Genomic DNA, 115,343 nt, shown 5'->3' on the forward strand with positions numbered 1-115,343 from the left:
TATCTAATGTATATAATCCATCCTCAGTAGTTTCCCCTTCATTAATATTAAGTCGTTCTTTAAATTTTTCTAATATATCTTTAGAACCTCTAATAAAACAAGCAGTACCTGTACATACACTAATTACATATTTACCTTTTGGCTCAATTGTAAAATATGAATAGAAAGTTATTACTCCATAGATCTTAGAAATAGGTATATTAAGTTTATTAGATATAAATTGTTGAACTTCCTCACCTAGGTATCCATAAATTTCTTGGGCTTTATGGAGAACTGCAATTAAGCAACCTTCACTATTTTTTTGTTGATTTATATACTCATCAAGAACTTTAAATTTTAAATAATCACTACATTTAGAACACAATTTACACACCTTCCCTTTAATTTAGTTATCATGCTATTTTTTATTTATTTTATTATTCCTTAGTTTTCGTAAATACTTATTTAAGCTACATCTTCATGAATATTTGTATTATTTGAAGAACTTTTAATTTCAGTCCAGTTTAATACAATATTAAGAATTATAGCAGTAACACTTCCTGAAACTATTCCACTTTCGAATAGTATTTTAAACATTTGAGGCATTTGTCCAAATATTCCAGGAACAACTGCAACACCAAGGCCAACAGCTATAGAGCATGCTGCAACTAACAAATTATTATTATTAGAAAAATCTACTGTTGATAAAGTTCTTATACCTGCGATTGCAACAGTCCCAAACATTACTATCATAGCTCCACCAAGTACAGGAGCTGGGATAATTATTGCAAGAGATGCAAACTTAGGAAAGAATGAAAGTATCATTAACATATATCCAGCAGCAATAACTACAAATTTACTCTTAACGCCAGTTAAAGAAATAACTCCAACATTTTGTGAAAAAGTAGTGTACGGGAATGTATTAAAAATACCACCAATAACTTGAGCTAGACCCTCAGCTCTAAGTCCTTTTACAATATCCTTTTCTTTTATATCTTTTCCAACAATATTGCCAGTAGCAAAGAAAACTCCTGTGGATTCTATCATACTTACTAAAGATACAAGACACATTGTTATAATTGCACTTAAAACAAAGGTTGGTTTTCCAAAAGTAAATGGTATTGCAGAAAACTTGAAGAATGAAGCATTACTAACACTAGAAAAATCTAACATGCCCAATATATATGCTAGTATAGTACCTGCTACAATTCCAATAAGTATTGATATGGCTTGCATAAATCCATTAGAGAATTTATTTATTAAAATGATCACAATAATTACAAAAAGTGCTATGGCTAAATTTTTAGGATTTCCAAAGTTTGGTGATCCAATCCCACCGGCAGCATTATTTATAGCAACTGGTATTAGTGAAAGACCTATTAGAGTTATAACAGAACCAACTACAACAGTTGGAAAAAATTTCAAAAGTTTACCAAACAATGGAGAAATTATAAGAACAAATAACCCACCACAGATTATTGATCCATATACTGCTCCTATTCCAAAATCCTTTCCAATTATAATCATAGGGCCTACGGCCGTAAAAGAACAACCTAGTACAACTGGAAGTTTAATACCTGCAAACTTACCAATACCTATAACTTGAATTAGAGTTGAGAGTCCACATACAAATAAATCTATAGAAATAATAGTAGCAATTTGTTCACTTGTTAAGCCTAAAGACTTACCTACTATTAATGGCACCATTACAGCACCAGCATACATAGCTAGTATGTGTTGCAGTCCTAGTGGTATAAGTTTTTTAATTGGTAATTTTTCATTTAATGCATCATTTTGTTTAATCATAGATAATGCCCCCTAATATACTTTGTGATTTCACATAAATTTTTAGCACTTGTGATTACCTAATCTAACTAATTTTATAATTTCTTTTCCATATTTTCTTCTTCATTAACAACTATTGAATTTACCTCATCTTTAGGTAAAATTAAATTTAAGGTTATAGCAACTATTGTTGTTACAACTATTGAAGATTTCCCAAAGATTGATATAAACCACCCTGGGAATAATGCAAGCGCATCAGGAACTTGAACTATACCTACTCCTAAAGCAATTGATAATCCTACAATTGCTGTATTCCTAGCGGTAAGTTTAGTTGATGAAATCATCTTAACCCCAGTCATTGTAATAGCTGCAAATACTGATATTGTTGCTCCTCCAAGTACACATTGAGGAATACTTGTTAATATTGATGCAAACTTAGGCACTAATCCCGATATTATAATAACTACTGAAGCAAAGGTAAATACACTTCTACTTATAACTTTATTCATAGTTACTATACCAACATTTTGACTAAATGTTGCAGTTGGCATACATCCAAAGAAAGAACCCATTATACTACTAATTCCATTACCAATTACTCCTCCTGAAAGTTCTTTATCTGTAGGAACTCTGTTCATTGCACCACCTGTAGTAGCTGACATATCTCCTATTGCTTGAACAGAATTTACAATATGCATTATAACCATAGATATAATTGCTGTGGCATTAAAACTCATTCCAAAATGCATAAATTTTGGTGTTTGTATCCACCCTGCCGCTTGGACATCTGTAAAAGAAACCATTCCAAGACATAAGGCAACTACATAACCAACAATAATTCCTACTAATATAGATGCAAGCTTTAATTTTCCATTAGTAAAATAATTTAAATATATTACTACTCCTAAAGTTACAAATGCAACTAACCAATTTTTAGGTGATCCAAAAGTTGGATTTCCAACTCCACCAGCTACATAGTTAATAGCAACTGAATACAAAGATAATCCTATTGAAAATATAACTGTCCCGGTTACAATTAACGGGAATAATTTCACTAATTTTTTAACAAATATCCCAAATATAATAGCAACTATTCCACCAACTACTTGTGCCCCAAAAATTGTTGAAATACTAAATTCACCAGCTATTGCCGTTAATGTTGGTACATATGCAAAACTTACACCCATAATTATAGGTAGTCTTGATCCAATACCCCTAAAGATAGGAAAAAGTTGAATTAAAGTTGCTATTCCTGCAAAAAATAAAGATGATTGAACAAGTAAAATTTTATCTTGTGGGCTTAATCCTGATACACCTGCCACTATTATAGCGGGAGTAACACATCCAATAATCATAGCTACAACATGTTGTAGCCCTAACGGAACTATTTCTTTTAATGTTGGTTTACCCTCAAATTTAAAAAGCAAAGATTTTTGTTTTGATTCCATAAAAAATTCCTCCTCATATTGGAATTTATATCCTTTTATACGTTTACAATAATTCCTACTGATACTCTAATAAGCAATATTTATGCCAATGTAACTCATTGAAAATGGTATTTTTATCTATTTTGTCTTAACAATTAATAATTAAGAATCTTTTATATACTATAAAAAGGCAAGAAATATCAAAATGATAATTATTTATCATTTTGATATTTCTTGCCTTCTCCTTATACTACCTTACTGTATCTTTATTTAAGTATTAATTTACATCTCAAATTTATCATTTTAATAATTAACTTAAATAATTTAGTCTTCTATATAATTAATCTTTGTAAAATAAATAATAAGTCAGAATTAATTTTACATTTTCTTCTTATTGTTATCGTAGATATTTTCAAAAAAATAACTCTTCATAATTTATTTTATGAAGAGTTATACTACTAAATTTTTATTGTATTTTTACTTTCATTCATTAATTGAACAATTAAATACATATTTCCAACATCACCAACAAGTAATTTTTCATTTAGCCCATAGAAATCAAGGCATGTCCCACAACTTAGAATATTAACACCTTTTTCTTTCATAGACGTTAAGCTATCAATTACCTTTGAGCCTTGGCATGTTAACTTCGCTCCACTGTTTATAAAAATAAGATTTTCAGGAAGAATAACACTTTCAGATAATGAATAAATATAAGACTTCATTAGTAATTCCCCTAAATTTGAATCTCCATTACCTAACAAATTTGATGCAACTACAATTGTTAAATCCTTTGACTTATTATTCCCCGTCTCAATTTTTTCTTCAATAAATTCAACTGCAGGTTGTGGAGTTGAAAGACCTCTACAATTAATATTTTTCATACTACACCTCATCTTTTTATTTATTTTATGGCTCTTTAATCATTTATTTAGAGATATCTAATACTTCTACTGAATAATATTAATCCCATATTTTTTCGAATCTCTCATTTAATTTATAATGAAAGCTAGAACTTTCACCATTTTCATCTGTTATAGTAACTAATGCAGCTTTTTCCCCTTTACTTATTCTATCATATATTTTAATCAATACAATGTCTTCCATTTAAAATACTCTTTCCGCCTCACTCCATTTCTTGTCAAATAATTATAAACCCTTTATATTTTTCATTATTAATACAGCTTCCAATACTCCTCCACCAATGCTTCTTGCCTTGTCTGAAATAGTATTATAATTTTCAAGTTCCTTTAATCTCGGATCTATATCCCCTATTTTAAGCCCTTTACATACATCTGTTCCATCTTTTATAATTCCCCTTAGAATTCCACTAATAGTTGCTAAAACATTTTCTTCACCTATAAGAGCTATTACTTGACCCTTTTCAACTATGTCTCCTATATTGCTAATGTTTTTTATTACACCATCATTATTACTATATATTACTCTTTCCTTTGAATATCCACCTATTTCTCCCGGTACGCCTGTGTTTTCTATTGCACTTCCTTCAAATATTAACTTACCTAAATTATGACCTCTCATAGTTTCAATAACAATATCAACATCTTTTCCAGCATTAAAACCAGGCCCTAAAGCAATTGTAATTGGGGCCATTTTTTTACATGTTCCCATATTCTTTTTAGCAAGTATTGCATCAATAACTATATTCGGTTTAATTTTATTTATTAGCTCCCCGCTGCTATCTACGGCAATAGGTATAATTTTATTATCCCAATTCTTATTTATCTCATATTCATTTTTAGCTAAAGATGCCTTTATTCCTTCAACTGTAGTATTACCATTATATACCGCATCGCTAAAGGCAACATTTCTTCTTATAGCTGTAGGTTTATCAATTTCTAAAACTAAAACCTTAAATCCGCTTCTATAAAGTTTTTGAATTGTACCTGTTGCTATATCCCCTCCGCCTCTTACAACTATTATATCTTCCATCATATAAACTCAACTCCTAATATTTATGTATTTTAAATTTCTAGTAAACTATTATAATCTTCCTTAGTGTCAATGTCCCAAAGAATAAACTCATTTTTCACACTAATAAGTTTTACATAGGAATTATTTTCTTTTATAATATTTCTGCCCCCTACATCACCTTCTAGTTCTAGAAGTTTCTCTTTAAAATTTTCTGAAAATATTGTAGGAGTGCCTCTTTTATTATTGTAATTTGGTACTATAATACAATCTTTATTATTATTAAATTCCTTCAATAGTAAATTTATAGTTTCAACATCAATAAGTGGCTGATCTCCTGTAAAAAAAGCATATCCATCTGATTTTGGAGAATTATTTATTCCAAGGTTAATAGATTTACTTTGTCCAAGCTGCCATTCATTATTATAAATAGCTCTAATATTTCTATCCTTACATATTTTAAGAACTTCTTCATTATTATATACAACTAAAATGCTTTTAAAATCACAACTAGTTACTTTATCCAAGACATTTTCTATTATAGTTTTACCTTTATATGATAATAAAAGTTTATTTTTCCCCATTCTTTTACTTTGTCCAGAAGCCATTATTATAGCACTTACCATTATTGACCTCCCTTAAGAGTCTCCACATAAATAACTAGTTATTTTAGAATCTCAAATTTCATATTTTTTAAACTTCCAAATATAATCTTATCTATGATGTTATTTTTTTCATTACTCTCTTTAATACTTTTTAATAAAAATAAAGAATCTTTATATTCCTTATAACTATCAATTTTATTAATAAATAATATTTTTTCACCTTTAGCCCTTTTAAATAATCCATCTTTATTAAATATTACAGATAAAATATTTTCTTCATTAACTTCTTCACCTGGCTTAGTATTAGTAATTTTATTAAACTCTTTTAACCTATGCACATTACACTCATTAATTTCTTTACCTAAAATATCTATGCTAATTATACCAATAGTTTTATTAGTTTTATTACAAACTATTGGTTCATTAGGGTTCCACCCTTTTATAGATTTCCGCTTCGAACCATCAGCTTCAATAATACTATAGTCAAAATATTTAAATTCAGCTTCTAAATCTTCTGGTTTAACCCCAACTAATTTATTATCATCATTAATAAAAGTTCCATAAGCATATATTCCTTTTAAACAAGAATTTTTAAACTTATTAAAACTTTCATTTCCTAAAGCTAAAAAATCAACTTCATCCTTTTTTGGCTTATATATTTTAGTAGTTGTGGTTACTAAAACCTTATTTTCATCTTTAAGTTCTTTTGCTAATAAATACATTAGAGTAGTTTTCCCCCCTGATCCAATTATAGAAATTATAGAACCCACCCTTAGCTCTAAAACTTTATTTAACTCCATAAAATATCACTTCTTCTCTATATTTTTTTCTAAATTATAAAATATTAATCTCTAATAATTAAATTTATTTTCCATATATTTTTAGATAGATGAAATAGGGATATTATATTAATTAATATCCCTATTGTATATTATCTATACCAATGTAGACTCAACTAAATCTGAATTTAAAATAGATTTTTTAGTAGCGTTAAATATCTTTTGATACCCTGTACAACGGCACAAATTACCTGATATTTCTCTTTTTATTTCTTCATCAGTATACTTTTCTCCACTATCAACTAACGCTGTAGTAGTAAGTACAAATCCTGGTGTGCAAAAACCACATTGTACTGCCCCTTCATCTATATACGCTTGTTGAACATTAGAAAGTTTACCATTCTTCTCTAACCCTTCTACTGTTACAATGTTTTTTCCATCTGCCCAAACTGCCATATATATACAAGAATCAATAGGTGTTCCATCAATTAAAACTGTGCACGCCCCACATTCTCCAGCACAACAACCAAATTTTACCCCTGTAAATTGTAATCTATTTCTTAAAACCTCTAATAATGATTCTCTAATATCTACTTCTAATACATAGGATTTATTATTTACATTTATAGAAATCTTTTTCATGTTATCTATGCTCATCTTACTGTACATCCCCTTTGTTTATAATTTCTTTAATAGCTCGTACTGTTAACACCTTTATAAGATGTTCTCTAAAATCTTTTGATGCCCTCCATGAATTTCTAGCTTTTGTAGATTTCATTGTTTCTTTTGCTATAGCTTCTATATTTTCTTCATTTATTTCTATTCCTTTAGCATAATTTTCTGATTCTATGCATCTTATAGGCGTTGGTGCCGCTACTCCTAATGCAATCCTTAAATCCTTAAATTTATTATCTTCTTCTATTAAAACCACAGCTACTCCTATCATTGCAATATCCATAGCTTTTCTATTACTAAATTTTATATAATGACCCTTTGTATTTTCATAGCTTTTCTTTTCTATTATTATTTTAGTTAAAATCTCATCCTTTTTTAAATCAACTTTTCCTGGTCCTAAATAAAATTCATTTATTGGTATAATTCTTTCACCATTACTATTTTGTAGCTTTAATTTAGCATTTAATGCGTATAATGTTGAAGCACTATCTGCTGAAACCGCACCATTACATATATTGCCTCCAATAGTTGCCATATTTCTTACTTGTGGGCCACCCATTGATACTGCTGCTTCCCCTAAAATACTAATATTATCTGTAATTATTTGATTTCTGAATATTTTCCTAAAAGAAGTCATAGCTCCTATTTCTATATCTTTATTTTCTAAAATCTTAATTTCATCTAAACCTTCTATTTTTCTTAAGCTTATAAGTTCTACATTTTCAATACTTCTGTGATGTAATCTTATTAGCACATCTGTGCCTCCAGCTATAATCTTTAAAGAAGTATTTTTATTTAACATATCCAAGGCTTCATTAAGAGTTTCTGGTTCTACTATTCCTTTTATATCAAACATTCTCTTTCTCTCCTTCATACACGAGTCCAGATTCTTTAATTTTTTCAAATACTGATTGTGGATTCATTGGAATTTTATTAAATCCTATTCCTATTGCATCTAGCACTGCATTTCTTATTGCTGGCGCTGGTGATACTGTTGTATTTTCTCCAAGAGATTTTTGTCCAAAACTTCCTGCTGGTTCATACTTTTCAATAAAGGCTGAATTAATAGTAGGTGTATCCATTATAGTTTGCAACTTATAATCTAAAAGATTGTCATTTAATAATCTTCCTGTTTTTTCATCGAAAAGCATTTGTTCTGATAATGCATATCCAAGTCCCATACTTACTCCACCATCAACTTGACCCTCAGCTAGCTTATGATTCATAATAATACCAGAATCATGAACGTTATATATTTCTAAAACCTCTATTTCCCCTGTTTTTATATCAACTTCAACCTCTGTAAATGTAACTCCATATGCTATTGCATTCATTCTAACATTTACAGATGTATCACTAGTAATAGGACAACATTTTATTCTATCATAATAAGATTCCATTGCTATATCTTCTAAAGAACAAATTCTTCTCCCTAACCTCTTTTCGATAATTTCACAGTTTACAATATCTAGTTCATCTTTATTTAAACCACAATTATTACTTGCAAATGTAAGAACCTTATCTCTTACTTCCATTGCTGCTTTTTTCACAACTGCTCCTGCTACAAATGTTTGTCTTGATGCATAAGATCCAGTATCAAAAGGTGTTATATCTGTGTCATGTGTCGCTATAACATGTACCATGTCTATAGGTAAACCTATACATTCAGCTGCCATTTGACCGAATACTGTATCACTACCCTGTCCTATTTCTGTAGCACCAATTTGTAATTGAATAGATCCATCTTGATTCATTACTATTCTTGCCCCTGCGGTCTCAAGTGCAACCGGATGTGTCCCACTAAAATAACTAAAGCAAGCCATTCCAACTCCTCTTCTTTTATCCCCATTTTGATTTTTATATTTTTTCTTTTTTTCATCCCATTTTATTAGTTCCTTACCTTTATCTATACATTCTGGCAGAACAAATGACCTTACTACATTTTTGCTTAATGGGTCTACATAGCCCTCTTTTACTAAGTTTGCTTTTCTAAATTCTATTGGATCAATATTAAGTTCTCTTGCTATATCATCTAAATGACTTTCTAAAGCAAAGCACATTTGTGGTGCTCCATATCCTCTCATAGCTCCTGCAACTGGTAAGTTTGTATATACCGTTGTAGGTGAGTATTTTATTGAATTAAAATTATATAACGGTCTAAATTTCCCACCTGCGCTCATAGCTACTGAATGACCATGAGATGCATAAGCTCCATTATTAACTAAATTCTCAATATCTAATCCTAATAACTTTCCATCTTTAGAAACTGCGGTATTAAATTTTATTTTCATTCCATGCCTAGTTCTTGTATCTATAAAGCACTCTTCTCTACTTAATGCATATCTTACTGGTTTACCATGAACTGCCAGTGTCATAGCTGCAACCAAAGGTTCTATTACAACATCTTGCTTATTTCCAAACCCTCCGCCAACACAAGGCTTTATTACTCTAATATTTCCCCAGGACATTCCCAGAGCTTGACCTACAATTCTTCTTACTATATGGGGAATTTGTGTTGATGATATAATAACTATTCTTCCATTACTATCTACATAAGAATATGCAGTATGATTTTCCATATGGCAATGTTGAACTATGCTAGTTTCATAAACTCCTTTAAATATCTTGTGAGCATTTTTCATATCATCTTCAACTTTTCCAGTTTCTGATCCAAATGTACTTAAAATATTATTAGGTCTTTCTTCATGTATTATTGGTGCATCTTCTTTTATTGCATCTTCTGCCTTTAATATATGTGGTAAGACCTCATATTCTACTTCAATTAATTTAAGTGCTTTCTCTGCTATTAATTCATCACTTGCAACTACTGCTGCAATAGCATCTCCAACAAATCTTGCTTTATCAGTTAAAATTAATCTATCATCAATATCCCTATGACTTGGATCTAATGACCATGGATGTCCTGCTGTTGCAAACTTTATTTTAGGTAAATCCTTATAAGTTATTACAGCTTCCACTCCTTCTAAAGCTAACGCCTTAGTAGTATCAATATTTTTTACTATAGCATGTGCATAAGGGCTTCTTAGAACTTTTCCTATTAGCATATCCCGTTCAAAAAAATCATCTGTGTACTTTGCCTTGCCGGTTACCTTTTCAACTCCATCAAGTCTATTTACATTTTTACCAACTACTTCAAATGTCATTTTGCACCTCCATCATATTTTCACTAACCCACCCTTTAAGATTATTAAAAATCTTATTTACTATTTTAAACCATAATTGTATATTTGTATATTCTATATTTACATTTCATAAATAATATACGATATTTTCATTAAATTCAATACTCCACATAAGGCATAGTAAATTTAATAAAGGGGCTATCTATTAAAATCATTAATAGATAGCCCCTTTATTTATATTTTACTTATTTAACTATATTTTTACACAAATAAATCCATTAAATCTTTATTTGAAAGGGTAGAAAGTATATTTGCCCCTTCATATCCACCACTCATTACATTATTTATTAAATCCTTTTTTTCTTCTTGAAGGTTTATTATTCTTTCTTCTATGGTTCCTTGTGCAATAAGTTTTATTACCTCTACCACCTTTTTTTGTCCTATTCTATGTGCTCTATCGCTAGCCTGTTCTTCAATAGCTGGGTTCCACCAGGGATCAAAATGTATAACTATATCTGCTGATGTAAGGTTTAGACCTGTTCCTCCCGCTTTAAGTGATATTAAAAACACCTTTGCTTTTTCACTATTATTAAATTCTTCTACTAGTTCTAATCTTTTGGAAGATTTAGTCTTTCCATCTAAATATGAATATTCTATATTGTTTTTTTCTAGTTCATCTCCTATAACTGATAGTACTGATGTAAACTGTGAAAATAAAAGTATTTTATGATTATTTTCTATTGCATCTTTTATAATTTCTAATGATGCTTCTAATTTACCATTTCCACCTTTATAACCCTCTATTAAAAGTGATGGTTCTAAACATAATTGTCTTAGCTTTGTTAAATATGAGAATATAGTAATTTTATCTCCCTCAAAGCTTTCATCTTCCATTTTTTCTTTTATATCTTTTACAAAAGCGCTATAAACCTTTTTCTGCTCTTTTGTAAGATCTATATAATGTTTCTTTTCTATTTTTTCTGGAAGTTCTTTTATAACATCCTTTTTAAGCCTTCTAAGCATAAATGGTTTTATATATTTTTGAAGTTGCTTAGATCCTTCTTCCTTATCTATGAATCTTTTTTTAAACTCTGAATTATTATATAAATATTCTGGCATAACAAAATCAAATATGCTCCAAATATCTATTAAATTATTTTCTATAGGTGTTCCTGTCAAAGCAAATTTTACCTTTGCTTTGATCTCTTTAATTTTTTTTGTACTTTGAGCAAGTGGATTTTTAATATTTTGTGCCTCATCTATTATACAATGATCAAAGATTATATTTTTATAACTCTCTTCATCATTTCTTAATGTTCCATAGGTTGTTAATAGCACATCATACTCTATATATTTTTTTATTATCTCGTCTCTTTCCTCTTTGTTTCCATGAACTATTGCAATTTTAAGAGTTGGTGCAAATTTTTCAAACTCATTTTTCCAATTATATATAAGAGAAGTTGGTGCAACTATTAATGTTTTCTTCCCTTTTTCTGAAAGTATAAAAGAAATTGCTTGTAATGTTTTTCCAAGTCCCATTTCATCTGCAAGGACTCCTCCAAAACCAAGATAGCTTAAATTTTTAAACCACTTAAAACCATCAACTTGATATTCTCTAAGTGTCGCATTTAAATCTTTTGGAAGCTCATAGGATATATCATTTATATTTTCTAGCTTCTTCACTGTATCTTTTATTACTTTTGATCCTTTAATAAATTCTAAATTTTTTCTATTTACAAATTCATTTAACAATACACTTCTATTTTTATGTAATCTTATGTTATTAATTTCTTTTTCATTTGATACTATTTTATCCATCATACCTAAAAGTTCGTTAAGCTTATCATCTTCTAAATTTATAAAACTATTATCCTTTAATTTATGAAATCTTTTTTTATTTCTAAATGAAGATAATATATTTTTATATTCCTTTGGATTAATATCTTCTATATTAAAAGAGAAATCTAAATACCCATTATCATTTTCTTTTATATCTGCTTTTATTGAAGGTGTTTTATATATTTTTCTACTTTTAAATCTTTCAGAATAATATACTTCTCCATATTTATCTAGCTCTTTATATCCTTCTGTTAATAAATTATATAATTCTTCTTCATCTCCATTAAAAACAAATTTTTTATTTTGTATTGATATATTTAGATTTTCTATAGTTCTTAGTACTTCTGTTTCTTTCTTTTTATCTCTTATTATTATTTTATCTTTATTTTCATTCTCATTTTCTATTAATAATAGTTCCTCTTGGCCATATTTTAACTTCACATCTAGAGTTATCGTTTTTCTATTTTCATCAAAATAAAAGGATACCTCTAAATCATTTTTTTCTACTGCTTTTAAGGAATTATCATATTCTATTTTTTTACTTGTATTTTCTAACATAGGAATAAGATCATTAAAAATTCTATTTACGTTTTCCTTTTTAAATAAAACTTTTCTTCTGTCCTCTATGTTGTTTGAAATTATTTTCAAATTATCTATTTGGTTTTTACAAGGTAGATAGATGTTATCATTATAAATAAAAACATCCTTTTTAAGACTAAGCGGAACTATATCAGTAGTTAATAGCTCTAGGGAATATTTTTCTTCTGAATCTACAGAAATTTTCAAATCTAAAGGTAAGTCTTCCTTTAATATTCCCACTTCTTTTCCTTCAAAATGTATTTTTTTATGACTAACAATTTCTAGAAACCTTCTTAAACTACTTATCGATAATTTTAATTGTTTTGAACTCCCGCTATCAAAACCATAGCTCTGCTCTGTAAGTAATCCCTTAGTAATAATAAAATCTTCAATAAATTCTACTATATTCTCATCCTTTTCTTCAAAATCATTAATATTTGAATCATAGATAAAATCTTTTCCATACTGAAGAGGAGTATTATTAATCCTTGCTAAAGTAAAATCCCTTAAATTTTTAAGAACATACATTTTCTTATTACCTATCTTAAAATCTACTTCAAAATACTCTAAATTTCGTTGTGCTTTTTTATGTAAGTTAACTTCTAGTTTTACGTTCTCTTTTTGTCTATATAATGCTTCAATATCATTTAAAAGTTTCTCACCTGTTTTTTCTAAATATTCACTACTATTATTAAGTTCTATTTCCTTTTTTAAATTTCCCATAAAAACATGGTACATTGCGGCTATATGATTACACATATATGTTCCGCTCCAATCATTATTTTTACGGTAATCTAAACAATCACATTCTGTATCAATTACTCTTCCACTATCTATATCAACAGAAAAATCTGCATCATAAGAAGATCTTTTATTATCTGATAAAACAGATGCACTTATACTAAGTCCATTTATATTCATAAAATTATCTAAATCACTAATCTGCATTTCTACAACATTGGCCTTACTATAAATGACTTCTGATTTCTTTAAATTTTTACTAGTAACATTTTTATTTAACTTCTCAATTAATTCTTTAATATTCAATCCTTCACCTCATGTTTTTTACTATGTAGTTTTCTACAATTATATACTATAAATTAGCTTTATATTACATAATAAAAAAAACAAACGCACTAGAAGTATCCTTTCTAGTGCATTTGTTTAAACATATCTAATATATATTACTTTTTTACATAGTTTTCAATATACGTTTTAAGAATTCTTTTGTACGTTCTTCAGTTGGATTATTGAATATTTGCTCTGGAGGTCCTTGCTCTACGATAACTCCTTTATCCATAAACACCACACGATCAGCTACTTCCCTCGCAAATTCCATTTCATGGGTTACTATTAACATAGTAAGACCAGTTTTTGCAAGTTCCTTCATAACCTTAAGAACTTCTCCTACCATTTCAGGATCAAGTGCTGATGTTGGTTCATCGAACAACATAACATCCGGTTCCATTGAAAGGGCTCTTGCAATAGCCACACGTTGTTTTTGCCCACCTGATAATTGTTTTGGCTTTGCATTAACATATTGCTTCATTCCAACAACATCTAAATATTTCATAGCTACTTTTTCAGCATCTTCTTTAGAACGTTTTAATACTTTCATTTGCCCAACAGCGCAATTACTTAAAACATTATGATTATTAAACAAATTAAATTGTTGGAATACCATTCCTAATTTTCTACGGTATTCATAAATATCATGTTTATCATCTAAAATATTTTCTCCATTATAAATAATTTCACCACCACTTGGTTTTTCTAGAAGATTAACACAACGAAGAAGAGTTGACTTCCCAGATCCTGATGAACCGATTATACATACTACTTCTCCCTTTTCTACTGAAAAATCAATATCTTTTAATACTTCATGGGTACCAAAGGATTTACTTAAATGTTGAATATCAATTACTTTTTCCATATTTCCCCCTTATCGGCATAAGCGATATTGAAAAACCCCTTATGTTTATTCCAATTATTATTTTAAAATTCTACATATTATATATTCATATTTTTATACTTGCATTTGATTTCCACTCATAATGTAATTATCTGGACCATCTAATTTTTTTTCAATATAACGTAAAATTCTTGTTACTGTAAATGTCATTATAAAATAAATAACACAGGCAACAAAAAATGATTCAAAATACCTAAAGTTATTTCCTGCAATAGATTTTGTTTGAAAATATAATTCTGTTACAGATATTACATTAAGAACTGATGTATCTTTAATATTAATTACAAATTCATTACCTGTTGCTGGCAGAATGTTACGAATTACTTGTGGCAATACCACATGAATCATAGTTTGAATATGATTCATACCTATAGCTTGCGCAGCTTCAAATTGACCTTTATCAACTGACAAAATACCACCACGAACAATTTCTGACATATAAGCACCTGTATTAACAGATACTATAAAAATTGCCGCTGCTATTTTGTTCATATTTATACCAAATGCTAAAGCAGAACCATAATAAATTACCATAGCTTGCACAATCATAGGTGTTCCACGAAAGACTTCTATATAAATAGATAAAATAGCATTTATAAATTTAAAAATCCATTTCTTTATTCCTCTATCTGGAATAGGGATAGTACGTACCCCTCCCACTAGCAACCCGAAAACAGATCCTACAACAGTTCCTACCATTGATATTAGAAGTGTCATACCTGCTCCACGAAGGAACATTGGCCCATTTTCCGAAATAATTTTCATTACCCACTCAAAACTCATATTTATTCTCCTTATAATAATTCCTGTAATATTCTCTACAGGAATTTGTATTTACTCTTTTTATAAAATAGACTACATACTATTTGATGTAGTCTATACTTATTAATTAGCTGCTGGTTGGTTCTTTATAGCTATATCCATAATGTCTGTACGATCTTTTTCTGAAATACCTGTTAATACTTCATTTATTTTAGATGTTAATTCACTATTTTTTGCAATACCTACCGCAATTGTTGTATCCTCATCTGATGCAACAAATTTCTCTTTAAATTCTACCATTTTAAAACTTGAGTTAGCATTTTCAGAACTAACACCTTCTGGACGTTCTGATACATATCCATCAATCATTCCTGATTGAAGGGCAACTCTCATTGTTGGGAAGTTATCCATAGCTGGTTCCTTAGACACCCCTTTAATTTGATCAATTACTGAGTAGTGGAATGTATTTAATTGAGCAGTTACTTTTGCTCCGTTAAAATCTTGGATAGAAGTAGCGCCTTCATATTTCCCACCTTTTTTAACTACCATAACCAAATCTGATTTATAATAATTATTTGAAAAATCTATTGTTTGCATACGTTCTTCTGTTGGTGACATACCTGCAATTATTCCATCTATTTTCCCTGAAAGTAATGCGGGTACAAGACCATCCCATTCAGTTTTAACTATAACTAATTCTTTTCCTAACCCATCAGCTATTTTTTTTGCAATCTCTACATCATATCCGCCTGCATATTCTGAGCTTCCTTCAATTTTAACCCCACCATTTGAATTATCCATTTGAGTCCAGTTAAATGGAGCATATCCAGCTTCAAGTCCTACTTTAAATGTTTCACCCTTTGCAGTAGTACCTCCCGACTTACTATTTGACCCACATGCTGTTAACATTGTAGCTGTTACTACAGCCATTACTATTGATAATATTCTTTTTTTCATAATTAATCCTCTCCTTCTTGTTTTTTTTATTCTACTATAGATTTAGAAAGTATATTTTCCCGCTTCTCACATGGATAATAATGTTTTTTTAGAATTTTGGGTAACAAAAAAAGACCTGAGATAAACCCAAGTCACAATATTCACAATTGCCCTTAAATCCTCTTTCTTCTCCTAAATGAGATAGCTCAACTCAATAAATCGGAAATTTATTGAGACAGTCCTGCAGTTATTTACTACAGACCCAGCAAATAATATTGAGAAATATTATAAACTTCGGCGACTTTTCCTTCTCTTTAGTATCAATGCTTCTCAAACTCCACTAAAGACTGTTAAATGTCGCGCCTCTACCTCACCTGTAAAAGCGAGGTATTATTAAATTATGATTTTAGTATATAATATTACATTATATCTGTCAACCCTTTCAGATTTTAAGTTATAACATATTAACAAGTTTATTATTTGTGTTTGTTTTTTACAAAATTATATCTTCGTATATTATATTGTTATTTGTTTTAATGTAAATTTCACTTTATCCACAAATTAATAAAGCACCTACCACAGTAAGTGCTTTATATTATTTATTATTTAATTAAACCTTCTGAGCGAAGATATTCTTTAGCAACTTGCGCAGGATCTTCGCCAAGATCATCTACTTTATAATTAAGGTCAATCATAGTTTCTTGACTTAATTTACCGGATAACATATTTAAAACTGTTTTAAGTTCAGGATACTTTTCAAGTGTTTCCATTCTTACAAGTGGAATTGCATCATAAGGTGCAAAAAAGTTTAAGTCATCTTCTAAAACCTTAAGATTAAAGGTTTTTAAAAGTCCATCAGTTGTAAAGGCATCTATAACATCAGATTCGCCATTATCAAGTGCCTTATACCTAAGAGCTCCATCAATTCCAACAATATTTTTGAAATTCAAATTGTAAACTGAAGCTAAATTTTGAAATCCATCCACTCTATTTAAAAACTCTAAGGTAGGTCCAAAAACTAATTCAGAACTTACTTTAGCCAAATCAGATATTGAAGTTATTCCATATTTATCAGCTACTTCAGGTTTCATAGCTATAGTAAAACCATTATTAAATCCCAGTGGTTCTAATAAAGTAAGCTTATGTTCTTTCTCCATAATTTCTTTTGATTTAGAATAAATAAGCTCTTTATCTACAGAGGGTTCTTGATTTAATACATTTATATATAGTGTTGCTGTATATTCAACCATAAGATCAATTTCACCAGCATAAAGCCCCTCCATAGTAACAGAACTACCAGCTAAACCTAATTTTTTTTCTACATTTAAATCAGTATGCTCTTCTATTAACTCTGCATACATATTTCCTAAAATTAATTGTTCAGAAAAACTTTTAGATCCAATAACTATAGTTTCACCTTTAGGCTTTAAAACAGCAAATAGTGAAGAGCCTATTAAAGCAACTAAAATTATAGCTAAAGTAACTTTTAAACCTGTTGATTTAGATTTATGCTTAGTTGGGTTTAAACCCTTTGGCATAATAAGAACTTCAATTTTTCCAAAAAGAAAATCTATTACAAGTGCTAATATACACGATGGTATAGCTCCTGCTAAAATCATATTGTTATTAACAGTTTGTATTCCAGAATAAACAAGGTATCCAAGCCCACCTGCACCTATAAATGCAGCAAGAGTCATAAGACCAACTGCCATAACTGCTGATATTCTAATACCAGACATAATTAGTGGAAGTGCTAGTGGGATTTGAACAAGTCTAAGTGTCTGTCTACTAGTAAGTCCCATACCTCTAGCTGATTCCAGTACATCAGGATTTATATTTGTAAGTCCCGTATAAGTGTTTTTAACAATTGGTAGAAGTGAATATAAAACTACCATAGTAATAGCTGGGACACTTCCAATACCCAGTATAGGAATCAATAATCCAAGAAGAGCCATAGAAGGTATAGATTGGATTACATTTATTAGAGCAGAAATAGGTTTTTGAAGTGTTTTAACTTTACTCATCAAAATACCTAGTGGAATACCAATTAAAATAGCAATTAAAATAGCGCCAAAAGTTAAATATATATGTTGAATAAACAAACTTAGAATTTCTTCTTTTCTATTTATTACAAATTCAAAAAATTTACTCATTACTTAACTCCTCCGTATCTAAAAATTGTTCACTTAATACTGAAATCAAACTACTTCTAGTTACAAGACCAGCTAAGTGATTGTCTTTTGTTATAACCGGAATGTATCCGATAGCGTGAGAGTTAATTAATTCAAGTATATTTAAAATATTATCATCTTCATAAACAGATAATACATTATGTTCCATTATTTCTTCAAGTTTCGTTTCTTTTGCAGTGCTACGCTTAATGTCTTTTAAAGTTACAAGCCCTATCAAAATATTAGATTTATCAACAATAAGTAAACTATCTACCTTATTAATTTTCATAATTTCAATTGCTTGTAAAATGTTCCTCGAAGAAGAAACTGAAACAGGTGTTTTAATCATAATATCCTTAGCTTTTATAAATTCTGGGGTATTCCAGACTCTATTTGCTCCGATAAAATCTTTAATAAAATCGTTAGCTGGATTTTTAAGAATATTTTCAGGCGTATCAAACTGTGCAATTTCCCCCTTGTTCATGATACAAATTTTATCAGCTAGCTTTATAGCTTCTTCCATATCATGAGTAACAAATATTATTGTTTTATGTAGCTCTTGTTGCATTGAAAAAAGTTCCTCTTGAAGAGAACTACGTGTTATAGGATCAAGGGCACTAAAAGGCTCATCCATTAAAATTATTTCAGCATCAGTAGCAAAAGCTCTAGCAACTCCAATTCTTTGTTGTTGTCCACCACTTAACTCACCAGGATATTTATCTAAGTACTCTTCTGGCGAAAGCCCTACAAGCTTTAATAAATCATTAGTTTTACTAGCAATAGCTTCTTTAGTTTCAATTTTTTTCAACTCTGGAATTAAAGAAATATTTTCTCTAATAGTCATATGAGGGAAAAGCCCAGTATTTTGAATAACATACCCTATTCCCCGTCTAAGCTCTATTGTGTTCATTTTAGAAATAGGCATGTTATTTATATAAATCTCTCCGGATGTAGGGGTAATAAGCTTGTTTATCATTTTTAATGAAGTGGTTTTACCGCATCCGCTAGAGCCTATTATAACAACAAGAGAATTTTTCTCTATAGTTAAGTTTATATTTTCTAAAATAGTTTTTGAACCAATTTTTTTCGTTATATTTTTGAATTCTATCATATTAAACCTCCTCGGCTAATGACAACTTGTATTTTTTATTAAGTTGTCAGTTATAAGTATAACATAATTTGCCCCAAAAGTAAAATTCTCTTTACCTTCTACTAAATATAATTACAAATTTCCAAACTACTAATAAGACTTTAACGTGGCAATTCATTGTTTGTTAGAGGTGTTTTATAAATATAAAGTTACCCTCTTGCTTTTTAAATTATACCCTATGGAGTAGACTTTTTTTGAGGTCTATTCCATAGAATACATTTTAGTTTTATATTAACTTCTAATTATTTTGTTCCCTGTGAAATGCTACTTAAAGCACTTCCTGCCATTTCATCACTATTGTTTTCTGTAGCTAAATCCCCTAGTGCAATTATGCCAACTAAATTATTATTATCTACTATAGTTAATCTTCTAATTTGATTTTCACTCATTATTTTTGTTGCTTCATCTATACTCATATTTGGATTTCCTGTTATTATATTAGTACTCATAATCTCATTAACAGTTTGAGTCTTAGAATCTTTTCCAACTGCTACAGCTTTTAATGTTATGTCTCTATCAGTTATTATTCCCTTAATTGTATTGCCTTCACAAACAGGTATTGACCCAACATTATGTTCTTTCATTAAAGTTGCAGCTTTTTCAACAGTATCACCTACATTTAAAGTTACCACTGACTTTGTCATTAATTCATCTACTTTCATTGTATGCACCTCTTCTTTCATTTGTAATTTAGACTTATTAAGTTCTTAACTAAACATTAGATGCTCATGAATTATTATCATCTATGATACTATAATATAATGTAATTTTATTTTACATCTCTTATTACTCAGGTAAACCTCTAACAGGTTTAGTCAGATTTAAACCAGTTCCTCTTGTTACTGGCTGTTCTGATTTTGAATCTATAGTTTCATTTTTTCTTTTTTCTTCAGATTTTTTTTGCATTTTTTCATCACCTCCAAATTTATGATTCCCAGGGTTAAGATACATTATTCATTTTAACTTTCTTCACAATTTTAGTTTCAGTGTATTAAATAATTCAACTAAACTACTGAATAAAACTTGCTTTTGCTACAGCAATTACTATTAATAATAATGTCTTATTTTTAGAATTTCAGGCAAAAAAGACCTGGGATAAACCCAAGTCACAATATGCATTAAATAATTCCTAGTCTAATCCTAATGTTCCACCTGGATTCATTATATTATTAGGATCAAAATGTTTCTTTAATGCTTTATAGACATCCATTTGATTTTTTCCAATTTGTCCTTCAAGCCATGGACCTGTCATTTTTCCTATGCCATGATGATGACTCATTGCTGCTCCATATTTTTGAATATTATCTAATATTCCTGACTGATATTTTAAATATTCATCTATGTCATTCATCTTAGCTATAAATATAAAGTACAAATTTGCGCCTTGAGGATATACATGAGACATATGCGTCATACAAATTGTATTTGGTCTGCTCTTACAATATTCTCTTACTCCCTCATGAACATATTTCATATTTTCCCAAGATACTGAACATTCTAATGTATCTGTCATTATTCCATAATCCTGTAAATCTTCTCTTAAGTATGGATCTTTAAACCTTCCATGTTCCCAAGATTTTGTAACAAAACCTGTAGTGTACATTGCACCATATTTTTTACATATTTTATGAACCTTTCTTCTAACTACCTTTGTAAAACTTTTTTCTCCATCTGTAAATCCTAAAAACATACACCTTTGATTTTGTTTAAAGCCTCTCGCTATCATTACTTTATCTATTACAGTTCCTTCTACTCCATAAAGCTTCATCATAACATCAGTTTCTTCTGGATCTGATAATCTAAATACTGATGGAAATCCAAATTGACCTTGCATTATTTCTCTTCCAGCTTCCCTTGCATCATCCCAATTTTTAAATATATAACTAAATCTTCTTTGATTTTCTGGCATATGTTTAAATATTTTTACTGTTACTGATACAAGAATTCCAAAAGCACCTTCACTGCCCATCATAATTTCATCTATAGATGGACCTGTTGAACTTGCTGGAAACTCTTGAGTTTTAATAGTTCCAATAGCCGTAATATATTCTTGGCATATTACCATGTCCTCTATTTTTCCAAAATACGTAGAATTTTGTCCAGCTCCCCTTGTAACTACCCACCCACCTACTACTGAATACTCAAAAGATTGTGGAAAATGTCCACAGGTATATGCTCTTTTAGCCCCAAAAAGCTTTTCTGCATTATTTAATGTTTCTTCCAGCTTTGGTCCTGACATTCCCGGTTCAACAGTTATTGTTTGATTTATTTCATTAAATCTAATTACCTTATTCATATGAACTCTCATATCTAAAGATACCCCACATTTAACGCACTCTACACCTCTAGTTACTGATGAACCTCCTCCATAAATATATATAGGTATTAATTCTTCATTACAAAACTTAACTATTTTCTCTATATCTTCTTTACTCCTTGGATGTATAACTATATCTGGTATATTTTCAACTATCCCTTCTCTAAGCCTCATTAGATCTATCATTGTTTTACCATAAGCTACTTGTAGTCTTGAATAATCATCTCTCTTTATATTTTCTTTACCTACAATATCTTCAAAATGTTTAATTTGATCTTCAGTTAAAGTAATAGGTTTATTAAATGATACCTTTTCAATCCCTGTTTTTTGGGTATTTTTAAAATCAATATCTGTCATTTCAAATGTTTTCTTCATTAATGAATATAACCTATCATTAGGATGCTTAAATTCTTTTTTATCTCCCCATTTTAATATAGATCTATAAGAACCCTCTGGAGGTATCTCTTCACACCAGGTAGGTCTGAATTTATTTCCTTCTGTTTTACTCATAATATTTCCCCCTCAAATTTAAATATCTGGATAATTTGTAATTCTTTGAATTTCTGAATATAAATAAGAAAGTCTTAAATATACTTTTTTGTAAACTCTATTAAATAATTTTGAATAAATTAATGCATTATCCTTATTCGGCTCAAATACCACTTTATAATGAACCATATTATCAACAGCCTCATGAAAGTTTGGATATATTCCTAAAGCTACAAATGATACTATTGCAGCTCCAAGACCTGATGTTTCATGTGTATGACTTTTATAAACCTTTCTATTTAACATATCTGAAGTTATCTGACATATAGTATTGCTTTGTGAACCCCCGCCAGATACCATTACATATTTAACCTTTACCTTAGATTTTTTCTCTATCTTATTTATTCCATCTAATAATCCATAATTTATTCCTTCTATAATTGCCCTGTAAATATGAATACGTGTATGAATATCTCCAAAACCTATTATTGCACCCTTTGCCTTTGGAGATTTTAACCCAGGCCCCCAATAAGGTTGTAGAATAAGACCATGAGATCCTGGTGGAATTTCCATTAACCTCTTATTTAAAATTTCTTCCTCCGTTATACCTTTTTCTTTAGCTTCAATAGATTCCTTAGCTGCAAACTCTTTTTTAAACCAACTAATCATCCAATACCCTCTAAATATTTCAAACTCAGGATTATAATAACCCTGAATACAAGCTGGATAAGCAGGCATAAATCTTAAAGGTTCAAAATATTTCTCTGCCATTCCTTGTACTGTTGCTGTTGTTCCAAAACTTAAATTTACATACTCCAAATTTTTACATCCTGTTCCTATGGTTTCACAACCCTTATCTGATCCAGAAGCTATAACAGGAATCCCTATCTTTATTCCAGTCTCCTCTGAAACATCTTTATTTATATATCCTAAAATTGTTCCAGGTTCCACAAGTTCAGGCAACTTATCTTTTTCAATTCCAAAGGTTTCCCACCTATAATCTTTTTCTTTTTGTGGCCATTGCTTTTTCTTATAATTAAAAGGTATATGGCCTATCTGGGATGCTATAGAATCAATAAATTTACCAGTAAGCTTATAATTAAAATAACCTGAAAGTAATAAATATTTATAAGTCTTATCCCAAATATAAGGTTGATTTTCTTTTATCCAATTAGCTTTACTTTTACGCCTAGAAACTTCAATAGCTTTATTCATACCTACTAATGAAAACATAACCCTATATTTAAAACTTATTGGCTTACTACATTTAGCCATCCTTTGATCTAACCATATTATAGCTGGTCTTAGAACCTTACCATTCTTATCTAAATTTATACCAGTATCTCTTTGAGTTGTAACAGTTACTGATAAAATTTCATCCCATATATCTTCAAAATTTTCTTTAAGATTTTTACAAACTCTGCATATACCTTCCCAAAACACCTGAGGATCTTGTTCTGCAAATCCAGGCTCTGTAGAAAAATAAGGAATAAAATCTAATTTTTCTTTTCCTATTAAAGTTCCAACACTATCAAATATTAAGGCCCTAACACTTTGAGTTCCACAATCTATTGAAAGGACATATTTATTATCCATATCATTGCGTCCTCCTATTTTCATAGCCTAAATCTGAGGTTGAAATTACATTAACACCTGAATCTAATACATTTTCTACTATTACATCATTTACCCTAACAGGCTTATCTATTAAAACATTACTCAATACCTTCATTAAATCAATTATTCTTTCTTTACTTATCTCTGTATCTGTTCTTACTGGTAATCTTGGCATGTTTTCAAATATTGTTTTTACGGTTGATGATATGCTTCTTTTAGGGTCAATCATTTCATTTATAGCAAAATCTTTTCCTCTGCTACATTTATTACCCGTTATTATCAATTCTTCTCCTAGTTTTTTCACATATAATTCACAACCATTTGGACAAACAATACATATAATTTTTTTATCTTCCATTTAATTACTCCTTTATAGTGCTCATAAAGAAATTTAGTTTTGATTTATTATCTATTTGTAGCTTGTCTATTTCTATAATTAATTTTTCCATTTCTGGAGGCTTAATAACTATATATTTTTTCCTTAATATTACTTCATCACCTAACTTTAGCTCTACTATTACATTTCTTTTTATCTCTCTACTTCTAAAATACATAGTAACTTTGTTTTTTGTAGCTATATTAATTTTTTGTGGTACAACATAAAGAAAATCTTTACTATTATAATTAATATCTATATCCTCTTTGCATATTCCTTTTTTAACATATTCCCCAGCATTCTTTCCTGCAAAATCTCCACTTTCAGAAACATAATCAACTAGATCGTTTACATGAAGTGCGTTTCCACAAGAGAAAACTCCATTAACACTAGTCATAAAATTTTGATCTACTATAGGGCCTTTTGTATTTCCATCAATCTCAACTCCTAGTTTTTCAGCGATTTCATTTTCTGGTATTAACCCAACTGATAATATTAAACTGTCACACTTTATGACCTCTTCTGACCCCTTTATTGGTTGCATTTTTTCATCTACCTTGCAAACTTCTACAGCCTCTACTCTTTTATCTCCAATTACTTTTGTAACGGTATGTGATAAATGTAATGGAATCTTATAATCATCTAAACATTGTGAAATATTTCTACTTAAACCTGAAGGCGTATCCTTTACTTCGTATACCCCTAAAACCTTTGCACCTTCTAAAGTTAGTCTTCTAGCCATTATAAGTCCAATATCTCCACTACCTAAAATAACACACTCCTTACAAGGTAAGTATCCTAAAATATTAGTAAAATATTGTGCTGTACCTGCGCTATAAATCCCTGCTGGCCTATCTCCATTTATAAAAATTTGTCTTGAGGTCTTTTCTCTACAACCATTAGCAAGTATTATTGCTTTGCTTGAGACCCTAAAAGTCCCTTCCTTTGAATTAACTAGTGTAAGTATATAATCCTCTTCTGTCTTTTTTACATCTATAACAAAGGTTAATGTATAAATTTCAATATTTTTTTCTCTAACTTTTTTTATATATCTATTTGCATACTCTGGACCACTTATTTTTTCATTAAATGTTATAAGTCCGAATCCATCATGAATACATTGCTTCAATATGCCCCCAAGCTTTTCTGCCCTTTCTATTATTAAAACTTTTGAACCTTCTTCATTACAAGATAAAGCTGCTGCTAGACCCGCTGGTCCACCACCTAAAATAATTACATCAAAGTGAATATTATTATTATTCATTTATTTTCACCTCACTATTATTTTTAGGTTTTTCTTTATACACTTGCTGAACCTCTTCTATTAAAATTCTTGAACCTTCACCATTTTTAGTTATTTCATTAAAATTCCGTCCAGTCTCATTTTTAATTATTTCTAATAAATAAGGAGTACAAAAACCACCTTGACACCTTCCAGCCCCCGGTCTAACCCTTTTCTTTATTCCATCTAAAGTTGTAACAGGTATTGGAGATCTTAAAGCATCTTCTATTTCCCCTTTACTAATTTCCTCACATCTACAAATAATTTCTCCATAAGATGGTCTTTTCTTTATTATTTTCGATCTTTCCTCAAAGGATAAATTTCTTATCTCTGGTATTCCAAGTCTTATTGGGTTCCAATTAATATTAGGCTTTATCTCAATTTTATTTTTTAATAAATTACAGGTTATTTTTTCAATTTCCTCTGCTATAGCTGGTGCTGAAGCTAATCCTGGAGATTGAATACCTGCTGCATAAATTAAATTTCTTACATATTCTGATTGTTCTATTATAAAATCCTCCTCATAAGTTGCTGCTCTTATCCCTGAGTAGTAAGTTATAACATCTACCTTTGAAATCTTAGGAACTATTTTAAGGTGCTTATTTATAACATTTTCAATGTTTTCTTTATTAGTTGAATAATCCTCCCTATAAGGTTGTTCGTAAGCATCTGGTCCAACTAATATATTTCCTTCTATAGTTTTTACAAGCCCTCCACCTTTAGTGTTTCCCTTTGATAAACTTAATGAAGGCATAGCCACTACTCCATTAATAAAATTTCCAGTTTTCTTATCTAATATTAATGACTCTCCCTTTCTTGGGTGTATTGTAAAGAATTGATCATTTGCCATATCTGCTATTTTATCTGCATATACACCAGCCGCATTAATAACTACTTTTGGATATATAGCTCCTCTATTTGTTTTCACAGAAGATATTTCATTTCCTTCTCTATTTATAGCTGATACCATTGTATTAAATGAAAACTCTACTCCATTCATAGCTGCATTTTCTGCATATGCATAAGTCATTTTATAAGGCGATAACACTCCTGTAGTACCAAAGTGTATAGCTCCAGCTATATTGTCTAATACATTCGGTTCTATTTTTCTCACTTCTTCTTTAGATAAAAAAGTAATATCCTTTACTCCTACCTTTTTAGCTCTGATCATTATAAGTGGTTTTGCAATCTTTATTATACTTTTTTCAAAAAGCACTGTAGACCCACATCTATTAAAATCTACCCCAAGCTCTTTTGTAACCTTTGTATATAGCTCATTTCCTCTTACATTAAATATTGATTTTTTACTACCAATTGGAGCTTCTATTCCAGGGTGAACCATTCCATCATTTCTTGATGAAGTATGCATTGCAAGATCTTCTTCTTTTTCAACTAAAAGAATTGATATTTGCCATTTTGATAGTTCCCTTGCAATTGCCGAACCTATCACTCCACCTCCAATTATAAGTACATCAACCTTTTTATTATCTAGCAAATTATCATTTATACTCGGGCTTTTTATTTTAGGTATATCTAGACCCTTAACCGCGATCCTATTTACTACTCCCTTATATCCCTTTTTCGATGCAATCTTACCTGCTTTTATTACCTCATTCCAACTTAATACTTCACCTTCAAGTAGTATTGATGAGCCTAACTTGCTACAGTAAACCTCCTTATTAACATCTTTTTGTATTTTCCTTTGAATTTTTAAATAATCTATCTCCATAAAATACATATCTCCTTAGGATGTTTGGACATCTTATTATTTATATATACTATGCTATTTTTATGGCAATAATGATAAATCCTCACCTAAGTATGATCAGGTAATTTTTTCTTTGATTAGGTTATCTATATGTAGTTTAAGTATATGATTATGTTATAATCATACATAACAACTTAAAAAGGATGTAGATATAATGGAAAATATTAAACTTACTGAATATAGCCACGGTGCTGGGTGTGGTTGTAAAATTTCACCTGCAGTATTAGATTCAATACTTAAAACTTCACGTAATGTTATAAGCTATCCAAATTTATTAGTTGGGAATAGTACAAAAGACGATGCTGCTGCCTTTGATTTAGGTAACGGAACTTCTGTACTTAGCACTACAGATTTTTTTATGCCTATAGTAGATGATCCATTTACGTTTGGAAAAATAGCTGCAACAAATGCTCTTAGTGACATTTATGCTATGGGGGGCAAACCACTTATGGCTATTGCTATATTAGGATGGCCAATTAAAACACTTTCACCTGAAATAGCTAGAGAAGTAATTGATGGTGGTAGATCTGTATGCGATGATGCAGGAATTCCACTTGCTGGAGGCCATTCTATAGATTCTCCAGAACCTATCTTTGGATTAGCAGTAACAGGGCTTGTAGAAAATAATCGTTTAAAACAAAATAATATGGCAACTGAAAATTGCGAGATTTTCTTAACTAAGCCTTTAGGAATAGGTATCCTAACTACAGCTCAAAAAAGAAAATTAATAGAACCAGGTCATATTGATCCAGCTATTGAAGCTATGTGTACACTAAATAAAATTGGTGGTGAAATATCTGCCCTAGATGGTGTTGTTGCTTTAACTGATGTAACTGGTTTTGGATTGCTTGGTCATCTTGGAGAAATTTGCGACGGTAGTGATATATCTGCTGTAGTTAATTTTAATGAAGTTCCTCTTCTTCCAAACGTAAGAAAATATCTTGCAATGGATTGTATATCTGGTGGTACTCGTAATAACTTTAATAGTTACGGAGATACTATAACTGAGATGACAGACGAACAAAAATTTATACTTTGTGATGCACAAACTTCTGGTGGACTGCTTGCCATTGTTAAGAAAGAAAGTGTTTCTGAGTTTTTACAAATTACTTCTTCAGTAGGTTTATCACTAAAACCTATTGGATATACTTGTAAACGCGAAAATAAACTTATTAAGGTGATATAATGACTTTTAAAACAACAAGTGACTTTAAAAACATTGTTCTTGAGGACATCCCATTAATTGATGTAAGAGCCCCTATCGAATTTAAAAAGGGTGCCTTTATAAATTCAATTAATTTACCTATTATGAATGATGAAGAACGACATTTAGTTGGTATATGTTATAAAGAAAAAGGAAATCATGATGCTGTTAAGCTTGGTCATGAATTAGTTTCTGGAAATATAAAAGATGAACGTATAAAATCTTGGGAATCATTTATTAATAAGAACCCTAAAAGTATGATTTATTGTTTTAGAGGTGGTTCTCGTTCAAGTATTAGTCAAGAATGGATTGAAAAGTATGCTGGCAAAGAAATTGTGAAACTAGAAGGTGGTTATAAAGCATTTCGTAATTATCTAATAGATGAACTTGATGCTGAAGTCCAAAGTAGCAAACCTATTGTTTTAGCTGGTTTCACAGGAACTGGTAAAACTATTTTGCTAAACGAGCTAGAAAATTCTATTGACCTAGAAGGCCTTGCTAATCATAGAGGATCTACTTTTGGTAGACATACTACACCACAGCCTACTCAAATAAATTTTGAAAATGCTCTTGCTTGTAAACTTATAAAACATAGAGCAAAAGGCTACTCACATATTATTTTAGAAGATGAAGGCGGTAATGTAGGGCTTAATTTTATTCCTAAGCCCTTAGCCGCATATTTTAATGCTGGTGATTTAGTTGTTTTAGAGGCTCCTCTTGAGGAACGTATTAACCTTACACTGCAAGAATATGTAATCAACTCTCAGTCCGAATACATAGCACATTATTGTGATGAAGCGCTAGGGCTTCAAGAATGGTTTAATTATATGTCAAATAGCATAATCAGAGTAAAAAAACGATTAGGACTGGAACGATTTACACAAATCTATTCTTACTTTGAAAAAGCTTATGCAAATCAATTAAAAACTGGAATTTATGATTTTCACCAAGATTGGATAAAGTTATTTCTAACTGATTATTATGATCCTATGTATAAGCATCAATTAGATACTACTACTAAAAATATTTTATTTAGAGGCAATAATTCAGATGTATTAGAATATTTAAAATCTCTAAAATAAAAAATTTATGACTCCTAGAACAACCTATAATATAGATTGTCCTAGGAGTCATAATTATTTAAAAGTCTATTCTTATTTTATTTTCTGTATCTTCCTTTATATATGCATTTTCTCTATCACCTTCTATAAAGAGCTTATCTCCATCATATTTAAGCCAAACTTCATTTCCATTTTTCAATTTGTCTTCTCCATCAGTAGTATCCACTGATCTTCCATTAATTAAATAACCAAAACTATTTACTTTTTCTCCAGACATTAATCTATAAACTATTGTTCCAAGATTTTTTTCATCATTATTTCTGATTTTAACCTTAACAAATTTTTCTGTTCCCTCTTCTTTATAATCTGTTATTGTTAAAACTCCAGCCTTACCATTATATACTACCTTATCAATGCACTCTTTAGGATTAATTTCTTTAATATTTGGATCCCCCTTATACATCTCTACGGGAACTATATCCATATAATTCAAATCAGAATCAAATCCAGTATATATAACTGTTGTTAATCCATTTTCATCACCTCTACTACTCATATAACCTATGGTATCTTTAGGCTCTTCAAATCTAAAATATCTTGAATATCTATCATCATATTTTTCTTCATAGTTCTCATCAAAACTTATACAGTTTCTTCTGCTATAATCAACATACTGTATCTTTAAATATAATGGACTTTTAGTTACTGATTTAACCTCTATTTTACCTATAAAAGTATCTTTCTCAATATTTAGTGTCTTTTCAATTGTTTGATTATCCATATTAGTCCTATCTAAACTTCCACTAAAGATCCAATTTCCATCTATACCTGTTATATTTGTAAAATTAATTTTATAATTAAATTTTTCAGGAAGATCTGGTATTATTAGGTTAGTTATATGATAGTGACCATCTTCTTTTTCTTCATGAATTATATTATCAAATTCCGGTATATATAGCTTTCCATCTATTTCTACATTACAATTCCAAAGTTGAGGCATATCTAACTTTCCATCCAAACTTTTAATATAATATCCAATAGTTATGCCTGTTTTATCTGGAACTGCTGTCATAAGTGTTATCTCAATATTGCTATCCAAAACCTTTCCTACTATATCTGTTGAATTTTCCTCAACTTCACCTACAAAATTTTTATGTTCACTATTCTCATTAAGCACTTTGAAAAAATCTCCTACTAATGGTAAGCTTTCTGCAAAGGCTGGAAATGTAATAGCTGTCCCCATAAATAGTATTCCAGCTACCGATGCAGCTATTAAACTTTTTCTTATTTTATGTGACTTCTTCTTTTCTGGCAAGTTCTTAAGAAGCTTTTCTAATGATAGATGTACTTCATTTGGCACTTGGATATTATCATTATCTTCAAACTTATTTTTCAAGAAGCTATCTATTTCAAAATCCTTACTCATGATGATCTCCCCCTTTTAACAAATCATATAATTTTTCTCTTCCTCTTTTTAAATTTGTTTTAACAGTATTTTCTTTTATATCTAATGCACAGCTTATATCCTTTACTGATAAATCATCGTAATAATGTAAACTTAAAACAAGCCTCATATTACTGGGCAATAGCTCCATTGCTTTATATAAGTCTAAATCTTCATAGCTATCAATATGAATTTCATCTATTACTGATTCTTCAAAATCTAAAACTTCTCTTTTATTTTTCCTAAGAATTATATAACATTCATTAATTAATATTCTTATAAGCCATGTTTTAAAATAAGAATTATTTCTAAGTGATTTTAGCTTTTCATAAGCCTTTAGGGTTGCTTCTCCTATAACATCTATAACATCTTCATCAGATGAAAGATAATTTTTAGCTACCCTATACATAGTCTTTTCATTTTCCATTATAAGTTTTACAAAAGCTTCTTTATTCCCCTTTTTAGCTAAATATACATCTATATTATCCACAAAGTAAGTTCCCCCTTTAATAGTTGCCTCCATTTTATCCCCTCCTTATTTTTCTTTACATATATTTAGATGGAGATATAAGGCTTTAGGTTTCATTAGTCGTAGTAAAATAAATAACAAGTCAATTTAGATATGCCTTAACATTATTTTTTACTATATATACGAAATAAGGCTCCTTGCAATAAGGAGCCTTATTATAATTTAATATTATTTTATTTTTATAATTTAAACATATGTATTTTACCACCGCTATTCAAATTTTTAAGTGTTATTATTATAATTGGCAAAATAAATAATCCTGCAAATCCAAATACTCTAACACCTATAAATATACACATAAGCATTATTAATGGATGAATTCCTATTTGATTACCTACTATTTTAGGTTCTATTATATTACGAATTACTGTAATTATAATGTATAAAGTAAGTAGTCCTAATGCAAATCCTATGTTTCCACTAGCTAGTTGAATAATAACCCAAGGAATTAATATTCCTCCTGTCCCAATTACTGGGAATATATCTAATAGTGCAATACTCATAGCAATCCCAATAGCTCCGTGTACTCCTAAAATTGACAATCCAATAGAAAGCTCTATAAACGTAATGCTAATTATAATACTATATGCTTTAATTAGATTAAATAAAGTGCCTACTGTATAATCCTTAATATCAAATATAGTTATTCGTAACTTTTCAGGAAATTGTTTAACTATAAATCCTGTAACTTCCTTATAATCTATAGCTATGAAAAATGAAGATATAATAGAAAAGCCTATAACAATAAAAACTGTAGGAACAGATGTTACCATAGTTGATATTAAACTAATTACGTTAGATGAAACTGTACCTATTATAGATCCTAGTGATTTAGATAATGACTCGGTTATATCTTGTACCCCTTGTATCAAATTTGGGTCAATCCTTACCATTAAAGCTTCAACTTTATCAAATGATCCATATAAAGATGGTTCTATACTTGTTTCATAAATACTGGGAAGTTTTAAGAATATCTCCTTTACGGATATAGAAACCTTAGTTACTAGTAAGACTAGAAGTACACCTACTGTAGAATAAAATAATAAGACAATTACAGCAGCTACAGGTTTTCTATTAATATGTAGTTTACTTGATATTAAATTAATTAATGGTTTTAAAATAAATGCTACCATAAATCCAATCACAAATGGCAAAAACCATACAATCCCATACTTTATGACAATAAATATTGTTGATATAACAATACTATAGTAAAGTACATTAATAATAAAATTCTTTTTCTTTTCAATATTCATAATTTCCTCCTATTATTTTATGGGTCCTCCCCTTAAATTATTCAATACTCTTTTATATTTATTATATCCTATGACCTATATAATAGCATAGGAAATTAAATTTTATTTTATATAAAAACTAACAAATATCTAATTATCTATTAAAATTTATAGATAATTGAGTTTGATTAATTGAATAATTATTTAAGTTTAGCTAATACTAATATTGTAACCAAAATAAGGAGGTGTTCCTAATGGGAAAGGCTAAACAACAAGTAGACCAAAGTATGAGTACTGTTCAAACTGCTGTTAGTTCATTACAACAAGCTTTAATTTCAGCTGAAAAACCTGAAAATAAAACAAAAATTGAAAACGCTATTTCATCTTTAAATGTAGCTTGCCAAAGCTTATCTACTTTCCAAGACTAATTATTAAAACTTAATATGAGTACAAAAAAAGGTATGAGATTAACTTCATACCTTTTTTTCATATATTCATAAAATGTCTTGACTAATTATTAGCCTTCAATATCAATAAGCACTATCTCTGGTAGTTTGAACACCCTAGTCAATCTAAGAAATAACTTTATAATGAGCTGTACTAGTTGGTAATGTTCCAGCAGGTGTCCACCAAGAAATATTTTCATAAATTTTACCTTCATATACTACCTTTTGTTTATTTGTATAGGTAGTTCCAGAATTCCAAATCACTGCACTTGAATGTTCTTTAGAAACAACATATATTATTACATCTTTTGTAACTATGATTCCAGCCTTATCCGTAATACTATAGTTTACTTTATAAGTTCCAACTTTCTTTGTATCAACTATACCTGATGCAACTATATTACTAGTTATATTTCCATCTTCTACATCATTTGCAGAAATGCCAGTCATAACATCGAATGATGAACCTTCTACTACAACTTGGTCTTTAGCACCTTTAAGTGTAGGAAGACGATTACCATTAATAGGTTCACTAGCAGGAATTTTACCATTAATCTTTATATTTCTAACACCTGAGAAACATAACTTCATCTTAGCTTTAACTGATGCAGTTCCACCGTTTGGAGTATCCGCCCAACCTGATGTTTTTAAGTTTACTCTATAAAAATCTCCAACTTCTGTAACAGTTCCTGTTCCACCCTCTGCTCCAACATATAAAGCAGATTTAGGCATATCAAATTGAATTTCCCATCCCTTAGGAAGGGTAGCCCCAGTATTGTTAGTTATTGTAAATATAGTTTCTCCATTTGGATGATCATATTTAATCTTAGTATCAACATTAACATCAATCACTTCATTTTTTCCAATATCTTCTTTTGTTTCTTTACAATTTCCCATTTTATCTAATCCGACTTTTAGCTTTTTAGTTAATGTATCTCCCCAAGTGTATTTGCCTTCATTTGTTTTATCTGAGCCTTTAACATAGTTAGGATTTAGACCATAGTCACCATTCATAACCCAGATTAAAGCTCCACCTAAATTCTTATTTTCGATGTACTTAACTCTTTCATCTATAGATTGTTCATTTTCAAAAGATAAGAATACTTTTTTATCTCCTTGCCAAACATATGGCACCTTACCAACATCGTCCCAGTTAACTTTTAAGTTAGGATCTTTTTCCATAAGATTTAATACATGCCATAATGGATTAGCCCCTGCAGGGTCTGGCTTTCCATCTTTATTATCATCATCGCCCCAAAGATTGTACTCTCCTGATGCAGGTGTTTTACTCTTGCCGTGTAATCCTGAACCATTTCCACCTTGTACATTTTCCCAACCTCTTGTATAATATGGAATTCCCATAAGAATTTTTTCTGCTGGAAGCACCCCTCTATAGAAGTTATATGCCCAATCCATATTAAGAGTTGGCATTGCCATATTAGTTGTTTCATTATCAGCTTTATCTGGGTATATATTTGCTAAGTTTTCAACATATTCATTCCAACCACCATGAAAATCATATGACATTATACTTAGAAAGTCTAAATAACTTGCATATTTGTTATCTGTAACCCCACCAAGTACCCAAGATGAAGCCGTAACAGCCGCAGTTAGTAAATAATCTTCATTATCTTTCTTTGAAGCCGCATCTAACTTTTCTCTTAACGTTTTCATTAAAACGTTATACCTTTCATTTAATACAGCTCTTCTTGGTTCCGATAAATCTTTATCTGCAGGGTTACCAGATGTAGCTACTGATGATGGATATTCGAAATCGATATCAACCCCATCAAAACCATATTGTCTAATAAAGTCAACGCAAGAATCAGCAAATGTATTAATTCCAGCATCTGTATCTATCATTTTATAAAAACCTCTAGTGCCTGTCCATCCCCCTATAGATATTAATAAATCTACATTTGGATATTCTTTTTTCATTTGTTGTAATACATTAAAGTGACCTTTATACGGTAGTTTTGGATCTAATTTGACTTCCTTCCCATTACGCTCTAACTTGTACTTTGAAAAATCCTCTTCTATGGCTGCGTACTTATCTCCAAATGCAATCTTATTGTCTTCTCCAACCATTGCAAATGAATACTGGATATGTGTTAAAGACTCCCATTGTAAATCAGCTACATCGAAATTACCTTGAACCTCACTTTTGTAAGCCCATTCTGGAAAATATCCAACAACTTTTCTTTCTAAGTCTTTCGTTTTTTTGTCCTTTGTAGTAGCAGCATTAGCAGGTGTTACTAATGTCATAACTGTGAAAACAGATACCATAATTCCTGCCATTGCCTTTTTTAATTTTATTCCCTTCATTAACTATCTCCTCCTTTTATTATTTAATATTATTTAATATATTTTACATTACTGTTAAATTATATAGTATAAATGCAAAACAATACAATATGTATTGTTTTGCATTTATATTTGTTTTTTGCATTTTATTTTCAAAAAAATACAGTCATCCTGTTTTTTCTACAAGCTAACTGTGTTTTTAATTGAATATTCAGCATATTTAAAATCATAAATATCATCTATATCAATAGACGATGCTTTGTCCATTATATATGGGTAGCATTTCTCTTTATAAAAGCTTTTATATTTCATAAAATATTTTATGCCACATATATAAATAGCACCATTTATTCTATATTCTTTTTCTATATCTTGCCTTCTTACCTTTTTCAAGTCATAAAAATCTAATGTGTTATTAGATTTTATTTTTGTATTTATATTTGACGGATGATCTAGTTCACATATGCTAACAACTGCGTTCCCACTATTATTTAATAATATATCTACACTTTCTAATATATTTTTTTCATTTCTCAAAGGTGAAGTTGGTTGCAGAAGTATAAAATAATCATAGGTCTTTCCCACACTAGCTAAAGTTTCTAAAACATAAGTTATTACATCTATTGTAGATGTATCATCTTCTGAAAGTTTATTTGGTCTAAGAAATGGAGTTTCTGCACCATATTTATTTCCTATTTTTGCATATTCCTTCGAGTTTGTAGATAATATTATATTATCAAATATATTTGATTTCATTGCTGATTCTACCGTATATGCAAGTAGCGGTTTACCATCTAATTCCATAATATTTTTATCTTTCAATCCCTTTGACCCACTTCTAGCAGGAATTATAGCTAAAAAGCTTTTACCTTTAAACATTACTTCTCCTTATACTTTTAATTTTTCTATTGCATTTTCCATAGCTTCAAACTCACCTATATCTAGCCAATTATTTTCTGAAATTGGATATATCCCTACCACTTCTCCCATTTTTAAAACTTTAGTTATTAACTCTGGCATATCAAAATAAGTATTATCTGGAATATACTTTATAACCTCAGATTCCAATAAATACATTCCTGTATTAACCAAAAATTCTTGCTTTGGTTTTTCATTTAAGCCTTTAATTTCTCCATTTTCATTTAACTCTAATACACCATATGGTATAACATAATTTTTAAGGACAGCTACAACAGTTATTTTATATTTATTAACCTTATGATATTCTAAAATTTTAGAATAATTTGCTTCAACTAATATATCACAGTTTGTTACAAAAAATCTTTCTTTTAAAATATCATCTAGTAGTTTTAAACTCCCTGCAGTACCTAAGGGCTTATCCTCTTCTATAAAAGAAATTTTATATGGATTAACCTGATTAAAATAAGCTTTTATTATATCTTTTTTATAATTTAAAGTAAGATAGTAGTCATTAAATCCATATTCTATAAAATTATTTATTATCCTCTCTATTATAGGTATGTCTACTATTGGAATTAGCCCCTTTGGAATAATGTCTGTATAAGGCTTTAGCCGTGTCCCTTTTCCCCCTGCCATAATTACTATAGGTATATTACTGGTATTATTATAGCTAAAACGCTTATAAAAAAAATCACTCCAAAAAACTACGTCTAAAACTTCCTGATTGTTATTTACAATAGGTATTGCTTCAATACTTTTTTCCATCATAATTTTATTTGCTCTATTAATATTTTCTAATGTTAGAACTATTGGTTTAGTATTCATTATTAATTCTACACTTGAAGCTATATTTCCATTTTTTAATATCCACCGTCTAATATCACCATCAGTAATTACACCAATTAGCTTTTTTTCTTTAACTATTAGCAATATTTTTTTTGCACCTTTATCAAGTTTTTCTATTGCATCTCTAATTGAAGTTTCTATATTTATTATTATTTTACTTACTTCCATAAGATTATTATTAACCTCCCTATAGCTTGCTTACTATATATAGTATATCTTCATTAGTAAGATTGGTACTACACGGTATATTTAATGTTCTTCCTAAATAATAGTTTGCTTTTTCTATTTTAAATGTTTGGTTATTTTTATATGGACGCTGAGTATGAATTAGCCCCCATATTGGCCTTGTTTGAACACCACTTCTTTGCATATGCTTCAAAAGTTCATCCCTTTCTATAGAATATCCTTCTAATATTAAAGAATAAAACCAGTAGTTATTTCTTGCTGTTTTATTAAACTCTAGTAATCTTAATCCTGGAATTTTATCTATATGTTCTTTATATATTTTATAATTATTTATTTTACATGAAATAAATTTTTCTATAGATTCCATTTGAGCAAGACCAATTGCAGCCTGTAAATTTGTCATTCTGTAGTTATACCCTATTTCATTATGAATATAATACACTTCATCATCCTTTGCTTGTGTAGATAAATATCTAGCTTTACTTATAAGTTCTTTACTTCTACCAACTAGCAACCCACCTCCACCAGTTGTTAATATTTTATTACCATTAAAAGAAAATGCCCCAAAATCACCTACAGTTCCTGCATACTTACCTTTATATTTCCCTTCAGTATAATAAGTTCCAAGTGCCTCGGTTGCATCTTCTATTAATTTCAAATTATATTTATCGGCTAATTCTTTTATTTCAGATATTTTAGCCATATTTCCAAAAACATGTACCACCATTATTGCCTTAATTATTTTTGATGTTGCTTTATTTCTAAGGCCTTTTTCTGATAGTTCACATTCTTCTTTTAAAAAGCTTTCTAATTTATTTACATCCATATTTAAACTATCATCACAATCCATAAAAATAGGTTCAGCACCTAAGTACTTTATTGGGTTAACTGTTGCAATAAATGTTAATGTTGGTACAATAACCTCATCTCCTAGTAAAACATCACATAACCTTAAAGCTAAATGTATTGATGCCGTACCACTTTGTGTTGCAACTGCATCCTCAACTTTTAAGTAATCCATTAATGATTTTTCAAATTTAGTAACATATTGTCCTGATGTTGATACCCATTGAGTTTTAATTGCATCTGTTGCATATATTATCTCATTTCCTTTTAAACTCGGAACTGATAATGGTATCATTGCTTCTCCTCCTTATTTTCAATAAATATCTATATATTTTTTTTTTATTCATCTATTAATTCATCTGCTTTGTAATTTTTTTTTGCTTTACTACCCAAGTATATATCCCACTGTTTAGGACTTATACCTGTCCCTGGTCTTTTTACCCCTAAATTTTCACTTGTGAAGTATTCACCAATTTTTATATCTTTTAATGATACTAAGCTCTTTCTTGCATATGTTGAAACTATTCTTTCAGATTCTGTTGGTATTTTTGTATTATTTCCTAATGCTTTTTCAATATTTCTAATTTTACTAACTAACTCTTTTAATTCATGTGGTTCTATACTTGCTTTATGGTCTGGACCATCCATTTCCTTACTTAGTGTAAAATGCTTTTCAATAACTTTAGCTCCTAATGCAACTGCTGCAATTGCTACTTCTGATCCATTAGTATGATCTGAATACCCTATATCAACATTAAATTTTTCTTCTAAAGTTTTCATTGCCATAAGATTTACATTTTCCATAGCTGTTGGATAGTTTGATGTACAGTGTAATAATGTAATGTCTTTTGCACCTGCCCGTATTAAAACTTCCATTGCGAACTCTACATCTCCTAAATTACTCATACCTGTTGAAAGTATTATTTTCTTATTTAAAGAGCCTATTTTTTTTAAATATGGTAGGTTTTCTATTTCACTAGATGGAATTTTATAAATTTCTAAATTTAAATTCTTTAATAACTCAATACTCTCTAAATCAAATGGTGATGATAGAAATTTTATTCCTACTTTATCACAATAGACTTTCAATTCTTTATGATTTTCTATGCTTAACTCTAATTTTTTCAACATTTCATATTGAGTTAATTCTCCACCTTGATTTTCTTTTTGATAACTAGCTCTTTCTGCAACTTTAGTTACAATATTTTCTGATTTAAAGCTTTGAAATTTCACTCCATCAGCACCTGAATCTAATGCTATATCTACTAATTTCTTTGCTATTTCTATACTCCCATTATGATTTACACCAGCTTCAGCTATAATAAATACTTTACTCATTTTTAAACTCCTTTGCTGGGTTTCCTGCTACCCTTATGCTATTAGTTAAATTTTTCAATACAACAGATCCTGCTCCAACCATTACATTTTTACCAATATTTATTCCTTGTAAAATAGTAGCATTGGTTCCGATGTGAGAATCATCTCCAATATTCACCCCTCCGCAAACAACTGCTGCTGTAGCTACATGAACAAATTTCCCAACATTACAATCATGTTCTATAATAGCTTTTGTATTTATAATTGAAAAATCCCCTATTTCTGCACCCGCATTAACAACTGCCCCTTTTCCTATAAAAATACCCGCTCCTAATTTGCTATATATAGAAACATTAGCACTTTTATCAATAATATTTGGATATTTAAAACCTATTAGTTGTAAATTTTTATATATTTTTCTTCTAGTTGTTGTATTTCCAATGCTTCCAATAGAAATAAAGGCGTTAGTTATACCTTTATAATATAGTTCTTTTAACATATTATCTGATCCTACAACCATAGTTCCCATAATTATTTCCCCAATCTTACTTGGATCTAATATACAAGCTATCTCAAATTTATCTCTTATAGAATCCATAACACTTTTGCAGTGACCACCTGCACCTATTAAAATAATTTTTTCCAAAATTAAACTTCACCACCAAATAGTATTAAATTAAATTTAAATATTATATAAGTTAGTTTTATATTTTGATAAATGCCCCTCTTTTTTAAACCACTCAATAGTCTTTAATAAACCTTGTTCCAAGTTATATTCACTTTGCCAAGATGTTAATTCTTTTAATTTTTTATTTGATCCTAAAAGCCTATTAACTTCACTTTTTTCAGGTCTAATCCTAGTATTATCTTCTAATATAATTGCATTTGGATTAATAATATTTATTAGTTTTTTCACTAAATCTTCTATTGATATTTCAATACCTGAGGCAATATTTATTTCCTCTCCTATTGTTTTGTTACTTTTCCATATTTCTTCAAATCCTTTAACTGTATCTAATACAAAGTTAAAGTCTCTAGTTGGATTTAATGAGCCTAAATTTATTTCATTTACTCCAGATAACAATTGAGTAATTATAGTTGGGATTATTGCTCTTGCCGATTGCCTTGGACCATAGGTATTAAAAGGTCTTACTATTGTAACAGGAAGTGAAAAGCTTCTATAAAATGATTCAGCTAACTTATCTGCTCCTATTTTAGAAGCTGAATATGGTGATTGGCCTTGAAATTGGTGATTTTCATCAATTGGTATATATTTAGCTGTTCCATATACCTCCGATGTTGATGTTATTAAAACCCTATCTACATTTAAGTCTCTAGATGCCTGAAGTACATTTAATGTGCCTTTTATATTTGTATCAATATAAGAATCTGGGGAATGATAACTAAATGGAATTCCTATTAAAGCTGCTAAATGAAAAATATCACTTACACCTTTTACTGCTTCTCTAACACCATTTGTATCTCTAATATCCCCTGAAAATATTTCTATTTCATTTAAAATATCCTTTTCTAAAGTATCAAGCCATCCCCAGGTATTAAATGAGTTATAATAAGTAAATGCTTTAACTTTATAGCCCTTCTTAACTAGATTTTCTACTAGATGACTTCCAATAAATCCATCTGCACCTGTTACTAATATTTTTTTCAAATCTACTCCCCCTATAATGAAAAAGAAACTGTTTCCAGTTTCTATATATAATTTTTAAAATTACTCTATTAAATTATCAACTACTACAACCTTATATATAAGATTCCTATTATATATTACAAATAAAAATTCTCCACATTCATTTGTTTTACTAATAGACAAGCACTGTAATTTTCTATATCTGCATTTTTTACATTTAGGATGGTTCCTATAATAGCATCCTAAAGGACAAATGCATTGTAATACTACATTTACTCCACTAGCTGGACATCCATTTTCATATATTACAGTCCCTACTAATACTAGCTGACCTCCATTAAACCTATATTTATAATTATTCATATTTCCACCTAATTATTTTTTAAAACAGAATATACTCTTAACATATAATATATATTTTTACCTTTTTTAACACATATATTATACGCACCTTCATTATTAGTTGTTGTATATCCTAGCTTAGTTACTTTGTATGGATTATAATTACAATCTATTTTACTTGCTTCAATTACTGCATTTTTTATATATCTCCCCTTTGAATCTAAAACCTTTCCCCATAGCAAAGCTTTATTCTGGCTTCTGATTACAATAGTTTTTCTAACTACATTTTTGCAGTTATATTCTTTTGGCTTTAAAACGCATCCTCCATAATATGACACTATATCACATCCTATTTATTTCACTAAAGGAGAGTATACAATAAATTCATAAATCATATTACATAAGGGAAGTATGCTAAAAGCATATTCCCCATTTCTATCCGTATAGGTACAACCTAAAACAGTTCTTTTAGAATCATATATGTTAACCTGAACCACTTCAATTGACGCACCTTTTGTAGGTACTCCTTTTCTTGTAGTAACAACACCTTTAATAATTGTTCTTTTATTTTCAATAATAAATGTGCAATTATTATTTTGACTTAATGAATCTGATGACACTACAATATAATTATTTTTATTTATTGATTTCATACTTCTGCCCTACTCTTTATTTTCATCGTCCTTTGAGATTATGGTTACTAACATAACCCCATCTGTAACATCATCGGATTTTATTTTACTTCCTTGTATTTCTTTACCATTAACATTCATTTTTCCAACTGGGATATCCTTGTATATTTGCCCATTTATTTCTTTACTCATAATATCCTCCTTAAAATATAACGTTTAATTTATACTATGATACTTATTAAAATTCGCTACCTCTTCTTTTACTATTTTTTGTACATCTTCTAACATCTTCTTCATATCTTTAAAATATCCTAGAAGACATTTACTTTGATATTTCATATTTGATGTTAATCTTTCATAATCCTTTACATCCATTCTAAACCTTTCCCTTTTAATATTAGATGTGAAATTATTAAAATAACCACCTAAAAATATACTTTTTTTAGAATTTTCAAAGTTTATTATTTTACTAAAGCATTCCATAAACTCTATAAAATCCTTATCCTCATTATCTATATCAACTAATGATTTGTTTTCATGACATTCTTGTAACAATGTACATTTCTCAATTCCATATTTTGCTTCTTCAATGTAAAAACTTATGAACTCAGTAATATCATTAATAATTTCATCTCTATTTATTTTCATATTATATATTGGTTTAAAATTATATTTACTTGCATTAAATATATTAGTTTTAAATAGATCATCAAAATCCATATGAATAGTACCTTCTATCATCGCACCATTAGATACATTTATATATTCTACTTCATTAATTCTCTTATCTCCTTTAATATAATCTTGGAGAGTTTCTCTAAAACTATTTAATGTGGCATTGGTTTTAACCTCATTCCCATTTACATCTTTCACAAGCTCTGTGGCCTCATAATTTATACTTTTATCTAAGTTGAAAGTAGCCTCTTTTGCATGATGCTTTTCATTAGTATACGCTAAGTCTTGTCCTGCAAAAATTATCGGGTTACAAGCTAGAGTTCGTGCTACATCTACTGCTGTATGAGCTACAGAGCCACCTAAATATATAGATTTTAAGGTATTTAACTCTTCTACAACTTTAGATAATATAGATGACAAATAAATTTTTTCACCTTTATATTCAGAAAGTATTTTTCTGTTGCTGTATTCATAAAAAGCTAATGGTATATCGCTATTTATATATTCACTAATCATTTCATAATTTTCATCTACTGGGTCAATAGTCACTATAAGATTTGGGTTTATTCCATTTTCAATAAGAGCTTTTAATGTTCTACTTCCTGCTACAACTAGATAATTTTTTAAAGCTTCTTTGTTTCTAACCATAGATTTTATATTTTCTTCTAATGACGGACCTGCGGATACGATTATAGCAGGAACATCTTTATACTTTCCTTTTATTTTATCAATTGAAGTTGATTTATTTATAATATCTAAGTTCCAAATTAAATTTCTAATAAACACTTCTCCAAATCGATTTGAAAGAACCATAAACGATAATGAATCAACAAATAAATAATCTAATGCCTGTGTTAATACTTCTGCTTCCTCTTTATATATCTCTTCATAGTTTCCAAAGAATTGAAGATATAAATTATCAAAATTTAAAGGATTTATAAATAAAGATAATTGTTCTTTAACCTTTTCTTTTTCAAATAAAATTAACTTTATTTTGTTATGAGTTAAATTTATAACTTTGTTTTCCTCAAATACATCTTTATTGGGTTCATAAATTATTACTCTATTTTGCTCGCAAATATTTTTTTTAAGCTCATTTAGATATTCTGCTGTATCTATACCAAAAATTATTATAAGAGAATTAAATTTTAAACCATCTAATTCCTTTATTAAATTGTCTATATCTTCTTTATAATTTTCTTTGTTTGCTAAAAAATACTCTTCACTATTTTTTTTTATTTTATAAACATATTTTCCATCTAATGTTTTACATTTTTTCATAGAATCCTCTCTTTTTTTAAAGAGATGTGAAGTTGTCACATCTCTTTAATTTAATTATTATTTAGAATAGAACCTAATATCATAAGCAGTATTTGCTTTTACAGTTATTCCAAATTGTCCGTTTTGATCTGTAAATGTTGTATAATCTGGAGCATCTACATCTGGATCTTTTGCATCTGACCAAATTAAAATAGCTCCACTTGCTAATGCTGCACCAGTTGGTGTTAATGCTGATCCCTTTATTAATGCTAACACCCATAAAGATGTTGATGCATTTTTAGCATTTACTATACCTGATTTTGTACTTGCTGCACTAATAGTTACATTCTTTGGTTTATAATTAGCCATTTAATTTTCCTCCTTTGAAAATAATTTTTTTCATCCTTATATATAGTATTCTTAACTATATATTTAGTTCATTATTTCTTTAACAATACGCAGTAATTCTATACCCATATGAAATTTTGTATGGGAGTGATATTCCATAAGACCCATCTAGCAAAGTAAATGTTATCCCAGTACATACATCCCTATATGGAATATAAGATTCATCAAACACTGTAATTTCTACTGCTGCTTTAGGTATTGGTTCTCCAAATATATTTACTACTCGTCCCTTTAAAAGTGTACGACCTTCATTAATTTGAGAAGCAAAATTAAAATTTAATTCTTTCACTTCGTTATTATATAATTCTATTCCACTTATCATTTTCCTTATAACAGCACACATATTTTCACCTCATTAGGCATTCTTAAAAAAATAATTAACTAGAAGCTTTATAATTTATTTTTTAAGAATGCCTTACTTTAAATTTAATATTCCTCTTTTAATATATATTCAATAAGACCATTCCAACTACTTTTTATATGCTTAAAATATATCTCCTTAGTCTTATCCTTATATTTTTCATATAATTCTTTTTCTTTAATAAGTTTATTAACAAGTATTTTCATTTCAATATAATCATTCACTTTAAATTCATCTGTTAAATATATTGCAACATCTCCAACATCAGTTGAAATAACTGGTATATTTGTTTTTATAGCAACAACTGAACTTAATCCACCACCAAATCTTATAGGATTTAAATACAAATTTGATAGTTCTATGGCTGATACTAGATTCTGCGCATAGGATATATTATATATTTTGTTATATATCTTTGGATCTACCTTGCCTTTAATACTTTCTTTATCAAAAGATCCTATAAAAATTAGAGCTGCACTTTTATTTTCAGCTAATATATCCTCACATAATTTCAAGAACTCTTTAGTTACTTCTGCATTTAACCTATTACCCACTATAGATATTAAAAAAGTATCTTCTGATATTTCTAACTCTTTTCTTGTGTATTTATTTTCGCTATTATCACTTATCATAATATCTGACATTGATATAGGAATTTCTAATGAATATTGATATTCATTAATTTTAGTTTTGGTAATACTATTTACTTCACCTGTATTAACTAAATACTTACCTTGTGATATTGGTAATTCACCACTTATTGCTATTGTATAAGTATTTGTAAATCTATTAGATAAATCTGATAATATACTAGATCCCCCTATAGAAATAATAAATTTAGGATTTAATTTATTTATTGATTGGAGCATTTCCTCTATTCTTTTTATAACTTTTGTATCTTTACCCCCTTGGTCATAATAAATTTCACATCTATTAATATCTTCCTCTAACATAACCCAATTTAAAATATCATCACCATAATCCTCTATATAATTTGCTACTAAGGGATTATAATAATAGTATTCTATTGAAGTTGGCATCTCTCTAGAATTAAATATATAAATTTTTTCTATTCCTGTGAAATTGTCATTTATAGTTTTTGCAATAGATAACAGAACTTTAGTTGGAGAATTATCATTAGCTAAAAATTGATTTGTTATAAATACTGCTATTTTTTCATCTTTAGCCTTTTCTTCTTTTATTAGTGGTACTTTTATACTATTTTTCATTTCAATAGTTCTTAATATATATGAATATATCTTATTTAATCTAATACTATCTTTCGCTTCTATATTTATAAACGCCTGTCTTACTAACTGCCAATATAAATATATTTTTGCTTTAATATTAACACTCTCATTAGTTATTATATTTTTAATTAAACCTAAACATCTTACATCTTTATAAAAGTAATAGTATTGTGAAATTGAAAACACAACTAGATTCAAAGTATTTTCATTTTTAAAATCTATATTTTCCACTCCAAATCTTAATAAATCTCTACATAATTTCATATTACTAATTAATTTTTTATTGTACATTACTAATTTTCTTTCAGATTTTTTCATTTTACATATATTCATTTTTCAACCTACTTATTAATTATTTCATATACCTTTGATGAACTAGATGAACCATATCCTGCAATAAAAAGTAATATTCCTATTTCATTATATATATTCAATTCTCCTTTAAATCTCTAATTTTTCTAGCCGGTACACCTGCATACACACTATAAGGTTCAATATCAATAGTTACTACACTCCCAGCCCCAACTATTGAACATTTCCCTATAGTTATGCCTGGCATTATAGTTGCATTTGCACCTATCCACACATCATCTTCAACTATAATAATTCCTTCTTTTGTCAAAACATCTTTTACATATTGTATTTCATTTATCTCTTTCCCATTGTTAGCTTCAGATTTACAAATAAATACTACATTTGGTGCTATTGATACATTATCTCCAATGTATAAACATATACTTTTCCCAGTTCTAATAACTGTTAGCCCTAAATTTGCCAGAGTATTCTCACCCATTCTAACTCCTAACTTTTCATAATATTGCTTTCTTAGATATGGATCTGGATGATAAAAAGCTATTATCTTTATAAATCTTTCTGGCATAATATCAACATATTTTCTGCAAAATTTATATATATAATTATCTATAAACTTAAGACTTTTTTTTAAAATCATATCCTACTTCCTTTAATTAAATACTTCTTATTAAAATATATATAATGAGGAATTTTCACCACAATTAAATATTAAATCTAATACAGTAACCCCATGTGTTACAAAAGATTCCTTTATCTGCTTATATTCTGGATACTTATAGTCCATATACTCAAGTGATATATTATTACTTGAAAATTTTTGTGGCACTATATAATCTTTCCCTGCTGGCCCTGATAAATAAGTTGTAGCATTTAGCTTTTTACATATTTCGATTACTTTATCACCCTTTATTCCTTTAGCATCTAAATCAAGTGAATTTATAAATTCAGTTTTTATTCCTAGAACCTTTGATATTAACTTTGTTGAATAAATATTTAGTTCTGATAAGTTTGTCCACTCTCTTTTTAAATATAATTCATCTAAAATCCACTCATAATCTTTATAATACTTAGATTTACTATAATTAAGTTTAAAAGCATTATAATGTTTCCTTTGCCAATTTATATTTTTATTAATTTCTGCTTCATATATTTTCTGACCTCTTCTACCGCTATTCATTATGGGTACTGTTATCCATTTTTCTTCTTTTCCTACTAATATTTTATTTCTATTTCTCCAATCATGCTCTGTATATTGAACATCTTCTAAGAATACAAAAGTATCAACCTGATTTATCATGTCAAATACACCCTTCCAGGGAATATAATTAGATTGTAAGATAGCTATTTTTCTCATAACTCCCTCCTTTCTATTTTTAAACTTGATTTATTTTTCAAAATACTTGTTTATTTTATATACTATATAATTTATACTATTTTTATCTAATCCATAATATAATGGTAATCTAACTAATCTTTCACTTTCTTTAGTTGTATAAACATCTACTCCATTAAATCTCCCAAACTTTTTTCCAGCTTTAGATGAATGTAACGGAATATAATGAAATACACTTAGTATTCCATTATTTTTCAAATAATTTATTAGTTTTGTTCTTTCTTCTAAATCTTTAACTTTTATATAAAACATATGTCCATTACTAGTACATTCTTTTGGTATATATGGTCTCTGAATTATTTGTTTATCATTAAGATCCTCTAGTCCCTCATAATATATATTCCATGACTTTAACCTATCTTCGTTTATAGAATTCGCCTCTTCTAACTGTGCATATAAATATGCAGCATTTAGTTCACTTGGTAAATATGATGATCCAATATCAACCCATGAATATTTATCTACTTGCCCTCTAAAGAATTTACTTCTGTTTGTTCCTTTTTCTCTAATTATCTCTGCTCTTTCTATATAATCTTTATTTTTTATTAGAATTGCTCCACCCTCACCCATACTATAATTTTTAGTTTCGTGAAAACTATAACATCCAAAATCACCTATAGTTCCCAGTGCTACTCCTTTATAGAACGACATAACTCCCTGCGCTGCATCCTCAACTACATATAGGTTATTTTTTTTTGCTATTTCCATTATTTTATCCATTTCACAACTTATACCTGCATAATGAACAGGAATTATGACCTTAGTTTTTTCAGTTATTGCATCTTCAATTAAATTTTCATCTATATTCATAGTATCTGGTCTTATATCAACAAAAACTATTTTAGCACCTCTTAAAACAAAAGCATTTACTGTTGAAACAAATGTATATGACGGTGCAATAACTTCATCTCCTTCACATATATTACATAATAATGATGCCATTTCTAATGCATGGGTACATGATGTAGTTAACAATGCTTTATTAGTTTTAAATTTATTTTCAAACCATTCATTACATTTTTTAGTAAATGGTCCATCACCACATATAACTCTATTTTCTTTTATAGCCTTCATAATATATTCTTCTTCTCTACCTATAAATGGAGGCACATTAAAATCTATCATTCTCCACAACCTCGCTTTATTACTTATCGCCTTTACTAATTATATATCCATAATGAAAAAATAACCTTTTGGTTTAATTCCTTCTAATCCTTCATATATATACTTATAATATTTAATAAATTTTCTTTTGTTCCTTAAATGAAAGATTATAATTATATAGTTCTATATTAAATGTATTTTTTGGGAGGTTATTATGAAAAAAAAAGTATGTATCGTGACTAGTACCCGTGCCGATTATAGTTTACTTAAGCCATTAATAAATAAATTTGATATAGCTTTAGACTTTGATTTAAATCTAGTTGTTACTGGAATGCATTTATCTTATGAATTTGGAGCAACCTATAATATTATTGAAGCTGATGGCTTTAAAATAGATAAAAAAATAGAAATTCTATTAAGTTCTGATACTAAAGTTGGAATATCAAAATCAATGGGATTAGCTATTATTAGTTTTTCAGAATATTTTAATGAAACATGTCCTGATATTTTAATAGTTTTAGGTGATAGATTTGAAATTTTTGCTATAGTATCCGCAGCTAATATTGCTAATATTCCGGTTGCACATTTACATGGTGGTGAAACAACTCAAGGTGCTTATGATGAAGCATTTAGACATTGTATAACTAAAATGAGTTATCTTCATTTTACCTCTACTAAAGAGTATTCAAAAAGAGTTATTCAATTAGGAGAAAATCCTATAAGAGTATTTAATGTAGGTTCTATTGGTGTTGAAAACATTAAAACTTTACCTTTATTAAGCTTACAAGAATTAGAAAGTTGTATAGATTTTAAATTGGATTTACCTTATGGACTTATAACATATCATCCTGTAACACTTGAAAAATCAAGTCCTAAAAACCAAGTATATGAACTACTAGATGCTTTAGCTAACTTCTCTAATATGAAATTTTTAATTACTAAAGGAAATTGTGATACAAATGGTAGAGAAATAAACAATATCCTTGAAAAGTATTCTAAAATAAACAATGAAAATTTTAAGTTCTTTACTTCATTAGGTGAAATACCTTATTTAAGTTCTATGAAATACTCTAGCCTTGTAATAGGTAATTCATCTAGTGGAATTCTTGAAGCTCCTTCTTTTAAAATACCAACTGTTAATATAGGCGATAGGCAAAAAGGACGTATTCAGGCAGAATCTATAATAAATTCTGAACCTAATTCTAGTAGTATAACTTTAGCAATAAAAAAATCATTATCACCTGAATTTAAAAATACTTTACAATCTATTGTTAATCCCTACGGTGGTGAAGATACTTGTAATAAAATAATTAATATAATTACTAAGTTCTTAAATTCAACTATTGATTTAAAAAAGACATTTTATAATATTAATTTCTAAAACCACACTATTAGGTCTAAGTTATTATATTGACATTGAATACTTTTCTTGATAAAATAACTCTTATTGTTAGTTAGTATAAGTTAACCTAAAGTTTATCTATACTAAACTTTCTTTTTAAAAAGCAATTATTTTATAGGAGGTTACATGGGAAAGTCATTTTTATTAATAAAATACTTATCTATTGGTTAGAATTAAAAATTTAATTTACGGAGGACTATATTATGAAAATTGAACAATTAGGTAGACATATTTTAGTTGAGTATTACAACTGTGACAAGGATATGCTAAAAGATCATGCAATTATTGAGGAACATATGAAGCAAGCCGCTATTAAAGCAAATGCAACAATAGTTACAAGTTGCTTCCATAAATTTAATCCATGGGGAGTAAGTGGTGCTGTAATAATCCAAGAATCTCATCTTACTATCCACACTTGGCCTGAATATGGATATGCTTCAGTTGATTTATTCACTTGTGGAGACACTGTTAACCCATGGGTTGGCTTTAAATATCTTGAAGATGCTTTAAAATCTGAAAGAAGCGAATCCACAGAAATTGCTAGAGGATTAGTTGATAAAATTAAAAACTTTGGTCATGGTGCTTATGATAATATGGATATAAAATTTAAGATGGAGGAATAGATAATATGGCTAATATGGAATTATGGTATACTGAAAACCAAACTGATAACGTAAATTTTTCAATGAAGGTTAAAGAACACCTTTACTCTGCTCAAAGTGATTTTCAAAAAATAGATATTTTAAACACTTATGAATTTGGTAGAGTTCTTGTTATTGATAATTGGACAATGGTAACAGAGAAGGATGAATTTATTTATCATGAAATGATAACTCATGTAGCAATGTCTACAAATCCTGATATAAAAAATATTCTTGTAATAGGCGCTGGAGATGGTGGTACTGTAAGAGAATTAACTAGATACAATACTATAACTAATATAGATATGGTTGAAATAGATGAATTAGTTGTTAGAGCTTCACAGGAATTTTTACCATTTACAGCTAATAAACTAGAAGATCCTCGTGTTAATTTATATTTTGAGGATGGAATTAAATTTATTTCTGGCAAAGAAAATTTATACGACTTAATTATTGTAGATTCAACTGATCCAATAGGTCCTGGAGAAGGTTTATTTACAAAAGAATTTTACACTGATTGTTTTAATGCCTTAACTGATAAAGGTATACTTATAAATCAATGTGAGAGTCCTTACTATCCAAATAATGCAACAGAAATGAGAAGATCATTTTCTAAATTAGAGGAACTATTTGATGTATGTGAGGCTTACCAATACCATATGCCAACTTATCCATCTGGTCATTGGATGTTCTGCTTTGCATCAAAAAATCTTCATCCACTAAAAGACTTTGATGCTACTAGATGGAATGCTTTAAATTTAACTACTAAATATTATAATACAGATTTACATATAGGCTGTTTTTCATTACCTACTTATGTAAAACAACTACTTAGAGATTAAAACAAATATATATACCTATATTTGCACCAGGGAATAATCACATATCCCGGTGCTTTTTTTATTAATTACCGTGAAGTTAGGTAATCCCTCTAAAACTGATTTAGGTTATTACCAATAAATATATCTTTAATTTGTAATTGAATTCCAATTGACTTATTTAATAACATAAAGTAAACTATTTTTACAAAAAGAATATTGAAGACAGTTCGTAACCATCCTGTCTATAAACAAAACTAGGGCACAACTACGGATTTTAAGTAGTTTTTTTCTTCTAGGGCTGTTTATGCCCTTTTTTATTTGCAAAAAAACACTTTATTACTATATAGTTTCTGCCCTTCATAAATGTATGGAGGCTTAATAATGAAAAAAATAGGATTAACAACCACAGTCCCAGTAGAGGTTCTTATTGCAGCTGGATATGAACCAGTAGATCTAAATAATGTTTTTATAACCTCTTCAGATTATTCAAAATATATAGATATAGCTGAAAGAGATGGTTTTCCTAAGAGCCTATGTGCTTGGATAAAGGGCATCTACGGAGCATGTTTAGAAAATAATATTAAAGAAATAGTTGGAGTTATTGAGGGTGACTGTTCTAATACAAAAGCTCTTATTGAAGTTCTTAATTTAAAAGGAATTACTGTTTATCCATTTTCATTTCCACAAAGTCATAAAAAGGAAGACGTAGAAGTTGAAATAAGAAAATTTATGGATATATTCAATGTTAGCCTAGAGAATGTTGAAGTTGTTAGAAAAAGACTAAATGATATTAGAAAACTAGCTAAAGAACTTGATGAGCTTACATATGTACATAACAAGGCTACTGGCTTTGAAAATCATCTATTTCAGGTAAGCTTAAGTGACTTTAATTGCGACATAAATTCTTTTGAAGCTAGCCTAAAACTAGCTATTGAGACAATTGAAAAAAGAGAACCCCTAAATAAAAAGCTAAGATTAGGCTATATAGGTGTTCCTCCTATGACTTCTGATATATACGAATTTGTTGAAAACCTAAATTCTCATTTTGTATATAATGAGGTCCAAAGAGAATTTGCTTTTCCAAGAGCAGATAAAGCTTTAGATATATTTGAGCAGTATTATGATTACACTTATCCTTATAATACTGAATTTAGAATTAAAGAATTGAAAAAGCAAATTAAAGACAGGAAATTAGATGGTATAATTCACTATACTCAAGCTTTTTGCTACAGAGCAATTGAAGATATAGTATTAAAGCAGTCGTTAGATATTCCAATATTAAATATTGAAGGCGATAAACTAAATACATTAGATGCACGAACTAAACTTAGATTAGAAGCTTTTCTTGATATGCTATTAGATTTAAAGGAGAGTGAAAAATGCGAGTATTAGGTATAGACCTCGGAAGCCGAGAAGTTAAAATTGTTTTAATGGAAGATAATAATATAATACAAAAGGAAAAAATAAGTACCATGAGTTTTTACAGAGATTACTGTAGCTTTGATGGTAAAATAATAGTAGATTTAGAAAAGCTTAATATAGGTCAAATTGATAAAGCAATATCTACAGGTTATGGAAAAAACAATACTGATTTAAAGCTTTTTAAACCTATAAATGAGCTAAAAGCTCATGTTTATGGAGCTATTTATCAAACTTCATTAAAAGATTTTATACTTTTAGATGTAGGTGGCCAAGATGTTAAGGTTATTAAAGTGGAAAAAGGACTTACTACTGATTTAGAACTTAATGAAAAATGTGCTGCCTCTTGTGGAAGATATTTAGAAAACATGGCAAATGTGCTTGAAATATCTCTTGATCATATGAGTAAGTACTCTGAAAATCCTGTAACACTAAATTCAACTTGTGCAGTATTTTCTGAATCAGAATTAATTGGAAAAATAGCTGAGGGCGCTAGTATCGAAAGTCTTTGTGCTGGTGTTAACTACTCTCTTTATAGAAGGCTACACCCTCTTTTAAATAAATTTAAAGGCAAAAAATTAATTATAACTGGTGGTGTTGCTAATAATTCTGCAATAAAAAAATATCTTAAAAATGATTATGAAGAACTAGTATCAGTTGGAGAGCCTCAGTTTAATGGAGCAATCGGTTGTTGCTATTATGGCTTCAACTCTTCTTCACCTACTAACAATATAAGCCACTTTCAAAAAAATGATAGCCCAATTTTCTAGTATATTTCTTTATAGCTCTTACTGTTTTAAACTAAATTTGGAGGAATAATAATGTATATTTTAAAAGCAGAACATAGCTTTGATAGCGCACATTTCCTGTCTAACTATGAAGGTAAATGTGGAAATATTCACGGACACAGATGGAAGGTTGAAATTGAAGTACAATCAGAAACCTTAGTAAAAGGTGGACAACTTGATGGTATGGTAATAGACTTTGGAGATTTGAAAAAAGATGTTAAGTCTATGGCGGATTATTATGATCATGCGTTAATTATAGAAAAAGACACTATGAGAGAAGAAACTTTAAGTTGTATAAATAAAGATGGTTTTAAAACAATAGAAGTTAATTTTAGGCCTACAGCTGAAAACTTTGCAGCATTTTTCTTTAACACAATGAAAGATAAAGGCTATAACGTAAAAAGAGCTACAGTTTATGAAACCCCTACTAATAGCGCTGTATATGAAGAAAGTGAGGCTAATTAAAATGGATTTTAAGGTAGTTGAAAAATTTGTTAGTATTAATGGAGAAGGTCGCCTTTGTGGGCAATTAGCGATATTTATAAGATTTGCAGGTTGTAATTTAAACTGTAGCTATTGCGACACCACTTGGGCAAACGAAAAAAATGTTTCTTATGATTCAATGTCCTCTATGGATATATATGAATATATAAAATCCACAAAGGTTAAGAATATAACCTTAACTGGTGGAGAGCCTCTTCTTCAAAATGGAATACTAGAGTTATTAGAGGTTTTATCTAAAGATGCTGAACTTAGTGTTGAAATAGAAACTAATGGAAGTGTACTTATAAATAAGTTCTGCAATATAAAAAATCCCCCAAGCTTTACTATGGATTATAAGCTTCCTTCAAGTAATATGGAGGATAAAATGGCCCTAGCTAACTTTGAGTATTTAACTAAAAATGATACGGTTAAATTTGTATGTGGTAGCTTAGACGATTTAAGTAAATCTAAATATATAATAGATAAATATAACCTAATAGATAAAGCTAGCGTATATATTAGCCCTGTATTTGGTAAAATTAATATAAGTGATATGGTAGACTTTATGAAAGATAACAATATGAATAACGTGAATTTACAAATACAAATTCATAAAATCATATGGGATAAAAACAAGAGAGGTGTATAACAAATGGCAATTGATACAAAAGCAATAGAAGAACATATAAGAGGTATTTTAATAGCTTTAGGTGATAATCCAGATAGAGAAGGTCTTCAGGATACTCCTAAGCGTGTAGCTAAAATGTATGAGGACTTATTTAAGGGTATGAACTATTCTAATGATGAAATTGTAACTATGTTTAATACAACTTTTGAAGATGATTTATCTGTAAAAGGCAATCCTAATGATATAGTTTTTATGAAGGATATAGAAATCTTTAGCCACTGCGAACATCATCTAGCACTTATGTATAATATGAAGGTTTCAGTAGCCTATATCCCTAATGGAAAAGTTATTGGTCTTAGTAAAATAGCTAGAATAGCTGATATGGTAGGTAGAAAACTACAACTTCAAGAAAGAATAGGAACTGACATAGCATACATTATGCAAAAAGTAACTTGTTCAGAAGATGTAGCTGTTATTATAGAAGGTGAACATGGTTGCATGAGTACTAGAGGAATACAAAAGCCCGGTACTAAAACAGTATCAACAACTTTAAGAGGAAGATTTAATACTGATCAAATTTTTAATAATAACTTAATGATGCTTTATAGAAAATAATTTAAAATTATAATAAGGATGGTATAGATTATGAATAAAGAAAAAGCAGTAGTAGTATTTAGTGGCGGTCAAGACAGCACAACCTGTTTATTTTGGGCAAAAGAGAGGTTTAAAGAAGTTATCGCAGTGTCCTTTGATTATAATCAAAAACATAAGCTAGAATTAGAGTGTGCAAAAGCCATATGTAAAAAACATAATGTCGAGCATCATATTTTAGATTTAGCTTTATTAAATCAGCTAGCACCTAATTCATTAACTAGACAAGATATAGAGGTTGATAAGGATGCTCCTAAAGAAGGAACACCAAATTCATTTGTAGATGGAAGAAACCTGTTGTTTTTAACCTTTGTTGCAATATTTGCAAAGCAAAGAGAAATAAATACTATAATAACAGGTGTTTCTCAAAGTGATTTTAGTGGATATCCAGACTGTAGAGACGTATTCATAAAATCATTAAATGTTACATTAACCTTAGCTATGGGTTATGAGTTTGATATTCTTACTCCATTAATGTGGATCAACAAAGCAGAAACTTGGAAAATGGCAAATGATTTAGGAGTGCTTGATATTGTTAAAAAAGAAACTTTGACTTGTTACAACGGAATAATAAGTACCGGTTGTGGTGAATGCCCCGCTTGCCAATTAAGAAAAAATGGATATCTAGAATTTAAAAAAAAATATTTAAAGTAAATATTTCTCAGTAAATAATAATCAAATGCATATTATAGATATTTGATTTAAGCCAAAATAAATAGATAAAAAAAATAGGCCTTTTAAGGTCTATTTTTATTCTTTATTTCTTCTAGAGTGCCAATCTGCGCAAGTAATTATTTGTAAATGATTCATCCAATGATTTTTTTAGATATATTCCACTACTTAAAAAAATTTCATCTAAAGCTTTTAATGTAATAATTATATTATTTATATTACAATTTTCACCCATATGTCCTATTCTAAATATTTTATTTTCTAAGAAATCAAATCCTCCACCTATTAAGATATTATATTCATTGTTTAAAGATTTGAATATTTCATTAAAAGAAATACCCTCTGGCACTACTACTGAAGTTACTGTGTTAGAATAAAAACTTTTAGGATATAATTCTAAACCAGCTTCTTTTATTGTAGATCTTAAGGATGTAGCTATGTCTGCATGAATCTTTAAAAATTCTTTATTATTCAATACTCTATCAATTGCTACATCTAATGCATACAAATCACTAATTGGTTGAGTGTATGGAAACCATTTTTTCTCGTACCAATCCTTCCATATAGTTAAATTATTATAAAATCCCGGTATATTACTTTTTCTATTATACATTTTTTCCTTTGCTCTATTACTTAATGAAAGAAATGTTAATCCTGGGGGTGCTGAAATACATTTTTGAGATGCACCTATGGCAACATCTATTCCCCATTCATCAACATAAAGTTCTTCACCACCAATACTAGAAACAGAATCTACTATTGAAATTATTCCATATTCATTTAAAAGTGAAACAACTTCTTTTACTGGATTAGTTATACCAGAAGGTGTTTCACAATGTACTACTGTAGCAACTTTAAAATCATGATTTTCCTTAAGATATTCTCTTAAAACTTGAATATTTATTCCTTCTCTTCTATCAGAGGAGCAATAATTAACCTTACCGCCAAAAAGTTTTACAAAATCTCCAAACCCATAACCGTAAATACCATTTTCAATACATAAAACCTTATCTGAAGGTTCAACTAATGAAGCTATAGATGCTTCAAGTCCTAATATTCCTTCTCCTGATAATATTATTATCTCATTATCTGTTTTTAACACTTCACCTATCTTGCTACATAAAGATTTATAAAATTCAAAGAAATCAATATCTAAATCAGGATTTGTTATTTGCTTTCTTAATGCCTCTCTTACATCTTCATGTATATAAGTAGGCCCTGGTGTCATTAATATTTTTGCCATAGCTCCTCCTATTTAATTGATATTCTTTTATCTTCAAGATATATATTAACATTTGCTTTTTTTAAGGCTGCTTTTAATGTTACTGAAAAAGGTACTCCTATAACAGTCCCTACAACGCTTTGCATAAAATTTCCCCAAACTGATTGTAATGGAGTTATAAAATTATGATATAGTATAACTTCTGATATATAATATCCAACAATCATAACTAATGTGGCTACAGTTATTCCAACTAAAATACTTACTATATTATAAACTTTCTTTTTTTGAAATTTTTCTGCTGCAGCTCCTATTATATAACCCATTGCCATCCTAATAACTAAAGTAAAAGGGGCCCATATAGCATAAGGGCTTGTTAAATCAAAAAGTGCCATACCAACTCCTCCTGATATTGCCCCTGCCTTTTTACCAAAAACAATTGCTATGGTAAAAAACATAACATTTCCTAAATGAAATAATCCTCCTGGAGTTGGTCCAGGTATATTTATAAATCTTGTTGCCACATAAACTAATGCTATAAATAGACTGTTTAGCACTAAATTTTTAATATTATTACTATTCATTATACATCCCTCAATTCATTTATAATTTCTTATAAGTGCACTTACTATTAATATAATAATATAGTATATTGAGGATTTTTCAAGTGTATCGGTACAATTTTAATAACACTTTGGTTCTTCTACTTTTTTACCTGAAACATATCTTTCTTTAATATTTCTATCATCTCCAGTATAGATGAACTTCTGCAATCTTTCCTCTATTGATAAAGGTTTAAATATTGATAAATTACTATCATCAATAACTAAAGCATCAAACTCATATCCTTCTTCAAAACTTCCTACTTTTCCAAAAAATTCTCCCCCGCCTTTTGTTGCAAGATAAAATAGTTCTACAGTACTAAGAGACTTGTCTACTTTATTGCTCTCAAGCCATTTTATATTTGATGCTTGTGCCGCATTAACCATTACGTTAGTAATTGATAAGCTATGACCTGCTGATACATCAGTTGCTAACCCAACAGGCACTCCTCTTTTTATTAATCTTCTTATAGGAGCTATACCACTTGATAAATTGCTATTAGAATTTGGGCTATGAGCAACAAAAACCTTTTTTCTTGCCATTAGTTCTATTTCATCTTCATCTACTAAAACACAGTGAGCCATTACAGTTGGCATATCTCCAAATAATCCAGCTGCGTCATATACATTCGCATAATTATCAAATTCAGGATGCAATTGTTTAACAAAGCTAATTTCACTATAATTTTCACATAGATGAGATTGTACAGGAATATTATATTCCTTAGCTAATGCTCCAAGATTTTTTAAAAGATCAAAACTACAAGTTGGAACGAATCTTGGTGTAATTATTGGTTTAACAAGTGGGTACTTATTACAGTATTCTTCTAATAGATATTTTGTATCCTCAATAGAATCCTCTAATGTCTCTGTTAGAAATTCTGGTGAATTCCTATTCATATTTACCTTTCCTACATATGCACCTAACCCTGCATCTGCAAATAAATCCATTAATAATGCTGTAGACTCCTTATGAATAGTAGCAAATACAACAGATCTTGTAGTCCCAAACTTCCATAATTCCCTTATAAAAGCAGAATATACCCTTTTAGCATAACTAATATCTGAGAATTTAGCTTCCTCTGGGAATGTGTAGGTTTCAAGCCAAGGCATTAATTCCTTATCAAGTCCTAAACCCATATTTGCAAATTGTGGTGCATGTGTGTGTAAATCTGAAAAACCTGGTATAATAAGTGAATTACCATAATCTATTACATCTATCTTATTAAATTCTTCAGGAAGAGATTCATAAACTCCTCTTACTAATCTATCCTCTACAACGATGTATCCGTTTACAAATATATTGAATTTATCTAAAGTCTTAGTAAAAATAATATTTCCTTTAACTGCATATATCATTTCAATAAATACCTCCTTAAATAATAATTTAATAATATATAGAATGGGTATATTCGTATTTTAAGTTATTTATACATACATATACATCAGCAATCATTTAATTATACAAATACCGGTAAATTTTTGCAATAGATATTTATTTTTAATTTAATATATGCTCTAATAAATATTTTTCAAAATAAAATTAAGTTCAAACTCCGTGGTGCTAGCAACCCCTCCTTTAGCAATAAAAAGATGTTTGCTAATTGATGGATGCTAATTATACTCTAATCTTTTACTATTACAGCATAACCCACAACTGCATTTAACATCACCAAACATTAGAGAATAGCTCGATTCAAGCTCTACATTAACCTTTACTACTTTTTTTGCAAAATCAGAACTATCCTTTGGTACATTGTCTAAATCATCAGCTTTTGCCTGAGTATCTATTAATGCTCCCGTTGGAACAAATTTATTTGCTTTTATCCTTACTCCATCACTTACAGTAGCGTTTGAAGATATATAACATCCATCCTCTACTATAGAATTAAAAACTAAAGAATTAAATCCAACAAAAACATTATTCCCCACAATACAAGGACCATGAATTAAAGCACCATGAGCAATGGAAGTGTTGTTACCAACATAAATGGAATATTTTTTTTTATTTACAATAAATTGATTATTCTTTAGCCCATGAAATATTACTCCATCTTGAATATTAGAGTTTGACCCAATATAAAATGGTGTTCCCTCATCTGCTCTAATAGTTACATTACAAGCTATAAAGACATGTTTATTTATAGTAACATCTCCTATAATAGTAGAAAATGGTCCTATAAATACAGAAGATTCAATACTTGGATATTTGCTAGAAGCATTAAAAGATGTATATGGATTTTTACCTACAAAATATGAATATAAGTTTACTGGATATTTAGTATCATTATTTATTTTTTTAATTTCTACAATACTTTGATCAAAATTCTTATTAGCTTTTAGTTCTATACATTTGTTTTCATTCCACATAATTTACCCTCCAATAGTAGTTTTCATAAAATTATTACTACTATACTATTACCTTCTCTTAAAATTTGTGCTTATAATAGCTTCATCGATACTATCCAACTTCATTTCATCTAAACATAAAAATAAATCCACTAGATTTTTTTCTAGTGGATTCATTTAATCTTTATTATTTAATTTCCAAATTTAATTCCCTTACTATAATTTTTGCTGCTTCCTCTGCTACTTCACCAGTAAAATAAATACATTGTTCCATATGTTCCTCAGAACCAAGTGTCATACCTTTTGTTAAAACCCTACAGCATAAAAACTTATGTCTCTCTTTAAAAATATCATGCAATTCTTTAGATAACTCCATAGCCTTATTAACTTTTGTATCTTTTGGTTCATTTCTACCAAAGAATAATCCTATTGCCATGACACCACCTACAACTGCACCGCATGTACAACCAGAGCCACCTATGCCTATTGGGAAACCTGAAGCCATTGCAATAATATCATCAGATATAGATAGACCAAATTCATCTTTGATTGTCTTTACTATGGCTTCAGAACAAAAAAAATCTCCATTCCGATAGTAATTTTCTGCAGTAGTTTTAATCTTATTTAAGTCAATAATTTTATTCAATATAATCGCCCCTAAAACATTATTTTTCTTTTGGAATTTATACCTTCTTATTTACCACAACATTTTTTATATTTCTTACCACTTCCACAGCTGCATGAATCATTTCTACCTATTTCAACTGAATTTTTCATTATAAAGTCGTTAAGTCCCTTTTTTAGTTCACTTGCTATTAAATTGTTTAAAGAATCTTCTTCTTCTTTTTCTGATTCTGCTTTTTCTTTTCTTTCTTCTTCTCCTTTAAAACATTCCCAATTAACTATTTCATCAAAAATATTGTCTATATATCTAGGATTAGCACTTTGTATTATTTCAAAGGCATTCTTTACTGCATACTTAATTTCTTTAGACACATTATCACTTTGTATCATTTCAATTAATCTAGTATCGTCTCCATTATAAACTGAAGCAATAATATTGCCACCATGTTCTTTAATACCATCATCATATAAAGCCATTGCTTCATTATCTGGTAATTCTAATATATCTAAATATATGTCATAAAATTTCTTTTCTTTAAATTGAGCTAGTAAATATGTTGCATATATGTGACCAAAGTATGACATATCCTCTAGTGCTACTTTATAATCCTTTTTAAAGTCTTCCATATAATCTATTAAGAAAACTCTTGTTTCATCTTCTCTTCTTATTAACTCTTGTAATTCTTCTTTGGGTAATCTACCCTCATTATGCTTAATACCATTAAATATTTCTTCTATAGTTTTGTTCATAAGATCTCCTAACTGTTGCTTTTTTTGCAACTCCTAATAATTATGTATCTATTTCCCCAAACAATCCCAAGATAAAGGATTATAGTACAATCACTATTAAACAAGTTTATTATCATTATACTTTGAAAACTCTTCTCTGTCTTCACTTTTTTTCTAAATCTTTATATAGTTATCCCTAAGTGATAACCCAATTTTCATTTAATTTGTACTTACTATAATTAATAATCTCTAAACTAATAATAATCCTCATACTTGAAAATCAACCATTTTACCCCATATTTCATAGTAATCAATTATAAAAAAAACTGTAACAAGATTTGTATAAACTCAAATCTTATTACAGTCTCTATATTACAGTAAGTCACCAAGGTAAGCTTTTTTAATTTCTTCATTATTAACCAAGTCCTTACCCTCACCCTTTAATATTATCTTTCCAGTTTCCATAATATAACCTATATCAGCTATTTTTAAAGCTGCATTAGCATTTTGTTCTATTAAAAGAACTGTCATACCCTCTTTATTAATTTTCTTTATAATTCCAAATAATTCTTTTACAATTATAGGCGCAAGCCCTAAAGAAGGTTCATCCATCATTATTAACTTAGGTCTTGACATAAGAGCTCTGCCTATAGCAAGCATCTGTTGCTCTCCACCTGAAAGAGTACCTGCCGCTTGCCAATTTCTTTCTTTTAATCTAGGAAAAAGTGAATATATTTTTTCTAAATCCTCCGCTATCCCCGTTTTATCTTTTCGTGAATAAGCACCTATTTTTAAGTTTTCCAGTACTGTAAGGTCTGCAAAAACTCTTCTTCCTTCTGGAACTAAGGCTATACCTTTTTTAACCATATCCTCAGTATTAAGTTTTGTTAGATCTATACCTTCATAATTTATACTACCGCTTTTAGGTTTGACAAGACCTACTATAGCTTTTAATGTAGTACTTTTCCCTGCTCCATTAGATCCAACTAGAGTTACTATTTTTCCACTTGGCACTTCTAAACTTATACCTTTCAAAGCCTCTATTCCACCATAGGATACTACTAAATCATCTATTTTAATCATCTTCAGTCACCCCCAAATATGCATCTATAACCCTTTTATCATTTTGTATTTCAGAAGGAGTACCTTCAGCTATAGTAATCCCATATTCAAACACCTGTATTTTGTCTGATAAACTCATGACCATATTCATATGATGCTCTATCATAAATATAGATAAATTGAATTTTTCTTTAATTTCCTTAATAAAAGCTGTAAGTTCATCTGTTTCTGTAGGATTCATACCAGCAGCTGGTTCATCAAGAAGAAGAATCTTAGGGTTTGTTGCAAGAGCTCTTGCTATTTCAAGTTTTCTCTGTTTACCATAAGGAAGAGAACCAGCCTTTTCGTTTATTACATCTTTAAGTCCTAATTCTTCTAAAAGAGAAAGGGATTTTTCAAGCATTTCCTTTTCTTCTCTCTTATACTTAGGTATCTTTAATATAGCTTCAATAAAATTGGATTTAATATGAACATGGTTTCCAATCAATACATTATCAAGTACGCTTAAATCTTTAAAAAGTCTTATATTTTGAAAAGTTCTAGCTATTCCTGTTTTGGTTATAAGATCCTGTCTCATTCCAGTAATATCTGTATTGTTAAAAGTAATTTTTCCTTTCGTAGGTGTATAAACATTTGTTATCATATTAAAAGCTGTAGTTTTACCAGCTCCATTAGGCCCAATTAAAGAAACTATCTCACCTTCATTAATTTCAAGATTAAAATCTTTTACAGCAGTAAGACCTCCAAATTGCATCATTGCATTTTCTATCTTTAGTAATGCCATTCCTTATTCCACCCCTTTTTCTAGAGAGTTTTTATTGAAAATTTTAGCTATTGATTTCCAGGTAAGTTCTTTTGTTCCCATAAGTCCATTTCTAAAGAACAATACTATAATCATAAGTAAAACTGAAAAAACAACCATTCTAAGTCCTGGTACACCTTTGAAACTTAAAAATCCAATACCAAATTGCTTTTCCATATCTAAAAATCTTAAAACCTCGCCTAAAATTGTTACAAAAAAAGCTGAAATTACTGTACCAGTAACACTTCCCATACCTCCAATAACTATTATAAGAAGTATATTGAAAGTAAAAACGAATTTAAACATATTAGGGTCTATAGTACCAATTAAATTTCCTAAAAGCCCACCACCTACACCTGCAAAGAAAGCACCTGTAATAAAAGCTATAGTTTTATGTTTAAAAAGATTTATACCCATACTTTGAGCTGCAATTTCATCTTCTCTTATGGCTTTTAAAGCTCTTCCGTAAGAACTATTTATAAGTGAAACAAGAATTATTATAGTTACAATTGCTATTCCAAAAGTCCAATATAAATTAGTTTTATGTGGAATACCTCTTAGTCCTAAAGCACCATTAGTTAGTGTCTGAGCATTATTAAGAACTATTCTTATAATTTCTGCAAAACCTAGAGTAGCAATAGCTAAGTAATCTCCTTTAAGTCTTAAAGCAGGCGCAGCTATTAAAAATGCTATTCCTGCAGAAACAAGTCCTGCTAAAATTAATGATGGAAGAAATGGCATTGATATATGATTTAATGGAGCCATTAAAGGTTCCATAAAAAAATTCTGATTTTTAACTTTTTCTGACATAGTAAGAAGTGCTGATGTATAGGCACCTATTGCTATAAACCCAGCATGTCCTAATGAAAATAAACCGGTGAATCCATTTATTAAATTCATACTAAGTCCAAGAACTATATATATTGCACATAAATTTAAAATTCTAATTTTGTAAGAATCTAAGCTATTATTTGCAGCTATTAAGATTAGGAATATAATTGCAATAAGAACTATATTAAAAATTTTATTTTTCTCTTTCATATTTTACACCTTCTCTGTTAGATTTTTGCCCATTATTCCTGTGGGTTTGAATAATAATATTACTATTAAAAGTACGAAAGCAAACGCATCTCTATATCCAGTTAATGTTGGAAGAAAAGCAACTAACATAATTTCCCCTATACCCAGAATAAAACCTCCGATAACGGCTCCTTTGATATCACCTATACCGCCTATAACCGCAGCTATAAAGCATTTCAACCCAGGAATCATTCCCATAAGAGGAACTATTTGCGGATATTTACTAGACCACATAATCGCACCTACAGCTGCTAGCATTGATCCTATGGCAAAAGTAAAAGAGATTATTCTATTTACCTTTATACCCATAAGGCTTGCTATTTCAACATCTTTAGACACTGCTCTCATAGCCATACCAACGTTTGTCTTATTAACTAAATGTAATAGAGCAAATAATAATATTACTGTTACTATAGGAATTATAAAAGTAAGATTTTGAATAGAAACCCCACCTATAACCACTACATCTGTAAATATTTTTGGAGTTGGAAATGCTTTTGGCCTTCCTCCAAATAAAACAACTGCTAAATTTTCAAGTAAGAAGGAAACACCAATAGCCGAAATTAAGATAGAAATTTTTGGTGCATTTCTAAGTGGTCTGTACGATGTAAATTCAATTGTCATTCCAATAACTGCGGTTATTGCTATCGCTATTATAAAAGCAAAGTACCAAGGAAGATTGAATGTAGTTACTCCGAAAAATGCGAAGTAAGCCGCCATCATAAAAATATCTCCATGAGCAAAGTTTATAAGTTTTAATATTCCGTATACCATCGTATAACCTATAGCTATAAGAGCATATAAACTTCCTAGTGAAATTCCATTTGTTAAATGTTGCATGAATGTAATTAAAGTCATATCTTCACCACCTAATTTATTTTTCTTCTGGTTTTATAGTATCAAGATAAGTAAATTTACCATCTTTAACTATCTTTAAAACTGCATCTTTTACGGCATTATTATTTTCATCTATGGTAATCATCCCCGCCGCACCATGAAAGTTTTTAGTTTTTGCGATTTCATCTCTTATCTTCACTGGATCTGTAGAGTTAGCTCTTTTTATTGCATCTAATATTACTAAGTAAGCATCATAAGCTAAAGCTGTAGCTGATGAAGGCTCCTTTTTATATTCTTTTCTATATTCATCAAGAAAGGTCTTTGATTCTTCAGTTATAGTAATTTCACTAGCAAAGAAAGTTGAAAAAACTGTACCTTCTACTGCTTCTTGACCTATATCTATAAATTCTGGTGTTTCCCAAGTATCGCCTCCTATAATAGGAGTTGTTATACCAAGTTGTCTTGCTTGTTTTATTATTAAGGCTCCTTCTGAAACGTTACCCGGAGCAAATATTACATCTGGATTTTTGCTGTTTATATTTGTAAGCTGAGCTGTGAAATCTTGGTCGCCTGTATTGTAGTTAGATTTAGCTACAATAGCATTTTTATTTCCTGTAATCTTTTCAAAGGCATCAGTAAAGAATTTGCATATACCCACAGAATAGTCACTAGAAACTTCTTGAAGAAGTGCTACCCTCTTAGCTTTTAATTTTTCAGCGGCATACTTTGCCATAACAGTCCCTTGAAAAGGATCTATGAAGCAAACTCTAAAGTAATAATCATTTCCTACAGTTACTAGAGGGTTTGTACAAGTAGCCCCTACTACTGGAACCTTAGCTTCCATAACAATATCGCCTGCAGCCATAGAATTTCCACTTCCCGAGCTTCCTATAATAGCATTAACCTTTTCTTTTTCTACAAGGTTTGAAGCTGCATTGGCGGCTTCAACTTTATCAGACTTATTATCTACAAAAACTAATTCTACCTTTTTACCAAGAACAGTTGGATAAAGTCTATTTGCAAGTTTTACTCCTTCCACTTCCAGCTGACCTCCAGCCGAATTAGCACCTGTCATTGGTTCAAATACTCCGATTTTCACCAAATCGGTATCCACTCTGGCTTTTGAATCAGATTTAGAACTACAACCTACCATTGCTAAAGAAGTTGATATAACTAGTACCAAAAACAAAGAAATTTTTCTTTTCATAAAAATAGTCCTCCTATGTTAATTTAATTTTACCCAATTAAAAAATATTTAATCTAAAAATGCGTTTTTGTGTATAACGTTGTAATAATATGTATCTTTTCATTTTATATGTATTTTAAAATAATTAATGTTTTTTTAAAAAATATTTAATATACTACCTACTTAGTTAGTAATATATCAATAAAAAACATTTTTTATTGATAATACTACTATACGGATATATTATATTATAAAGTTCATTCTGTCAACGTGTGAAGGACATGTGTATTTATATTTTTTTTTAAAATGCTGTTATTTTTAAGGATAAAAAAAAAGGATATCTATTTAAATGGTTTTAGTACCATTAATAGATATCCTTAAAAAGTCGAAGTCAGCCATTTGTTAATCTAATCTTATCTAATTAAAACTAATTCTTCTACCTTCTGTAAAAGATGTAATTTGAGATACTTTAATAGTTTCTCCTGGTTGTGGTGCATGTATATAACATCCCCCGCCAACATATATTCCTACATGATCAACCCCATACATAAATACTAAATCACCTAATTGCAATTCACTTAATGATATAGATTTTCCTTGTTTAATTTGTGTATATGTGGTTCTTGTAATATCTATACCAACAGTATTGTTGTACACATATCTTGTAAAACCTGAACAATCAAACTCATCAGGGCCATTACCAGCAACTACATATGGTTTTCCTAAAAATTGATATGCATAGCTAACTATTAAACTTCCTGATAACACTCCAGAATTTAAATTTGTTCCTTTATCTTTTAAATATTGTTCTAACCCACTAACTCTTTTTGTAACTTCAATAATACTTTTATTAATTTGCTCTATTGAATTTAAACTTTTTAATTGTTTATCTCTAATATTTATTAGTTGTACTATGGCACCATGTAATTCTTCTAATGAATTAGACTCTTTTAGAATTTTTAATTGGGGTTCTATTATTTTTATTTCACTTACAGCTAAATATTCAGTATCAAATTTACTTTTCTCTAATAATATTTTAGATATTAGTAATACCTGTTCCTTCTTTTTATTTTCTAATTCTTCTAGTGCTTTTTTATTACTTTCCGTTACAGTAGCACTATCACTAATTTTTTTCTCTGATTCCTTTACACTTTTTTCTAATTTTTCTTGATTATCATTAAGCTCATTTACTATTTTTTTATCTAAATCAACTATTTTACCAACAGTATAAACTTTAGAAATTAAATCTGTAATTCCTTCTGACTTTAATAAAACCAATATTAAATTATTTTGACCTCCCGATTTATAAAGTTCTCTTATCCTTTTAGCTAACATATCCTCTTGCTTTTTTATTTCATCTTCTCTATATTTCATTTCTTTTTTAGAAACTTCCACTTCATTAGAAATTACTTTTAACTCTTCTACGTTCTTTTTTATAACTTCAGTAAGTTTTTCTATTTCTGTATTAAGCCTATATACTTCTCCTTGTGTTTTATCAATAGTTTCAGTTAATACAGTATATTTCTTTTGATTTTCAATTACTTCCTCATTAGGTGTTGCAAGTACAGACATACTTGTATTTAATATTATAACTACTATAATTGCTGTTGATATAAAAGCTTTTCCTCTACTTCTTCTCCCCATAGCTATACCTCTCTACAATTCCCTATTTTTATTTAATTAATATAATTACTTCCACCCACTATACGTTTACACCTTATTATAGCTTTAATGTATATTTTTGTAAATATATTATTTTTTAAGGATAATAATAAAAAGGATATCTATTTCAATAATTTTAGTATCATTGAAATAGATATCCTCAGTCTTGAAAATATGCTTGCCATCTTTTAGTTTATTTAAAATAAAATATTATATTTTGGAATACTGAAATATCTTGATTTATATTTTTATATGAATGTGGCTTATTAGCCATAAATCTAATAGAATTACCTTTTTGTAGTATAAACTTTTTATCATTTATAGTTATCTCAATTTCACCTTCAGTAACTATAATATACTCTTCAACTCCATCATTATGGGGAGTAGATATATGGTTACAACCTGGTCCTAACTCTATAGTAAATATTTCAAAACCTTTATTTGAATCAAATGGAAATATTGGATATAACTTCATTTTATTATTTTCTTCTATTATTGGATTAATATCATTCTGATATATTACTTTCAAATCATCTTGATTTTCATCAACAAAAAATGAAAAGGATACTTTTAATCCAGTTGAAATTTTCCATAGTGTAGACACTGTTGGATTTGATTGTGCTCTTTCTATTTGCCCTAACATTGCCTTGCTAACACCAGTCAACTTAGCCACTTCATCTAAACTTAAATTTCTTTCATTACGTATACTTTTTAATTTATTACCTATAATTAAATTTAAATTTTTCATTATTTAACTCCTTATATAATTATATTCCTAATCTTATTTAAATTTTATATTCACATACTATTAATAATCTTTTATAGATTTTGCATTCTATATCATATAATTATTTTATACTAATTTATTATTTCTGTAAATTACATATTGTGCTATATAACATACATATGTATAATATAACATACAGATTTTGTTTTCTTTATAAAAATAATTTTAAATACAAGGAGTTTTATAATGACAAAAGCATTTATACTAGGAATAATAGCCTCATTCTTTTTTTCATTTACCTTTATACTTAATCAGCAAATGAATGTTTCTGGTGGTAGTTGGCTTTGGAGTTCATCACTAAGATATATTTTTATGTTACCTATTCTATTTATTATTATGATTATAAAAAATGAATTATTAGATGTATTGAATGATATAGTAAAAAGACCTATTCAATGGATTACTTGGAGTACAATAGGCTTTGGATTATTTTATGCTCCTTTAAGTTTTGCTTCAGTATATAGTTCCTCATGGTTAGTTGCTGGGACTTGGCAAATAACTATAGTTGCAGGTGCACTTATGTCTCCATTATTTTCAAAAAATATTGAAACTAAAAATGGATTATGTAAAACAAGAAATAAAATCCCTAAGAAATCTCTACTAATGTCTTCAATAATTTTATTAGGTATATTTTCAATGCAGTTTGAAGAAGCAACAAATATATCTTTTTTAGAAACACTTTTAGGTATTGTACCTGTTGTTTTAGCTTCATTTGCTTATCCACTTGGCAATCGAAAAATGATGGAAATTTGTGATAATAGATTTAATACATTTCAAAGAGTATTTGGTATGACACTATGTAGTATGCCTTTTTGGATAATTATATCTATCTCTGGAGTATTAACTGTTGGTTTACCAAGTAAAGGCCAAATAATTCAGTCTTTAATAGTTGCAGTTTTCTCAGGAATTATTGCTACAATACTATTTTTTAAAGCAACTGATATAGTAAGGAATGATATAAATAAGTTAGCGGTAATAGAATCAACACAAGCTGGTGAGGTAATATTTACACTTTTAGGAGGCGTATTTATATTTCATGATAAAATCCCAACAACTATAGGACTAATAGGACTAATAGGACTAATGCTCGTAGTTATTGGAATGATTTTAAATAGCATTACACCCTTATACAAGTAATTAAAAATAACTTCCACAAAATAAAAGAGATTTGGTTTATTATTAATACCAAATCTCCTTTCTACATTTCTTAAATTTATCATCATTTTAAATTGTATAACTTAGTTACAATATATTATCCCAATCCGATTTTCCTCTTTTAATAAATTTACCTCGTCCCTTTTTCCCTACAAATTTATTATCCCTAACTATTATTTCACCACGTGAAATAGTTAATATAGGATAACCCTTCACTTTTATTCCTTCATATGCAGAATAATCTACATTAGAATGTAATTTAGAGTTCGTTATAGTAACTTCTTTATCTGGATCAATTATAACTATATCTGCATCTGACCCAACTTGTATAGTTCCCTTCTTTGGATATAATCCAAAGATTTTAGCTGGTTTTGTGCAACATACATCTACAAATTTATTTATACTTATTCTATTTTTCATAACCCCTTCTGAAAAAATAAGAGAAATCCGCTCTTCTATTCCTGGTGCTCCATTTGGACACTTAGTAAAATCATCTTTTCCCATTTGTTTCTCTTTATTAAAAGCAAATGGACAATGGTCTGTTGCTATTGTTTGTATATATCCTTCATTAATTCCCGTCCACAATGCTTCTCCATTTTTCTTTTCTCTTAATGGAGGACTTATTATATATTTCAATCCCTCATTATTTGGTAAACTATATTTACTTTCATCTAATATTAGATATTGTGGACAAGTTTCTGAATATACTTTTTGGCCTCTTTCTCTCGCCATCTTTATATAGTCTAATCCTAAAGCTGATGATAAATGAACTATATAAAGAGGTGCCTCTTTAGCTATTGCTGCAAGATTTATCATTCTATTTACAGCTTCTCCTTCACTTTCAACTGGTCTACTTAAAGGATGATACATAGGACTTTTTAATCCACTTTTAACATACTCTTCCCTTAATATTTTTATACTTCCATGGTTTTCACAATGAACAGTTGTAATTCCTTTTAAGTCTTTTAGTTTATTTAATACTCTCAATACGTTTTCATCATCAATCATATAATCATATGTTAAATAAAGCTTGAAGCTAGATATTCCTTCATCTTCAACTATCTCCTCCATCTCATCTAGGATATCATCGTTTACATGTTGAATAACCCCATGAAAGCTATAGTCAATTACAGATTTACCCTCTGCATGTCCATGATAAACCTCAACTTGATGTTTCAAGTTACAGCCTTTAGGTCCAAAACCCATATGATCTATTATAGTCGTAGTTCCCCCACAAGCTGCTGCTACTGTACCAGTATAGAAATCATCATTTACAACAGCAATTCCTACATCTAAATCTAAATGAGTATGAACATCTACTCCCCCAGGAATTATATATTTATTTTTTGCATCTATTATTTCATCTGCATCTTTTATAATATTTATACCAATTTCTTTTATAACACCATCTTCAATGTAAATATCTCCTTTATAAATATCACTAGCTGTTACTACAGTTCCATTTTTTATTAATAAAGACATTCTTATCCCTCCGTCTTATTATCATTTCTATATTATTTACTTTTCTTTACTACTTATATATTATCATACTTATTAGCAAATCTAAAACATATGAATTATCATATAAAAATAGTAATGATCCAATAAACTTTCAAAATAAAAGAAGATGCCTCTTTATTAAAGGCATCCTCTTTACAATTCTTCTCCACTAAAAAGATTTGATATATTCCTCTACTTCTTCAATTTCTGGCATAGATTTAATTGCTCCCTTTCGAGTAGTAACAATAGATGCAGCTGCATTCGAAAAAGTTAACATTTTACCTAACTTTTCTTCATTAAGATTCTTTAATCCATTATCAAGAATATAAGATAAACATGCTCCGCAGAAAGTATCTCCTGCACCAGTTGTATCTACTGTTTTATCAGTAATAAATGCTTTCTTAAATACCATCATATCTTTACTATATGCTCTACTTCCATAAGCCCCTGATGTAACCATTATAAGATTTATATCGTATTGTTCTTGTAATGATTTTACTCCATCATCAATTTTTTCATATCCAGTAATAATTTCTAATTCTTTATCTTCAATTTTCAATATATCACAAACTGAGCATCCAAATTTCATTTGCTCAATAGCATCCTCCATATTTCTCCAAAGAGGTTCTCTTAGATTTGGATCAAAAGAAATTAATATTCTATTTTCCTTTGCAATAGAAATTGCTTTTTTAGTAGCTTTTCTAACGTCATCATGTGTCATTGACAACGTACCAAAATGAAATATTTTAGTATCTTTTATTATAGATTCATCTACTTCCCCTTCTGTCAATTTCATATCAGCGCCAGGATTTCTATAGAATGCAAAATTTCTATCTCCAGTTTCATCAATTTGAACAAAAGCTAATGTAGTATTTACTTCACTAGACATTTTAAGTCCCCTACTATCAATTCCTAATTCACCAATAGTTTCTTTTAACAAATGTCCAAATATATCATCTCCAACTTTCCCTATAAATGCAGTTGATTTTTTACATTTCGAAAGCATCGAAAGCACATTACAGGGTGCTCCTCCTGGATTTGCTTCAAACAAACTATTATTTTGACCACTTTTCCCGCTCGGAGTGAAATCTATTAATAACTCCCCTAAAGCAACTACATCATACATGTTTTTCCTCTCCCTTCCCCATATCTTTTATCTTTCTTTGTTTAATTTCATCTACTATTTTATTGTAAGATTTTTTATTTAAATTATAGAATAATAATACTACACCAGTTATAATCCACACAACCCCTGGAATAGTTGTAAAGGAATGTTTCATAACTCCTAATACTTTGCTATTTTGCCCAATATTCGCTACATATCCATTTCCACTAAGAGCTGCTGCTAATAGAGCAGTACCAATTGCCATACCAACTTTGTTTGCTAATGAAATAATCGCATATTGAAATCCATCATTTCTAATCCCGGTCTTCCATTCACCATATTCAACACAATCTGGAATAATTGCATAAATTGCTGTGTTAAATCCTGCAAATAAAAATTGTGTTACCCCAGAGACAATATAAAAAGCAGTTGGTGAGGTAACAGGACTAAATAGATATAATGATAACATACTAATGCCTGTCCCAAATGCTAGAATAGAAGCTGATCTTCCCTTATTATGTGTCCATTTAAACAATATTTGAAATGCTGCGGCCCCAATAATAGCAGGTATCATTATAGCCATTGAATAAGTTGAAAAGAATCTTTCATTTCCTTCTACATATTTAAAATAATAAAGGGTACCTGCATTTCTTCCATATAAGGTAAATCCAAATAGAAATTGACCTATAATAGCTAATAAATAAGGCTTATTTTGCGTTATCGTTTTCAATTGAAGTTTAATTGCTATTTTTTCTTTTTTAGGAATTGTGACTACTTCCTTAGTCTTCGCAAAACAAAAAATATGGCACAGTGCAAATATTCCACCATATATTATAGCTATTAATAAATAGCCTCTTTTTTCATTACCTCTACCAAGTTGTCCCATCAAAGGGATTGTTATAATGTTAATAACACTAATAGCAATCATAGCACTAACAGAGCGTGAAGTATTAATTTTAGCTCGCTCTTCAATATCTTGAGTCATAACTCCACAAAGTGTTCCATAAGGAATATTTACGCATGTATATCCAAGAACTAATATACAATAAGTAGTACTCATATAAATAATTTTTGCTGTATCTGACCAGTTAGGATGCGCCCAAAATGTCATTACAAGCATAATTGCTGTAAGTGGTGCTGCTATAAGTAACCATGGCCTATAACGGCCCCATTTTGTATTTGTTCTATCAGTGAGTGCACCAACAATTGGATCATTAATTGCATCCCAAAACCTTGAAAACAACATTAACCCTGCAACAGCTCCCATACTAATACCAAAAACATCTGTATAAAATATCATTAAAAAGTTACCCACAAACATCCAACTAAAATTGCAACCAACATCGCCCATACCATATGCAATTTTACTAATCAAAGGTACCTTAATATTTGTTTCCTTATTCTCCACTTTAATACCTCCCTATTTTACTCAAAATATTTAACTAAAATCAACTTTAACATTGTTAAAACCTTTACATATAGTACATAGGAAACTACTATTCCTACTCTTGTACATTTATAATAACTTTCATTGTAGTTTCTTTATTTGCGTCAATAAACTTGTATGCTTCTAAATAATCCTCAAATTCAAAATGTTTTGAAACTAGAGGCATAAGTTGTACCTTTTCTTTATTTACTAGATTTATTGCATCTATATAATCCTCATTACGATACATCATAGTACTCTTTATATCTAATTCATGATCATTTGCAACTGCTAAATCAACTGTAGCCATTCCTGCAAATACAGCTACTAAAATAATTGTGCTTCCTTTTCTGGCATATTTAATAGCTTGACCCATAGTAATATTATTTCCTGCACAATCATAAATAATATCTGCTTTATCTGGTCCAAAAGCATTTATAATTGCTTCTCCTAAATCAATTTTCTTAGTATTAATGCAATGTTCAACACCACATTCTTTTGATTTTTCTAAACGCAAGTCACTTACATCTGTAACCATTACACTTTCTGCTCCCATGCCCTTAGCTGTTTGTGCTACAAGATTTCCAATAGGACCAGCTCCTAATACAACTATTTTAAGTCCTGATACATCACCAGCTTTTTTCACTGCATGTACTGCAACTGCTAATGGTTCAATCATAGCTCCATCATCAAAATTCATATTATCTGGCAATGGTGTAACTTTTGCTGCATTCACTGCAAAATAATGTGAGGCAACACCTGTTGTTTGAAATCCCATTACCTTTAAATCTTCACAAAGATTATACTTTCCATGTCGACATGGATAACATTCACCACATACAACTTGTGGTTGAATAGTAACTTTTTGACCTATTTTAAGCTCTGTAATCCCTACTCCAATTTCTGATATTTCACCTGAAACTTCATGTCCTTGTGTAACAGGATAAGATGTAAATGGATGTTCTCCATTGTAAACATGAATATCTGATCCACATATTCCTATTTTCATAATTTTTACTAATACTTGATTTTCTTTTAATTTTGGCACTGCTACTTCATTAAATTCAATAACTCCTGGAGCAGTCATAACTTGTTGTAACATATAAATTTCCCCTTTCCACTTTGATTTATTGATGTTTATTAATTACTTTCATTAAACGTTTTATTAAAGTAATTACATTATCACTCATAGCCTTTTATTTGTCAATAATAACTTTATGATTTTTTAGTATTTATTTGATTGTGCCTTAAATTAAAAAAGACTCTTGTGATTACATTCACAAAAGTCTTTCTAACTATTAATTTAAATTTTCAAAGTATTGCTCTATAAAATTCATTGCTATTCCTATTGCAGAAGTTTCTGTTTCAAATTTACATGTCTTTAAATAAGTAGTATTGTTTTCAAATTTGTTATATTTTAATACTTTTCTATTTAATTCTGTAATATGTTTACTTAAATACCCTCCTACATAACCACCTAATACAATATCACAATCAAATGACATCCTAAGGTTCGTAACTGTAATTGCTAGATAATCTAAATATTTTTCCCAAACCTCTACTATTTTTTCATCTTTTAATTCTAGCTTTTTAAAAAATTCTTCTAGGCTATAATCTGTATATTTTGATAACACATTAGCTGAACAATATGTATCAACACATCCATTTTTTCCGCAGTAACATTTTTCTCCTTCTGGATTAATTATTATATGACCAAATTCTGCACTTCGATAATTATCTCCTAAATATATTTCATTACTAATATAGATAGATCCCCCAACTGTATTACTAAGAGATAAATAAATTGCGTTCCTATTTAAATAATTTAATTCAGCCATAGCTGCACTATTGGCATCATTTTCAAAACATACGTCATACTTAATCAATTCACTAATATTTTTCAGACTCACATTGCTCATATTTAGTATATGAGATTTAATTACCATTTTATTAGATTTATCAATGATACCAGGTAATGAAATACCTACTCCTAATATTTTGCTATCACTTACTTCAGATTCTCTAACAAATAATTCTAAGTTATTAGCTAAAAATTCATAATAATCACGTGTATTATTGAAAATTTTTCTTATTCTATTTTTAAAAATCATTTTACCTTTTAAATCAATCATTACATAGCTAATATGATTAACTGTTATATCAATTCCAACAGAATATTTCACTTTCTCTACAATAGATAGTGCCTTTGCTTTTCTTCCACCTGTAGATTGATATTCTCCAACCTCTTCAACTATTTCATCAGCAATTAATTCTTTTATATTCTGCAAAACCGTTGGCATACTAATTCCTAAAATACTAGCAATCTCGGGCTTAGATGTCTCACCTTTATGTAAAATGAATTTTGCTATTTTCACCTTATTAATTCTTTTTTTCTCATTATTACTTAGTTTATTCATATAAACTTCCTACTTTCATTAAATGTTTTATAAAAGAATCTTATAACAAATTTATGAAATTTACAACACAAAAGCTTTATTATTTTACCAGGTGGTCTTGTATCGTTTATAATTAAACGAATTTTACTGTATATTAAAAAATAAATCAAGTTTTATATCTATAGTATATTCTGCCCAACTTCCCCCATATCCTCAAGTTAGATCTTATCCTATTTTATAAATTTCTTTCACTTTCTCAGGCAATTTGTCTATTTCAACTTCTTCGTAACTTTTTGTCTTTTTACTTGATACGCGTACCATTAAATATTTATCTAACTTTAATACTTTTGATGTTGTAAAAGTTATTAATTTTACATTTTCACTGTCATCAATATTACTAAACTAATTCCTATTATTTATTCTAACAACATGATATTTAAAATTATTAAAATATCATATTCATTTAGCTTACATCTACCTTTCATTTTTGTAAGAATAGGTAATCTCTAGTTAAGCCATCTATATTATGTTAAATTAAGTCAAAACGATTCAACGTCTTATTAACCTTTGTATCTTTTAGCTCCACTCTACCATTTAACTTGTATTCTTAAAGGAAAAAAGTCTTGATATATATACTCTTCTAGATTCTTTTTTAAATTATGTTATTATATAAGTATACAAATAATTTACTACTAGGAGGATACTATGAGAGTTGGAATAATAGGAATAGGTAACATTTGTAAAAAAGCATATCTGCCAATTATAACTGATATAGAAGATTTAGAACTAGTTTTATGTACTCGTAATGAGAATACTAGGAAAGAAATTAGTAAGAAATATAGAATTAAAGAAGCTGTATCTACAGTAGATGAGCTAATCAAAAAAAACATTGATTGTGCCTTTGTTCATAGTTCAACAAAAACACACTTCTCCCTTTGCAAAACCCTTTTAGAAAACGGAATTCACGTCTATGTAGACAAACCTCTAAGCTATAATTTAGATGAGAGCCTTGAATTGCTTTCCATTGCAAAGAAAAATAATAGAATTTTAAAAGTTGGGTTCAATAGACGAAATGCACCAATGATTCATGACCTAAAGAATATGGGTCATGCAGATATTATCATTATGCAAAAAAATAGAGTCTCAGCTTCACTAAATCCAAGGGTATTTCTATATGATGATTTTATTCATGTTTTGGATACTGTAAGATTTTTAATGGGCAATGATTATAAAAATATAAGAGTAGACGCACTAAAGGATGACAAAAAGCTAAAGAATATTGTGGTTACACTTTCTAATTCTACTACCACTGCTATTGCCATTATGAATAGAGATAATGGAACTAATGAAGAAAATATAGAAATAATGGTTTCTGGCAAAAAAGCTGTAGTTAAAAGTCTTACTCAAACTACCTTTTATGAAAACAATCTTACTACAGTTAAAGACTTTGGTGATTGGGAAAACACTCTTTATAAAAGAGGATTCACTTCTATAATTGAAAGCTTTATAGAGGAAGTAGCTTCTGGAACTATTTCATATGACTCATTAGAAGATGCTATTAAGAGTCATAAATTATGTGAGGAAATATTAGAGTTGTTATAGAAATCCCCTTTCACTGGGGTGCTTACGGCTCCCAGCAGTTTCCAGAGAGACAATGGAATTTATGCATTTTATCTCAGATACTGAAATATTAGAAAAAATCACAGTAAAAACAATAACTTCGAATGAGTTACTGTTTTTACTGTAACTGCTATATAAATAATAGCTTAAAAATCTTGTAAAAGCCATTAGATCTAATATTTTTCTATACAAAGACTGTTTCTTATTTATCATTATGCCCCAATTAATTCTCTTACAAAATCTGTTTTAGGATTTTCCATTATTTCATTTGGAGCTCCAACTTGTATTATCTGTCCCTTATCCATTACAAGTACTCTAGTTCCAAGTTTTAACGCTTCTTTAATATCATGAGTAATAAATACAATTGTAACATTAAGTTCCTTATAAATACGTAGTATTTCTTCTTGTAATAGCTTTCTTGTTATTTCATCAACTGCCCCAAAAGGTTCATCCATAAGCAATATATCTGGAGTGGAAGCTAACGCTCTTGCAAGCCCAACTCTTTGACGCTGGCCACCTGATAGTTCACTTGGATAACGATCTAGCATATCTTCACTTAAACCAACAACTTTTATTAGCTTTAAAGCCTTAGCCGCTATTTTACTTTTATCATCCTTCTTTGTTAAATTAGGTACATAAGATATATTTTTTCTTATATTCATATGTGGAAATAATCCAACCCCTTGAATAACATACCCAATTTTTCTCCTTAATTGAATTTGATTCACCACTGATATATCTTCTCCATTTACATGAACTTTGCCACTATCGGGTGTAAGTAATCCATTAATAAGTTTTAGTACAGTTGTCTTACCGCAACCTGAACTACCTATTATAGTTAAAAACTCACCTTTATTTATATTTAAGTTAAATTCATTTAATATTAGATTATTACCATATCCCTTAGAAACACCTTCTAGTTTTATAACCCCTTGCTTTTCCATCTATATTTCTCCCTCTGATATTATTATTTTAATAATCCCTTACTTACTAGAAATTCTTTTGCAACTACTTTTTCATCAATCCCATCAGCTTCTACTTTATTATTTAACTTAGCCATTTCTTTGTCAGTTAAAATATTTTCCATTTTCATTAAAATTGATTCTAGTTCTGGGTATTTTTTAAGAACCTCTTCACTGACAACTGTTCCACAATAATATGTTTGGTAGAAGTTTTTATCATCTTTAAGAACTACAATATCAGAAGTTGCAAGTTGTCCATCTGTTGTAAATATATTCATTACATCTATTTCCTTAGAATTTATAGCTTTATACTTAAGTCCAATATCCATATCTGATGATTTTTTAAACTTTAATCCATATTTAGCACATAATCCATTAAATCCATCTTCCCTTTCATAAAAATCATATTCAGCTCCAAATGTAAGCTCAGAGGAGTATGCTGCAAGATCAGAATAAGTCTTTATATTGTACTTTTCTGCAAGATCCTTTCTTATTACTAATCCATAAGTATTATTAAATCCATATAATCCAACCCACTTTAAATTGTACTTACTTTCATATTTTTCTCTAAGACCTTTATATAACGTTTCATCATCCGGAATTCCCTCTTCTTTTAGCACAAAACTCCAACCAGTGCCTGTATATTCTGGGTAAAGGTCAAAATCACCTTTTACAATAGCTGGATGAATATTACTTGTTCCACCCCCCACTCCCTTAGTTATTTCAACATTTATGTTAGTATTTTCCTCAATAAGTAATGACAACATTTCTCCTAAAATAAATTGTTCAGTCATTGGCTTAGTGGCTATTTTAATAGTTTCTTTTTTCTTTGAACATCCTACAAAAGAAATTATCAAAGTAAATAATATAAGTATTGAAATTTTTTTATAATTTTTCATTGTATTAACCTCCATTTCCTCTTAATTATTTTTTCTACACTTCCAATAATAAAATCAGCTGCTAATGCTAGTAACGCTATTAATAAACTTCCTGCAATTGTCATAATTGAATTATTAGTAGTTATTCCTCTATAAATAGCAACCCCTAGCCCACCTGCTCCAATAAAAGAAGCAATGCCTGCAAGTGCAATTGTCATAACTACCATATTTCTAAGTCCTGACAAGATCACTGTAGTAGCTAGAGGAAGTTTAATTTTATATAATATTTCAAAAGATGTACTTCCCATTCCTTTAGCAGCTTCAATTATTGAAGAATCAATATTTTCTATCCCTGTATATGTATTTCTAACCATTGGTAAAAGTGCATAAATTGTAAGTGTTATTACTGCTGTTGTATTTCCAATCCCTGAAAAAGGAATTAAAAATCCAAGAAGCGATATTGATGGAATTGTATAAATAAAATTTGTTATACCAAGAATAAAGGTAGATGTCTTTTTAAATTCACTAATTAAAACTCCCAAAACTAACCCAATTATTGCTGCTATTAATATAGAAAATCCTGCAATTTTTAAATGTTCAATTATTAGTTTTAAGAAAAAATCCCACCTATCAATATACAACTGAAATACTTCTTTAATCATTTAAACCTCCAATTTTCTTGATTATATATTACCTTTTATATTAATTATCACTACGATTAATCTTAATAAATCCTTCCTTACTATATTATTCTTTAAAAAAGAAAAAAATTCCCTAAAATTACTTTTAGAGAATCTATATCCTATTCTTCTATAATATTAATCAGTACCTTAGGAAGCTTCAAAAAATAACTAGTAATATTCTTTCCACTACCTTATTCTATATAAGATTTTTTACATAATAACAAATAAATAATTGAGACTAAAATTGAAACTATTAATAATCCAATAAATAGCCATTCCTTATTTAAATGGTATATATATGCTGAAACTATAGGCCCAAGTGCATATCCAGATGCTTCAGCAGCTCCTACAAATCCAAATACAATTCCTTTTATATTATCATTTTCTCCAAACTCCAAAAGCAAACTTTGAAGTGATGCATTTAAGAAAGTAGCTCCTAAGAAATACACTACAATAATTATTGTAAATATTATTATTCCTCTTACAAAGGATAATCCCAGTAATGCTAAATTCATAACAATAAATGAAATAAATAATTGCTTTTTATTTCCTATCTTATCACTTACCCATCCACCTAAAGGGGCAAAAAGACCAAATACAAATAAATACACAGCTATTATTGCAGAAGTGTACCAAGCTGTTCCTCCTAATACCTCTTGTCCGTAAAAGGGAAAAATTGATACTATGCAACCATATATAAAATCTCCAAGTAATGCAATAGCTCCTAACATAATAATCTTACATCCAAGTTTATATTTTTTTATATCTGCAATTATTACTTTCATTTTACTTTTATCTTTATTCTTAAGCTTTATATTTTTATTTTTTTTAGTCTTAACATCAACTTTCTTTATCTTTAAAGTTACAAATATTAAAGTTAACAAAATTCCAACTGATGATATGTAAAATACCATATTATAATTATTAAATTTTGCTACAATAAAGCCACCTATCGCTGCCCCTATTCCACCACCAAGGGTAAAAACTGCTGAGGCAAACCCTGTACATTCGCCTCTTTTTTTCTCATCTAATGATCTTGATAAAATTGAAAATGTAGCAGGCGCTGCCATTCCAAGTATGGCTCCTTGCATGATATATATACCACTTGCCAATATTTTACCACTTGCAAAAGTATATGCAAAAGGTACAAAAACCATTAAAGCTAAAGCTATTATTAACATTAACTTATCTCCTATTGCATCAGCTACCAAACCAAAAGGCATTTGACACAAGGCTTTACTTACTCCATATAAAGACATTACTATACCTATATTCATAGTGCTAAGTCCTATAGAATTAAAGAACAGAGGAATTATAGGTATGATAAAACTATAACTAATACCAAAAGAAAAACGTGAAATACAAAAATGTAATAGTTCTTTTTTCTTAAATAAAACACTATTTTTAATATTCATAGTTAACTCCTATAATATTGAACTCTTACTTCATTTTAGTATTTTACTATTCTTAGTCTTTTTATACTAAGAATTTATTATATACGAGCTTTTTTATGGAGAAACAAATAAATAACTGAAACTAAAATTGAAACTACTAATAAACCTAGAAATAACCATGATTTATTTATCCTGTATATATACGCTGAAATCATTGGTCCAAGTGCATATCCCAAGGATTCAGATGCACCAACAAACCCAAATACGATACCTTTAATTTTATGGTTATCACCAAATTCTGAAAGTGAACTTTGTAGTGATGCATTTAGGAAAGTAGCTCCTAAAAAATATATAATTATTATAATTGTAAAATAAGCTATATTTCTTGTAAAAGCTAATCCTAGTAATGTAATATTCATAACACCAAAAGAAATAAATAATTGTTTTTTATTCCCTATTTTATCACTTACAAAGCCAGCAACAGGTGCTCCTAATCCAAAAATCATCAAATAAATTGATATCATTGCAGATGTATATACTGTAGATGTACCTAAAACATCTTTTCCATAAAAATGAAAAAGTGCTACAACACATCCATATATAAAATCACCCAAAAATGCAATAGTACCTAATACTATAATCTTATATTTAAGGTTATATTTTTTTATTTCCTCAAATATTTCTTTCCGTCTACTTTTATTTCTGCGACTATTAAATTTTTCTTTAACATAAATTAAGTTTGATTTTCTTATTTGTAAAGTAACATATATTAATGTAATAAATATTCCAATTGAAGATATGTAAAATACCATATTATAGTTTCCAAGTTTTGCTACAATTAATCCACTAATAGCCGCTCCAATGCCACCACCAATTGTAAAAACTGCCGATGCTAGCCCTGTACTTTGTCCTCTCTTTTCTCCATCTAAGGATCTTGATAAAATTGAAAAAGTTGCTGGAGCCGCCATCCCAAGAATTGCCCCCTGTAATATGCATATACTACTAATTAATAAACTATTACTTGCTAAAGTGTAGGCAAAAGGAACAAAACTCATTAATAATAATGCTATCATTATAGTTAATTTATCTCCTATAGTATCCGATACAATACCAAAAGGTATTTGAATTAAAGTTTTACTTACCCCATATAAAGACATTATTGTCCCGATCATTACAGTAGTAATTCCCATAGAATCAAAGAAAAGCGGTATTATAGGAATCATAAGACTATAACTTATTCCAAAAATAAATCTATAAATACAAAATTGGCGTAACTCTCCCTCTCCAAATAATACATTATCTTTAACAATCATCTTTATCTCCTATAATATTAATAGAATAACTTTTCATAAAATCATTATTCATTTTAGTCTATTCTAAGAAATTTCATATTATTTATTTTATATTTATACTTATCCTAAAGCTCTTTCAAATACTAATTTTATTATCTAAAATAAACCCAACTACTAAATTAAATTGAGGTACATAATCAATCTCTTCAATTTTTATGTCAATTACATCATAAAAAAGGATATCTATTAATGATATTATCATCATTAATAGATATCCTAATTCTTTATAAAAAATATCTCTAAGTAATAAAGATATTTTTTTATAATTTACACTCTCTAAACTATAAATAATCATTGCACCTAGAAATCATCTTCGACTCTCAGGTGTTGCCAAAGTAAATGATCGTCCCTGAACTGAGGTTTCTATCTGTTACTTTCAACTACTTCCTTATATGCATTTGTATCTGTGTACATTTCATCTTTTAATACATTGAATTTATTTTTACGTATTTTACTAAATTGGTAAACTACTAATGCAATGTTAGCTATTAAAGATATTAAACTCGCACTAAAGAAAGCTACTTTGTTGTGAGTAGTAGCTACTGGAGCTATCTTATCTGCAAATTGTGGTATAGTCATTACAAACATAATCCATAATGCTAGTGTTTGTGCACGATGTTGTAACCATGCTCCTCTTTTTATAAAGAAAGCAGGGATTGTACATGATAGTAATAATACTAGTCCACAATAGAATGAATGGTCTGCTATACAATTATATGTATATGCAAAATTCCATAAATCATAAGCTATAATCCAAGGCCAAATCATATCAGGCCAAATCATATCTTTTGTTTCATTTTTAGAAATAAATATGCCTGCCCAACCACAAATTGCTATAATATTAAGCAATCCTGCTATACCATTCATAATATTCCAAGGTCCTGACATTACCCAAAGGTTGTCTACACTTGCGCCATTCCATGCCCCATATGAAAAACATTGAAAATCACGAATAGCTGCTTCTAAAATATTAACCGCTAATATAATTGCGGGTACGCATATTGCCCATTTCTTTTTAGCAAGTTTTGGAAGGTAACGAAGCCCCATAAACCAAATACACCCTGCTAATGCTGAATAAGTTTTTACCCAGTTAAACCAAGTTCCTGTACCATATTCATTTCCAGGCGCTGCAGTTGTTGGCCAAACAAATATAGTTAGTAGTATAGGTAACACTATAAATAGTACTATACCTCCCCACTTTGTTGAACGACCAAATTCATTGAAAGCCATTAAAGAAAATAAAACAAATAAACAAATGGCCCAACCATTAAATCCAATTGACTCATAGAAAATACCCATAATATATAATTCCTCCTTATAAATAAATTTTGTTATAATTCCATAAACATAACTCATTATTATTATTATTCTTATTTTTTTGAATTAATGTTTTATTTTATAATTATAGTCCCTTTATTTTTTTTATGTCAAACCTCTATATAACCGACTAGTCAGTATAATGTTCGTCTTTTTGTTAACTTACTTTGTTTTTCTCCATCTTGCTCCCATTATTGTAAATATCGACTTCATAAAACATAAAATGACATTATGCCTTTATATACCACACCTATTTATTTATAATAAAAGACTGAAATAAAGTTTTTGCTTTATCCCAGTCTATAATTACTCAAAGGTTTTTTCAACATTCCTTGCACATAAAAATCATCTCATCCTCCGAGTCTTTAATCTTTAATCTTTAATCTTTAATCTTTAATCTTTAATCTTTAATCTTTAATCTTTAATCTTTAATCTTTAATCTTTAACTTTTTTTCATTTTAGTATTTCAGCTATCTGCTCATCGGTTAAATCAATATGATAAAATCTACTACAAAAATCTTTTACTTCTTTATTAATATCAATTTCATACTTATCTGGATATAATAAATTACCAAGCCACTGAACACCAATAATACGGTTAATAGATGGAGGGCTACCCATAAAGCTATAAGGTTTATTTGGAATTTTATACACCTGCCTATTTTTAACGGCCTCTAAATCTTGCCATAATGGTTCTGAAATAATTTTATTATAAAGATCATCAGTATCTACAATAATTACATCTGGTTGCCATAATGAAAGTTGCTCAAATGATATTTGTGTGCCCCCTCCTGATGAAGCAATTTCAACTTGTGCTACGTTTTTTCCACCAGCTACTTCAATTGCCTGAGCCTGAAATGACCCTGATGCATTAGTATTAAGTCCTTCTTTACCTAATGCAAAATAAACAGATTTTTTTTCGTTATCCTTTAAATTTTCACTAATATCATTAGCGTTATCAATGACACTTTTGCAATATTTAGCATATTCTTCTCCTTGTTTTTCTTCTCCTATTAATTTACCCAGCATATTATAAGTTTTATCCATATTAGCTAAATTAGCCTCTACGAATATAACTGGAATCCCTAATTGTTCCTGTAATTTATCCATATCTTCAGCTACGTTTTTTTTAGCTTCTCCAATGTCTACAATAATATCTGGCGCTGATTTTAGTAGTGCTTCCATATTTAAATTTGCATTTTTTCCATAGAACTGTCCAAATTTGGGTAAATTCCAATACTTCTCATCAAAATATTTCTTCGAATCTTCTGAGAAATCAGTAGCAAGACCTCCTAATTTATCTGGACAAGCAGTGTATAGTACAATTTGAGCTAGAGGCCCAGATGGTGCTATAGCTTTTATATCCGTTGGAATAGTTACTTCTCTCCCAGATGAATCAGTAAATATTCTTGTTTCTTTTACTATGGCCGTCGTTTCTGTAGATTTCCCTTTATTATCACAGCCAAAAAAGCTTGTGGTAATTATGATTGCAAGAAAAGCCAGAGTTATTTTTGATTTTTTCATAGTTGCCCTCCTAATATTTTTTCTATTCTAATTTCCTTTCCACATTCTACTAGTGGTGAATACTTACATTCCTTAATAATCTCACTACACTTTAAAGTATCTGTAATCACTGCTCCGCTTAATTCAGTTACTCCATATTTAAACAAAATTGGTGTCATAGGTGTAGTTGGTCCAACTAAAATAACTTTTGCATTACTAGATAGTTCTAATAATCTTGGTAATGTTTTATTTATAATAGTTGAACCTGTTATAAATACATAATCCATAAAGGGCAGAATATATTCGCAAGCACTTTCTGGATAATCCCCCTGTTGTGGATTTTTCTCTATAACATAAAGTTCTTTAACCTTATCAGTAAAATTACTAATATTTCTAAAGTGTCCTATAATAGCTACTTTTTTATCTTTCACTTTATTTTCATAGGCTACAAATGTATCTTTGTTATCTAAGAATCTAAGTTCCCTATTTTCATTAATTAGATTTTCAATTTTTTTATTATCATTATAATAAAGATTTAATGCTGCAGCTCCCATACTTGCTTCAGATAAATTCCATGATTTTATCGCTGCTGCAACTTCCTTTAGTGATTTACCTATAGGACTCTCTTTAATAATAGGTGGAATACTAGTGCCAGAGGTATTCATAGCAACTCCAATTCTATCTCCAGACCTTACCATTACAAAGCGTGGACCATAAGTTACCTCATCTACAGTTATATTTATTGGTACTTCTTTAATTAGTTCATTATATAATTGCCACATATTCAATCCCTTCTTTTGGAATACAGATTTTATATTTACTATTTTCTACATTTAATAAAGATATAGATATTCCATATATTTTTTCTAATAATTTCTCTGTTATAGTCTCTTCTGTCTTTCCATAAGCTACTATTGCACCATCAACTATAGCTAATACTTTATCCGCAAAAAGCAATGCATGATCTGGATTATGAGTTGATTGGATAATTAGATACCCTTTACTGGAAAGCTCCTTTACTTTTTTCATTACTTGTATCTGATTTCCATAATCTAGATTAGCGCAAGGTTCATCCATAATTAAAATTTTAGCCTGTTGTGAAATTGCTCTGGCAATTAATACAAGTTGCTGCTCTCCACCACTTAACTTAGAATAATTTCTATTAATAAGATGTTCTATATTTAATGATTTCAACGCTTCTAACACAATTTTTTTCTCCTTATGGCCTGGACACCCAAACCTCCCCAACCTAGATGTTGTACCCATTAACACCATATCCATTACCGAAAAATTAAAAGTAGAATTATGACTTTGTGGAATATATGCAACCTTTGAAGCAAGTTCCTGCTCACACATGGTTTTAATATCCTTTCCATCTACTTCAATGCTCCCCTTATATCCAGATAAAAGACCTAATACACATTTAAATAAAGTACTTTTACCCACACCATTTTTACCTAATATACAAACAAGATTTCCGTCTGATACCTTAAAATTAATATTTTTCAATACTTGAGAATAATGATACCCAAAGGATAAATTCTTTATTATTAATTCCATTCTATTATCACTCTCCCAATTTTTTTATAATTTATTACCATCTTTTAAAATTAAAAACATAAAAAATGGTGCTCCTACAAAAGCTGTTAAAATCCCAATTGGAATTTCACTAGTAGTTATTAGCCTTGCAAAATTGTCAACAATTAGCATATAGCTTCCTCCAAGGAATAAAGAAGCTGGTACAAGTTTTCTATAATCACTTCCTACTATCATTCGAGCTAAATGAGGAATTACGAGGCCTACCCACCCAATCATCCCACTTACAGAAACAGCTGCTGAAGTAATTAATGTAGCGCTAACCATAATAATTAACCTTACTCTTTTAGTGTTAACCCCCATAGAACGCGCTTCTTCATCTCCTAGTGTCAATAAGTTTATTTTCCACCTTAGCAAAAAGATAGGTATAATTCCAACTACTATTAATGGACCTGCAAAAGCTACATCATTCATTCGTATAGATGCTAGGCTTCCCATTAGCCAATAAGTAATAGCTGGGAGAATATTAGTTGGATCTGCTACAATCTTTAAAAAAGATATACCTGCAGTAAATAGTGAACTAACCATCATTCCAGTTAATACTAATGCCAAAGTAGGATTATTTTTTATCTTTTTACTTGCTAAATAAACTAATAATACAGCAATGATACCAAATAAAAATGCACTTATAGATACTCCTTTATATCCTAAAGAAAGAAACAAACCTAAGGCTGCTCCAAACCCAGCACCTGATGATGCTCCAAGAACATCTGGTGATACCATTGGGTTTTTAAATATACCTTGATAAGCTGCTCCTGCACATGATAATCCTGCCCCTATTAAAGCTCCCATTATTACTCTTGGGAGACGTATCCCAAATATAACATTCTCTATTTGTGTAGGCCAGTCCACTGTAATAGGTAGAATCTTTGAAATTAATACTTTAATCAAAAGCCATGGTTCAATAAAAAATCTTCCTAAGAGCACCGATACAAATAAAGATAATAGAAATAAAATAAATAATGTAACCAACCTTATTTTCACTTTTTTATTAGTAATCATATTAACACCTCTTTTTTCTTTGAAAAGAAGCTTTTATAAATTCCTGCATTTTTTCTATTCCTTCGCTTTTTTTCTCTATAGAATAGTCGAATATTTCTCCATTAAATTTATTTACCATATCAAAATCCAATTGATCTCTTAAATTATCAATATCGCTATTTGAGCCTATTTCTTTTCCCATTGCCTTATAATTCCTTTGAGATTTTAGAATTCCAATACATGATCTATTACTATCTAGCAACTCATATACTGCAGCCTTAAATTCTGGTACATATATTTCCATTCCGCCAATTTCATCCATAATAATTAATGTTTTATCCTTAGACTTTTTTAAAAGTTCTACTCCATACGTGCGGAAAACGTCTTCATTTTTAATCCAGCCATTAGCAGTTTTTTCTAAAAAAATATTAGGCAATGTAGAGTTATATCTATATGATGTACTACTTGCCTCTTCAATTGATATTAACCTAAACCCCATAGTTACTCCTTCTTTATCCAATAACCTTTGACTTAAAAATCCCCCACAATCTTTCTTATAGTCCCTAATACAGTCTAACAATAATGTTGATTTACCAATTTGCGAATAGCCTTTAATAAATAAATGTCTACTCATAATCATCCTCTTTTAGCTTTTCTTATAGCTCTTGTTTCTATTAATTCTCCTGCAATACTAATAGCAATCTCTCCTGGAGTTTCTGCCTTAATATCAGTTCCTATAGGAGTTCTAAATCTTTTAATATCTTCATGGCAAAATCCATTTTCTAATATTTTTTTAGAAAGAGCTTTTATCTTTGTCTTACTTCCCATAACTCCAATGTAGCAAGCCTCTGTTCTTAATGCTTCCATTTGAATTACTAAATCATGTTGATGACCGCGAGTCATAATTGCAATATAATCACTTTGTTTTATCTTTGTATTTATAAAGAAATCTTTATAATCACAAGCAATGGTGTCATAAGCCTTGGGAAAAAGTTTAGAATTTGCAAACTCTTCTCTATCATCAATAACAACACAACGAAACCCAATATGGCTAATAACTGGCACTAACTCCTGGGCTACATGTCCACCTCCGAAAATATATACAATACCCGAATTTACAATTTGCTCACTATAATAACGTTTACTACTAACATTAACTTGAACTGCCTTTGACCCTAATAAATCCGACATATCTTCTATTTCAATACCTTTTAAACCAGTATTTTCACTATAAATACCCATTCCCCAAGCAGTTTCATCAGTAATATCTGTAATTAGCCAAGTATCTTTACCTTCATTAAATTGTTTTTCAACTATCTCACATAAATTTATCATATCTTTATTTTTTCCTTTTATGTATTGGAAATACACTACTACATTTCCACCACAAATCATACCCAAATCAGCTACCTGGTTTGGTACTAAATTAAAACCTTTTATAAAAGATTCTTTTTCATTTAAAACCTCAGCAGCTAATTGTTGCGCCTTATATTCTACTGCTCCACCACCTATTGTTCCATAAGTATATCCATTTTTCTTTACAATCATTCTAGCACCAGCACCTCTTGGAGTAGACCCTGAACCTGCTATAACTGTAACTAACACTACATCCTCATCTTTAATTAAGGACTCAGCCATAATTTCAAATAACTTTTTCATTATAATTCCTCCAACCCATCAAAATATTCTGTAAATAACTCCTCTGCTTTCTCTTTTAATTTTGATTCCATTTCAAAATAGCGCCTTAAAATATCTTCACCAGTATCTGATAAACATGATGACCCTCCATTAGCTCCTCCACTTTGCCTAAGTAAAAGCGCTACTCCGAGCTCTTTCTCTGCTACATTTAACATTTTCAAACCCTTACTATATGACATGTTCATCTGCTTACATGATGTTTGCATAGAACCATTATTCTTAACTAATGATAAAAACTGAGCAATTCCTGGTCCAAAAAAAATTTCATCTTTTGCAATTCTAAGCTGAAGTAAATATCTAAGTGAACTCTTCTCATTAAAAGCCTTTTCCTTAATTTTCTCGTAATTTTCTTTGGAATCAGCAGCCATTATCACACTCTCATCCTCTACGTTAACTAGTTCTACATTTTCTATTAAAGTACTAATTGCTCCACTTAATCCATGTTCACCTTTATATTTAAGAATTTCATTAATAAACCTAGTCTCAAATATAACTGGATGTCCTTTTTCACCTTCATAAACAGGATATGCAGCTGAAGCTTTACTTTGTAGTAGCTTCGAAATGGTATTTGTAGAAAAAAGAGGGATCTTCCCTGGCATAACTAGTATTTTATCACAAAGATTTTTCATATAATTAATACCCATACTTACAGCCTCAAACATTTCCATATCCTCATAATTATCTATTCTAAGAAATATTACCCCCCTTTTTGCTATATGTTTTTCAAGTTCATCTGCCCTTTTACCAGTAACAACTACTATTGGTTCTACCTTTGCCTGTTGCAAGGTTGTAATTGTACTCTTTATAATAGATGTGTTACCAATTGTAAGTAGGGGTCCTAACTCTTTCATATCCTTTGAACTTTTCCATGCAATAATAAGAGCTCCTATTTTCACTAGACCACCTCCATTCGTTATGTTTTTCAAAATATAACGGTTTATACGATTATAACATTAATAGCTTTTATTGTAAATATATTGATTAAATAGTTTTATAAACCATTTTGTATAATAGCTTTTCTGATAGATACTGGAATCATTTAGTATGTCTATGCAAATAAAGGACATATTTGTATCTTTAGTGCCATACTTGTAATATTTTATAATGTTATACTATAAATACAATTTACTTTACACCAAAGATGTATTTTATATAAAAAGGAAGGTATATTATGAAAACAAAAGGAATAATTTTAACAATGCTATCCTCAATTACCTTTGGATTTGCATTTGCTCTTGCCCCTATGACCTATGGTGTTGAAGGAAGTAATCCTGTAACATTAACTTTTCTGAGAAACTTTTTAAGTCTACCATTTTTATTAATTATCTTATTATCTTTGAAAATTAATTTAAAAGTAACAAAAAAACAATTTGTAAATTTAATAATACTTGCTTTGATTGGAAACTCAACAACAAGTCTAATGCTAAATATGGCTTTTGCCTATATCGATGTTGGTATAGTAATGCCTCTACATTTTACTTATCCTATTTTTGTAACATTAGGATGTATATTTTTTTTCAATGAGAAGTTAAGTAAACGAAAAGTTTTAGCACTAATTGTGGCTATGTCTGGTATAGGATGTTTCTTTATATCAGCCTTAACTTCTGCTTCCATTAGTTCTAGTACTTCCCTTGGATTATTATTAGCAATAGCGTCTGGAGGATTCTATTCATTTTATATTATTTTTTTGGACAAAAGTGGATTAAAAGGCGATTCACCATTTAAAATAACATTTTATATAGCAATTACTTCAAGCATATCTATGCTTTTATATGGACTAGCTACAAATCAACTTGTATTATCCTCATTAACACCTAAAGCATGGGGGATATCAACAATATTCGCATTTTTATGTACAATTGTTGCTTTATCTTTATTACAAGTTGGAATAAAGTATATTGGATCAAGCGAAGCTTCTGTTATAAGTACATTTGAGCCTATAACAAGTGTACTTTTTGGGGCATTATTATTAGGTGAAAAAATTACACTAATAAAAATAATTGCATGTATATTAATCTTTGCAGGTGTTTTAATACTTTCTACTTCTAAGAAAAAACAACCTGCTTAATAACATTAAAAATAGGAGTCTGTGACACTTTAATGCCACAGACTCCTATTTTTCTTTTTATAAATTTTAAAATTCATAATATAACTTCTAGATTCCTTAAATTCCACTTAATACTAAAGCACTACATCGGTTTATTATTTAATTTTATGCTATGGTTGCCAATGTAAAAAACCATAGGTCATAACTCCTATGCTTACCATAATACCAATATTACCAATTAATACTATTAAAGAAGTTTGAGAAACACATGCTAGAAAAGAGCTTACCCCCATCAAAACTATCCCTAACATAGCACTAATCTTATATTTTCTCATAATTAACTCCCCCTTGTTTTTTTGATTTTTTTAATATTATAGTTAATATTGGGAAAATTATAATTGAAGAAATAAGACTAGTTAAAGCTGGTAATCCAAATGGTATAGCGAAAGATAGGCCAAGTGATATTAACCATGTTGCAAACGCTAATATATTCCACTTTTGAAATTTAGCATTATTAAGAGAATCATACTTTCCTTTATTAATTATAAAGTAATCTGCTATTATTATTCCAGCAAGTGGAGGAATAACATTTCCTAATAGCTCTAAGAATGTAAAAAACGCTCCTATTTCATAAGGCCTAGTTAGTGTACCTAAAGCTGCAATAACTAATAATATAATTATCATTTTTTTACGATCCATATTAAATGAGTTAGAAAGATTTAGTTAATTGGAGTAAATATTGGCAGCATTAGTTGTAAAAATATTTGTTGTCATAAGTATAATTCAAGGAATTAACAATCCCATAGATAATAACACTGCAGGTAAATCACTGTTATTTACAGCAATTGCAGCTAAGGCTCCACATATAATCATTAATGAATTACCAAGTAATATGAATTTATTCTAAGAATATTTATATGTAATACTTAAAATTTATTACTCTCTTTATCAATACCAACTTTGCATTTAATAATAAAAATAGGACATATATTAATGGTTTTATTACCATCAATATATATCCTTAATCCTCATATTACTCTCTAAAGCTTTAATACTCTCGTTTTTTATTTCATTTACATAATCCTTTAATCTAATTTATTAATTCCTTTGTAATATCATTCTTTTGCTGAATATAGTGTATAATACTATATTCACAAGATTTCAAGTCTCCCCTTAGTTCATTACTTCTTTTTTCATCTTTTTCATTATTAGATTTTCTAAATTATCGAATAAAATTCGTAAATACTTTATTTTCTCTTTCTGGTTCTTTAACAGTTTGTTTTCCATTTTCAACCAACTTCATAAGCCATGCCATATTTTGTCCAAGAACTCTCATTATTTGTCTTCCTTCTTCATCTTCTGTAGCTTCGCCTGGTGCAGTTCCATGTATTACATTCCAGTAATTTGAACTTGGCATAAGCATTTCAGCATAATTAATGTAATTATTCAATTGATTAAAAGTAGTAACCCCCCCTGAACGTCTAACCGCTACTACTGTAGCTCCTACCTTATGCCTTAACATTCCACCGTTGGCAACATAAAATGCTCTATCTAAAAATGATTTCATAGTTCCACCTATAGCTGAATAATGAACTGGAGAACCTAGTATTATACCATCTGCCTCTTTCATTTTCTGTATCCATTCATTTACTTCATCATTATCAATTATACATTTGCCATTTTGATTTCTTGCACAAGCATTACATGCAAGACAGCCTCTTATAATCTTGTTTCCTACATGTATAATCTCAACTTCTATGCCTTCCTTTTCTAATTCCTTTGTTACCATTCTTATAGCATGATATGTGTTACCTTCCTTTTTAGGACTTCCATTAAATGCAATAACCTTCATATATTAAATCTCCTCTGTATATAGTTTATATTTAAGTTTACTTTTTCAAAATGTTTATATAAGACTTTTAACAGCCTTTTCTTCCCACCTAGAGTCTTTTTTAATATTGCATTCATTTACACTATCCTCCTAATTGTCTTTTTTTATGATTTATGCTATCATTATAAAAAATAAGTTTAAATATAGCAAGTACGCACTATTTTGTATTATAGTACCCAAAAGGATACTATTGAAAGGATGAGAACTATGAGCTCCAGTTGCAATACTTTAGAATTTAAAAATAAAATTTATACATGTACCTTTGAAATTACAATGGATTTAATCGGAGGAAAATGGAAGCCAATTATTATTTGGCATCTAGGCACCAAAGGAACGCAGCGATTTACTGAATTAAAAAAACTGATTCCTCAAATAACTCAAAAAATGCTAACTCAACAGTTAAGAGAACTAGAAATGGATAATTTAGTTAATAGAAAAGTTTATGCTCAAGTTCCTCCAAAGGTTGAATATTCATTGACCGATTTAGGAGAGACTTTAATGCCTATTCTTAGTATGATGTGCCATTGGGGAGATGATTATTATAAACTAATTACTTAGGCCCCTTCTTTTAATTGATTCTTCATAATCAAAGATAAATACACCTTTGAATCTATACATTCTATATCATTATTTTCATCTCCTCTTCAGTATATTGTATAGTTCTTTTTCTTCTTAATGTAAAATTAAATCGTCTTCACCTTCAATTAAATGAGCTTCCTGATCCTTACTCTCTATAGTATTATCATTATTATTAAATACATCTACATCATATAAATTATCCTCAAACTTTAAATTGGTTAAGCGACTAATTTCTTTTAAGCTTACTTCATAAGGCTTTAAAAATTTCAAACCTTCATTCTTTCCTCTTTTTAAATATTCCTCTTGGCTCATAATAAATGATATACATTTTAAATTATTACTTTTGTTAATATAGAATATTACCTTCCAAAAAGCAGTCGGTATAAAAACTCCACATCCTAATAGCTTCTTAACTCCGCAATACTCCATACTCCCACCACCATTAATAGGGCCCGTAAAAATTGATAATTTTTTACTTAGTATATCTGGATTTTCAATAATCCAACCTTCTAATTTGCTCCAAATCCCTGTATTAAATTCATGGTGCTGTAATGAAATATTAGCCCAGCAGCAAGAATCATATTGTGCATTTTCAACATCATCCTCACTTCCCCACATTAAATCAGCTCTTCTAGCTAAGTGCCCTCTATCCCAATTATTCTTCTCATAAAAATCATTCCCCAGTTGATTTTCTTCACCTATTATACTATCAAAATGCCAATGTCTATTCTCATGTATTTTCTTAAATTTAGATTTATCCACATTACTAGCAACGTATATTGCAGATTTTAAGATCTTATTCATAGCTAAAGAAAAATGTGTAAAATCAAATATTTCTCCATTATTTAATGAAACCTTCAATAATTCTTCGTCTAAAGTAGGAACCTTAACTTTTAAATTTTCCCCTAAAAAATCTATATTAAAACCTTTCATTTTTTTATTCCCTCCTTATTAATAATCTAAATTTATTTTCTGGATATATCTTATACTATACTTTTTCCTTCCCTATTGTACTTAACCATCTATTTTGTTTAACAAGTCCTACTACTTTTATTTGATTGTCTAACTTTAGCCACTGTTCTATCTAAAACCTTCTTACTAAAACGAAATAATACTGTCCATAATCTATTTTTGTTAAACAAAAAACTGTAATAAAGTTTTTATCTCTATTACAGTTCAATCTTTGATCTATACACTATATTTGTAAAATGGTGTTACAGTCTAGTCATCTGACTTAAGCTTAGTAAGAAGTCTTAATATTTCAATATATAGCCAAACCAATGTAACCATTAATCCATATGCAGAGTACCATTCCATATATTTTGGTGCTCCCTGGGATACATTTTTCAAAATAAAATCATAGTCTACTATTAAATTTAATGTAGCGATTACAATCACGGCAACACTAAATAATATTCCTATAGGACCTGAGCCAAATATAGGTAAGCTTATTCCAAAAAATCCAAGAACGAATGTAACTAAATATGTTAAGAATACACCAAAGGTAGCTATCATTACTCCTCTTGTTATCTTTCCAGCAACTGCTGGATTTCTTCTATATATTAACAATGTAGCTAAAGTTAAAGCTAAAGTTAATAATATAGCTGAGACTACTATTCCAGGAAATTTTAAGTCAGCTAATTTTGATATATAACCTAGAAGTATCCCTTCTGATACAGCATATATAGGCGCTGTAATTGGAGATATTTTAGGTATAAAAGCTGTTACAAGCGAACTTATAAGTGCAATAACTACAGCTATTCCTAGTATTGTTGTAAATTTACCTATACCAGCCCCCATTTCCAACCAACTATATATGAATGCGAACCCAACTAAAGCTAATAACACCATTGTTTTTAATACAGTTCCACCTACTGTCATTGAATTATCCTGGTATGTTACATTTTTAAACCCCTTCTCTAAAAAAGGATTTCCATTTTTAATCAATACAATCAACTCCTCTTTATATCTAGTAGTTTATATAAGGCTAATTGACACCTTATCCTTTTACTTTTGTTTCTCACATGAACATTATATCATTAATAATAAATAATGTTATTTTTTTAGGATGTTTTAGCTTTTTAATTCTAAAAATAAAGCACCTAAAAAGCACATACCTATTTCTAAGAGGCCTCAATTGTAAATAATTTAAAATTAAGGATTATATGCCCTCAGCCAAATGTAAAAGAAACTTGATACTATATAATTAGTATGATAAATTGATGTTGTAAAGTTAACTTAACAATAATAATGCACATCTGAATGGATTTGCAAAAAATATAATTCAATATAAAAGAACATTTACAAAAGGAGGCAGAATTGTGAAGAATAGTTTGGAATCCTTGAGAAAAGAACTAGGTTTAAGCCAAGAACAGTTTGGAAAATTAATGGGTGTTTCTAGACAGACAATTATTTCCATAGAGAAAGGAAAGTATAATCCATCACTAGAACTAGCTTTTAAAATCTCAGAATTTTTTAGTAAAAAAATAGAGGATATTTTTTTCTATAAGGAGGGACAGTAAAATGAATAAAAAGCAGAAACTTTTTTTTATATTAGGGATTATCTCTTTTTCTATTGGCTTTGCTATGGTGTCTATTTGTTCATTTAATGAAAAATTTGATGTTCAATTAACTATAACAGAGAAAATTATAGTAGGAATGATTGGTGGTATATTCATTATAGGTGCACTTGCATGTTTTGTATTATATTTAAAGAATTTTATTAATCATGATGAAAATTTAATAATTGAGGAGCATGATGAAAGAAACATAATGATAAGAGGAAAAGTTGCTGAAATATCAATGCTGACAACTACATCTGTAATGTTAATAGTGGAGTGTATTTTAATATGTACAGGTGAATCAATAGCTGCATTTTTAGTTGCAATTGCTATGTTCTTATGTGGTTTTATACAAATTCTGTTAACCTGTTATTATCATAAAAAATATTGAACTAGTCAATACACGAGCATAATATTTATTAATGGTTAAAATATAAAAGCAGATAAACTTGTATAAAAACAAATTTATCTGCTTTTCCAGGTTGTAAAAAACTTTGTGTATCTGATCTTCTTAGAAATAACTAGCTACTTATTTAACTTAGATAAACTGTTAATTTAAACCCTAAGTATTGAATGATAAGATATAATACACTTCCTAACTCTATGTATATATTCACCAATTAAAGTGGATAATATACCTGTAGAAAATATGTTTTAAAAGAACTTTAGTATTGAGTTGTACTTTCCAATCTACTCTATGCTAAGGTTTTTTTATGCACCTTTTGAGAAGATATCAGCAAATACTATTTTTAATTCATTAATAACCAAATCCCAACCGGAATAATTTCTAGTCCACTTAGAATGTACTCTTTCAGTTGCTAAATACAACATTTTCATTAAGCTTTCATCCGTTGGAAATATCAACTTAGTTTTGGTTACTTTTCGAAATTGACTATTTAAACTTTCTATAACATTTGTTGTATAAATAATTTTACAGATATGTGGAGAAAATTCAAAGAATGTACTTAGGTTATCCCAATTATCTTCCCAATTTTTTATTGCATGAGGATATTTAATATCCCATTTACCAATAACATTAGTCTATGTTAAATAATAATGTTAATAATTTTACAATTTTTAAGAAATCCAGAAGCGGCTTCCTTTAGTTTTAATTTCAATAAAATTTATATCTGTTTGTTTTTATTTTGAAGTTTATTTGCAAACCCTACTCCTATTCCCATTGTCAAACTACTAAATATGAAAAATAAATTAGTAGGAATATTTATTATATGCATAGATACAATATCAAGAATTATCACAAATGTAAAAGAACAACATACTACTAATAAAGGTTGCCACTTTTTGTCCACTTTTATTTTTAAACTTACCTTATCTGTTATTGTATATTCTTTATCAACTTTATAATAAACTACCATACTTAATAACATTGGTACTACTATAAACAATGACTTAATTAATAAATCTAACATACCCTTCCCCCTTAAAACACAATTATTTAGACGCATAAATCTTAACATAGTGTGCCTATTAACTTATCCAACATAGTAATGTAATTATTTAAACCAGTACATGTAGTTAGCAATATATTTTGCTGCTACACTGTGAAAACTATATGTCTGTTCATATTATACAATATTTATTTTATTTTGTATAAATACCTATGTTTTGTTTGTATTTCCTTATTTTCATATTAACATCTAATATAAATTATATTTAAAACTAAAAAATATATACAAATATAGTTTTATAATGATTTTATTGTATTTTTTTGTATAGAGTTGTATAATTCCGAATATACATATTACTTTACATTGTATAATTTAGGGGGAAACATATTAATGAAAAAAACTAAACTAAAATTAATTGCTTTAACAATAACTATATCTATTTTTTCAAACTCTTTAACTGCATTCGCTCATTCAGGAAGAACAGATTCTAATGGTGGGCATAAGGATAACAAAAATGTTTCTGGTCTAGGGAGTTATCATTATCATCATGGGATGGGGCCTCACTTACATCCAGGTGGAGTATGTGAGTTTACTACCAATTCTAATAATGAGGCTTCAATCAATCAAGAAAAGGCTTATACAGAACAGCTAGAAAAAGATAAGGGTTATGATCAAGGCTATAATGACTCCTTAGTTGAAAAACCAAGTACACCTTCATCATCTAGTTCATCTTTTTCTACTGGATATTCTCTAGGGTATTCTAAAGGTGTACAAGTATTAAATGATGAAAAAGCTTCAGTAACAGAAATAGCTAAGTCTAATGGAATCAAGGATGGCTACGCTGGAAGCAGTAATCAATCTTCATCATATTCAGATAAACATAAATCAGTTTATACAACTCAATATGCTTTATCCCATAAGGAAGGATTAGATAAAAGAAATGTGGAAATATCTACCACTAAGACTAAAGGAAAATCCTTAGGTATAGAAGATGGATATAATAAAATTACTAAAGAATCATTGAATTATGAAGGAAATTATTTAGATGAGTTTACAGGATCATACAAAGAGGGTTATAGCGAAGGCGAAAAAAATATTGATGCTGATATGTTGACGCAGTCTATAGAATCATATATAAGTGGTTTGAAAAATGAAGAATTTGATGAAGTAGCTTATACTAATACACATATAAAAAATGCTGCATTAGAATCACATAAAGAAGCTATTGATGTCTTTAATAATTTTCTTAAAGACGTGCCTATGCTTGGAGAATCTTTAGAAGACTTTTCACTTTACGCTGAAGAAAATGATAAAATCAAAATTGGTAATACTGATATTGATGACAGTACATTTATTTCTATAAATGATAAATCAAAAAAGAAAGTTACTGATATTAGCTTCTTTATAAATGCTATTGAAGAAAATGGATACACTAAAGAAACTACCTCTGCATTAATTGAATCATTCTTAAGTAAAGACTTTATAGATTCCTATACTACAAAATCATCTTATCAGAGATCTAATGATGACTTTACTTATGATATATATAATTTAAAGCGAAATAATAAAATAAGTAAATCGGCTCCAAAGAAAATATCTATAATTACAATTTCTAAAGATAATATGGTTCAAGAAGTAAAAATACTAAATAAAGAACCTAAAGACATAAAAAAATATAAAAAGATAAAATCATAAAATTTGTAAATTTTATCTTGAAATATAAAAGCAGATAAACTTGTATAAAAACAAATTTATCTGCTTTTCCATACTACCTTCTACCTATTATCCCTTCTCTTTTCCTTTACCATTTTAACCAAGTCACAGTTACCCTTGTGACGGATAACTCGCTGAGATCGCTCTAACTATACAACATTTATTATATCTATTATGCTGTCCCCATACTTTTCAACTTTTATTGGTCCAAACCCTCGTACTTTCATTAACTCTTCTTTATTTTCAGGCTTTACTTTTATAATTTCTCCTAAGGTTTCATTGTTATATATAAAATATGGGCTTACTTTTTCTGCTCTTGCCATACTGGTTCTATACTCTTTTAGTTTATTTATTAATATATCACTTGATCCTGAACTTATAACTTCTTTTTCTGATAACTTATATTCACTATCTTTTTTAGTGATTTTTTTTATCAGTTCTTCTACTATCTTCTCTTCTACTATTTTTTCTTCATCTATTTCAATTTTTTTATATTCTATTTTATTTGCTTTAAATTCATTAATTACAACTTCAGCCGCTTCATTATTTCCAATGAAATCTTCCTCAGTTAATGAGTATTTTTTATTATAATCTATATGTATGTTTTTATTATTAATAATTAGAAAATCCGCTACTTCCTTCATTCTACGTTCCAATATTTCACTGTCTTTATGTACTTTTAATTTTTCATTTAAAATTTCAGTTAACTGATCATATCTAAATATCTCATCCTTAATTTTTTTAGATGCTTTAGTTTTATTTACTATACTCTTTGGATTTGCTATTACAACACCTGATATAATAGGCGTATTTCTTATTTTACCATTTTTCATTAATATTTCTTTTAATATTCTCACATGTCTATCATTTTGTGCTATTGGACTGTATATCCCCTCTTTTTTTATACCCTTACTGTAGTTATTTTTTATACTTCTAATAAAGTCACCACATTCATTAATTAAAATATCACCATTAAGTTTTTTAGTTTCTAAAATCATTATATACTTATGTGTAATTACTACAAAATCTAATTGGGCTGCATAATCGCCATCCTCAATTCTTATATCATGTAGACATATCATTGGAATAAAAGAATTTTTCAATTCATAGTAAACATTCTTCTCACCACTAATTCCGGCCTTTAAAAAAGCTATGTCCCTAGCAATATTTTTTTTCTTATTACTTGTAATCCTATTATTAATATCTATAAGCTCATTTAACCAACGATTATCCTCACTAAAATCCTTATAGAAAATTGTATTTTTTATTTCTTTAATTCCTAGTAAACTTTTTATTATTGACATAATTCCCCCTAAACGATTAACTAATACATTAACCTTACCCTCATACTTTTGTAATGCTTAACTCTATTACAATTTATTTATTAAGTTATATTTTTATAAATATTCCATCTAAAATAAAGCATATATTACCATTATACAATATTTTTGTTATTTTGTATAAGTAACATGGAGATAAGGATGATATGCAATCTATATATTTTATCCCAGATACTAAAATATTAGAAGAAGTTATCATTAAAACAATAACTTCCAACAAGTTACTGTTTTCACTTCAACTCCTAGATAAAGAGGAACTTGAACTTATAAAGTTTCTATACCTAAATGATCAAACTGGTGAAAAACAATATTTATCAAAATATTGAGAGCTAAAAGAAAAAGATTATTACTATTATACAAGCCTTAAAAAGAGATCTCTTAAATTTCTCTTTTAAATAAAGTACTGCATCTGTAATATTTAGATTATATTATGACTTAATAAAACTACCTTATATAATTTAAAGAAAAAAACAGGATAGATATTATGGTTTTACTACCACTATACCTATCCTTTATTTAACTTATTATATTTTATTATTTAACTGTCATCTGAAAATAATTACCCAATTAAAGGTGTTCTTGAAGGAAAGGTTCATCCTTGACCTGAAGTTGTTATTTTACCCAAGTAACTACTTTATCCATTGTTTGTCTTAGTTTTTTACCTGGCTCATTAACTCTATATCCAAAAGCAGCGCATACTGCAATATTAAACTTATCAGTGTCTAGCAATCCTCTATTAACTAATATTTTTTCTACTGCATTACGGTCGATACCACCAATAGGACATGAATCTATTTCTAGGCTAGCTGCAACATTCATCATATTACCTAAAGCAATATGGACTTGCTCTGAAGCATATGCCTCAATGTCTTTATCTTCTTCAAAACGAATTTCTTCTATAGACTTCATAACTCCTTTATAATTAGAAGCAACATCTTCCGGAATCTGTTTTACATCCTTTAATAAATAATCTATATAATTTGAATCAAATCTTAATTCTTTTGCAGATCTACTTAAATATACTACTAAGTGGCTACATGTAGGCATTTGTACCTTGCCTCCCCAGCTTACTGCTCCTAATTCATTTTTCAATTCTTGATTTTCTATAACTAAAAACTTCCAAGGCTCTATTCCCATAGAACTCGGAGAAAGTCTTCCCCCTTCTAATATTACTTCAAAATTAGCCTCGCTTATTTTCTTGCTCTCATCAAATTCTTTACATGAATGTCTAAAGTTTAAAGCATCCATTATTTCATTTTTATTCATTTAAACCTCTCCTCTTTTTTATTTTATGTACTTTTCTATACTGTCTAATTTTTTTATTAAATCGTCAAAATCTTGTAAATACTTAAAATAATCCTGTTCTTTTAACTGTATATTACAGGCTAACTTTTTCGGAATATCCTTAGCTTTTTTTTCAAGCTCCATTCCTTTTTCAGTTATAGAAATATAAATTTTTCTATCATCAGTCTCATCTTTAACTCTCTTTAAATATCCATTATTTTCTAGTTTGGTTATAATTGGAGTTAATGTCCCTGTCTTCATTTTTAATTTGTAGCTTATATCCTTAAATGATATTTTTCTATTCTCCCATAAAACCATCATGACTAAATACTGAGGATACGTTAGATCTATCCTATTTAATAATGGCCCATATATTCTAATAATACTCTTTGAGATAGAATATATCTTAAAACAAAGTTGATTTTCTAATTTTAATTTTTCATCCATATATAACGCTCCTAAATCTTCATACTAATGTATGTTTATATTAGTGTTATTTTATCATGGATTTAATAAATAAATCCACATCTAAATAATTTTCATGCTTACCTCTAAAAACAAATAATAATTTAGGATATTTAAACATCGTTAAAAGTTGAAGACTTCACTCTCTTTACCTGATAATAAATCAGAAAAAACTGCTTCTCCATGCTCTAAATAAAACACTTCATAAATTGGATTATCTGCATTTTTATAACCTTTTTTAACTGATGGAGAATTATCCATTACCATTTGTTTAACATTAATATCATCAGTAAATTTAATTTCACCACTTATTTTTCCTGTAACATACTTATCATCGGTTGCCATAAACTCAATATATGGATTATCTTTTAATTGCTTATATGCTCGTTTTACATTAGCAGTAGTAAAATAGAATTTACCATCTTTTATTAGGTGAATATGTTGTAATCTTATATAAGGCCTATTATCAGTTGATGTTGCTAATATCCCAATATTATTTTCATTTAAAAATTGAATTATTTTTTCCATAACAATTTCCCCTTTAGATTTATATTTTAATAATTGACTATATATTGTAGATACTATAATCTCATAACTTTCTTTTCTTTTAATGATATTAAAGCTTCTGGTGTATGAGTTGATAAGTATATAGTATCATTTTTCATAATAAATTCTCTAACATTATCTAAAGTGTCCTTAGCTAAGGCTTTATCTTCAAATACTACTGAAAGTGCATTTTGTCTAAGTGCTTCATCTGTATAAGTTACATCTCCATGGAACATATACTGTAATCCCTCAAATTCTGCTACTACCATGGAATTACCTTTTGTATGACCATAAGCTGGTAACATAAATATATTTTCAGCTATTTTTTTGCTTTCTTTGAAATTCTTATATTCTCCATCTTCAAAATTAACCTTAACTATATTTTCTCCATTTAAGTTCATCGCTTCTGCTTCTATTTCCGATATGTATATTTTAGCGTCCTTAAATAGTCTAAGCTCTCCTGAATGATCAGGATGTTTATGTGTAACAACAACCTTATCTATATCTTTCGTCTCATATCCCGCTTCTTTTAGAGCATCTATAAAGTTATTAACCTTTTCTCCAGTATATATCATTTGATCTGGTTGTTCTTTCATATCCGGTGTTTCAACTGGTAATCCTGTATCAATTAATATAACTTCTTTGCCAGTATCTATTAAATAATTTTGCAAGCTTGCTTCATATCTTTTAGACTCACTTATATTTTCCTTTTCAATTGATCCACCAAAAGCGAAAGCTTCTTTCATATGTCCATTTTTATAAAATTCCAATGCAACTATTTTCATTTTATTCACTCCTTAAATTTAATCGTATGCGATTTATCTTGTAAGATCATTCTATACCTATTTAAAATTTATGTCAATATTAAAACAATATAAAATTCAGTATTTTATCTAGATTATGTATTTATCAAAAAATTATAGGCAATACCTAAATCAATTGAACCAAGATAAGCAAATCATTGTTGCAATAATACTATCCCTACATCTTGATATATAGCAATATTTAATTTTAATATCTACTATTTTTTCCAAGTCACAGTTACCCTTGCAAAGGAGTAATTACTTTTATGTACTACTTAACATTTATTAAGTAGAAAAAGGACCTATAAGTTTATCACTTCTAGGTCCTTTAAGTTCAGCTTTTACATCTTTAATTTCAAAATTTGCTATTGAGCATAACTGTTGATATCATTATTTATTCGTATATTTTAATATTACATTATCTTTACTATTTTCTAGAAATATATCTAAAAATAATATTTTAGAATAGCAAAACTCCTCTATCTGGTTCGCACTCAGTTCTCTTTTATTATAATGAAGACTCATCTATAATCCCCCCAAAGTAAGAATATTGTTCTTCACTGTCCACTGCCATTCTAGCATATTTACTATTAAAGTCATTAAATAATATAAAGGTTACATGAATATCTTCATAATTATAATATTCTTTAGTAATACTAATTATTTCGTCCTCAATATTTAATGTATCCATAAAAGATACATTCGCCCTAACAACAACTGCGATATCAATATCACTTCTACCCTCAGTCCAATATTGTGTTCCATGACTTCCAAACTTACATACAGCTAAAATACTGTTGATTTTTTCAAGCTTCTCTATAAGCTTAATACTATTCAAAATACCACCTACTCTCTATATTAAGTTATATAATTAATATATTTTCTTATTGCTTACAATCCTTTATACACTTTTATATCAATATTTTATAAATTTAATATAATATATTAAAATATTTTTCAGGAGAAATTATGAGTTATACTACTAATAGACAGCCCCAAGGTATTGTTATTGATGAAACAAATTTTTTAAGGGAAGGTATGATTGCTGAAATTGTAGCAATCAATGATTATAGTACTTTTATTAAACTTACTAACAATAAAGAGGTTAAGGATATTTTTTATCATATAATGGAAGAAGAAAAAGAGCATGTAGAATAATTAACACTAGCCTTAATGTTATTAGACAAAGACTCTTATAGTCCTATAGATGCCTAATTCTCTGTTAAAATGCAATGTTAATTCCAAATATTTTAAAAATATAATTATTATTACAACACTAAAAATGAGGAGTATTAAACATGCAGTAGTTAATGTTTTTGAAAAAATAGAGACACAAAAATGCCCCCTTTATAGTAACAGCTTTTTTTATTTAATCTGTCTACTTTAAGGGGAGCATATCATTATCTACTCTATAGGATATATTTTATTTATTTATTTGCTACTCTTCTTTTTCTTATAATAACTAGTCCACCTAATGATAATAAGACTGCGCCTGATACCAATACAATATTCTTTGTCTTATTACCACTTTTAACTTTATCTCCATTAGTTGCAGTTTCAGTTTCATTATTGTCCTTTGATGAATCTGTCTTTCCTGGAACCTCCTTATTTTCATCTTTCTCTAGCTTACTTATAGAATCTTCTAGATTATTATAATCCTCTGTTATACTCTCCTCCGTAGCATTTACATCTCCAATTACTGATCTAGCCCCTCTTATCCTTTCAGCTAATAAGGATGCTGAATTTCCAGTATACTTACTAATATCTATATTTTCAGCCTCTTCTATTTTTTTATTTATGACGTCCTTAGTAATTGTAGCTTGTTTCTTTTCTACTTCTGTTATTTTTTCATTTAATCCTTCCTTATTAACTGTAGCTTTTTTCTTTTCTAATTGATCTATTGCACTTTGTAATTCTTTAAGTGCTGTAGCTATACTTTCTTGTGTAGATTTTTCATCAATTACAATTGCCTTAGCTGCATTTAATTTTTCAACTAAACTTGCAACTGTATTTTCAGTGAAGTCTTCTCTATTTATTTTTTCTACTTCTGCTACTTTTTCATTTAATTTTTCCTTATTAACTGTACCTTGTTTCTTTTCTAATTGATCTACTGCACTTTGTAATTCTTTAAGTGCTGTATCTACACCTTCTTGTGTAGCTTTTTCATCACTTACTACTGCCTTAGCTGCATTTAATTTTTTAACTAAAGTTGCTACTGTATTTTCAGTGAATCCTTCTTTATTTATTTTTTCTACTTCTGCTACTTTTTCATTTAATCCTTCCTTATTAACTGTAGCTTGTTTCTTTTCTAATTGATCTACAGCACTTTGTAATTCTTTAAGTGCTGTATCTACACTTTCTTGTGTAGCTTTTTCATCAATTACAATTGCCTTAGCTGCATCTAATTTTCCAACTAAACTTGCAACTGTATTTTCAGTGAAGTCTTCTTTATTTATTTTTTCTGTCTCTGCTATTTTTCCACTTAAAGTTGCTTTATTTACTATAGCAGCACTATCATTTTTTGTAATGAATTGAACTTCTGCAATTGATAACATCAAAGGTCCACTATGAGACTCTAAAAATATAACTTCTATTCTGTCATATTTAATTGCATTAGTTTCAAATGAAACATCCTTTGCTGTCTTACCAACGTCTTTAGTTCCTAAATCATACTCTTTTCCAGCTTCATCATAACCTTTAGCACTAAGCTTTTTTATCTTACCATTTGTATTTTCTGGACGATTATAAACTGTAAAACTATTAATTTGTTGTGGCTTATTAAAGTTAAAGTCTACTTTAAGAGGTAATGAAATACCATCTGCTTCAGTAATACTCCACTTTAATTCAGCTAAAGAATCTTCCCTTATGATACCATCTACAAGTTTATCAAATGCATCAGCTCCATCTTGCATTTTATCCGCTTCACCAGTAACTGTCATATCATCTTTAGTTAAAACTATTTCTTCCTTTATTATCTTTTCTAATTTATCCATTGCATCTTGTAGTTCTTTAAGTGCTTTGTCTACGCTTTCTTGTGTAGCCTTCTCATCTCCTACTAATGATTTAGCTGCATTTAATTTTTCAACTAAACTTGCTACTGTATTTTCAGTAAAATCTTCTTTATTTATCTTTTCTATTTGTCCTATCTTAGCATTTAAAACTGATTTATCTACTTTAGTAGCATCACCATTTTTAATAATATCAAATGCTGTATTAACTAATATTAATCTTTCTATTGTCATATCAAACTTAATATCTTGCTTAGCCTTTAACTTAATAGTAGCTAATTTTTGATCACCATTTAAAGTTGCCTGGCTTCCTTTGTTTGAGAAGGCTGCCATAATACGTTGTTTAGATGTTCCAACTCCACCAAGTATAGAATAATTCAACATATCCTTAACTGCATCTGCACCAGTTACAATTTTAGTACTATCTGTAATTAATTCATACTTATTAGAATCCAGCAACAATTCTAAACTAAATGCATTTATATCTTTTAAGTCTGATCCAAATATGTCTACAGTGAATTCATCTCCTGCTTTTAGATCCTCCTTGCTTGATTTAATACTTACGCCTCCTGAAATAGGAATTCCAGATGAACTAAACTCACCTTCACCTAATTGAGATGCAACATACATTAAGTCATATGCATCAATTACACCATTATAATTGATATCAACTTTTGATACTTGTTCCCATGCTGTATCATTAGTATCAACTCCCATATAACTCGCAAAGAATAGTAAATCTGCCTCATCAATTGCCCCATTTGGAATATTCTCTCCTACTACTAATCCTTCTGTTTTGTCCTTTTTATAAGGTCTAAATTCTTGTGCACTACCAAACCCACCTACTGCATTTGTTGCAGTTAATCTAATGTATCTAGCTGTAACACCTTCATCAAATTTAATTGTCTTAACGTCAGCAGTTTTCTCAAATATTCCGTCAGTAACTATATTTTTATAAATCTTTCCATCTAAACTAACATCTAAATTATATTTTAGTATGGTTCCATTACTTACATCTGGTCTTGGCAAATATTCAAATTTATCTAATTGATAAGCTAATTTCATATCAATATCAACAGTGTGTGGTAATACATTTCCATCATTCCAATTACTATGCCATAAAGTATTATCATCACCATCTATCGCTTGATCTATTCCACTTCCATCTTGCTCACTATCAGCTGTTGCAGTCATATTTTCAGGAACATTTCTATATCTATCTAGTTTTGTCTTTCCTATAAGTTCATTACTCCATTCAGATGCTCCTTTAGAATTAGTTGCACGAACTTGATATTTGTGTTCTGTATCTTGGATTAACCCTGAATGAATATATGATGGTAATTCTTCCTCATTGGATCCTTTAAATACATTTGTATATATTGTTCCATCTATCATTAAATCATAAGTAACATTTGTTCCATTTACCTTATCCCAATTCAATCCTATAACTCGATCTGTAATTTTTACATCATCAGCTTTTAATCCAGTAGGACTTGCTGGAACTTCTGCATCTGTTACATTCTTAACTTGTGTATTGTTAAAACCATCCACAGTTACTGTAACTACATTAGACATAATATCATTTTTCTCAACCTTAACATAAAGTTTAGGTGTTGATATAACCTCTGTCTTTTCGAATTCTGAACCTTCAGTTGAATACTTATTTAAGTTAGGTTTTTCATTATAGAAGTATACATTTTCACCATTGTCATACTCTTCTTGAGTTGTAACAGCTTTTACAGTAACATCCTTATCTCCTACTTTTACAGTTACATTACTTGCTTCTTGACGAGTATTTACTATTACTTCTGTTCCTCTATTATTTACCATACCATCATATCCATTACCTTCAGCTTTATTAACAGTTATAACTGCTTTTTCGCCTGTAACGTCTGAAGTTATTTTAGTTCTTGTATTTTTATCTTCCTTGTAATCTGTTGTCTTTCCATCATCTTCATACATTGTAAACTCTGTACTGCCTGATGGGTAAACATCAAATATTCTATTTTCTGAACCATCTAATTCTTTTATTGAATTGTTTTCTGGTGCCATTGGAATAATAGCTCCATCCTTAATAAATACTGGTGTTTTCCATATTGGTGCATCAAAATTATTAATTACTGATCCACCCTTATATTGTTCACCTGTAAAGTAGTCTATCCAAACTTGATCTTCATCAGGTAAATAAATTCCATTTCTTACTCCTGCATCATTATCACTCTCATTATATACTGGAGCTACTAACATATTAGGTCCCCACATATATTGATATTGAGTTTCTGTTCCATAAGTATATGGATCATTTGGATATTCTAACATCATAGCTCTAATCATTGGATTAGATGTTGAAGTTGATTCTTCTGCATTTGTATAAATATATGGCATCATTTGTGCCTTTAACTTTAAGTACATTCTATTCATTGAAGCGTAAGGTTCACCATAATTCCATGGATTTTTTTCTTTACTATAATCATTGCCACCAGCTGCCCATCCATCCATATCTATTTGAATAGGTGTAAATGCTTTCCATTGGAAATCTCTTGTTTGAATTGTTTTATCTCCTCCAAATATTCCATCCATATCAGATCCAATATTTGGATTTCCTGATAATCCTGCTCCAATATAAGTTGGTATATGCATTCTTATATATTCCCAGTTACCACCATATTGATCTCCAGACCATAATCCTGCATAACGTTGAGTTCCAGCCCATCCATCAAGGGATACAATAAATGGTCTTGCTCCACCTGAATTTTCCTCTTTTTCAATTCCTTCTGCTGCTTGACGTGTTGCATTTAATGCCATTGAATAGCCACTACCAACCCATGCAACGTCAGTCTTTATAGCTCTTACGCCAGATTGTATCTCTCCATTCAAGTCTCTACGTAAAGGACTATCTAATGGTAAGCTTAGATCAGGATATAACTCACTTTGTGTCCATAGACCTACTTCTATATTCTTTTTATTAACTTCATCCACAAATTTATTTAAGTTATCTAATCCACCATATCCACATCCATATCCATCATTAGGTAAAAACCATCCTAATGGCATATCATTATCCACATACTTATTTACAGTTTCAAGACCTTTTCCTAATAACTCTCTTTTATCGTTATGACCATTATGCACCCCATTAAAAGCGTCAGCATGTCCTAAATAAAAGGAGTATTCTGGCATTAATGCAGCCTTCCCAGTTAATTCTGTATAACTATCTATTACTTTTGTGATTGAATCATCAACAAAGTAGTAGGCATCAAATCTTCCTTCCTCATGAGTGAAAGTAGCTGTTTTAGAAAAATCATATTTTCCTGGCTGAAATGTATTACGCATAACTCCATAGCCTTCTGAACTTACGTAAAATGGTACTGGGCTTGATGCTGCTCCAGCATCCCATCCGCCTCCTACAGAAATATTTATTGAACTATTTTTATGTGAGAAATATCCATTTTGTTGTCCTCCACCATAAAAATTTTCTTTATCTTTTGTATCTAATGTTTGAATTGTTTTATCATCGGAGTACTTTAAAGGTTCTGCTTCACTCCAAAGAACTTTTGCATTTGCAATATCATATAAACTCATCTTTGATGTTGACTTTTCTATGCTTAGCTCTAATGACTCAGTAGATATCTTATAAAAATTTGCATCGCTTTCATCTATTTTTATATCTATAGTTCCATATTCCTTTTCATAAGCTTCATCTGTCTTGTCTATTATTTTTGTTGTCTCATCAGGTTTATTTGGAGTTGGATATTCTGCCAATTCTCCAGTTGGTTCCATATGTAACCTAAAAACTTTGTTCTCTAAAAAACTTATTTTTATTTTTTCACCTGTTGATAGGTCAATGTTAACATTATCCCCCTCTTTAGTAATCTTAGTAACAGTTCCAATTGTCTTAAGTGCACTTTTTACATATGCCCTGTCTAATATTTCTTTTCCTTCATATGCTTTTACAACGATTACAGACGAAGGAAATAATGAAACTGCCATGCATATTGGTAATACTATTCCTGCAAATTTTATAAGTACTTTAAATTTTTTATTTCTTTTTAACATCCTTATACCCCCTATTTATAAATAAATTCTTTATATTCAAAAGGTTTCATGCCAGTATATCCACCAAATTGATCTACTTGATTTGCAGTAGCTTCTACAGGCAAATACATATCCGTATCTCCAATTTATTTATTGCTAATTCTATAACAAATTTGTTTGAACAAGATACCTAAACAATCCCATCATGTATTTAATTTTTATAATTACCAATATTTTTTTTTAGTGGTTAATAAACTATCTGCCATAATTAATCCTCCATATAGCACTTATTTTTCTCCAACTGGTATCTACCACCCATTTTTTACTTTTACTGGTATCTACCACTCAAATACATTGTAAATCGTTTTCTTTTCTTTGTCAATAACATATTTTATATTTTTTTCATAATTTAATTCAATCCAATTAACATAAATTTAATGTTTATTTCTGCTTATTATGGTTATATAATTCAATAATAATAATTATTAAACTAACTTTAAAAGAAAGTGTTTTATGAAGTATATAATTATAGTCTTATTAACATTACTGTTATCTTTTTCAACTTTGCTTATAATTAGCATTAAGGTAGTTACCACTGTATTACTTTTAAAAAACAATACCAATTTAAATAAAAAAGTTGCTAAGTTCATTTTTAGAACTTAACAACTTTTCAAACTTTTTTTATATTTTATTTGTACCAGATATACACGCTAAAATACAAAAGTCTTATTTTTTTACATATTTTGTATTTTTATCTTGATTTTAATCAGAACTAATTGTAATATATATTCATAGAACAAACGTTCTCTTGTGATTTTGTGAAAATCCAACAAACTTTATGACTCTTATGTAATTTTTATATCTACTACTTTATTTAAACCTAAAGGGGGAATCTTCATATGCAAATTGAATTTAATGAATACGTTGCTAATATTACGCCAAAGGCGGGCAAATCCATAGCTACTAGTGAATTCAATGAACTTACTCGCTTATTAAGTAATGCTCAAAATGGTGATGAGGCTGCAAAAAAATTATTAATTAAAAAATACTATTGTTTTATAGTTTCAAAAACTAAAGGTATTTACTTAAATGGTTATACCTTTGATGCTCTTGTTCAAAGTGGTGTAGAAACAGTGCTTAGATCAATTAATGCTTTTAATATTACTAAAGGTATTGAAGCCTTTACTCCTTATGTGCTTTTGTCTATAAAAAATAACTTTCATTATTTATGTAGAAAAGAAATTAGATATAATAAAGTTTTCAGCTTAAATACTATAGTTAAAGATAATATGGCATCTATGGATTTTATTCCTGATACTAAAAATCTTGAAGAAGTTGTTCTTCAAAGAATAACTTCAAAGGAGTTATTCTTTTCACTCAAATTCTTAGATAAAGAAGAGCTTGAACTTATAAAGTTTCTATATTTAGATGATGATGGTGAAAAACAATATTTATCAAACTATGCTAAGTTAAAAGGCAAAGACTACTATTATTGTACAAGCCTTAAGAAAAGATCACTTAGTAAGTTGCACCAAGGGCTTTCATAGCCAAAGAAAACATTAGTTATAATATTTTTAATTACAAAAGTAAATTTACCCTCAGCTGCGTCATTAAACTTCATATTTAATAATCTTTCAACCATTTATTTCACCTCCTTTCTTTTGTCATTAACAGGTTTAAACTAAGAATCAATTTACTGTTTCTTTGGTTACTTGAGATATTGGATAACTACTGAAGCCTCCAATTATATCTCCAAGATCCATTAATGTTTCTTCTGTAGCTAATAAATTTAAATCATTAGCTCTTTGATTTTTGCGCCGAAGGTGGGCAGCGCTAAAAGAGGATATCTATTTCAATGGTTTTAGTACCATTAATAGATATCCTCAATCTTTATAATAATGTTTTATTTATTCCACTTTATATAATTGGATTTTTTTACAACCCCAGAGGTGTTGGTCCCGACTGAGTTTACGAAGTAAAAAGGGGCTTGCTATCCATTTTCTCACAAGTACCTGACCCCTTTGTGAGGGAATAATAACCGAACTTACTTGACTATTATTAGCTGGTCTACCTATTTTGTGTCCTTAATTGTTTAACAAAATCAACATCCAAACCTGTTTTTTTAGCTATTGTTTCATCATCGGCTATATCTAAAAAATTCTTTGCAATTTTTATCTTTTCTTCTTCCTTTCCTTCTTGCTTATAATGTACCTTTCTAATTTCCTCTATTGTCATTTTTAATGCCCCTCCCTTTTCTTTCTTATACTCTTCATATTTCTTTTCTAATTTTGGATCTTGTATTAAAAATAAGTACTCTAAAAAGTCTACTAATGCTTTTA

Annotated in this window: 114 protein-coding genes, 1 pseudogene and 1 riboswitch (2 of these 116 only partly in view); of the genes and pseudogenes, 23 read left to right on the plus strand and 92 right to left on the minus strand. The window is 29.0% G+C overall.

The window, feature by feature from the left end:
* The 23 genes from J1C67_RS15835 to J1C67_RS15945 form a co-directional block, all read right to left on the minus strand.
* Positions 1 to 364, minus strand: partial view of an NADH-quinone oxidoreductase subunit NuoE family protein gene (locus tag J1C67_RS15835; RefSeq protein ID WP_167865155.1) — the 5' portion only. 116 nt of this gene lie to the left of the window's left edge; 364 of the gene's 480 nt are visible here — the first part of the coding sequence; the start codon lies at positions 362 to 364; its stop codon lies beyond the left edge, outside the window.
* 80 nt (positions 365 to 444) lie between these two features.
* Entirely contained in the window at positions 445 to 1,785 is a 1,341-nt protein-coding gene (locus tag J1C67_RS15840; RefSeq protein ID WP_167865156.1) for a nucleobase:cation symporter-2 family protein, read from the minus strand.
* A 74-nt stretch (positions 1,786 to 1,859) separates the two neighbouring features.
* Positions 1,860 to 3,212 carry a uracil-xanthine permease family protein gene (locus J1C67_RS15845; RefSeq protein WP_167865157.1) on the minus strand — a complete coding sequence of 451 codons (1,353 nt, stop codon included), beginning with the start codon at positions 3,210 to 3,212 and terminating at the stop codon, positions 1,860 to 1,862.
* A 437-nt stretch (positions 3,213 to 3,649) separates the two neighbouring features.
* Positions 3,650 to 4,075, minus strand: a complete 426-nt coding sequence (gene yedF / locus J1C67_RS15850; RefSeq protein WP_167865158.1) for a sulfurtransferase-like selenium metabolism protein YedF — start codon at positions 4,073 to 4,075, stop codon at positions 3,650 to 3,652.
* 79 nt (positions 4,076 to 4,154) lie between these two features.
* On the minus strand, positions 4,155 to 4,298 hold the full coding sequence (locus J1C67_RS15855; RefSeq protein WP_167865159.1) for a hypothetical protein: 144 nt from the start codon (positions 4,296 to 4,298) through the stop codon (positions 4,155 to 4,157).
* A 42-nt stretch (positions 4,299 to 4,340) separates the two neighbouring features.
* On the minus strand, positions 4,341 to 5,147 hold the full coding sequence (gene yqeB, locus J1C67_RS15860; protein WP_167865160.1) for a selenium-dependent molybdenum cofactor biosynthesis protein YqeB: 807 nt from the start codon (positions 5,145 to 5,147) through the stop codon (positions 4,341 to 4,343).
* Positions 5,148 to 5,176: 29 nt separating this feature from the next.
* Positions 5,177 to 5,749: a molybdenum cofactor cytidylyltransferase gene (gene mocA, locus J1C67_RS15865; RefSeq protein ID WP_167865161.1), complete on the minus strand. Its 573-nt coding sequence runs from the start codon at positions 5,747 to 5,749 to the stop codon at positions 5,177 to 5,179.
* Between the two features lie 38 nt (positions 5,750 to 5,787).
* Positions 5,788 to 6,528 carry a selenium cofactor biosynthesis protein YqeC gene (yqeC, locus tag J1C67_RS15870; RefSeq protein WP_167865162.1) on the minus strand — a complete coding sequence of 247 codons (741 nt, stop codon included), beginning with the start codon at positions 6,526 to 6,528 and terminating at the stop codon, positions 5,788 to 5,790.
* A gap of 135 nt (positions 6,529 to 6,663) precedes the next feature.
* The gene (gene xdhC, locus J1C67_RS15875) at positions 6,664 to 7,164 is read right to left on the minus strand and encodes a xanthine dehydrogenase subunit XdhC (RefSeq protein ID WP_167865163.1); all 501 of its coding nucleotides are present in this window, start codon (positions 7,162 to 7,164) and stop codon (positions 6,664 to 6,666) included.
* 1 nt (position 7,165) lies between these two features.
* Complete coding sequence (gene xdhB, locus J1C67_RS15880; protein WP_167865164.1) at positions 7,166 to 8,038, minus strand: xanthine dehydrogenase FAD-binding subunit XdhB; 873 nt, start codon at positions 8,036 to 8,038, stop codon at positions 7,166 to 7,168.
* Positions 8,031 to 10,346 carry a xanthine dehydrogenase molybdenum-binding subunit XdhA gene (gene xdhA / locus J1C67_RS15885; protein ID WP_167865165.1) on the minus strand — a complete coding sequence of 772 codons (2,316 nt, stop codon included), beginning with the start codon at positions 10,344 to 10,346 and terminating at the stop codon, positions 8,031 to 8,033. Before xdhA ends, xdhB begins: the two co-directional genes overlap by 8 nt.
* Before the next feature lie 240 nt (positions 10,347 to 10,586).
* On the minus strand, positions 10,587 to 13,790 hold the full coding sequence (locus tag J1C67_RS15890; protein ID WP_167865166.1) for a DEAD/DEAH box helicase: 3,204 nt from the start codon (positions 13,788 to 13,790) through the stop codon (positions 10,587 to 10,589).
* Between the two features lie 145 nt (positions 13,791 to 13,935).
* Entirely contained in the window at positions 13,936 to 14,676 is a 741-nt protein-coding gene (locus J1C67_RS15895) for an amino acid ABC transporter ATP-binding protein (protein WP_089966271.1), read from the minus strand.
* Between the two features lie 93 nt (positions 14,677 to 14,769).
* A complete protein-coding gene (locus J1C67_RS15900; protein ID WP_167865167.1) occupies positions 14,770 to 15,498 on the minus strand; it encodes an amino acid ABC transporter permease in 729 nt (242 codons plus the stop codon).
* Between the two features lie 102 nt (positions 15,499 to 15,600).
* Complete coding sequence (locus J1C67_RS15905) at positions 15,601 to 16,434, minus strand: transporter substrate-binding domain-containing protein (RefSeq protein ID WP_167865168.1); 834 nt, start codon at positions 16,432 to 16,434, stop codon at positions 15,601 to 15,603.
* Between the two features lie 173 nt (positions 16,435 to 16,607).
* Positions 16,608 to 16,789: riboswitch (Lysine riboswitch) on the minus strand.
* A gap of 226 nt (positions 16,790 to 17,015) precedes the next feature.
* Positions 17,016 to 18,566, minus strand: a complete 1,551-nt coding sequence (locus J1C67_RS15910; protein WP_167865169.1) for an ABC transporter permease/substrate-binding protein — start codon at positions 18,564 to 18,566, stop codon at positions 17,016 to 17,018.
* The gene (locus tag J1C67_RS15915; RefSeq protein ID WP_167865170.1) at positions 18,559 to 19,695 is read right to left on the minus strand and encodes a betaine/proline/choline family ABC transporter ATP-binding protein; all 1,137 of its coding nucleotides are present in this window, start codon (positions 19,693 to 19,695) and stop codon (positions 18,559 to 18,561) included. The genes J1C67_RS15910 and J1C67_RS15915 overlap by 8 nt, the downstream gene beginning before the upstream one ends.
* 281 nt (positions 19,696 to 19,976) lie before the next feature.
* Positions 19,977 to 20,396 carry a CBS domain-containing protein gene (locus J1C67_RS15920; RefSeq protein WP_167865171.1) on the minus strand — a complete coding sequence of 140 codons (420 nt, stop codon included), beginning with the start codon at positions 20,394 to 20,396 and terminating at the stop codon, positions 19,977 to 19,979.
* Between the two features lie 467 nt (positions 20,397 to 20,863).
* Positions 20,864 to 22,561, minus strand: coding sequence for an FAD-binding oxidoreductase (locus tag J1C67_RS15925; protein ID WP_167865172.1), 1,698 nt, complete (start codon positions 22,559 to 22,561; stop codon positions 20,864 to 20,866).
* A gap of 18 nt (positions 22,562 to 22,579) precedes the next feature.
* Positions 22,580 to 24,136 (minus strand): FGGY-family carbohydrate kinase, encoded by a 1,557-nt coding sequence (locus tag J1C67_RS15930; RefSeq protein WP_089966283.1) that lies wholly within the window; start codon positions 24,134 to 24,136, stop codon positions 22,580 to 22,582.
* 1 nt (position 24,137) lies between these two features.
* Entirely contained in the window at positions 24,138 to 24,515 is a 378-nt protein-coding gene (locus J1C67_RS15935) for a DUF1667 domain-containing protein (RefSeq protein WP_167865173.1), read from the minus strand.
* Between the two features lie 4 nt (positions 24,516 to 24,519).
* Positions 24,520 to 25,797, minus strand: a complete 1,278-nt coding sequence (locus J1C67_RS15940) for an NAD(P)/FAD-dependent oxidoreductase (protein WP_167865174.1) — start codon at positions 25,795 to 25,797, stop codon at positions 24,520 to 24,522.
* Positions 25,790 to 27,544: an NAD(P)/FAD-dependent oxidoreductase gene (locus J1C67_RS15945; RefSeq protein WP_167865175.1), complete on the minus strand. Its 1,755-nt coding sequence runs from the start codon at positions 27,542 to 27,544 to the stop codon at positions 25,790 to 25,792. Before J1C67_RS15945 ends, J1C67_RS15940 begins: the two co-directional genes overlap by 8 nt.
* Positions 27,545 to 27,734: 190 nt before the next feature.
* Between J1C67_RS15945 and selD the strand changes: the two genes are divergently transcribed.
* Entirely contained in the window at positions 27,735 to 28,769 is a 1,035-nt protein-coding gene (gene selD, locus J1C67_RS15950; protein WP_341479191.1) for a selenide, water dikinase SelD, read from the plus strand.
* Positions 28,769 to 29,869 (plus strand): tRNA 2-selenouridine(34) synthase MnmH, encoded by a 1,101-nt coding sequence (mnmH, locus tag J1C67_RS15955; RefSeq protein ID WP_167865177.1) that lies wholly within the window; start codon positions 28,769 to 28,771, stop codon positions 29,867 to 29,869. Before selD ends, mnmH begins: the two co-directional genes overlap by 1 nt.
* 58 nt (positions 29,870 to 29,927) lie before the next feature.
* Here mnmH and J1C67_RS15960 read toward each other — a convergent pair whose 3' ends face one another.
* From J1C67_RS15960 to ytvI, 3 genes are all read right to left on the minus strand, one after another.
* Positions 29,928 to 31,274: a DUF4179 domain-containing protein gene (locus tag J1C67_RS15960; RefSeq protein ID WP_167865178.1), complete on the minus strand. Its 1,347-nt coding sequence runs from the start codon at positions 31,272 to 31,274 to the stop codon at positions 29,928 to 29,930.
* Positions 31,267 to 31,815, minus strand: coding sequence for a sigma-70 family RNA polymerase sigma factor (locus J1C67_RS15965; RefSeq protein ID WP_167865179.1), 549 nt, complete (start codon positions 31,813 to 31,815; stop codon positions 31,267 to 31,269). The genes J1C67_RS15960 and J1C67_RS15965 overlap by 8 nt, the downstream gene beginning before the upstream one ends.
* A 185-nt stretch (positions 31,816 to 32,000) precedes the next feature.
* Positions 32,001 to 33,077, minus strand: a complete 1,077-nt coding sequence (gene ytvI, locus J1C67_RS15970; protein ID WP_089966300.1) for a sporulation integral membrane protein YtvI — start codon at positions 33,075 to 33,077, stop codon at positions 32,001 to 32,003.
* Between the two features lie 233 nt (positions 33,078 to 33,310).
* Here ytvI and J1C67_RS15975 point away from each other — a divergent pair, with 233 nt between their 5' ends.
* Positions 33,311 to 33,484 carry a hypothetical protein gene (locus tag J1C67_RS15975; RefSeq protein WP_167865180.1) on the plus strand — a complete coding sequence of 58 codons (174 nt, stop codon included), beginning with the start codon at positions 33,311 to 33,313 and terminating at the stop codon, positions 33,482 to 33,484.
* Positions 33,485 to 33,628: 144 nt separating this feature from the next.
* Here the strand turns inward: J1C67_RS15975 and J1C67_RS15980 are convergent, their stop codons facing one another.
* From J1C67_RS15980 to rffA, 18 genes are all read right to left on the minus strand, one after another.
* Positions 33,629 to 35,827 (minus strand): glycosyl hydrolase family 18 protein, encoded by a 2,199-nt coding sequence (locus J1C67_RS15980; RefSeq protein ID WP_167865181.1) that lies wholly within the window; start codon positions 35,825 to 35,827, stop codon positions 33,629 to 33,631.
* 159 nt (positions 35,828 to 35,986) lie between these two features.
* Positions 35,987 to 36,685, minus strand: coding sequence for an acylneuraminate cytidylyltransferase family protein (locus tag J1C67_RS15985; protein WP_089966304.1), 699 nt, complete (start codon positions 36,683 to 36,685; stop codon positions 35,987 to 35,989).
* 9 nt (positions 36,686 to 36,694) lie between these two features.
* The gene (locus tag J1C67_RS15990) at positions 36,695 to 37,741 is read right to left on the minus strand and encodes a nucleotidyltransferase family protein (RefSeq protein WP_167865182.1); all 1,047 of its coding nucleotides are present in this window, start codon (positions 37,739 to 37,741) and stop codon (positions 36,695 to 36,697) included.
* Positions 37,742 to 37,760: 19 nt separating this feature from the next.
* Positions 37,761 to 38,900, minus strand: coding sequence for a LegC family aminotransferase (locus tag J1C67_RS15995; protein WP_167865183.1), 1,140 nt, complete (start codon positions 38,898 to 38,900; stop codon positions 37,761 to 37,763).
* 44 nt (positions 38,901 to 38,944) lie between these two features.
* On the minus strand, positions 38,945 to 39,943 hold the full coding sequence (gene neuB, locus J1C67_RS16000) for an N-acetylneuraminate synthase (protein WP_089966311.1): 999 nt from the start codon (positions 39,941 to 39,943) through the stop codon (positions 38,945 to 38,947).
* Entirely contained in the window at positions 39,936 to 40,568 is a 633-nt protein-coding gene (locus J1C67_RS16005; RefSeq protein ID WP_167865184.1) for an acetyltransferase, read from the minus strand. Before J1C67_RS16005 ends, neuB begins: the two co-directional genes overlap by 8 nt.
* A gap of 36 nt (positions 40,569 to 40,604) precedes the next feature.
* Entirely contained in the window at positions 40,605 to 41,591 is a 987-nt protein-coding gene (locus J1C67_RS16010; RefSeq protein ID WP_167865185.1) for an NAD-dependent 4,6-dehydratase LegB, read from the minus strand.
* A gap of 60 nt (positions 41,592 to 41,651) precedes the next feature.
* Entirely contained in the window at positions 41,652 to 41,933 is a 282-nt protein-coding gene (locus J1C67_RS16015; RefSeq protein WP_089966315.1) for a hypothetical protein, read from the minus strand.
* 8 nt (positions 41,934 to 41,941) lie between these two features.
* On the minus strand, positions 41,942 to 42,250 hold the full coding sequence (locus J1C67_RS16020) for a hypothetical protein (protein ID WP_089966317.1): 309 nt from the start codon (positions 42,248 to 42,250) through the stop codon (positions 41,942 to 41,944).
* Positions 42,251 to 42,265: 15 nt separating this feature from the next.
* Positions 42,266 to 42,565 (minus strand): peptidase associated/transthyretin-like domain-containing protein, encoded by a 300-nt coding sequence (locus J1C67_RS16025; RefSeq protein WP_089966318.1) that lies wholly within the window; start codon positions 42,563 to 42,565, stop codon positions 42,266 to 42,268.
* Positions 42,566 to 42,574: 9 nt separating this feature from the next.
* Positions 42,575 to 42,736 (minus strand): hypothetical protein, encoded by a 162-nt coding sequence (locus tag J1C67_RS16030; RefSeq protein ID WP_167865186.1) that lies wholly within the window; start codon positions 42,734 to 42,736, stop codon positions 42,575 to 42,577.
* A gap of 24 nt (positions 42,737 to 42,760) precedes the next feature.
* Positions 42,761 to 44,500 carry a motility associated factor glycosyltransferase family protein gene (locus tag J1C67_RS16035; RefSeq protein WP_167865187.1) on the minus strand — a complete coding sequence of 580 codons (1,740 nt, stop codon included), beginning with the start codon at positions 44,498 to 44,500 and terminating at the stop codon, positions 42,761 to 42,763.
* Positions 44,501 to 44,557: 57 nt separating this feature from the next.
* The gene (locus J1C67_RS16040; RefSeq protein ID WP_089966322.1) at positions 44,558 to 44,848 is read right to left on the minus strand and encodes a hypothetical protein; all 291 of its coding nucleotides are present in this window, start codon (positions 44,846 to 44,848) and stop codon (positions 44,558 to 44,560) included.
* A gap of 79 nt (positions 44,849 to 44,927) precedes the next feature.
* Entirely contained in the window at positions 44,928 to 45,230 is a 303-nt protein-coding gene (locus tag J1C67_RS16045; protein WP_167865188.1) for a hypothetical protein, read from the minus strand.
* Positions 45,231 to 45,313: 83 nt separating this feature from the next.
* Entirely contained in the window at positions 45,314 to 46,831 is a 1,518-nt protein-coding gene (locus J1C67_RS16050) for a glycosyltransferase (RefSeq protein WP_167865189.1), read from the minus strand.
* A gap of 97 nt (positions 46,832 to 46,928) precedes the next feature.
* Positions 46,929 to 47,450, minus strand: a complete 522-nt coding sequence (locus J1C67_RS16055) for an acyltransferase (RefSeq protein WP_207253526.1) — start codon at positions 47,448 to 47,450, stop codon at positions 46,929 to 46,931.
* A gap of 30 nt (positions 47,451 to 47,480) precedes the next feature.
* Positions 47,481 to 48,167, minus strand: coding sequence for a WbqC family protein (locus J1C67_RS16060; RefSeq protein WP_167865190.1), 687 nt, complete (start codon positions 48,165 to 48,167; stop codon positions 47,481 to 47,483).
* Positions 48,168 to 48,197: 30 nt separating this feature from the next.
* Positions 48,198 to 49,331 carry a dTDP-4-amino-4,6-dideoxygalactose transaminase gene (gene rffA / locus J1C67_RS16065; RefSeq protein ID WP_167865191.1) on the minus strand — a complete coding sequence of 378 codons (1,134 nt, stop codon included), beginning with the start codon at positions 49,329 to 49,331 and terminating at the stop codon, positions 48,198 to 48,200.
* Between the two features lie 193 nt (positions 49,332 to 49,524).
* Between rffA and neuC the strand changes: the two genes are divergently transcribed.
* The 9 genes from neuC to queC all read left to right on the plus strand — a co-directional run bounded on the left by neuC (position 49,525) and on the right by queC (position 56,797).
* Positions 49,525 to 50,691, plus strand: a complete 1,167-nt coding sequence (neuC, locus tag J1C67_RS16070) for a UDP-N-acetylglucosamine 2-epimerase (RefSeq protein WP_167865192.1) — start codon at positions 49,525 to 49,527, stop codon at positions 50,689 to 50,691.
* Positions 50,692 to 50,921: 230 nt separating this feature from the next.
* On the plus strand, positions 50,922 to 51,335 hold the full coding sequence (gene speD, locus J1C67_RS16075; protein WP_341423414.1) for an adenosylmethionine decarboxylase: 414 nt from the start codon (positions 50,922 to 50,924) through the stop codon (positions 51,333 to 51,335).
* 14 nt (positions 51,336 to 51,349) lie between these two features.
* The gene (gene speE / locus J1C67_RS16080) at positions 51,350 to 52,195 is read left to right on the plus strand and encodes a polyamine aminopropyltransferase (RefSeq protein ID WP_089966548.1); all 846 of its coding nucleotides are present in this window, start codon (positions 51,350 to 51,352) and stop codon (positions 52,193 to 52,195) included.
* 360 nt (positions 52,196 to 52,555) lie between these two features.
* Positions 52,556 to 53,566 carry a 2-hydroxyacyl-CoA dehydratase family protein gene (locus J1C67_RS16085; protein WP_167865193.1) on the plus strand — a complete coding sequence of 337 codons (1,011 nt, stop codon included), beginning with the start codon at positions 52,556 to 52,558 and terminating at the stop codon, positions 53,564 to 53,566.
* Positions 53,554 to 54,363, plus strand: coding sequence for an acyl-CoA dehydratase activase (locus J1C67_RS16090; protein ID WP_167865194.1), 810 nt, complete (start codon positions 53,554 to 53,556; stop codon positions 54,361 to 54,363). The genes J1C67_RS16085 and J1C67_RS16090 overlap by 13 nt, the downstream gene beginning before the upstream one ends.
* Positions 54,364 to 54,414: 51 nt before the next feature.
* The gene (gene queD, locus J1C67_RS16095; protein ID WP_167865195.1) at positions 54,415 to 54,846 is read left to right on the plus strand and encodes a 6-carboxytetrahydropterin synthase QueD; all 432 of its coding nucleotides are present in this window, start codon (positions 54,415 to 54,417) and stop codon (positions 54,844 to 54,846) included.
* A 1-nt stretch (position 54,847) separates the two neighbouring features.
* On the plus strand, positions 54,848 to 55,513 hold the full coding sequence (queE, locus tag J1C67_RS16100) for a putative 7-carboxy-7-deazaguanine synthase QueE (RefSeq protein WP_167865196.1): 666 nt from the start codon (positions 54,848 to 54,850) through the stop codon (positions 55,511 to 55,513).
* 3 nt (positions 55,514 to 55,516) lie between these two features.
* Positions 55,517 to 56,107, plus strand: a complete 591-nt coding sequence (gene folE / locus J1C67_RS16105) for a GTP cyclohydrolase I FolE (protein ID WP_167865197.1) — start codon at positions 55,517 to 55,519, stop codon at positions 56,105 to 56,107.
* 30 nt (positions 56,108 to 56,137) lie between these two features.
* Positions 56,138 to 56,797, plus strand: a complete 660-nt coding sequence (gene queC / locus J1C67_RS16110; RefSeq protein WP_167865198.1) for a 7-cyano-7-deazaguanine synthase QueC — start codon at positions 56,138 to 56,140, stop codon at positions 56,795 to 56,797.
* Positions 56,798 to 56,909: 112 nt separating this feature from the next.
* Here queC and J1C67_RS16115 read toward each other — a convergent pair whose 3' ends face one another.
* From J1C67_RS16115 to J1C67_RS16175, 13 genes are all read right to left on the minus strand, one after another.
* Positions 56,910 to 58,058: a pyridoxal-phosphate-dependent aminotransferase family protein gene (locus J1C67_RS16115; RefSeq protein ID WP_167865199.1), complete on the minus strand. Its 1,149-nt coding sequence runs from the start codon at positions 58,056 to 58,058 to the stop codon at positions 56,910 to 56,912.
* An 8-nt stretch (positions 58,059 to 58,066) separates the two neighbouring features.
* Positions 58,067 to 58,621 (minus strand): ECF transporter S component, encoded by a 555-nt coding sequence (locus tag J1C67_RS16120; protein WP_167865200.1) that lies wholly within the window; start codon positions 58,619 to 58,621, stop codon positions 58,067 to 58,069.
* Between the two features lie 99 nt (positions 58,622 to 58,720).
* A complete protein-coding gene (gene guaD / locus J1C67_RS16125) occupies positions 58,721 to 59,998 on the minus strand; it encodes a guanine deaminase (RefSeq protein WP_207713764.1) in 1,278 nt (425 codons plus the stop codon).
* 255 nt (positions 59,999 to 60,253) lie between these two features.
* Entirely contained in the window at positions 60,254 to 61,009 is a 756-nt protein-coding gene (locus J1C67_RS16130) for an LbetaH domain-containing protein (protein ID WP_167865201.1), read from the minus strand.
* Between the two features lie 166 nt (positions 61,010 to 61,175).
* Entirely contained in the window at positions 61,176 to 61,634 is a 459-nt protein-coding gene (locus J1C67_RS16135; RefSeq protein ID WP_167865202.1) for a C-GCAxxG-C-C family protein, read from the minus strand.
* Positions 61,635 to 61,681: 47 nt separating this feature from the next.
* Positions 61,682 to 62,362, minus strand: coding sequence for a DUF1186 domain-containing protein (locus tag J1C67_RS16140; RefSeq protein WP_167865329.1), 681 nt, complete (start codon positions 62,360 to 62,362; stop codon positions 61,682 to 61,684).
* Between the two features lie 351 nt (positions 62,363 to 62,713).
* Positions 62,714 to 63,424, minus strand: coding sequence for an ABC transporter ATP-binding protein (locus tag J1C67_RS16145; protein WP_167865203.1), 711 nt, complete (start codon positions 63,422 to 63,424; stop codon positions 62,714 to 62,716).
* Entirely contained in the window at positions 63,417 to 64,187 is a 771-nt protein-coding gene (locus J1C67_RS16150) for an ABC transporter ATP-binding protein (protein WP_167865204.1), read from the minus strand. The genes J1C67_RS16145 and J1C67_RS16150 overlap by 8 nt, the downstream gene beginning before the upstream one ends.
* A 3-nt stretch (positions 64,188 to 64,190) precedes the next feature.
* On the minus strand, positions 64,191 to 65,246 hold the full coding sequence (locus J1C67_RS16155; RefSeq protein WP_167865205.1) for a branched-chain amino acid ABC transporter permease: 1,056 nt from the start codon (positions 65,244 to 65,246) through the stop codon (positions 64,191 to 64,193).
* Between the two features lie 3 nt (positions 65,247 to 65,249).
* Positions 65,250 to 66,143, minus strand: a complete 894-nt coding sequence (locus J1C67_RS16160) for a branched-chain amino acid ABC transporter permease (protein WP_167865206.1) — start codon at positions 66,141 to 66,143, stop codon at positions 65,250 to 65,252.
* A 16-nt stretch (positions 66,144 to 66,159) separates the two neighbouring features.
* On the minus strand, positions 66,160 to 67,329 hold the full coding sequence (locus J1C67_RS16165) for an ABC transporter substrate-binding protein (RefSeq protein ID WP_167865207.1): 1,170 nt from the start codon (positions 67,327 to 67,329) through the stop codon (positions 66,160 to 66,162).
* Positions 67,330 to 67,725: 396 nt separating this feature from the next.
* Positions 67,726 to 68,952, minus strand: coding sequence for a C40 family peptidase (locus tag J1C67_RS16170; protein WP_167865208.1), 1,227 nt, complete (start codon positions 68,950 to 68,952; stop codon positions 67,726 to 67,728).
* A 211-nt stretch (positions 68,953 to 69,163) separates the two neighbouring features.
* Positions 69,164 to 69,718 (minus strand): helix-turn-helix domain-containing protein, encoded by a 555-nt coding sequence (locus tag J1C67_RS16175; protein ID WP_167865209.1) that lies wholly within the window; start codon positions 69,716 to 69,718, stop codon positions 69,164 to 69,166.
* A 225-nt stretch (positions 69,719 to 69,943) separates the two neighbouring features.
* On the opposite strand from J1C67_RS16175, the gene J1C67_RS16180 reads away from it, so the two are divergent.
* Positions 69,944 to 70,894, plus strand: coding sequence for a DMT family transporter (locus tag J1C67_RS16180; RefSeq protein ID WP_167865210.1), 951 nt, complete (start codon positions 69,944 to 69,946; stop codon positions 70,892 to 70,894).
* A 105-nt stretch (positions 70,895 to 70,999) separates the two neighbouring features.
* Here J1C67_RS16180 and hydA read toward each other — a convergent pair whose 3' ends face one another.
* The 5 genes from hydA to J1C67_RS16205 form a co-directional block, all read right to left on the minus strand.
* Positions 71,000 to 72,394: a dihydropyrimidinase gene (gene hydA / locus J1C67_RS16185; protein WP_167865211.1), complete on the minus strand. Its 1,395-nt coding sequence runs from the start codon at positions 72,392 to 72,394 to the stop codon at positions 71,000 to 71,002.
* A gap of 187 nt (positions 72,395 to 72,581) precedes the next feature.
* Positions 72,582 to 73,538, minus strand: coding sequence for a carbohydrate kinase family protein (locus J1C67_RS16190; RefSeq protein ID WP_167865212.1), 957 nt, complete (start codon positions 73,536 to 73,538; stop codon positions 72,582 to 72,584).
* Positions 73,531 to 74,925, minus strand: coding sequence for an MFS transporter (locus J1C67_RS16195; protein ID WP_167865213.1), 1,395 nt, complete (start codon positions 74,923 to 74,925; stop codon positions 73,531 to 73,533). Before J1C67_RS16195 ends, J1C67_RS16190 begins: the two co-directional genes overlap by 8 nt.
* Before the next feature lie 94 nt (positions 74,926 to 75,019).
* Complete coding sequence (locus tag J1C67_RS16200; protein ID WP_167865214.1) at positions 75,020 to 76,045, minus strand: zinc-dependent alcohol dehydrogenase; 1,026 nt, start codon at positions 76,043 to 76,045, stop codon at positions 75,020 to 75,022.
* A gap of 196 nt (positions 76,046 to 76,241) precedes the next feature.
* Positions 76,242 to 77,360, minus strand: a complete 1,119-nt coding sequence (locus J1C67_RS16205; protein ID WP_167865215.1) for an ROK family transcriptional regulator — start codon at positions 77,358 to 77,360, stop codon at positions 76,242 to 76,244.
* Between the two features lie 684 nt (positions 77,361 to 78,044).
* Between J1C67_RS16205 and J1C67_RS16210 the strand changes: the two genes are divergently transcribed.
* Positions 78,045 to 78,941 (plus strand): Gfo/Idh/MocA family protein, encoded by an 897-nt coding sequence (locus tag J1C67_RS16210; RefSeq protein WP_167865216.1) that lies wholly within the window; start codon positions 78,045 to 78,047, stop codon positions 78,939 to 78,941.
* Between the two features lie 230 nt (positions 78,942 to 79,171).
* On the opposite strand, the gene J1C67_RS16215 is transcribed toward J1C67_RS16210, so the two are convergent.
* The 14 genes from J1C67_RS16215 to J1C67_RS16280 all read right to left on the minus strand — a co-directional run bounded on the left by J1C67_RS16215 (position 79,172) and on the right by J1C67_RS16280 (position 92,219).
* Positions 79,172 to 79,903 (minus strand): ATP-binding cassette domain-containing protein, encoded by a 732-nt coding sequence (locus J1C67_RS16215; RefSeq protein ID WP_167865217.1) that lies wholly within the window; start codon positions 79,901 to 79,903, stop codon positions 79,172 to 79,174.
* A gap of 23 nt (positions 79,904 to 79,926) precedes the next feature.
* On the minus strand, positions 79,927 to 80,820 hold the full coding sequence (locus J1C67_RS16220) for a glycine betaine ABC transporter substrate-binding protein (protein ID WP_167865218.1): 894 nt from the start codon (positions 80,818 to 80,820) through the stop codon (positions 79,927 to 79,929).
* Positions 80,817 to 81,461 (minus strand): ABC transporter permease, encoded by a 645-nt coding sequence (locus tag J1C67_RS16225; RefSeq protein WP_167865219.1) that lies wholly within the window; start codon positions 81,459 to 81,461, stop codon positions 80,817 to 80,819. Before J1C67_RS16225 ends, J1C67_RS16220 begins: the two co-directional genes overlap by 4 nt.
* A 212-nt stretch (positions 81,462 to 81,673) precedes the next feature.
* On the minus strand, positions 81,674 to 82,897 hold the full coding sequence (locus tag J1C67_RS16230) for an MFS transporter (protein ID WP_167865220.1): 1,224 nt from the start codon (positions 82,895 to 82,897) through the stop codon (positions 81,674 to 81,676).
* A 77-nt stretch (positions 82,898 to 82,974) separates the two neighbouring features.
* The gene (locus J1C67_RS16235; protein WP_167865221.1) at positions 82,975 to 84,189 is read right to left on the minus strand and encodes an MFS transporter; all 1,215 of its coding nucleotides are present in this window, start codon (positions 84,187 to 84,189) and stop codon (positions 82,975 to 82,977) included.
* A 115-nt stretch (positions 84,190 to 84,304) separates the two neighbouring features.
* A complete protein-coding gene (locus tag J1C67_RS16240) occupies positions 84,305 to 84,523 on the minus strand; it encodes a hypothetical protein (RefSeq protein ID WP_167865222.1) in 219 nt (72 codons plus the stop codon).
* A 68-nt stretch (positions 84,524 to 84,591) separates the two neighbouring features.
* Positions 84,592 to 85,527 (minus strand): DUF5692 family protein, encoded by a 936-nt coding sequence (locus J1C67_RS16245; RefSeq protein WP_167865223.1) that lies wholly within the window; start codon positions 85,525 to 85,527, stop codon positions 84,592 to 84,594.
* Between the two features lie 471 nt (positions 85,528 to 85,998).
* A complete protein-coding gene (locus J1C67_RS16250; RefSeq protein ID WP_167865224.1) occupies positions 85,999 to 87,069 on the minus strand; it encodes an ABC transporter substrate-binding protein in 1,071 nt (356 codons plus the stop codon).
* Positions 87,066 to 87,830: a Rossmann-like domain-containing protein gene (locus J1C67_RS16255; RefSeq protein WP_167865225.1), complete on the minus strand. Its 765-nt coding sequence runs from the start codon at positions 87,828 to 87,830 to the stop codon at positions 87,066 to 87,068. Before J1C67_RS16255 ends, J1C67_RS16250 begins: the two co-directional genes overlap by 4 nt.
* Positions 87,814 to 88,608, minus strand: a complete 795-nt coding sequence (locus tag J1C67_RS16260) for an ABC transporter ATP-binding protein (RefSeq protein ID WP_167865226.1) — start codon at positions 88,606 to 88,608, stop codon at positions 87,814 to 87,816. The genes J1C67_RS16255 and J1C67_RS16260 overlap by 17 nt, the downstream gene beginning before the upstream one ends.
* A 24-nt stretch (positions 88,609 to 88,632) precedes the next feature.
* Positions 88,633 to 89,646 carry a FecCD family ABC transporter permease gene (locus tag J1C67_RS16265; RefSeq protein ID WP_167865227.1) on the minus strand — a complete coding sequence of 338 codons (1,014 nt, stop codon included), beginning with the start codon at positions 89,644 to 89,646 and terminating at the stop codon, positions 88,633 to 88,635.
* A 1-nt stretch (position 89,647) separates the two neighbouring features.
* A complete protein-coding gene (locus J1C67_RS16270) occupies positions 89,648 to 90,259 on the minus strand; it encodes a nucleoside-triphosphatase (RefSeq protein WP_167865228.1) in 612 nt (203 codons plus the stop codon).
* Positions 90,260 to 90,261: 2 nt separating this feature from the next.
* A complete protein-coding gene (locus tag J1C67_RS16275; protein ID WP_167865229.1) occupies positions 90,262 to 91,284 on the minus strand; it encodes an XdhC family protein in 1,023 nt (340 codons plus the stop codon).
* Positions 91,284 to 92,219 carry an NTP transferase domain-containing protein gene (locus J1C67_RS16280; protein WP_167865230.1) on the minus strand — a complete coding sequence of 312 codons (936 nt, stop codon included), beginning with the start codon at positions 92,217 to 92,219 and terminating at the stop codon, positions 91,284 to 91,286. The genes J1C67_RS16275 and J1C67_RS16280 overlap by 1 nt, the downstream gene beginning before the upstream one ends.
* A 275-nt stretch (positions 92,220 to 92,494) precedes the next feature.
* Here J1C67_RS16280 and J1C67_RS16285 point away from each other — a divergent pair, with 275 nt between their 5' ends.
* On the plus strand, positions 92,495 to 93,391 hold the full coding sequence (locus tag J1C67_RS16285; RefSeq protein WP_167865231.1) for a DMT family transporter: 897 nt from the start codon (positions 92,495 to 92,497) through the stop codon (positions 93,389 to 93,391).
* Between the two features lie 149 nt (positions 93,392 to 93,540).
* Here J1C67_RS16285 and J1C67_RS16290 read toward each other — a convergent pair whose 3' ends face one another.
* Both J1C67_RS16290 and J1C67_RS16295 read right to left on the minus strand, forming a co-directional pair.
* Entirely contained in the window at positions 93,541 to 93,705 is a 165-nt protein-coding gene (locus J1C67_RS16290; RefSeq protein WP_167865232.1) for a hypothetical protein, read from the minus strand.
* Positions 93,692 to 94,069, minus strand: coding sequence for a cytosine permease (locus tag J1C67_RS16295; protein WP_341479188.1), 378 nt, complete (start codon positions 94,067 to 94,069; stop codon positions 93,692 to 93,694). The genes J1C67_RS16290 and J1C67_RS16295 overlap by 14 nt, the downstream gene beginning before the upstream one ends.
* Before the next feature lie 40 nt (positions 94,070 to 94,109).
* Here J1C67_RS16295 and J1C67_RS16300 point away from each other — a divergent pair, with 40 nt between their 5' ends.
* Complete coding sequence (locus J1C67_RS16300; protein WP_167865234.1) at positions 94,110 to 94,277, plus strand: hypothetical protein; 168 nt, start codon at positions 94,110 to 94,112, stop codon at positions 94,275 to 94,277.
* Between the two features lie 315 nt (positions 94,278 to 94,592).
* Here the strand turns inward: J1C67_RS16300 and J1C67_RS16305 are convergent, their stop codons facing one another.
* A complete protein-coding gene (locus tag J1C67_RS16305; RefSeq protein WP_167865235.1) occupies positions 94,593 to 95,222 on the minus strand; it encodes a flavodoxin family protein in 630 nt (209 codons plus the stop codon).
* 246 nt (positions 95,223 to 95,468) lie between these two features.
* On the opposite strand from J1C67_RS16305, the gene J1C67_RS16310 reads away from it, so the two are divergent.
* The gene (locus tag J1C67_RS16310; protein ID WP_089966429.1) at positions 95,469 to 95,819 is read left to right on the plus strand and encodes a winged helix-turn-helix transcriptional regulator; all 351 of its coding nucleotides are present in this window, start codon (positions 95,469 to 95,471) and stop codon (positions 95,817 to 95,819) included.
* Between the two features lie 114 nt (positions 95,820 to 95,933).
* On the opposite strand, the gene J1C67_RS16315 is transcribed toward J1C67_RS16310, so the two are convergent.
* Both J1C67_RS16315 and J1C67_RS16320 read right to left on the minus strand, forming a co-directional pair.
* Positions 95,934 to 96,773, minus strand: coding sequence for a DNA/RNA non-specific endonuclease (locus tag J1C67_RS16315; RefSeq protein WP_167865236.1), 840 nt, complete (start codon positions 96,771 to 96,773; stop codon positions 95,934 to 95,936).
* A gap of 288 nt (positions 96,774 to 97,061) precedes the next feature.
* Entirely contained in the window at positions 97,062 to 97,787 is a 726-nt protein-coding gene (locus J1C67_RS16320; protein ID WP_167865237.1) for a Bax inhibitor-1/YccA family protein, read from the minus strand.
* Positions 97,788 to 98,161: 374 nt separating this feature from the next.
* Between J1C67_RS16320 and J1C67_RS16325 the strand changes: the two genes are divergently transcribed.
* Both J1C67_RS16325 and J1C67_RS16330 read left to right on the plus strand, forming a co-directional pair.
* Complete coding sequence (locus tag J1C67_RS16325) at positions 98,162 to 98,362, plus strand: helix-turn-helix transcriptional regulator (protein WP_167865238.1); 201 nt, start codon at positions 98,162 to 98,164, stop codon at positions 98,360 to 98,362.
* A 1-nt stretch (position 98,363) separates the two neighbouring features.
* Positions 98,364 to 98,792 (plus strand): hypothetical protein, encoded by a 429-nt coding sequence (locus J1C67_RS16330; protein ID WP_167865239.1) that lies wholly within the window; start codon positions 98,364 to 98,366, stop codon positions 98,790 to 98,792.
* 320 nt (positions 98,793 to 99,112) lie between these two features.
* Here J1C67_RS16330 and J1C67_RS16335 read toward each other — a convergent pair.
* Positions 99,113 to 99,427: pseudogene (locus J1C67_RS16335) on the minus strand (transposase); the annotation flags it as partial.
* A 98-nt stretch (positions 99,428 to 99,525) separates the two neighbouring features.
* Positions 99,526 to 99,831, minus strand: coding sequence for a hypothetical protein (locus tag J1C67_RS16340; protein WP_167865240.1), 306 nt, complete (start codon positions 99,829 to 99,831; stop codon positions 99,526 to 99,528).
* A gap of 369 nt (positions 99,832 to 100,200) precedes the next feature.
* Between J1C67_RS16340 and J1C67_RS19550 the strand changes: the two genes are divergently transcribed.
* A complete protein-coding gene (locus J1C67_RS19550; protein WP_243176622.1) occupies positions 100,201 to 101,505 on the plus strand; it encodes a YHYH domain-containing protein in 1,305 nt (434 codons plus the stop codon).
* 167 nt (positions 101,506 to 101,672) lie between these two features.
* Here J1C67_RS19550 and J1C67_RS16350 read toward each other — a convergent pair whose 3' ends face one another.
* The gene (locus J1C67_RS16350; RefSeq protein ID WP_167865241.1) at positions 101,673 to 102,827 is read right to left on the minus strand and encodes an HRDC domain-containing protein; all 1,155 of its coding nucleotides are present in this window, start codon (positions 102,825 to 102,827) and stop codon (positions 101,673 to 101,675) included.
* A gap of 182 nt (positions 102,828 to 103,009) precedes the next feature.
* Between J1C67_RS16350 and J1C67_RS16355 the strand changes: the two genes are divergently transcribed.
* Complete coding sequence (locus tag J1C67_RS16355; RefSeq protein WP_167865242.1) at positions 103,010 to 103,189, plus strand: hypothetical protein; 180 nt, start codon at positions 103,010 to 103,012, stop codon at positions 103,187 to 103,189.
* A 286-nt stretch (positions 103,190 to 103,475) separates the two neighbouring features.
* On the opposite strand, the gene J1C67_RS16360 is transcribed toward J1C67_RS16355, so the two are convergent.
* From J1C67_RS16360 to J1C67_RS16380, 5 genes are all read right to left on the minus strand, one after another.
* Positions 103,476 to 104,129: an NAD(P)H-dependent oxidoreductase gene (locus J1C67_RS16360; RefSeq protein ID WP_167865243.1), complete on the minus strand. Its 654-nt coding sequence runs from the start codon at positions 104,127 to 104,129 to the stop codon at positions 103,476 to 103,478.
* An 18-nt stretch (positions 104,130 to 104,147) separates the two neighbouring features.
* A complete protein-coding gene (locus J1C67_RS16365; RefSeq protein WP_167865244.1) occupies positions 104,148 to 104,594 on the minus strand; it encodes a MarR family winged helix-turn-helix transcriptional regulator in 447 nt (148 codons plus the stop codon).
* 141 nt (positions 104,595 to 104,735) lie between these two features.
* Positions 104,736 to 105,140, minus strand: coding sequence for a pyridoxamine 5'-phosphate oxidase family protein (locus J1C67_RS16370; protein WP_167865245.1), 405 nt, complete (start codon positions 105,138 to 105,140; stop codon positions 104,736 to 104,738).
* A 53-nt stretch (positions 105,141 to 105,193) separates the two neighbouring features.
* On the minus strand, positions 105,194 to 105,943 hold the full coding sequence (locus J1C67_RS16375) for an MBL fold metallo-hydrolase (protein ID WP_167865246.1): 750 nt from the start codon (positions 105,941 to 105,943) through the stop codon (positions 105,194 to 105,196).
* Positions 105,944 to 106,469: 526 nt separating this feature from the next.
* Positions 106,470 to 106,799 (minus strand): nucleotidyltransferase domain-containing protein, encoded by a 330-nt coding sequence (locus J1C67_RS16380; RefSeq protein WP_167865247.1) that lies wholly within the window; start codon positions 106,797 to 106,799, stop codon positions 106,470 to 106,472.
* A 131-nt stretch (positions 106,800 to 106,930) separates the two neighbouring features.
* Between J1C67_RS16380 and J1C67_RS16385 the strand changes: the two genes are divergently transcribed.
* Positions 106,931 to 107,119 carry a ferritin family protein gene (locus tag J1C67_RS16385; protein ID WP_243176624.1) on the plus strand — a complete coding sequence of 63 codons (189 nt, stop codon included), beginning with the start codon at positions 106,931 to 106,933 and terminating at the stop codon, positions 107,117 to 107,119.
* Positions 107,120 to 107,388: 269 nt separating this feature from the next.
* Here J1C67_RS16385 and J1C67_RS16390 read toward each other — a convergent pair whose 3' ends face one another.
* The gene (locus J1C67_RS16390) at positions 107,389 to 113,025 is read right to left on the minus strand and encodes a discoidin domain-containing protein (RefSeq protein ID WP_167865248.1); all 5,637 of its coding nucleotides are present in this window, start codon (positions 113,023 to 113,025) and stop codon (positions 107,389 to 107,391) included.
* An 11-nt stretch (positions 113,026 to 113,036) separates the two neighbouring features.
* Positions 113,037 to 113,135, minus strand: a complete 99-nt coding sequence (locus J1C67_RS16395; RefSeq protein ID WP_242874040.1) for a class II D-tagatose-bisphosphate aldolase non-catalytic subunit — start codon at positions 113,133 to 113,135, stop codon at positions 113,037 to 113,039.
* Between the two features lie 768 nt (positions 113,136 to 113,903).
* Between J1C67_RS16395 and J1C67_RS16400 the strand changes: the two genes are divergently transcribed.
* On the plus strand, positions 113,904 to 114,551 hold the full coding sequence (locus tag J1C67_RS16400; protein WP_167865249.1) for a sigma-70 family RNA polymerase sigma factor: 648 nt from the start codon (positions 113,904 to 113,906) through the stop codon (positions 114,549 to 114,551).
* Positions 114,552 to 115,071: 520 nt separating this feature from the next.
* Here the strand turns inward: J1C67_RS16400 and J1C67_RS16405 are convergent.
* Positions 115,072 to 115,343: the end of an Rpn family recombination-promoting nuclease/putative transposase gene (locus tag J1C67_RS16405; RefSeq protein ID WP_167865250.1), read on the minus strand. It continues 652 nt past the right edge of the window; only the last 272 of its 924 coding nucleotides appear in the window; its start codon lies beyond the right edge, outside the window — the gene reads right to left on this strand; the stop codon is at positions 115,072 to 115,074.

The sequence above is a fragment of the Clostridium gasigenes genome, assembly GCF_017348895.1.
Lineage (GTDB): Bacteria > Bacillota > Clostridia > Clostridiales > Clostridiaceae > Clostridium > Clostridium gasigenes.

Excerpts from the sequence above, each read along its gene's own strand:
- J1C67_RS16285 (WP_167865231.1), top strand. The coding sequence starts at position 92,495 with ATGAAAACAAAAGGAATAATTTTAACAATGCTATCCTCAATTACCTTT.
- J1C67_RS16310 (WP_089966429.1), top strand. The coding sequence starts at position 95,469 with ATGAGCTCCAGTTGCAATACTTTAGAATTTAAAAATAAAATTTATACA.
- J1C67_RS15895 (WP_089966271.1), bottom strand. The coding sequence starts at position 14,676 with ATGGAAAAAGTAATTGATATTCAACATTTAAGTAAATCCTTTGGTACC.
- J1C67_RS16240 (WP_167865222.1), bottom strand. The coding sequence starts at position 84,523 with ATGATTATTTATAGTTTAGAGAGTGTAAATTATAAAAAAATATCTTTA.
- speE (WP_089966548.1), top strand. The coding sequence starts at position 51,350 with ATGGAATTATGGTATACTGAAAACCAAACTGATAACGTAAATTTTTCA.
- J1C67_RS15945 (WP_167865175.1), bottom strand. The coding sequence starts at position 27,544 with ATGGAGATAGATTATTTAAAAATTCAAAGGAAAATACAAAAAGATGTT.
- J1C67_RS16085 (WP_167865193.1), top strand. The coding sequence starts at position 52,556 with ATGAAAAAAATAGGATTAACAACCACAGTCCCAGTAGAGGTTCTTATT.
- J1C67_RS16305 (WP_167865235.1), bottom strand. The coding sequence starts at position 95,222 with ATGAAGGTTATTGCATTTAATGGAAGTCCTAAAAAGGAAGGTAACACA.
- J1C67_RS16245 (WP_167865223.1), bottom strand. The coding sequence starts at position 85,527 with ATGGGTATTTTCTATGAGTCAATTGGATTTAATGGTTGGGCCATTTGT.
- J1C67_RS16400 (WP_167865249.1), top strand. The coding sequence starts at position 113,904 with ATGCAAATTGAATTTAATGAATACGTTGCTAATATTACGCCAAAGGCG.
- J1C67_RS15900 (WP_167865167.1), bottom strand. The coding sequence starts at position 15,498 with ATGAGTTTTGAGTGGGTAATGAAAATTATTTCGGAAAATGGGCCAATG.
- J1C67_RS16360 (WP_167865243.1), bottom strand. The coding sequence starts at position 104,129 with ATGAATAAAAATGAAATAATGGATGCTTTAAACTTTAGACATTCATGT.
- J1C67_RS16130 (WP_167865201.1), bottom strand. The coding sequence starts at position 61,009 with ATGTGGAATGAAAACAAATGTATAGAACTAAAAGCTAATAAGAATTTT.
- J1C67_RS16160 (WP_167865206.1), bottom strand. The coding sequence starts at position 66,143 with ATGACTTTAATTACATTCATGCAACATTTAACAAATGGAATTTCACTA.
- J1C67_RS16350 (WP_167865241.1), bottom strand. The coding sequence starts at position 102,827 with ATGTCAATAATAAAAAGTTTACTAGGAATTAAAGAAATAAAAAATACA.
- J1C67_RS16045 (WP_167865188.1), bottom strand. The coding sequence starts at position 45,230 with ATGTGTGCTGTTATAAGGAAAATGATAAGTGGAATAGAATTATATAAT.
- J1C67_RS16340 (WP_167865240.1), bottom strand. The coding sequence starts at position 99,831 with ATGTTAGATTTATTAATTAAGTCATTGTTTATAGTAGTACCAATGTTA.
- J1C67_RS15930 (WP_089966283.1), bottom strand. The coding sequence starts at position 24,136 with ATGGATAATAAATATGTCCTTTCAATAGATTGTGGAACTCAAAGTGTT.
- J1C67_RS16115 (WP_167865199.1), bottom strand. The coding sequence starts at position 58,058 with ATGGCAAAAATATTAATGACACCAGGGCCTACTTATATACATGAAGAT.
- J1C67_RS16315 (WP_167865236.1), bottom strand. The coding sequence starts at position 96,773 with ATGAAAGGTTTTAATATAGATTTTTTAGGGGAAAATTTAAAAGTTAAG.
- J1C67_RS19550 (WP_243176622.1), top strand. The coding sequence starts at position 100,201 with ATGAAAAAAACTAAACTAAAATTAATTGCTTTAACAATAACTATATCT.
- J1C67_RS15905 (WP_167865168.1), bottom strand. The coding sequence starts at position 16,434 with ATGAAAAAAAGAATATTATCAATAGTAATGGCTGTAGTAACAGCTACA.
- J1C67_RS15915 (WP_167865170.1), bottom strand. The coding sequence starts at position 19,695 with ATGATAGAATTCAAAAATATAACGAAAAAAATTGGTTCAAAAACTATT.
- J1C67_RS16090 (WP_167865194.1), top strand. The coding sequence starts at position 53,554 with ATGCGAGTATTAGGTATAGACCTCGGAAGCCGAGAAGTTAAAATTGTT.
- J1C67_RS16050 (WP_167865189.1), bottom strand. The coding sequence starts at position 46,831 with ATGAATATATGTAAAATGAAAAAATCTGAAAGAAAATTAGTAATGTAC.
- J1C67_RS16175 (WP_167865209.1), bottom strand. The coding sequence starts at position 69,718 with ATGAAAAATTTAAATTTAATTATAGGTAATAAATTAAAAAGTATACGT.
- J1C67_RS15920 (WP_167865171.1), bottom strand. The coding sequence starts at position 20,396 with ATGAAAGTAGATGAATTAATGACAAAGTCAGTGGTAACTTTAAATGTA.
- J1C67_RS16040 (WP_089966322.1), bottom strand. The coding sequence starts at position 44,848 with ATGGCTAATTATAAACCAAAGAATGTAACTATTAGTGCAGCAAGTACA.
- J1C67_RS16120 (WP_167865200.1), bottom strand. The coding sequence starts at position 58,621 with ATGAATAGTAATAATATTAAAAATTTAGTGCTAAACAGTCTATTTATA.
- yedF (WP_167865158.1), bottom strand. The coding sequence starts at position 4,075 with ATGAAAAATATTAATTGTAGAGGTCTTTCAACTCCACAACCTGCAGTT.
- J1C67_RS16190 (WP_167865212.1), bottom strand. The coding sequence starts at position 73,538 with ATGTATGATGTAGTTGCTTTAGGGGAGTTATTAATAGATTTCACTCCG.
- neuC (WP_167865192.1), top strand. The coding sequence starts at position 49,525 with ATGAAAAAAAAAGTATGTATCGTGACTAGTACCCGTGCCGATTATAGT.
- J1C67_RS16275 (WP_167865229.1), bottom strand. The coding sequence starts at position 91,284 with ATGAAAAAGTTATTTGAAATTATGGCTGAGTCCTTAATTAAAGATGAG.
- queD (WP_167865195.1), top strand. The coding sequence starts at position 54,415 with ATGTATATTTTAAAAGCAGAACATAGCTTTGATAGCGCACATTTCCTG.
- mocA (WP_167865161.1), bottom strand. The coding sequence starts at position 5,749 with ATGGTAAGTGCTATAATAATGGCTTCTGGACAAAGTAAAAGAATGGGG.
- J1C67_RS16145 (WP_167865203.1), bottom strand. The coding sequence starts at position 63,424 with ATGATTAAAATAGATGATTTAGTAGTATCCTATGGTGGAATAGAGGCT.
- J1C67_RS15925 (WP_167865172.1), bottom strand. The coding sequence starts at position 22,561 with ATGAGTAAAACAGAAGGAAATAAATTCAGACCTACCTGGTGTGAAGAG.
- J1C67_RS16250 (WP_167865224.1), bottom strand. The coding sequence starts at position 87,069 with ATGAAAAAATCAAAAATAACTCTGGCTTTTCTTGCAATCATAATTACC.
- J1C67_RS16395 (WP_242874040.1), bottom strand. The coding sequence starts at position 113,135 with ATGTATTTGCCTGTAGAAGCTACTGCAAATCAAGTAGATCAATTTGGT.
- J1C67_RS15995 (WP_167865183.1), bottom strand. The coding sequence starts at position 38,900 with ATGATACCATTATCAGTTCCGAGTTTAAAAGGAAATGAGATAATATAT.
- J1C67_RS16015 (WP_089966315.1), bottom strand. The coding sequence starts at position 41,933 with ATGAATAATTATAAATATAGGTTTAATGGAGGTCAGCTAGTATTAGTA.
- J1C67_RS15975 (WP_167865180.1), top strand. The coding sequence starts at position 33,311 with ATGGGAAAGGCTAAACAACAAGTAGACCAAAGTATGAGTACTGTTCAA.
- J1C67_RS16170 (WP_167865208.1), bottom strand. The coding sequence starts at position 68,952 with ATGGGGAGAAGAAGTAGAGGAAAAGCTTTTATATCAACAGCAATTATA.
- J1C67_RS15910 (WP_167865169.1), bottom strand. The coding sequence starts at position 18,566 with ATGAGTAAATTTTTTGAATTTGTAATAAATAGAAAAGAAGAAATTCTA.
- rffA (WP_167865191.1), bottom strand. The coding sequence starts at position 49,331 with ATGATAGATTTTAATGTGCCTCCATTTATAGGTAGAGAAGAAGAATAT.
- J1C67_RS16385 (WP_243176624.1), top strand. The coding sequence starts at position 106,931 with ATGAGTTATACTACTAATAGACAGCCCCAAGGTATTGTTATTGATGAA.
- ytvI (WP_089966300.1), bottom strand. The coding sequence starts at position 33,077 with ATGAATATTGAAAAGAAAAAGAATTTTATTATTAATGTACTTTACTAT.
- J1C67_RS16295 (WP_341479188.1), bottom strand. The coding sequence starts at position 94,069 with ATGGATCGTAAAAAAATGATAATTATATTATTAGTTATTGCAGCTTTA.
- J1C67_RS16270 (WP_167865228.1), bottom strand. The coding sequence starts at position 90,259 with ATGAGTAGACATTTATTTATTAAAGGCTATTCGCAAATTGGTAAATCA.
- J1C67_RS15840 (WP_167865156.1), bottom strand. The coding sequence starts at position 1,785 with ATGATTAAACAAAATGATGCATTAAATGAAAAATTACCAATTAAAAAA.
- J1C67_RS16230 (WP_167865220.1), bottom strand. The coding sequence starts at position 82,897 with ATGAATATTAAAAATAGTGTTTTATTTAAGAAAAAAGAACTATTACAT.
- J1C67_RS15990 (WP_167865182.1), bottom strand. The coding sequence starts at position 37,741 with ATGGAAGTAAGTAAAATAATAATAAATATAGAAACTTCAATTAGAGAT.
- J1C67_RS16260 (WP_167865226.1), bottom strand. The coding sequence starts at position 88,608 with ATGGAATTAATAATAAAGAATTTATCCTTTGGGTATCATTATTCTCAA.
- J1C67_RS16290 (WP_167865232.1), bottom strand. The coding sequence starts at position 93,705 with ATGAGAAAATATAAGATTAGTGCTATGTTAGGGATAGTTTTGATGGGG.
- yqeC (WP_167865162.1), bottom strand. The coding sequence starts at position 6,528 with ATGGAGTTAAATAAAGTTTTAGAGCTAAGGGTGGGTTCTATAATTTCT.
- J1C67_RS16365 (WP_167865244.1), bottom strand. The coding sequence starts at position 104,594 with ATGGATGAAAAATTAAAATTAGAAAATCAACTTTGTTTTAAGATATAT.
- J1C67_RS16060 (WP_167865190.1), bottom strand. The coding sequence starts at position 48,167 with ATGAGAAAAATAGCTATCTTACAATCTAATTATATTCCCTGGAAGGGT.
- J1C67_RS16330 (WP_167865239.1), top strand. The coding sequence starts at position 98,364 with ATGAATAAAAAGCAGAAACTTTTTTTTATATTAGGGATTATCTCTTTT.
- J1C67_RS16055 (WP_207253526.1), bottom strand. The coding sequence starts at position 47,450 with ATGATTTTAAAAAAAAGTCTTAAGTTTATAGATAATTATATATATAAA.
- J1C67_RS16140 (WP_167865329.1), bottom strand. The coding sequence starts at position 62,362 with ATGAACAAAACTATAGAAGAAATATTTAATGGTATTAAGCATAATGAG.
- J1C67_RS15980 (WP_167865181.1), bottom strand. The coding sequence starts at position 35,827 with ATGAAGGGAATAAAATTAAAAAAGGCAATGGCAGGAATTATGGTATCT.
- neuB (WP_089966311.1), bottom strand. The coding sequence starts at position 39,943 with ATGAGTAAAGTATTTATTATAGCTGAAGCTGGTGTAAATCATAATGGG.
- J1C67_RS15960 (WP_167865178.1), bottom strand. The coding sequence starts at position 31,274 with ATGAGTAAGGATTTTGAAATAGATAGCTTCTTGAAAAATAAGTTTGAA.
- xdhC (WP_167865163.1), bottom strand. The coding sequence starts at position 7,164 with ATGAGCATAGATAACATGAAAAAGATTTCTATAAATGTAAATAATAAA.
- J1C67_RS15940 (WP_167865174.1), bottom strand. The coding sequence starts at position 25,797 with ATGAATAATAATAATATTCACTTTGATGTAATTATTTTAGGTGGTGGA.
- J1C67_RS15855 (WP_167865159.1), bottom strand. The coding sequence starts at position 4,298 with ATGGAAGACATTGTATTGATTAAAATATATGATAGAATAAGTAAAGGG.
- J1C67_RS16225 (WP_167865219.1), bottom strand. The coding sequence starts at position 81,461 with ATGATTAAAGAAGTATTTCAGTTGTATATTGATAGGTGGGATTTTTTC.
- J1C67_RS15935 (WP_167865173.1), bottom strand. The coding sequence starts at position 24,515 with ATGGAAGATAAAAAAATTATATGTATTGTTTGTCCAAATGGTTGTGAA.
- queE (WP_167865196.1), top strand. The coding sequence starts at position 54,848 with ATGGATTTTAAGGTAGTTGAAAAATTTGTTAGTATTAATGGAGAAGGT.
- J1C67_RS16150 (WP_167865204.1), bottom strand. The coding sequence starts at position 64,187 with ATGGCATTACTAAAGATAGAAAATGCAATGATGCAATTTGGAGGTCTT.
- J1C67_RS15965 (WP_167865179.1), bottom strand. The coding sequence starts at position 31,815 with ATGGAGGCAACTATTAAAGGGGGAACTTACTTTGTGGATAATATAGAT.
- J1C67_RS16165 (WP_167865207.1), bottom strand. The coding sequence starts at position 67,329 with ATGAAAAGAAAAATTTCTTTGTTTTTGGTACTAGTTATATCAACTTCT.
- xdhA (WP_167865165.1), bottom strand. The coding sequence starts at position 10,346 with ATGACATTTGAAGTAGTTGGTAAAAATGTAAATAGACTTGATGGAGTT.
- J1C67_RS16355 (WP_167865242.1), top strand. The coding sequence starts at position 103,010 with ATGCAATCTATATATTTTATCCCAGATACTAAAATATTAGAAGAAGTT.
- J1C67_RS15985 (WP_089966304.1), bottom strand. The coding sequence starts at position 36,685 with ATGTTTAAAGGTAAAAGCTTTTTAGCTATAATTCCTGCTAGAAGTGGG.
- yqeB (WP_167865160.1), bottom strand. The coding sequence starts at position 5,147 with ATGATGGAAGATATAATAGTTGTAAGAGGCGGAGGGGATATAGCAACA.
- J1C67_RS16155 (WP_167865205.1), bottom strand. The coding sequence starts at position 65,246 with ATGAAAGAGAAAAATAAAATTTTTAATATAGTTCTTATTGCAATTATA.
- J1C67_RS16215 (WP_167865217.1), bottom strand. The coding sequence starts at position 79,903 with ATGGAAAAGCAAGGGGTTATAAAACTAGAAGGTGTTTCTAAGGGATAT.
- J1C67_RS16030 (WP_167865186.1), bottom strand. The coding sequence starts at position 42,736 with ATGAGTAAAGAAATAAATGGGCAAATATACAAGGATATCCCAGTTGGA.
- J1C67_RS16235 (WP_167865221.1), bottom strand. The coding sequence starts at position 84,189 with ATGATTGTTAAAGATAATGTATTATTTGGAGAGGGAGAGTTACGCCAA.
- guaD (WP_207713764.1), bottom strand. The coding sequence starts at position 59,998 with ATGATATATGCAGTTAAAGGAAATATTATTTTTACTAAGACTTTAGAT.
- J1C67_RS16370 (WP_167865245.1), bottom strand. The coding sequence starts at position 105,140 with ATGGAAAAAATAATTCAATTTTTAAATGAAAATAATATTGGGATATTA.
- hydA (WP_167865211.1), bottom strand. The coding sequence starts at position 72,394 with ATGTCTTTATTAATAAAAAATGGAACTGTAGTAACAGCTAGTGATATT.
- J1C67_RS15845 (WP_167865157.1), bottom strand. The coding sequence starts at position 3,212 with ATGGAATCAAAACAAAAATCTTTGCTTTTTAAATTTGAGGGTAAACCA.
- J1C67_RS16375 (WP_167865246.1), bottom strand. The coding sequence starts at position 105,943 with ATGAAAATAGTTGCATTGGAATTTTATAAAAATGGACATATGAAAGAA.
- J1C67_RS16255 (WP_167865225.1), bottom strand. The coding sequence starts at position 87,830 with ATGTGGCAATTATATAATGAACTAATTAAAGAAGTACCAATAAATATA.
- J1C67_RS16390 (WP_167865248.1), bottom strand. The coding sequence starts at position 113,025 with ATGTTAAAAAGAAATAAAAAATTTAAAGTACTTATAAAATTTGCAGGA.
- xdhB (WP_167865164.1), bottom strand. The coding sequence starts at position 8,038 with ATGTTTGATATAAAAGGAATAGTAGAACCAGAAACTCTTAATGAAGCC.
- J1C67_RS16210 (WP_167865216.1), top strand. The coding sequence starts at position 78,045 with ATGAGAGTTGGAATAATAGGAATAGGTAACATTTGTAAAAAAGCATAT.
- mnmH (WP_167865177.1), top strand. The coding sequence starts at position 28,769 with ATGACTTTTAAAACAACAAGTGACTTTAAAAACATTGTTCTTGAGGAC.
- J1C67_RS16180 (WP_167865210.1), top strand. The coding sequence starts at position 69,944 with ATGACAAAAGCATTTATACTAGGAATAATAGCCTCATTCTTTTTTTCA.
- J1C67_RS16200 (WP_167865214.1), bottom strand. The coding sequence starts at position 76,045 with ATGTTACAACAAGTTATGACTGCTCCAGGAGTTATTGAATTTAATGAA.
- J1C67_RS16035 (WP_167865187.1), bottom strand. The coding sequence starts at position 44,500 with ATGAAAAAATGTAAAACATTAGATGGAAAATATGTTTATAAAATAAAA.
- J1C67_RS16025 (WP_089966318.1), bottom strand. The coding sequence starts at position 42,565 with ATGAAATCAATAAATAAAAATAATTATATTGTAGTGTCATCAGATTCA.
- J1C67_RS16205 (WP_167865215.1), bottom strand. The coding sequence starts at position 77,360 with ATGAATAAACTAAGTAATAATGAGAAAAAAAGAATTAATAAGGTGAAA.
- J1C67_RS16220 (WP_167865218.1), bottom strand. The coding sequence starts at position 80,820 with ATGAAAAATTATAAAAAAATTTCAATACTTATATTATTTACTTTGATA.
- J1C67_RS16265 (WP_167865227.1), bottom strand. The coding sequence starts at position 89,646 with ATGATTACTAATAAAAAAGTGAAAATAAGGTTGGTTACATTATTTATT.
- folE (WP_167865197.1), top strand. The coding sequence starts at position 55,517 with ATGGCAATTGATACAAAAGCAATAGAAGAACATATAAGAGGTATTTTA.
- queC (WP_167865198.1), top strand. The coding sequence starts at position 56,138 with ATGAATAAAGAAAAAGCAGTAGTAGTATTTAGTGGCGGTCAAGACAGC.